The organism is Bartonella sp. CL70QHWL (assembly GCF_042194855.1).
GTDB lineage: Bacteria > Pseudomonadota > Alphaproteobacteria > Rhizobiales > Rhizobiaceae > Bartonella.
Map to the genome: position 1 here is coordinate 1 of NZ_JBHINJ010000009.1, position 100,874 is coordinate 100,874.

The 100,874-nt window shown below is 36.6% G+C and carries 76 protein-coding genes, 6 tRNA genes and 3 pseudogenes; 45 read left to right on the forward strand and 40 right to left on the reverse strand.

From position 1 onward, the window contains the following. Positions 1–213: pseudogene (locus tag ACFIJZ_RS05380) on the forward strand (XRE family transcriptional regulator); the annotation flags it as partial. Between the two features lie 89 nt (positions 214–302). On the opposite strand, the gene ACFIJZ_RS05385 reads toward ACFIJZ_RS05380, so the two are convergent. Continuing rightward, positions 303–377, reverse strand: a tRNA-Glu gene (locus tag ACFIJZ_RS05385). Positions 378–1,723: 1,346 nt separating this feature from the next. Between ACFIJZ_RS05385 and ACFIJZ_RS05390 the strand changes: the two genes are divergently transcribed. Beyond that, positions 1,724–3,040, forward strand: a complete 1,317-nt coding sequence (locus ACFIJZ_RS05390; protein ID WP_273791204.1) for a homoserine dehydrogenase — start codon at positions 1,724–1,726, stop codon at positions 3,038–3,040. Positions 3,041–3,180: 140 nt separating this feature from the next. Beyond that, the gene (gene glpX, locus ACFIJZ_RS05395; RefSeq protein ID WP_273791203.1) at positions 3,181–4,167 is read left to right on the forward strand and encodes a class II fructose-bisphosphatase; all 987 of its coding nucleotides are present in this window, start codon (positions 3,181–3,183) and stop codon (positions 4,165–4,167) included. A gap of 106 nt (positions 4,168–4,273) precedes the next feature. Here glpX and ACFIJZ_RS05400 read toward each other — a convergent pair whose 3' ends face one another. Beyond that, the gene (locus ACFIJZ_RS05400; RefSeq protein WP_375631246.1) at positions 4,274–5,380 is read right to left on the reverse strand and encodes a branched-chain amino acid aminotransferase; all 1,107 of its coding nucleotides are present in this window, start codon (positions 5,378–5,380) and stop codon (positions 4,274–4,276) included. Positions 5,381–5,690: 310 nt separating this feature from the next. Here ACFIJZ_RS05400 and ACFIJZ_RS05405 point away from each other — a divergent pair, with 310 nt between their 5' ends. Then, complete coding sequence (locus tag ACFIJZ_RS05405) at positions 5,691–5,966, forward strand: hypothetical protein (RefSeq protein WP_273791201.1); 276 nt, start codon at positions 5,691–5,693, stop codon at positions 5,964–5,966. 176 nt (positions 5,967–6,142) lie between these two features. Here the strand turns inward: ACFIJZ_RS05405 and ACFIJZ_RS05410 are convergent, their stop codons facing one another. The 3 genes from ACFIJZ_RS05410 to ACFIJZ_RS05420 form a co-directional block, all read right to left on the reverse strand. Continuing rightward, positions 6,143–8,659, reverse strand: coding sequence for an SPOR domain-containing protein (locus tag ACFIJZ_RS05410; RefSeq protein WP_375631247.1), 2,517 nt, complete (start codon positions 8,657–8,659; stop codon positions 6,143–6,145). A gap of 151 nt (positions 8,660–8,810) precedes the next feature. Next, positions 8,811–10,568, reverse strand: coding sequence for an arginine--tRNA ligase (gene argS / locus ACFIJZ_RS05415; RefSeq protein WP_375631248.1), 1,758 nt, complete (start codon positions 10,566–10,568; stop codon positions 8,811–8,813). Between the two features lie 29 nt (positions 10,569–10,597). Further along, positions 10,598–11,800, reverse strand: a complete 1,203-nt coding sequence (locus ACFIJZ_RS05420) for a deoxyguanosinetriphosphate triphosphohydrolase (RefSeq protein ID WP_273791198.1) — start codon at positions 11,798–11,800, stop codon at positions 10,598–10,600. Positions 11,801–11,908: 108 nt separating this feature from the next. Between ACFIJZ_RS05420 and ACFIJZ_RS05425 the strand changes: the two genes are divergently transcribed. The 5 genes from ACFIJZ_RS05425 (at position 11,909) to glmS (ending at position 17,454) form a co-directional block, all read left to right on the forward strand. Then, positions 11,909–12,232, forward strand: coding sequence for an iron-sulfur cluster assembly accessory protein (locus tag ACFIJZ_RS05425; RefSeq protein WP_273791197.1), 324 nt, complete (start codon positions 11,909–11,911; stop codon positions 12,230–12,232). A gap of 39 nt (positions 12,233–12,271) precedes the next feature. Then, a complete protein-coding gene (locus ACFIJZ_RS05430; RefSeq protein ID WP_375631277.1) occupies positions 12,272–13,261 on the forward strand; it encodes a carboxypeptidase regulatory-like domain-containing protein in 990 nt (329 codons plus the stop codon). Positions 13,262–13,304: 43 nt separating this feature from the next. Continuing rightward, positions 13,305–14,093, forward strand: a complete 789-nt coding sequence (locus tag ACFIJZ_RS05435; RefSeq protein WP_375631278.1) for a cytochrome c biogenesis CcdA family protein — start codon at positions 13,305–13,307, stop codon at positions 14,091–14,093. A 14-nt stretch (positions 14,094–14,107) separates the two neighbouring features. Continuing rightward, complete coding sequence (glmU, locus tag ACFIJZ_RS05440) at positions 14,108–15,457, forward strand: bifunctional UDP-N-acetylglucosamine diphosphorylase/glucosamine-1-phosphate N-acetyltransferase GlmU (RefSeq protein WP_375631249.1); 1,350 nt, start codon at positions 14,108–14,110, stop codon at positions 15,455–15,457. A 173-nt stretch (positions 15,458–15,630) separates the two neighbouring features. Continuing rightward, positions 15,631–17,454, forward strand: a complete 1,824-nt coding sequence (glmS, locus tag ACFIJZ_RS05445; protein ID WP_375631250.1) for a glutamine--fructose-6-phosphate transaminase (isomerizing) — start codon at positions 15,631–15,633, stop codon at positions 17,452–17,454. A 391-nt stretch (positions 17,455–17,845) separates the two neighbouring features. On the opposite strand, the gene recG is transcribed toward glmS, so the two are convergent. Next, the gene (gene recG, locus ACFIJZ_RS05450) at positions 17,846–19,954 is read right to left on the reverse strand and encodes an ATP-dependent DNA helicase RecG (RefSeq protein ID WP_375631251.1); all 2,109 of its coding nucleotides are present in this window, start codon (positions 19,952–19,954) and stop codon (positions 17,846–17,848) included. 376 nt (positions 19,955–20,330) lie between these two features. Here recG and dnaE point away from each other — a divergent pair, with 376 nt between their 5' ends. After that, complete coding sequence (gene dnaE, locus ACFIJZ_RS05455) at positions 20,331–23,798, forward strand: DNA polymerase III subunit alpha (RefSeq protein WP_375631279.1); 3,468 nt, start codon at positions 20,331–20,333, stop codon at positions 23,796–23,798. 193 nt (positions 23,799–23,991) lie between these two features. On the opposite strand, the gene ACFIJZ_RS05460 is transcribed toward dnaE, so the two are convergent. After that, on the reverse strand, positions 23,992–25,239 hold the full coding sequence (locus ACFIJZ_RS05460) for an FAD-binding protein (RefSeq protein WP_375631252.1): 1,248 nt from the start codon (positions 25,237–25,239) through the stop codon (positions 23,992–23,994). A gap of 52 nt (positions 25,240–25,291) precedes the next feature. Further along, entirely contained in the window at positions 25,292–25,540 is a 249-nt protein-coding gene (locus ACFIJZ_RS05465; RefSeq protein ID WP_375631253.1) for a zinc-finger domain-containing protein, read from the reverse strand. Between the two features lie 326 nt (positions 25,541–25,866). On the opposite strand from ACFIJZ_RS05465, the gene ACFIJZ_RS05470 reads away from it, so the two are divergent. Beyond that, complete coding sequence (locus ACFIJZ_RS05470; RefSeq protein ID WP_375631254.1) at positions 25,867–28,047, forward strand: RNA degradosome polyphosphate kinase; 2,181 nt, start codon at positions 25,867–25,869, stop codon at positions 28,045–28,047. Positions 28,048–28,053: 6 nt separating this feature from the next. Beyond that, positions 28,054–29,571: an exopolyphosphatase gene (ppx, locus tag ACFIJZ_RS05475; protein WP_273791189.1), complete on the forward strand. Its 1,518-nt coding sequence runs from the start codon at positions 28,054–28,056 to the stop codon at positions 29,569–29,571. A gap of 271 nt (positions 29,572–29,842) precedes the next feature. On the opposite strand, the gene ACFIJZ_RS05480 is transcribed toward ppx, so the two are convergent. Both ACFIJZ_RS05480 and rnd read right to left on the reverse strand, forming a co-directional pair. Next, positions 29,843–30,028: a helix-turn-helix transcriptional regulator gene (locus tag ACFIJZ_RS05480; protein ID WP_375631280.1), complete on the reverse strand. Its 186-nt coding sequence runs from the start codon at positions 30,026–30,028 to the stop codon at positions 29,843–29,845. A 637-nt stretch (positions 30,029–30,665) separates the two neighbouring features. Continuing rightward, positions 30,666–31,820: a ribonuclease D gene (gene rnd / locus ACFIJZ_RS05485; protein WP_375631255.1), complete on the reverse strand. Its 1,155-nt coding sequence runs from the start codon at positions 31,818–31,820 to the stop codon at positions 30,666–30,668. A 132-nt stretch (positions 31,821–31,952) separates the two neighbouring features. Between rnd and aspS the strand changes: the two genes are divergently transcribed. Together aspS and parC are read left to right on the forward strand one after the other, a co-directional pair. Then, complete coding sequence (gene aspS, locus ACFIJZ_RS05490) at positions 31,953–33,746, forward strand: aspartate--tRNA ligase (protein WP_273791187.1); 1,794 nt, start codon at positions 31,953–31,955, stop codon at positions 33,744–33,746. A gap of 773 nt (positions 33,747–34,519) precedes the next feature. Beyond that, positions 34,520–36,769: a DNA topoisomerase IV subunit A gene (gene parC / locus ACFIJZ_RS05495; RefSeq protein WP_273791186.1), complete on the forward strand. Its 2,250-nt coding sequence runs from the start codon at positions 34,520–34,522 to the stop codon at positions 36,767–36,769. Positions 36,770–37,235: 466 nt separating this feature from the next. Here parC and ACFIJZ_RS05500 read toward each other — a convergent pair whose 3' ends face one another. The 10 genes from ACFIJZ_RS05500 to rpe all read right to left on the reverse strand — a co-directional run bounded on the left by ACFIJZ_RS05500 (position 37,236) and on the right by rpe (position 46,340). Continuing rightward, complete coding sequence (locus ACFIJZ_RS05500; protein WP_375631256.1) at positions 37,236–38,492, reverse strand: multidrug effflux MFS transporter; 1,257 nt, start codon at positions 38,490–38,492, stop codon at positions 37,236–37,238. Between the two features lie 71 nt (positions 38,493–38,563). Further along, a complete protein-coding gene (gene grxD, locus ACFIJZ_RS05505) occupies positions 38,564–38,896 on the reverse strand; it encodes a Grx4 family monothiol glutaredoxin (RefSeq protein ID WP_375606638.1) in 333 nt (110 codons plus the stop codon). 98 nt (positions 38,897–38,994) lie between these two features. Next, the gene (locus ACFIJZ_RS05510; RefSeq protein WP_273791183.1) at positions 38,995–39,228 is read right to left on the reverse strand and encodes a BolA family transcriptional regulator; all 234 of its coding nucleotides are present in this window, start codon (positions 39,226–39,228) and stop codon (positions 38,995–38,997) included. A gap of 59 nt (positions 39,229–39,287) precedes the next feature. Then, a complete protein-coding gene (gene purL, locus ACFIJZ_RS05515; RefSeq protein WP_273791182.1) occupies positions 39,288–41,498 on the reverse strand; it encodes a phosphoribosylformylglycinamidine synthase subunit PurL in 2,211 nt (736 codons plus the stop codon). Between the two features lie 292 nt (positions 41,499–41,790). Then, a complete protein-coding gene (gene purQ, locus ACFIJZ_RS05520) occupies positions 41,791–42,462 on the reverse strand; it encodes a phosphoribosylformylglycinamidine synthase subunit PurQ (protein ID WP_375613086.1) in 672 nt (223 codons plus the stop codon). A gap of 11 nt (positions 42,463–42,473) precedes the next feature. After that, on the reverse strand, positions 42,474–42,713 hold the full coding sequence (gene purS, locus ACFIJZ_RS05525; protein ID WP_273791180.1) for a phosphoribosylformylglycinamidine synthase subunit PurS: 240 nt from the start codon (positions 42,711–42,713) through the stop codon (positions 42,474–42,476). Positions 42,714–42,791: 78 nt separating this feature from the next. After that, positions 42,792–43,556, reverse strand: coding sequence for a phosphoribosylaminoimidazolesuccinocarboxamide synthase (gene purC, locus ACFIJZ_RS05530; RefSeq protein ID WP_273791179.1), 765 nt, complete (start codon positions 43,554–43,556; stop codon positions 42,792–42,794). A gap of 173 nt (positions 43,557–43,729) precedes the next feature. After that, on the reverse strand, positions 43,730–44,278 hold the full coding sequence (locus tag ACFIJZ_RS05535) for an RBBP9/YdeN family alpha/beta hydrolase (protein ID WP_375631257.1): 549 nt from the start codon (positions 44,276–44,278) through the stop codon (positions 43,730–43,732). Positions 44,279–44,346: 68 nt separating this feature from the next. Continuing rightward, entirely contained in the window at positions 44,347–45,654 is a 1,308-nt protein-coding gene (gene purB / locus ACFIJZ_RS05540) for an adenylosuccinate lyase (protein ID WP_375631281.1), read from the reverse strand. Further along, positions 45,654–46,340, reverse strand: a complete 687-nt coding sequence (gene rpe / locus ACFIJZ_RS05545; RefSeq protein ID WP_273791176.1) for a ribulose-phosphate 3-epimerase — start codon at positions 46,338–46,340, stop codon at positions 45,654–45,656. The genes purB and rpe overlap by 1 nt, the downstream gene beginning before the upstream one ends. Positions 46,341–46,485: 145 nt before the next feature. Between rpe and ACFIJZ_RS05550 the strand changes: the two genes are divergently transcribed. Further along, on the forward strand, positions 46,486–47,025 hold the full coding sequence (locus ACFIJZ_RS05550; RefSeq protein WP_273791175.1) for a flavin reductase: 540 nt from the start codon (positions 46,486–46,488) through the stop codon (positions 47,023–47,025). 317 nt (positions 47,026–47,342) lie between these two features. Beyond that, on the forward strand, positions 47,343–47,759 hold the full coding sequence (gene dksA / locus ACFIJZ_RS05555; protein WP_015856486.1) for an RNA polymerase-binding protein DksA: 417 nt from the start codon (positions 47,343–47,345) through the stop codon (positions 47,757–47,759). A 51-nt stretch (positions 47,760–47,810) separates the two neighbouring features. On the opposite strand, the gene ACFIJZ_RS05560 is transcribed toward dksA, so the two are convergent. Beyond that, positions 47,811–48,287: a flagellar biosynthetic protein FliO gene (locus ACFIJZ_RS05560; RefSeq protein ID WP_273791174.1), complete on the reverse strand. Its 477-nt coding sequence runs from the start codon at positions 48,285–48,287 to the stop codon at positions 47,811–47,813. A gap of 212 nt (positions 48,288–48,499) precedes the next feature. Here ACFIJZ_RS05560 and ACFIJZ_RS05565 point away from each other — a divergent pair, with 212 nt between their 5' ends. Further along, on the forward strand, positions 48,500–51,034 hold the full coding sequence (locus ACFIJZ_RS05565; protein ID WP_375631258.1) for a response regulator: 2,535 nt from the start codon (positions 48,500–48,502) through the stop codon (positions 51,032–51,034). Between the two features lie 281 nt (positions 51,035–51,315). Here ACFIJZ_RS05565 and purN read toward each other — a convergent pair whose 3' ends face one another. Both purN and purM read right to left on the reverse strand, forming a co-directional pair. After that, the gene (gene purN, locus ACFIJZ_RS05570) at positions 51,316–51,927 is read right to left on the reverse strand and encodes a phosphoribosylglycinamide formyltransferase (protein WP_375613082.1); all 612 of its coding nucleotides are present in this window, start codon (positions 51,925–51,927) and stop codon (positions 51,316–51,318) included. Further along, the gene (purM, locus tag ACFIJZ_RS05575; protein ID WP_273791171.1) at positions 51,924–53,033 is read right to left on the reverse strand and encodes a phosphoribosylformylglycinamidine cyclo-ligase; all 1,110 of its coding nucleotides are present in this window, start codon (positions 53,031–53,033) and stop codon (positions 51,924–51,926) included. The genes purN and purM overlap by 4 nt, the downstream gene beginning before the upstream one ends. A 158-nt stretch (positions 53,034–53,191) precedes the next feature. Here purM and ACFIJZ_RS05580 point away from each other — a divergent pair, with 158 nt between their 5' ends. From ACFIJZ_RS05580 to ACFIJZ_RS05600, 5 genes are all read left to right on the forward strand, one after another. Continuing rightward, on the forward strand, positions 53,192–54,403 hold the full coding sequence (locus tag ACFIJZ_RS05580) for an AI-2E family transporter (protein ID WP_273791170.1): 1,212 nt from the start codon (positions 53,192–53,194) through the stop codon (positions 54,401–54,403). Continuing rightward, the gene (hdaA, locus tag ACFIJZ_RS05585) at positions 54,400–55,089 is read left to right on the forward strand and encodes a DnaA regulatory inactivator HdaA (RefSeq protein WP_375631259.1); all 690 of its coding nucleotides are present in this window, start codon (positions 54,400–54,402) and stop codon (positions 55,087–55,089) included. The genes ACFIJZ_RS05580 and hdaA overlap by 4 nt, the downstream gene beginning before the upstream one ends. A gap of 709 nt (positions 55,090–55,798) precedes the next feature. Then, positions 55,799–55,875, forward strand: a tRNA-Pro gene (locus ACFIJZ_RS05590). Between the two features lie 89 nt (positions 55,876–55,964). After that, a complete protein-coding gene (locus tag ACFIJZ_RS05595) occupies positions 55,965–56,270 on the forward strand; it encodes an ETC complex I subunit (RefSeq protein ID WP_273791168.1) in 306 nt (101 codons plus the stop codon). Between the two features lie 39 nt (positions 56,271–56,309). Further along, a tRNA-Arg gene (locus tag ACFIJZ_RS05600) sits at positions 56,310–56,386 on the forward strand. A gap of 1,858 nt (positions 56,387–58,244) precedes the next feature. Here ACFIJZ_RS05600 and ACFIJZ_RS05605 read toward each other — a convergent pair. The 3 genes from ACFIJZ_RS05605 to ACFIJZ_RS05615 all read right to left on the reverse strand — a co-directional run bounded on the left by ACFIJZ_RS05605 (position 58,245) and on the right by ACFIJZ_RS05615 (position 60,538). Beyond that, positions 58,245–58,319 (reverse strand) — tRNA-Val (locus ACFIJZ_RS05605). 96 nt (positions 58,320–58,415) lie between these two features. Next, on the reverse strand, positions 58,416–58,778 hold the full coding sequence (gene cpdR, locus ACFIJZ_RS05610; RefSeq protein WP_005773448.1) for a cell cycle two-component system response regulator CpdR: 363 nt from the start codon (positions 58,776–58,778) through the stop codon (positions 58,416–58,418). Between the two features lie 842 nt (positions 58,779–59,620). Then, positions 59,621–60,538, reverse strand: coding sequence for an alpha/beta hydrolase (locus ACFIJZ_RS05615; protein WP_375631260.1), 918 nt, complete (start codon positions 60,536–60,538; stop codon positions 59,621–59,623). 258 nt (positions 60,539–60,796) lie between these two features. On the opposite strand from ACFIJZ_RS05615, the gene ACFIJZ_RS05620 reads away from it, so the two are divergent. Continuing rightward, a complete protein-coding gene (locus ACFIJZ_RS05620) occupies positions 60,797–61,264 on the forward strand; it encodes an Hsp20 family protein (RefSeq protein WP_273791398.1) in 468 nt (155 codons plus the stop codon). 251 nt (positions 61,265–61,515) lie between these two features. On the opposite strand, the gene ACFIJZ_RS05625 is transcribed toward ACFIJZ_RS05620, so the two are convergent. Next, a tRNA-Pro gene (locus ACFIJZ_RS05625) sits at positions 61,516–61,592 on the reverse strand. A gap of 605 nt (positions 61,593–62,197) precedes the next feature. Here ACFIJZ_RS05625 and ACFIJZ_RS05630 point away from each other — a divergent pair. Further along, on the forward strand, positions 62,198–62,563 hold the full coding sequence (locus ACFIJZ_RS05630; protein WP_273791397.1) for an iron-sulfur cluster assembly accessory protein: 366 nt from the start codon (positions 62,198–62,200) through the stop codon (positions 62,561–62,563). Positions 62,564–62,633: 70 nt separating this feature from the next. Here the strand turns inward: ACFIJZ_RS05630 and mazG are convergent, their stop codons facing one another. The 8 genes from mazG to ACFIJZ_RS05670 form a co-directional block, all read right to left on the reverse strand. Beyond that, the gene (gene mazG / locus ACFIJZ_RS05635) at positions 62,634–63,449 is read right to left on the reverse strand and encodes a nucleoside triphosphate pyrophosphohydrolase (RefSeq protein ID WP_375631261.1); all 816 of its coding nucleotides are present in this window, start codon (positions 63,447–63,449) and stop codon (positions 62,634–62,636) included. Positions 63,450–63,482: 33 nt separating this feature from the next. Then, entirely contained in the window at positions 63,483–64,412 is a 930-nt protein-coding gene (locus tag ACFIJZ_RS05640; protein WP_273791402.1) for a lipid A biosynthesis lauroyl acyltransferase, read from the reverse strand. Between the two features lie 6 nt (positions 64,413–64,418). Continuing rightward, positions 64,419–65,447 (reverse strand): zinc-binding dehydrogenase, encoded by a 1,029-nt coding sequence (locus tag ACFIJZ_RS05645; protein WP_375631262.1) that lies wholly within the window; start codon positions 65,445–65,447, stop codon positions 64,419–64,421. Positions 65,448–65,505: 58 nt separating this feature from the next. Beyond that, entirely contained in the window at positions 65,506–66,780 is a 1,275-nt protein-coding gene (locus ACFIJZ_RS05650) for a beta-ketoacyl-ACP synthase (protein ID WP_375631263.1), read from the reverse strand. Positions 66,781–66,795: 15 nt separating this feature from the next. Further along, positions 66,796–67,971 carry a beta-ketoacyl-ACP synthase gene (locus tag ACFIJZ_RS05655; protein ID WP_375631264.1) on the reverse strand — a complete coding sequence of 392 codons (1,176 nt, stop codon included), beginning with the start codon at positions 67,969–67,971 and terminating at the stop codon, positions 66,796–66,798. Positions 67,972–67,981: 10 nt separating this feature from the next. Next, positions 67,982–68,266 carry an acyl carrier protein gene (locus tag ACFIJZ_RS05660; protein ID WP_005773457.1) on the reverse strand — a complete coding sequence of 95 codons (285 nt, stop codon included), beginning with the start codon at positions 68,264–68,266 and terminating at the stop codon, positions 67,982–67,984. 189 nt (positions 68,267–68,455) lie between these two features. After that, entirely contained in the window at positions 68,456–70,774 is a 2,319-nt protein-coding gene (locus tag ACFIJZ_RS05665; protein WP_375631265.1) for an NADP-dependent malic enzyme, read from the reverse strand. Between the two features lie 1,115 nt (positions 70,775–71,889). Continuing rightward, positions 71,890–76,449, reverse strand: coding sequence for a hypothetical protein (locus ACFIJZ_RS05670; protein WP_273791391.1), 4,560 nt, complete (start codon positions 76,447–76,449; stop codon positions 71,890–71,892). A 654-nt stretch (positions 76,450–77,103) separates the two neighbouring features. On the opposite strand from ACFIJZ_RS05670, the gene hfq reads away from it, so the two are divergent. The 4 genes from hfq (at position 77,104) to ACFIJZ_RS05690 (ending at position 81,935) form a co-directional block, all read left to right on the forward strand. Further along, positions 77,104–77,343: an RNA chaperone Hfq gene (hfq, locus tag ACFIJZ_RS05675; RefSeq protein ID WP_005773461.1), complete on the forward strand. Its 240-nt coding sequence runs from the start codon at positions 77,104–77,106 to the stop codon at positions 77,341–77,343. A 54-nt stretch (positions 77,344–77,397) separates the two neighbouring features. Beyond that, the gene (gene hflX, locus ACFIJZ_RS05680; RefSeq protein WP_375631266.1) at positions 77,398–78,741 is read left to right on the forward strand and encodes a GTPase HflX; all 1,344 of its coding nucleotides are present in this window, start codon (positions 77,398–77,400) and stop codon (positions 78,739–78,741) included. A 144-nt stretch (positions 78,742–78,885) separates the two neighbouring features. Next, a complete protein-coding gene (locus tag ACFIJZ_RS05685; RefSeq protein ID WP_375631267.1) occupies positions 78,886–80,712 on the forward strand; it encodes a hypothetical protein in 1,827 nt (608 codons plus the stop codon). Positions 80,713–80,858: 146 nt separating this feature from the next. Then, positions 80,859–81,935, forward strand: coding sequence for a COX15/CtaA family protein (locus ACFIJZ_RS05690; RefSeq protein WP_375631268.1), 1,077 nt, complete (start codon positions 80,859–80,861; stop codon positions 81,933–81,935). 20 nt (positions 81,936–81,955) lie between these two features. Here the strand turns inward: ACFIJZ_RS05690 and argC are convergent, their stop codons facing one another. Beyond that, on the reverse strand, positions 81,956–82,888 hold the full coding sequence (gene argC, locus ACFIJZ_RS05695) for an N-acetyl-gamma-glutamyl-phosphate reductase (RefSeq protein ID WP_273791387.1): 933 nt from the start codon (positions 82,886–82,888) through the stop codon (positions 81,956–81,958). Positions 82,889–83,211: 323 nt separating this feature from the next. On the opposite strand from argC, the gene glyA reads away from it, so the two are divergent. The 6 genes from glyA (at position 83,212) to nusB (ending at position 87,748) form a co-directional block, all read left to right on the forward strand. Further along, complete coding sequence (gene glyA / locus ACFIJZ_RS05700) at positions 83,212–84,525, forward strand: serine hydroxymethyltransferase (protein WP_375631269.1); 1,314 nt, start codon at positions 83,212–83,214, stop codon at positions 84,523–84,525. Positions 84,526–84,536: 11 nt separating this feature from the next. Beyond that, positions 84,537–85,019, forward strand: coding sequence for a transcriptional regulator NrdR (gene nrdR, locus ACFIJZ_RS05705; protein WP_273791385.1), 483 nt, complete (start codon positions 84,537–84,539; stop codon positions 85,017–85,019). After that, positions 85,012–86,139, forward strand: a complete 1,128-nt coding sequence (gene ribD, locus ACFIJZ_RS05710) for a bifunctional diaminohydroxyphosphoribosylaminopyrimidine deaminase/5-amino-6-(5-phosphoribosylamino)uracil reductase RibD (RefSeq protein WP_273791384.1) — start codon at positions 85,012–85,014, stop codon at positions 86,137–86,139. The genes nrdR and ribD overlap by 8 nt, the downstream gene beginning before the upstream one ends. Continuing rightward, positions 86,121–86,738 (forward strand): riboflavin synthase, encoded by a 618-nt coding sequence (locus ACFIJZ_RS05715; protein ID WP_375631270.1) that lies wholly within the window; start codon positions 86,121–86,123, stop codon positions 86,736–86,738. Before ribD ends, ACFIJZ_RS05715 begins: the two co-directional genes overlap by 19 nt. Positions 86,739–86,819: 81 nt before the next feature. Beyond that, positions 86,820–87,275: a 6,7-dimethyl-8-ribityllumazine synthase gene (locus ACFIJZ_RS05720; protein ID WP_375631271.1), complete on the forward strand. Its 456-nt coding sequence runs from the start codon at positions 86,820–86,822 to the stop codon at positions 87,273–87,275. A gap of 2 nt (positions 87,276–87,277) precedes the next feature. After that, positions 87,278–87,748, forward strand: coding sequence for a transcription antitermination factor NusB (gene nusB / locus ACFIJZ_RS05725; protein ID WP_273791381.1), 471 nt, complete (start codon positions 87,278–87,280; stop codon positions 87,746–87,748). Positions 87,749–87,823: 75 nt separating this feature from the next. Here the strand turns inward: nusB and ACFIJZ_RS05730 are convergent, their stop codons facing one another. Beyond that, on the reverse strand, positions 87,824–88,303 hold the full coding sequence (locus tag ACFIJZ_RS05730; protein ID WP_273791401.1) for an outer membrane protein assembly factor BamE: 480 nt from the start codon (positions 88,301–88,303) through the stop codon (positions 87,824–87,826). Between the two features lie 221 nt (positions 88,304–88,524). Between ACFIJZ_RS05730 and ACFIJZ_RS05735 the strand changes: the two genes are divergently transcribed. The 5 genes from ACFIJZ_RS05735 to ACFIJZ_RS05755 all read left to right on the forward strand — a co-directional run bounded on the left by ACFIJZ_RS05735 (position 88,525) and on the right by ACFIJZ_RS05755 (position 92,414). Next, positions 88,525–89,082 (forward strand): DUF177 domain-containing protein, encoded by a 558-nt coding sequence (locus ACFIJZ_RS05735; protein WP_273791380.1) that lies wholly within the window; start codon positions 88,525–88,527, stop codon positions 89,080–89,082. 145 nt (positions 89,083–89,227) lie between these two features. Beyond that, on the forward strand, positions 89,228–90,298 hold the full coding sequence (gene plsX / locus ACFIJZ_RS05740; RefSeq protein ID WP_375631272.1) for a phosphate acyltransferase PlsX: 1,071 nt from the start codon (positions 89,228–89,230) through the stop codon (positions 90,296–90,298). A 49-nt stretch (positions 90,299–90,347) separates the two neighbouring features. Continuing rightward, positions 90,348–91,322, forward strand: coding sequence for a beta-ketoacyl-ACP synthase III (locus ACFIJZ_RS05745; RefSeq protein WP_273791378.1), 975 nt, complete (start codon positions 90,348–90,350; stop codon positions 91,320–91,322). 77 nt (positions 91,323–91,399) lie between these two features. Beyond that, complete coding sequence (locus ACFIJZ_RS05750) at positions 91,400–91,714, forward strand: integration host factor subunit alpha (protein WP_273791377.1); 315 nt, start codon at positions 91,400–91,402, stop codon at positions 91,712–91,714. Between the two features lie 196 nt (positions 91,715–91,910). Continuing rightward, positions 91,911–92,414, forward strand: a complete 504-nt coding sequence (locus tag ACFIJZ_RS05755; RefSeq protein ID WP_273791376.1) for a MerR family transcriptional regulator — start codon at positions 91,911–91,913, stop codon at positions 92,412–92,414. 1,106 nt (positions 92,415–93,520) lie between these two features. Here the strand turns inward: ACFIJZ_RS05755 and thrS are convergent. The 3 genes from thrS to ACFIJZ_RS05770 form a co-directional block, all read right to left on the reverse strand. Next, complete coding sequence (thrS, locus tag ACFIJZ_RS05760) at positions 93,521–95,497, reverse strand: threonine--tRNA ligase (RefSeq protein ID WP_375631273.1); 1,977 nt, start codon at positions 95,495–95,497, stop codon at positions 93,521–93,523. A 111-nt stretch (positions 95,498–95,608) separates the two neighbouring features. After that, complete coding sequence (gene yidD, locus ACFIJZ_RS05765; protein ID WP_375631274.1) at positions 95,609–95,959, reverse strand: membrane protein insertion efficiency factor YidD; 351 nt, start codon at positions 95,957–95,959, stop codon at positions 95,609–95,611. After that, a complete protein-coding gene (locus ACFIJZ_RS05770; RefSeq protein WP_273791373.1) occupies positions 95,960–96,388 on the reverse strand; it encodes an iron-sulfur cluster assembly scaffold protein in 429 nt (142 codons plus the stop codon). A gap of 125 nt (positions 96,389–96,513) precedes the next feature. On the opposite strand from ACFIJZ_RS05770, the gene folE reads away from it, so the two are divergent. The 6 genes and pseudogenes from folE to ACFIJZ_RS05800 form a co-directional block, all read left to right on the forward strand. Further along, positions 96,514–97,125, forward strand: coding sequence for a GTP cyclohydrolase I FolE (gene folE / locus ACFIJZ_RS05775; protein WP_375631275.1), 612 nt, complete (start codon positions 96,514–96,516; stop codon positions 97,123–97,125). A gap of 137 nt (positions 97,126–97,262) precedes the next feature. Then, positions 97,263–97,347 (forward strand) — tRNA-Leu (locus ACFIJZ_RS05780). Positions 97,348–97,540: 193 nt separating this feature from the next. Then, the gene (locus tag ACFIJZ_RS05785) at positions 97,541–98,713 is read left to right on the forward strand and encodes an alpha/beta hydrolase (RefSeq protein WP_375631276.1); all 1,173 of its coding nucleotides are present in this window, start codon (positions 97,541–97,543) and stop codon (positions 98,711–98,713) included. 137 nt (positions 98,714–98,850) lie between these two features. Next, positions 98,851–99,357 (forward strand): hypothetical protein, encoded by a 507-nt coding sequence (locus ACFIJZ_RS05790; protein ID WP_273791370.1) that lies wholly within the window; start codon positions 98,851–98,853, stop codon positions 99,355–99,357. Between the two features lie 658 nt (positions 99,358–100,015). Beyond that, positions 100,016–100,202 (forward strand): annotated as a pseudogene (locus tag ACFIJZ_RS05795) (Arm DNA-binding domain-containing protein); the annotation flags it as partial. Further along, positions 100,202–100,732: pseudogene (locus ACFIJZ_RS05800) on the forward strand (hypothetical protein); the annotation flags it as partial. The pseudogenes ACFIJZ_RS05795 and ACFIJZ_RS05800, both read left to right, overlap by 1 nt. Positions 100,733–100,874: the final 142 nt, after the last annotated feature.

The following is a 100,874-nucleotide window of genomic DNA, read 5'->3' on the forward strand; positions in this document are numbered from 1 at the left end:
GAGGTAGCAGAAATTTTGAGAAGAGAATCGGATGCTTGTCGCAAAAGTTTTACAATCAAGACTTCTGATCCGTTGAGGCGTAAAACTGTTGGCATGTTTTTTAGAACTTTAAAAGATTTTTCACAAGAGGATTTAGAAGCATTCAAAACATTATTAGAGATGATTAGCGAAGCGCAAAGAAAAGAAAATGCTACTGTTGTAGACAAATGTTAGAAAATCCTATTCCCTAACTTTTATCCACATATCCCGTACTTTAAAAAAGATATATAAAATCAATAGACTGTGTACAGTAAAAAGAAACATGGTACGCCCAAGGGGAATCGAACCCCTGTTTCCGCCGTGAAAGGGCGATGTCCTAACCGCTAGACGATGGGCGCAAACCAATGATGAGGCTTATAGAGAGGATCTTTTTACTTCGCAAGCCCTCTGTGTCATTTTTTTTGAAAAAAGTGTGTTTTATTGAATAATTTTTGAGAAACTCTTGTTTGAATCATCTTATTTTCTAAGATTTTTTGTAGAAAAAATGTAAAGTTATCATCATTGATAGAAAGTTTTGATGTGGGTATCATCTCAGCAAATGATATTTGCATTTATTTTCAGTTTGAAAAGTAGGCAAAAATGATCAAAACAGCATTTTAAATGTATTTATTTTTTACATATTTTATCGTTTGTTATCTTTGTTGTCACATGAGAATATTATTTAACTTGCTTGAAAGAGCCTTTATACGGAAGATTTCTCATTTGAGCTTATCATAAAGCAAAAACTGTATAATTTATAAAGTAGAAATACAATATTTATTACCAAATAAACAAATAATACCAATCATACAAAAGTTTTTTTATGAATAATCCATAGATTACTTACAATTTAACAAAATATAAATAGATATCTGTATAATAAAAATGAAAATATTAAATCAATTTTTATAGAATATATTAAAAATATTTTTTATATTTACTTTTACATGTCTGTAAGAAATTTAAGATTAAAAACCCTTCATTTGCTCTTTTATATATTGAGAAGGTTCTTGATTTGAAAATGAATTAGCGTGGATAAAGGGTAGATTGAGTTTTTTTTCATTTCAATTCGCTAGTTTTTTAAAGAGGTGGCAATAAGTTGAGATAAAATATTCAAATTTTGAAACTTTATTCTCTATATTTATAATATTTCAGAATTATGGTGTGCGCATATTAAGTTTTGTTTTTTACTTTAATGTAAGGTTCTATTTTGATATATGAGTGCGTTAAGATTTTGCATTAAAGATTTATATTTAAAGCTATGGAATGGTAGGAAGAAATGTGTTATTATGTACTGATCTACTTTATTTTATCCATTCTCTTAATTTATCATATAAAAGAATGTTTTTTGTTCCATACTTGTTGATTTAGAAGAGATGTTTTATTCTTTCTTACTAAGTCTTCAATATTCTTTAACTTGTTATTGATTATTTTTTAGAACTTTTCTTTATGGAAACTTGCATTTATCAGTTTTACAGATTTTCATTCTGAATTAAATATTTTATAAAGATTCTGAAATCTTTGAAGACAATAAATATTATATTTTTAGGAATGTTGATTGAACAAGCGGGGATAATTCTATTGGAAAAAATGAAGTGAATAGAGCGGGGTATTTCTTTTGTTCTTATGGATGTAAATATTCTTTGTGTTGATTGGCACATCATTTAAACGATTTTTCAATGAAGATAGGGATCAGTGGTTAATAATGGCAGAAGCTTTAAAAGTTGGTGTTGCGGGACTTGGTACGGTTGGTACTTCAGTTGTTCGAGCTCTATGTGAAAAAGCGAATAGTTTAGCTTGTCAATGTGGGCGATTCATCAAAGTTGTTGCTGTTAGTGCGCGCGATAAAGGCCGCAATCGTGGACTTGATCTCAGTGATATAAAATGGTTTGATTCACCTGTGGAGTTGGCTGCTTCTGATGAGATTGATGTTTTTGTAGAGTTAATTGGTGGTGAATTGGATGTGGTGTATACCGCTGTTAAGAGAGCGCTTGAGGCGGGACATCATGTTGTAACAGCCAATAAAGCTCTTCTTGCTCGACATGGAGTAGAGCTGGCTATAATTGCAGAAAAAAAAGGTGTTTTTCTTCATTTTGAAGCAGCTGTTGCAGGGGGGATTCCTGTCATCAAAGCGATGAGAGAATCACTTGTTAGTAATCGCATATCGCGAATTTATGGTATTCTCAATGGAACCTGTAATTATATATTAACACGCATGTTTACGGAAGGTCTTTCATTTAAAGATTGTTTAGCAGATGCACAGAGACTTGGGTATGCTGAAGCAGATCCAACTTTTGATATTGAGGGAAATGATACTGCTCATAAATTAGCTTTGTTGACAAGCTTGGCATTTGGAACAGCTATTTCGTTAGATGATGTTTATGTTGAAGGAATTCATAATATTTCGCAAATTGATATTCGAGCAGCTGATGAATTGGGGTATCGGATTAAGCTTTTAGGGGTTGCATTAAAAACGGATTCTGGAATAGAGCAACGCGTTCATCCAACAATGGTACCAGCATCCTCAATGATTGCACAGATAAATGGTGTAACCAATGCTCTTTCTATTCAAAGTGATTTATTAGGTGAATTACTGTTTTCTGGTCCTGGCGCTGGAGGAAAGGCAACAGCATCAGCCGTTATTGGTGATTTGGCTGATATAGCAAAAGCGCGTTCTGGTTTTCAGTATGCACCTGTTTTAAGACGTCCAGCATTAGAACTTGCTCCTCATAAAAAAGCACGTATTTCGCATCATGCAGGTGGTTATTTTATTCGTTTAAATGTTCATGATCGTACTGGTGTTTTTGCCGCGGTCGCAAGGCATATGGCTGATAATCACATCTCATTGGAGTCGATTGTTCAAAGATCTTTTGTAGAAGATCAAATTGAAAAAACAATTATTTTAATTACGCATGAAACAACAGAGGTGAATGTACGACAGGCACTTGCAGAAATTGAAAAAGATGGACATCTTGTTGCAAAATCTCAATTTATTCGTATTGAACCTATGGCAAAGAATTGATAACTTTCTTGATAATAAAAACGCACGCTTGAGTTCTTTTATCTCTTGTGAAAAATTTTCATCTTTGCCAAAAAACTTTATTCTTAGTATTTAATAAGGACTCATATTTTTCTGGTATTCATTCGGTAGGATTTTTTCATATGCCCACAACTCAGAAGATTTTAAATGGACTTGATCGTATTTTGACGCTTGAATTGGTACGTGTTACTGAACGTGCTGCTGTTGCTGCTGCACGCTGGCGCGGACGTGGCGATGAAAAGGCAGCGGATCAGGCTGCTGTAGATGCAATGCGGCAAGAACTTAATCGATTGCCTATTGATGGTACAGTGGTGATTGGTGAAGGTGAGCGGGATGAAGCGCCTATGCTTTATATTGGAGAAAAAGTGGGTCTTCAAAGTGGATTGGCGATCGATATTGCACTTGATCCACTAGAGGGTACAACACTTTGTGCTAAAAATATTGCTAATTCTTTGGCAGTAGTTGCAATTGCTGAAAAGGGTAATCTCCTTTACGCTCCTGATGTTTATATGAACAAAATTGCTATTGGTCCTGGTTATCCAAAGGGAATAGTCGATATAGATGCTTCTCCTACCGATAATATACATGCTCTTGCGAAGGCTAAAGGAGTGGCTGTTAATCAGATTGTTGTTTGTATTATGGATAGACCTCGTCATGAAAAATTGGTTGATGAAGTACGAGCGACAGGGGCGTCGATTCGCTTGATTGGGGATGGAGATGTGGCTGCTGTTATTGATACAACTGATCCAGAAGAAACAGGTATTGATATCTATATGGGGATTGGTGGAGCACCTGAAGGTGTTTTAGCTTCTGCTGCTTTGCGCTGCATTGGAGGACAGATGCAAGGTCGTTTGCTGCTTGATACAGAAGAGAAAATTGCTCGTGCAGCTAAAATGGGGATTAGTGATCCCAATAAGGTTTATACAATGGAAGAAATGGCAAAGGGTGATGTTTTGTTTTCAGCAACAGGGGTGACAGATGGTAATATGCTTTCTGGTGTTAAATTTACACCTCACTACATTCAAACGGAAACTCTCGTAATGCGCGCCCATACGGGTACAGTTCGTAATATTAAAGCACAGCATAGAGATCATTCAAAATTTGATTAATGTTTTCTTTTTTTGTCACTAAAAATAAAAGGAGTTTTTTTAGGAAATACGCTCCCATGAAGCTACTTTCATGGAAGCGTTTATAGATATGGGAATACCCTTAATATTATGAGAGTTGCACAGAATGCACCCAGCCATTTTTATCTTCTATGTTCCCTTTTTGAATGCCAACCAATTGTGTACGAAGCTGCTTTGTGACTTCTCCAACTGTTTCATTTCCAATAATAAATTCTCCTCCTTTATATCTAAAACGACCAATTGATGTGACAACGGCAGCTGTACCACAAGCAAAGGATTCTTTAAGGTGTCCACTCTTTGCATCTTCTTGAAGCGCTGCAAAAGAATAAGGACGCTCTTCTATTTTTAATCCCATTTGTTTTGCCAACTCTAAGAGTGAATGACGTGTTATTCCTGGAAGGATAGTTCCATTAAGTGGGGGGGTTACAAGTGTATTATTGTCCATAATAAAGCAGACATTCATACCACCAAGTTCTTCAATCCATTTATGTTCAATCATATCAAGAAAGAGTACTTGGCTACAATTGTTTTCAGTTGCACTTTTTTGTGCAAGTAAGCTTGCTGCATAGTTTCCACCACATTTGGCAGCCCCTGTTCCTCTTGGACCGGCACGACTATAATCTGTTTCAATCCAGACGCTGACAGATTTTTCTTCTCCTTTGAAATAGGATTCAACTGGAGAGGCTATGATACAAAAAAGATATTCTTGAGAAGGGCGGACTCCCAAAAAGTTTTCATTGCCAAACATAAATGGACGGATATAGAGGCTAGCGTTGGGCTGATCAGAAACCCATTTTTGATCAATCTTTACTAATTGATGAACGGCATCCAGAAAAATATCTTTTGGCAATTCTGGCATAGCTAAACGCCTCGCTGATTCTATAAAGCGTTGTGCATTGGCATCAGGACGGAAGAGCAAGATGCGCCCATCTTTTGCACGATATGCTTTTAAACCCTCAAAAATTTCCTGTCCGTAATGTAAAACGGTACTTGCAGGGTTAATTTCTAAAGCTTTGTATTGAGAGATGATAGCATTGTGCCAGCCTTTGTCTTCAGTCCATTGAATAGTACACATGTGGTCTGTAAAAAATTGACCAAAACTGGGACTTTTTAAAATTTCTTCATATTTTTCTTCTGACAGAGGAGATGGGTGCTTTTCTATTTTAAAGGGAAGCGATGATATGGGAGATTTCATAAAAAACCTTTTGAGTATGTTTCATTTTTATTAATAAAAATAATGAAATATTTTGATTATAACTCTATTATTAACAAAACCTTTGTGTCAATGTTTTATTATAGAATAAAAAGGGGTTTATTATAGAATTCAAAGGCTAGGGTAGGGTAGATATTTTAATTCTATCCTCGCCTCTTTTTCTCAACTTTATGAAGTAAGCTGGAACTTTTGTCTATAATTATCGTTTTCTCATAATAAGTATCTGAATAATTTCATATATGCATATTTTCTAGAAATTTAAAGGTAAGGGAATTGAGAAAAGGAATCCACTATGATTGATAAAAATTATCACACATATGAAGAACGTATGGCCGCAGAAAGAAAAGGTCGTGAACAACGTGTTTCAATCGCTAAGGGTATTTTTGCTATTCTTCTTGCGATGGTTATTATCTGGTTTATTTTTGGTTTTTTAGGATCTTTTTTTGCAAAATCTCCTGAACATAGTTCGCGTTATAATACTCCAGAAACAAGCCAAAGTGTAACAACGCCCAAAAAAGATTTAAATTCGCTTCCTCCTGTACCTTATACCTATAAGGGTACGGAGTGATTTTTTCATAAATATAATCTTTTAGATAGGGCGAAAATCGACGTAGATTAAGGAATAAAGTCAGCACAAAGACATAAAAAGATTGGAACGATTTTAATTTCTGAAGTTTTTGATAAGTAATTAAATGGTATGAAAATAAATCATGCAACGGTTTTAACAACCGTTGCATGTTTGGTTTAGCGTGTGATGAAGCAGCTTCCACCAGAACTTTTAATGGATTCACAAAGGATTATGGCTTCATTACGGTCTTGCGCTTGAATCCGAACACGGTAATAAGTACCTTTTCCTGGTATAAAAGCGGATTGAATATTTAAAGAACGGGCGCCAATAAGGAATCCAAATTTAGATTTCATATTTTTTAAAGAATTTCTAGCGAGCTCATGCGTTGGTTGAGATGCAAGTTGTACGTAATAACTTTCTGAATTTTGTGCTGCGACTCTGTTTGGTGATGTGGAGCGAGACGCGGCTGGTGTTTCAACTTGTGTATTTCTTTCTGCATGAGAAGGAATAGGGATAAATTTTTCTTCAATATTTGAGCTAGAATTATTTTCTGCAATTATTTTATCAATATTATTTTTGAGATCATGATCTCTTTCTTGGTCGTTTATATCAGAATCATGCGACGAAACAAGGGACGAATCTTGAAGTTCATTAGAAGCTTGATCAATGCTTTCTTCAGATTGAGCAGCAGTTTTGCTGTTTGTTTGATGCGCGGGGGCTAGTGTAACTGTACCATCTTGATTGACAATAACAGTTTGTACTTCTCGCATTGGAATAGTATGGTTTATGGCTTCTGTGACTGCATCTTCAACATCAGATTCATTTAAAGACGATGAGGAAACGTTTGAAGATTCTTCAGGGTTTAATTCTTTTAAATTTTCAGGTTGTTCAGAGTTATCAATAAGAAATTGTTGTGTATTTTCTTGTTTCTCATTTTGTTCAGTTGTTTGTTTATAGATATCTAAATTATGTGCAACATCATTTTTCGTTTCAGTTGTTTCTGGTTTGAATTTAAAAGGCGTATTATCAGCGTGGATAATGACCGTTTCTTCATTTTTTTGTGATGGCATAAAAAAGTGAGAATAACCTGCAAATCCAATTCCTATTAAAATAAGTATAAAAAAACCTTTAATGAAAGTTTTACCAAAAATAAAACTTTTTAAGGGAGGAGGAGCTGATGGATGCGTGGGAACCTCATCTGAGCTTGTGTATGATGAATTCTCGCTAAAAGAGGGGAAATTATATTCCATATTGGCAGAAGAAGAATAGTCGGAATTTTGTTCTTTAGAGTTTATATAAACACCTTCTTTTGAATTTTGCATAGACTGATGAAAAACTTCACTAAAAACTTCATTCTTCTGTTGTTTTTGAGAAAAATTATCTGTTGGAACATTTCCTACATTGAGTACATCAGCAAATTCTTCTTCTAAACCACCATTAGTTGGCACATCATATTCTGGCGCTTCATACGGGACTTCTGGAACCATAATAGGACCAGTTTTTTCTACGATTTCCTCTGAAAATTTATAAGTATCAACATTGGGAGGGGGAGTATCTCTGTGCGTATAGTTATGGGCAAAAAAGCCCTCCGTTTGTTTTGTATTTAAAGAGGGTGATGAGGAAAGAAACTCATCTAAATTATTTTCATTATATGAAATTTCTCTATTTGGGTTAGAGGCACCTTCGGCATTATTGATGTATTGGGCTCGAGCCTCATCATATATCGGAACTTTTTCGCTATAAGTTTCTTGTTGTGAGGGGGGGGCTTCAAAAAAATGGGGATAATTGGTTGTATGATCTTCTTGTGAAGCCCCCTTTAAATAAGATTGTCTATCAACTGGTGGAGAATCTAAAGGTGAGGAGAAGGTACTTGTTGTTTGATTTCTTGCAGTGTTTTGTCTTTCTGACACAAGATTAGAAGATGAGAAAAACTCATTTTCCTCTGTAGAAGAGGAGGCATCAGGATAATCTTTTTTAATCCAATTTTCTTGATCAGCTGAAATTTTATAGGGATGGTTTATAGGAGTGTCATAGAGGTTTGGATTGTCATCATAAGTTTTTTGTATATTCGTAGTCTCAGGTTGTTGTGAATTTATTTGTGAAAAACGATTGGTTTGTTCAACATCTTCTGGCATCTCTCTCTTATTTTCACGCCTTTCAGATTTATCAAAAAAGAAATTTTCTGATTCTGATTGTGACATAAGATTACTTTTTTCAAGAAAAGGATCAGCACTGGTTGCTGTTGTTTTCTGTTGATGTGATTGATTCTTTGGGATTGGTAATGGAGAAAGCTCATCTAAAATTTGTTCTTCATCATGACTGCTAGGTGAAGAATATTTCTCTTCAGATAAATTATTTTGTTTTGAATGGTTGAAAGAAGCAGCTTGTGCAATATTTGAGGCTGTTGCGTTGCTGGTTGCATACAAGTCCCATTGTTTTTTTTGATCATCAAACGGTAAGTCATGTGCTAAATTATTTTCAAGTTCCTCTTCTAGAAAGGACAAATCAAAATCATCATCATGAGATGATATTTCGGGGTGAGATGTTGATCGATCTGTTTTTAAAGAAGATTGCTCATTTTGGTTTCCGCTTTGTTTGTGCGGATTAAAAATGCGCGTAAGCCTTTCTAAAGGATCATGGTGTTCATGATCGTGTTTTGTTTCGTGTAGATTTTTGCGATCGTTATCGCTCATAGCTTTTCTCACATGGTGGTTTGCACTTACGTGCAATCAATGGTTGATTTTGATTTGTTATATTAAAATTATAAATTTTCCCCCTCTCATGCAATGATACATGAAAAAGTTTATCAATAGAGTACCTATTGTATGTATTTATAGAACTTTTTCAACGCATTTCTATGGGTGCTTCGACTCCTATGATGGTAAGCCCTGATGATAAAATATTGATAACAGCTTGTACCAATCCTAATCTTGCAAAGGATAACTCTTTATCATCAGGTTGAATAAAGCGTAAATTGAGATTTTCACTCCCTTTATTCCAGTGTGTGTGAAAGCTGGAGGCAAGGTCATAAAGATAAAACGCTAATCGATGCGGTTCCTTATGAACTACGGCCTGTTCAATGATACGTGGATATTCAGAAAGTTTGCGTATTAACAATATTTCATGGTCATCTGTTAATCGATGAAGATGGGCAATCAATGTATCATTTGAAAAGCTTTTAATATGAAGCGCTTCTTGTGCTTGACGAAAGACTGAGTGACAACGTGCACTTGCATATTGTACGTAAAAGATGGGGTTATCTTTTGATTGTTCTGTTACTTTTGCAAAATCAAAATCAAGAGGTGCTTCACACTTACGGTATAGCATCATAAAACGCACAGGATCACGCCCAACCTCTTCGACAACATCCCGTAGAGTGACAAAAGATCCTGCTCTTTTTGACATGCGTACAGGATGACCGTTGCGAAAAAGTTTTACCAATTGACACAAGAAGACACTTAATTTAGCCTTATCTCCAGAAATTGCTTTTGCCATTGCCTCCAGCCGCTTTACATAGCCAGCATGGTCTGCGCCTAGAATATAAATCATTTCATCAAAATGACGATTAAATTTATCCCGAAAATAAGCAACATCAGCAGCAAAATAAGTGTAAGAACCGTCAGATTTGACTAAAACACGGTCTTGGTCATCACCGACATTTGTTGAACGGAACAAAGTTTGTTCGCTTGGTTCCCAGTCTTCTGTATTTTGTCCCTTGGGAGGGGGGAGTTTTCCTTTGTAGATATAACCATTTAAAGTGAGGTCGTTGATGGTGTTACGAATGGCGCGTGCATTATCAGCATAAAGCATTCGCTCAGAGAAAAAGATATCATGATAAATATTAAGAGCAGCCAAATCTTCGCGAATCATGGACATCATTGCATGAATTGCACGTTCTTTCACAAGAGATAAGGCTTCATCTTTATCCATCGTGAGGAGTTGGTCACCAAACTCTTGAGCAAGCGATTGACCCAATGGTATCAAGTATTCTCCAGGATAGAGTCCTTCTGGAATTTCATTAATTTTTTGCCCAAGAGCCTCACGATAGCGCAATAGTACAGAATGGGCGAGGACTTCGATTTGTTGACCAGCATCATTGATATAATATTCTTTTGTAATGTTATAGCCCGTAAATTGCAGCAAATTGGAGAGAACATCCCCAACAACCGCTCCGCGGCAGTGTCCTACATGCATTGGTCCTGTCGGATTTGCTGAGACATATTCAACATTGATGCGTTTTCCTTGTCCCATTGGAATACGACCATAAGAAGTGCCTAATTCAAGCATGGATTTTATAGCATCTTGCCAAAATAATTTTGTAAGCTTTATGTTTATAAAACCAGGACCGGCAACATCTATATTTTCGATAGAGGGATCATTTTTAAGAAGTTCTATGATTTTATCTGCAAGTGCACGTGGATTGATTCCAATAGATTTTGCAAGCACCATAGCAGCATTGGTTGATAAATGACCATGGGAGGAATCACGTGGAGGATCAACAGTGATTTTTGATAAATCTAGATCTTCTCCATTTTTTCCTTTTAGATCAGATAATTCAATTGATCTCTTAATTTTTTTTTCGAAGTTTTTAAAGATATTCATATTTAGCTTCCATGATGATGACAAAGCCATTAAACGAAATTATCTGTATGGTCAAATAAACGGTGATATTCACGTAGAGCGTAGTGATCTGTCATGCCTGAAAGAAAGTCAGCAATCAAACGTGCTAACTCTTGATTTTTTAAGTGCACTGTTTTGCTCTGCCAACTTTCAGGCATTGTATTTGGATTTTCATAATAACAATTGAATAATTTTTGTACAATGCATTTTGCTGCATTGCGACGACTAAGAACTTGTTCATGATAGTAAAGATTTTTAAATAAAAAGTTTTTTAGTTCTTTTTCATAAACGGTCATTGTTGGTGAAAAGGTGACAATAGTTTGTTTTGCTTGGTGAATATCGTTTATGCTTGTTGGTTTGATGCGTGCTAAATTTTTTTGTGACTGTTTGATAACATCTTCAACCATGGTTGTTATTTGTCTTCGTACAAGTGTGTAACCGCGACGCGTTTGGTCGAGATGGGGATGCTCATCTGTTATATCTTTTAATATTGCTGCTGTTAGTGAAACATGTTCAAATTGATCGAGTGTTAAAAATTGCGAACGTAGACCATCATCAATATCATGCGCATTGTATGCGATATCATCTGCAATAGCAGCACATTGCGCTTCTAGTCCTGCAAAACAATCGAGTGCAAGGTCTTGCTTTGCATTGTATTGTAAAATATCGATAGGAACCTCCTTATTCTTCGCGTGGGGACCTAAAAGGGGACCATTGTGCTTTACAAGTCCTTCGAGGGTTTCCCATGTAAGGTTAAGTCCATCAAAATTTGCATAGCGCTGTTCTAGTTTTGTTACAATGCGTAATGCTTGTGCATTATGATCAAAGCCGCCATAATGTACCATGGCTTCATTAAGAGCATCTTCTCCAGCATGGCCAAAGGGTGTGTGTCCAAAGTCGTGAACAAGAGCAATGGCTTCGGCAAGGTCTTCATCAAGACACAGGGCACGGGCTAATGTTCTTGCAATTTGAGAAACCTCTATGGAATGGGTTAGGCGAGTACGGTAATGATCGCTTTCATCAGCAATAAACACTTGCGTTTTATGTTTAAGACGTCGAAATGCATTAGAATGGATAATACGATCTCTATCTCGTTGAAAAGGTGAGCGTGTGGTGCTCATCGTTTCATGGTATAACCGACCACGGCTTGTTTGTGGATGAGCACTGTACACTGCTCGAGATTGGTAATTGAAGTTGATATTGCCTATATCCATTGCAAGCTGCCCATTATCATCTTAAAATCGAGAGTGGTTTATGACAAATAAACTGATCTTTGAGTGTGGGATACTCTTTCTTGATGGTTTAATGCAAGGATATATAAAATGAATGTGAAAATTTCAGATGTTGCTGCTAAAAAAATTGCACAGATACTTTTGCGTGAACCCGATAAAATAGCATTACGTATTTCTGTTGAAGGTGGTGGGTGTTCTGGTTTTTCTTATAAATATGACTTGGTTTCTGAAATGTGTGAAGATGACCTCGTTCTCAAAAAAGACGGGGCAGTTGTGTTTATTGATTTACTATCACTTCCTTTCATGGAAGGAGCTGAGATTGATTTTGTTGATGATCTTATGGGGCAGTCTTTTCAAATCCACAATCCCAATGCTGTTTCATCATGTGGTTGTGGTGTAAGTTTCTCAATTTAAAATGATGGCTGTGTGATATTGTTTCTTGAAAAAAAGATCATGTTGGTCAACAATGCAAAAATGGGTATTCTTATAAAAATAGTGCACCGATGTATATGGTTGTGCGTGGTGCTTGCTTTATTGACTTGGAGCCACTGTGCTTTTTCTGAAGCAGGAGAAGGGCAAGATCAGCAGCAGGGACAATCAAGGAGTTTTATTGTAAAGACTCAAGAGCAGGAAAACGAAAATTTAGCATCTCAAACACAACTCATTTTGAATGCTCGATTAACAAATAGTCATCCGGATATTGAAAAAGGGCTTGTCTGGCGGGTTTATGCCCCTATTCTAGGGATTGATAATAAATTACCATTAGTGGCAACCTATAAGGGGGGAAGTGCACGTTTTGATCTCGAACCAGGAAGTTATCTTGTTCATGTCTCATTTGGTCATATGAGTGCTGTGCGCCATATTCGTTTAGAAAATGGGCAGAGTCTTGTAAAAAACTTTAATCTTGAGGCTGGTGGTGTCATTTTAAATGCAACACTGCTCAATGGCGTAATGAATGAAAAGGAACTCCGTTTTACCATTTATGAGGATGAAAAAGAAAATGATGATACGGGAGTGATTATATCAAATGTTAAACCCCAATCAGTTGTGCGTTTAAAAGCTGGCCGCTACCATGTTGCTTCCCATTATGGTTCCATTAATGCGACGGCTCGTTCGGATATTCAAGTGGATGCTGGTAAAATAACAGAAGTTACTCTTGAACATCAGGCCGCTCAGATTGTCTTAAAACTGGTACGGCAAGAAGGAGGGGAAGCGCTTGCAGATACAAGTTGGTCTCTTGCCAATGATTCTGGTGATATCGTTTATGAAACAGTTGGTGCGTATGTTTCACTCGTGTTAGCGGAGGGAGAGTATATTGCAATTGCTAAAAATAAAGATAAAATCTATCAGAAAGTTTTTTCAGTCGTTTCTGGTCATGATGAAGATATAAGTGTGGTGGCGAATGAACAAAATATGCAACAAATTGATGAAGATGTGGATTGATTGTTGTTCATGGGGGTAAGCTATGATGAAAGACGGGGTATGAATTTTGATTGAAATTTCAACAGTTGGTGTGTTTTTTGCTGGGGCACTCTCTTTTTTGTCACCATGCGTTTTGCCATTAGTTCCTCCTTATTTGTGCTATATGGCAGGGGTTGGTATTGATGATTTTCGTTCAGAAAAGCCTGATGAGAAAGTCTTTATACGGTGGGCTTTACTGTCTTCTGTTATTGCTTTTGTTCTTGGGTTTACGACTGTTTTTGTTGCTTTAGGTGCCAGTGCTAGCACAATTGGGAAATTCATCGGTTATTATCGTGATTGGTTTGCTCTTGCTGCTGGAATTGTCATTATTATTTTTGGTTTAAATTTTTTGGGGATTTTCAAAATCGCTTTTTTATTTCGTGAAGCGCGTTTTCAGACCAAAAAAACACCTGCTGGTCCTTTAGGCGCGTATATTATCGGTTTAGCTTTTGCTTTTGGTTGGACACCGTGTATTGGCCCTATTTTAGGTCCTATTATAACGCTTGCTGGAACAAAAGAAACTGTGGGAGAGGGAGCTGTTCTCTTAGCGGTTTATGCATTAGGTCTTGCTATTCCTTTTATGTTAGCAGCTTTATTTTCGAGCAGTTTTATGCGATTTTTAGGAGCTTTTCGTATTCATTTAGGAAAAGTTGAAAAAATTATTGGTGTTTTTCTTATTCTTACAGGGATTTTGTTTTTAACAGGTTCTATGCAGGATCTTTCATTTTGGCTTTTAGAACATTATCCTTCGTTGAGTTATATTGAAGATATTCGTTGGCACAATATTATGAATTTTTTTGGATTTTCTCGTTAGTCTTATGTGTTTTTATGGTTAGAAGTTGTCTTTCTATTGTTCTTGCCGCAGGTGAGGGGACGCGCATGAAATCGTCTCTGCCTAAGGTACTTCATAAAATTGCTGGATTGCCTCTTATATGCCATGTTCTAAAACAAATAGAATTGGCAGGCTCTTCACAATTAGCAGTTGTTGTGGGATTTGGTGCTAAGGAGGTTACGCACGTTGTTCAGTCATTTGTAAAAGATGTAATGATTTTTGAACAAAAAGAGCGTTTAGGAACAGCTCATGCTGTTTTGTCTGCTCGTTCAGCTTTGCAAAAGGAAGTGGATGATGTTCTCATTGTTTTTGGGGATACTCCTCTCATTCAGCAAGATTCATTGCACCAAATGCGTGCACAGCTTGCTGATGGAGCAGATGTTGTTTTTGCAGGTTTTCATACCAAAAATCCAACAGGTTATGGGCGTCTTCTCGAGAAAAATGGTCAATTAATTGCAATTGTAGAAGAAAAAGACGCTAGCGATGAAGAAAAAAAGATTTCTTTTTGTAACGGTGGAATACTCGCTATGCGTGGAAAACATGCACTTTCTCTTTTAGAGAAAGTTGGTAATAACAATGTGAAAAAAGAATATTACTTAACAGATATTGCTTCTCTTGCAACACGCAAAGGATTAGATGTGCGTGTTGTTGAAGTTCCTTTTGAAGATATTGTAGGAATTAACAATGGTCTTGAGCTTTCTGAGGCTGATTCTTTGTGGCAAAAACGTAAAGCGCGCGATTTAATGTTATCGGGTGTTACACTCTTAAAGCCAGAAACACTCTATTTTTCTTATGATACAGAAATTGAACCAGGAGTGGTGATAGAACCAAATGTTTATTTTGGGTTAAGCGTAAAAGTACAATCTGGTGCGGTTATTCATGCATTTAGTTATCTCGAAGGTGCTGTGGTTGGTAGAGATGCACAGATTGGTCCCTATGCACGTTTGCGTCCTGGAACAGAGTTGGCGAAGTCCGTAAAGATTGGAAATTTTTGTGAAGTCAAACAAGCTAAGGTAGGAGAATCTTCTAAAATCAATCATTTAAGTTATATTGGTGATGCTGAAATTGGTGCATATACCAATATTGGAGCCGGTACAATTACTTGCAATTATGATGGATTTAACAAATATAAAACCGTGATTGGTGATCATGCTTTTGTTGGGTCTAATACGGCACTTGTTTCCCCATTGATAATAGGGGATGGCTCTTATGTTGCTTCAGGAAGTGTTATTACTGAAAATATTCCTATGAACAGTATGGCTTTTGGGCGTGCACGACAGGTTATAAAAGAGGGCTATGCGACAAAATTTCGAGAGCGCTTGTTAGAAAATAAACAGAAAAAATGATTATTTTCAGCTTATTCTTTTGTTTCGTGTTAATCTAATGATGGATGGGAGGTTTATTCTTAAAGATTGCCGTACTCCATGTTTGAATTATTTTTATTATTTATAGTTTTAAATAAAGGCTGTTGGATTGTTTTATAAGATTTAAATCTTAAGATGTGGGTTGGAGCTTTTTAATGTGTGGAATTATTGGAATTCTTGGAAAGAGGTGTGTTTCGTCCTCTTTGGTTGAGGGGTTAAAACGTCTTGAATATAGAGGGTATGATTCATCTGGGGTGGCAACGGTCCATAATGGGCATCTTTATCGTGTACGTGCTGAGGGGAAGCTTGTTCATTTAGAAGAAAAATTAAAAAAAACACCTCTGGAGGGAAATTTAGGGATTGGTCATACCCGTTGGGCTACGCATGGAATTGCTGTTGAACGCAATGCGCATCCCCATGTGACTGAAAAGCTTGCGATTGTTCATAATGGTATTATTGAAAACTTTGTAGAACTGCAAAAGGAACTCATAGAGGATGGTTGTATCTTTGTAACAGAGACGGATACGGAAGTTATTGCACATTTAATAACGCGTGCATTAAAAGATGGTCTTTCTCCGCAAGAAGCCATACGCACCAGTTGGAAAAGGCTGCAGGGGGCTTTTGCTATTGCTCTTATTTTCGAAGGTGAAGATAACCTTATGATTGCGGCTTGTTCTGGTCCACCTCTGGCAATTGGTTATGGAAAAGATGAATTTTTTGTGGGGTCAGATGCGATTGCTTTGGCACCATTCGTTGATTATATTAGCTATATGGAAGATGGGGATTGGGCTGTTCTCACACGGGAGGGTGTTACAATTTATGATGCTAATAACCAACCGGTAAAACGTCCTGTGACGACATTACTTGAAGGGGCTTTATTGATTTCTAAGGGTAATCATCGTCATTTTATGCACAAGGAAATGTTTGAACAACCTGAAGTGATTTCTCATAATTTGGCACATTATCTTGATCTTGGAAATTATGTCGTTCGACCCCTTGAGAATTTGATTGATTGGAAAAATATTCATCGTCTCCTTTTTGCGAGTTGTGGAACGGCGTATTATTCAACCTTAGTTGCGCGCTATTGGTTTGAGAAATTTGCCGCTTTAAGTGTTGATAATGATGTTGCTTCGGAGTTTCGTTATCGTGAACCTCCTATAACGTCTGATGTGTTATCGCTGTTTGTTTCTCAATCTGGTGAGACAGCTGATACATTGGCTTCTTTGCGTTATTGTCGTGAGCGGGGTGTAAAAACAGCAACAATTGTGAATGTAGAGCAATCAACAATGGCAAGGGAGGCTGATTTTATTCTCCCAACACTTGCCGGACCGGAAATAGGTGTTGCTTCAACAAAAGCTTTTACCTGTCAATTGGCAACGCTTGCTTCACTAGCACTTAGTGCTGCTAAACAACGTGGCTATCTTTCGGCTCAAATGGAAAAGAAACTGGTTCAACAGTTGGCAGAAGTTCCACGTATTTTAAATGAGGTCTTAAAACTAGAGAGCAAAATTGAATGTATTTGTCGTGATTTGGTAAATGCAAAAAGTGTTCTTTATCTAGGACGTGGAACTTCTTATCCGATTGCTTTGGAGGGAGCCCTTAAACTGAAAGAGCTTTCTTATATTCATGCTGAAGGTTATGCGGCAGGTGAATTAAAGCATGGACCAATTGCTCTGGTGGATGAGACAATACCCGTTATTGTTGTTGCACCGTATGATCGGTGGTTTGAAAAAACTTTTTCTAATATGCAAGAAGTGGTAGCGCGTAATGGTCGTATTATTTTAATAACCGATAAAAAAGGAGCAGAAGTAGCTTGTCTTAAGACTTTATCAACGATCACTTTGCCAGATGTTCCAGAATTTATTTCTCCTATTATTTATGCACTCCCTGTTCAGTTAATCGCTTATCATACGGCTGTTTTATTAGGAACAGATGTTGATCAACCCCGTAATTTAGCAAAATCAGTCACGGTTGAATAAAAGTATATTTCTGAATCTTTTGGAGAATAATCAAGTGTAAGAAATTGATTTATAATGAAACTTATTTTTTCATTTTTCTCTGTTGAACGAGAATACTGAAGAAAAGTTTTTTCTTTCTAAATCCTTTACGATAAAACGAAAAATATTTTCTTACCTGTCAAAAAATAGATCAGTTATGTGAATATAATGGTAAAAAAGACGCAATATTGCTTCTACTGTTTCAATGCAAGAATGATTCAGATTGAGAGAGAAGATAGTGCTGTTGATTTGTTATTCGTTCATGAAGCATAAAGATGCTAAGAGACTGCGTAGATCATTTATGGGTAATTCTAAGAGAGAAAACCATATTTGAACAGAGAGGTATTTAAGTTTTTTATTAGAGGGTCTTTTGTTATCCTGCTCGTAAGAGGCGTGCAGCATCGTTGTGTCCGAAAAGATAAAGGAGCAACCGTAAAGCTTGTCCTTGCTCAGAAGAAAGATGAGGATCGCGTTGTAAAAATAAACGAGCATCTTTTCTTGCCATTGACAAAAGATCGCTATGAACTGCAAGGTTTGCTATATGAAATTCAGGGACTCCGGATTGTTTTGTACCTAAAAGTTCTCCTTCGCCTCGTAGGCGCCAATCTTCTTCAGCAATTTCAAAACCATCTTCTGTATTGCGGATAATATTAAGGCGTGTTGCTGCTGTTTTAGTCAGTGGATCTTTATAGAGCAAAATGCAGGAAGATTTTTTATCGCCTCGTCCTACACGTCCACGTAATTGGTGCAATTGTGAAAGGCCAAAATGTTCCGCGTGTTCGATGATAATGATCGAAGCATCTGGAATATCTACTCCCACTTCAATGACGGTGGTTGCAACTAAAATACGTGTATTTCCACATTTAAAAGATGCCATAGCGGCTTCTTTTTCTGCTGTAGACATTTTTCCATGGATCATACCAACGTGTGCTCCAAAGCGCTCATGGAGAAATGCAAAGCGGTTTTCAATTGAAGTGAGATCAAGAGCTGTCGATTCCTCTACTAAAGGACAAATCCAATAGAGCTTTTCTCCTTTTTCTAATGCAATTGCGATTCTCTCTATAAGCTCATGAAGACGTTTCAAAGAAAGCGTTGCTGTTGTAATGGGTTGTCGTCCCATTGGTTTTTCGGTAATTTTAGAGACATCCATATCACCAAAAGCTGTTAAGACGAGTGTGCGCGGAATGGGCGTGGCGGTCATAACCAGCATATCAGCTTTATTGCCTTTTTCTGTAAGAGCGATACGTTGATGGACACCAAAACGGTGTTGTTCATCGATAATGGTTAAAGCGAGATTATTATAAGTAACGCTGTTTTGTATGAGAGCATGGGTTCCGATGACAATAGAAACTTGACCTGACAGAATATCATTCACGATATTTGTCCTCAACTTCCCTTTTTCTCGTCCTGTTAAAAGGGTTGTTTGTAATCCGACCTTTTCGGCAAGAGGAGCGATGGTGGCAAAATGTTGCCTGGCAAGCACTTCGGTTGGTGCCATTAAAGCTGATTGTCCTGAATTTTCAGCAATTTGTGCCATTGCCATCAATGCAACAACAGTTTTTCCTGCGCCTACATCACCTTGAAGTAGTCTTAGCATCGGTTCTGGTGAAGCAAGATCATTTGCGATATCTTCTACTGCTTTTTTTTGTCCGGTTGTGAGTTGAAAGGGGAGGATATTGAGCAATTTTTTAGTATAAATTCCTGTTGATGGTCGAGAAGTGCCAACAAGAGATTTAGTTTTCAAACGCACGAGTCCTAGTGCCAATTGACAAGCGAGCAATTCATCATAGGCAAGACGTTTGCGTGCTGTACTTTCTAAGGATAGATCGTCGGGGTTAATGGGCGCATGGATACGGCGTAAAGCAACAGAAAAAGAAGAAAAATTTTGCTGCTTTTTTACATTTTCATCTATCCATTCTGGGAGGAGAGGAACAAAATCAAGAGCGTTTTGTATGGCGCGTCTTAGTGTCTTTGCAGCTAGTCCTGCAGTAGAGGGATAGACAGGTTCGATGAGAGGTATCTGATTTGATTGTTCGCTTGGGGCAATATAGTCTGGATGCGCCATTGAAAGCTGTCCATTAAACCATTCAACTTTTCCTGATATAATGACTTTTTTTCCTTCGGGGAGTTGTTTTTTTAGCCAAAGAGGTTGAGCATGAAAAAAGACTAAATTTATTTTTCCTGTGTGATCATGGGCAATAACTCGATAGGGAATTCGGTTGTGACCACGGGGTGGTGATTGATGTTGATCGATGATAATTTCGAGCGTAACAGTATCTCCTTCTTTTGCACAAGCAATGCTGGGACGCATTCTGCGGTCTATAACGGAATGGGGCATTAATTGAAGAAGGTCAATAAGGGTTGCTTCGCGTTGTGTAGGATTAACATCTAAGAGTTTGGTCAATAAACCATAGACTTTAGGTGTAATACCAGAAAGAGTTCGAATAGAATTAAAAAGAGGGGTAAGAAGACTTGGAGGCATGAGCAAATTTAACCTGCCCTTTTTGTTTTTTCTAGACCTTTAGAAGAGCTTTTTGGGGATAACGTCATAAAGAGGAGGTTGCTTTATTTACACATTGAACTTTAGGAAGAAAAATACAATTAAAGGGTCAAAAATTAAAGTGCTTAGATGAGGTATATTGTTTTTCTTTTTATTTTAGGTGTTTATTTGCTGTGAATAGAAGCATTTTCTTGATAGAACTCTCTTATAAATATTAATAAAATTGGGATATTTCTCCTATGTATGATGATGAATTTATAGCTTTAAAGTTATGATAAACAGAAGTTTTTTCTTTTATAAGGGGTGCTGTTTAGCATTGATTTTGTAGTGGGAAATTGTGAGAGTGGTAAAAAATAAAATGCAAGAGAACAAAAATTCTCTTCCTCGCTTTATTCATTTGAGAGTGCATTCAGCTTATTCCTTGCTCGAGGGGGCTTTAAAAATCCCCCAAATTATTCAACAGGCGATTTCAGATCATGCACCAGCGGTTGCTATTACCGATACCAATAATTTATTTGGTGCTTTGGAATTTTCACAGCATTGTCTTTCTCATGGGGTCCAACCTATTATTGGTTGTCAGCTTACTGTTGACTTTCGTGATGAAAATGATCATTCACGTTTGGCTAAATGGCGTAATTCTTCTGATTTCTGCTCTATTGTTCTTTTGGCTGCTAGCAAAACCGGTTATGCTCATTTGGTTCGTCTTGTTAGCCGTGCTTATCTTGATAAATGTGATACTGATCCTCCTCATATTAAAGCTGATTGGTTGTCAGAACACAGTGAAGGAATAATCGCTTTAACGGGAGGAAAGGGAGGACCTATTAATCTTTCTTTGGCAGAAGAGAAAAAAGAACATGCTGTTGAGCGCTTAATTTATTTGAAAAAATCTTTTGCTGATCGTCTTTATGTGGAGTTACAACGGCATGGCTCTTATGATCAGAGAGTAGAAGCTGATCTTATTGAATTGGCTTATGCGCATGAAATTCCTCTTGTTGCAACAAATGAAGCTTTTTTTCTGAAAAGAGAAGGATATGAAGCCCATGATGCGCTGATGGCTGTTTCAGAAGGACAAATCGTCTCTAATCCAGATCGCAAACGTGTGACGCCAGATCATTATTTGAAGTCACAAGATGAAATGGTTACACTGTTTTCTGATCTTCCAGAAGCTTTGGAAAATAGTGTTGAAATTGCATTGCGTTGTCATATTGCCACGCCTCTTCGAAAACCGATATTGCCTCGTTTTATAGAACAATCTGCTAATTCAGAAAATACTTTAGAAATAGAAGATAGTGAGTTGTTAAATCAAGCTAAAGCTGGTTTGAAGATGCGGCTTGAAACAATAGGGTTGGCTGAAGGGTATACGATTGCAGATTATGAACAGCGGCTTGATTATGAAATTTCAGTTATTACGCGTATGCAATTTTCTGGATATTTTCTTATCGTTTCAGATTTCATAAAATGGGCAAAGGTTCATGATATTCCCGTTGGACCAGGACGGGGTTCTGGTGCTGGTTCACTTGTTGCTTATGCATTGACGATTACTGATGTTGATCCTTTACGGTTTTCTCTTCTCTTTGAACGTTTTCTCAACCCAGATCGTGTTTCGATGCCAGATTTTGATATCGACTTTTGTCAAGAGCGGCGCGAAGAAGTTATTCAATATGTTCAAAAAAAATATGGACGTGATCAAGTTGCTCAAATTATTACCTTTGGTAAGTTACAGGCGCGTGCAGTTTTGCGTGATGTGGGGCGTGTTTTAGAAGTTCCTTATCGTCAGGTGGATTATCTTACAAAATTAATTCCTGCCACGCCAGGAAGTCAGGTAGAATTGGCTGATGCTATTAAGGATGAACCTAAATTTGAAGAGGAAAAGAAAAAAGATCCCGTTGTTGGCCGCGCATTAGATATAGCACTTCAGTTGGAGGGACTTTATCGTCATGCTTCAACTCATGCTGCTGGGATTGTTATCGGAGATCGTCCACTTTGGGAGCTTGTCCCGATGTATCGTGATCCTCGTTCTGATATGCCTGTTACACAATTTAACATGAAATATGTGGAACAGGCGGGGCTGGTAAAATTTGATTTTCTTGGATTAAAAACGCTTACTGTTTTGAAAATGGCAGTCGATTTTGTTGCCAGAAAGGGGATTAAAATAGATTTATCAAATATTCCTCTGAATGATGAAGCAACCTACGCTATGATGGCACGTGGTGAAACGGTTGGTGTGTTTCAGGTGGAAAGTTCTGGTATGCGCAAGGCGTTGATTGGGATGAAGCCAGACCGTATTGAAGATATTATTGCGCTGGTCGCACTTTATCGTCCAGGTCCAATGGAGAATATTCCAACCTATAATGCACGCAAACATGGGGAAGAGGAAATTGCTTCTATTCATCCTAAAATAGATCATCTGATCAAAGAAACACAAGGTGTGATTGTTTATCAAGAACAGGTGATGCAGATTGCTCAGGTTCTTGCTGGTTATTCGCTTGGAGAAGCTGATTTATTACGTCGTGCTATGGGGAAAAAAATTCATGCTGAAATGCAAAAACAGCGTACGCGTTTTGTCAATGGAGCTGTTGCAGGTGGCGTGGATAAAGATCAAGCTGATATTATCTTTGATCTTTTAGCAAAATTTGCCGATTATGGTTTTAATAAATCGCATGCTGCTGCTTATGCAATTGTTTCTTACCAAACGGCTTATATGAAAGCAAACTATCCCGTTGAGTTTTTAGCTGCTTCAATGACATATGATATGACGAATACAGATAAGCTCAATGATTTTCGGCGTGAAGCATTAAGGTTGGGTATTGAAGTTATTGCACCTTCTATACAAACATCTCATCGTGTTTTTGAGGTTGGTGATAACTGTATTTATTATTCTCTTGCTGCCATTAAAGGTGTGGGAGAAACTGTTGTAGATCATATTGTTTCTTGTCGTGGGAATAAGATTTTTAAGGATTTGGAAGATTTTTGTGCGCGTGTTGATCCTCGTATTGTTAATAAGCGTGCGATGGAAAGTTTAGTTTGTGCTGGTGCTTTTGATTATTTTAACATTGCACGTGAGGTTTTATTAGCCAATCTTGGAACCCTTCATGCGCGTGCACTTCGTATTCTCGATGACAATTCTAGCGGGCAGGTTGATATATTTGGAATGGCAGGCGGATTAAAAGAACCATTGATTTTATCGCAAACAACCCCTTGGTTGCCGGCTGAGAAACTTTATCGAGAATTTCAAGCTATAGGTTTTTACTTTTCTGCGCATCCTTTGGAGGAGTATCAAGCTATTCTAAACAAAAAACGCATTCAGACTTGGGGTAATTTTGCCAATGCCGTTAAAGGGGGAGCAACGGCTGCACGGCTTGCTGGAACTGTTGTGGCAAAAAACGTGCGCAAAACAAAATCTGGTAAAAAAATGGGAATTATTCATTTTTCTGATACAAGTGGACAATATGAAGCAGTTCTCTTTTCTGAGGCACTCTCGGATTATGAAGAGATGCTAGAACCCGGAAAATCTTTTATTATTACGGTGAGCGCAGAAAATCGTTCTGAAGGAGTTAGTTTGCGAATTGAAACAATTCAGTCTTTGGAAAATGAATCATTACAACAGCATAAAATGATGCGTCTCTTTATAAAAACAGTTGATATGCTTCCACAAATTGAACAAAACTTAAATCTTGGGGGGAATGGAGAGGTGGGGCTTATTTTAATTCAAGAGGATGGATTGCGAGAAGTCGAAATTGCGCTTCCTAAGCGATATAAGGTAAATTCACATGTCGCAAATGCTATGAAATTAATTCAGGGTGTTGTTGATGTAGAATTGAGTTAAAGAAAGATTAAAGATGGGAGCTGATTTTGAGTGGTGTTTTTGCTTTTAGGAGAGCTAAAAATTGAGCTTTTAAAATCGGATTGTAGGTTTCGAAAAATATTGCTTTTATTTGAGTAAATTATGATATTTTTTTAGTGTCATAAAATTAAAAAAAATCTCGTTCTTTCGTAATATTCAAAGTGTCGGAAGGATTTTATAAGTTTTTATCATTATTTTTTATAGAATTCATCGCATCATACATGTAAAGCCAATTGAGATCTGACATAATGCTCTCTGGTGTACGAATTTTCATCATGAGATTGCGTGCAATTGCTATGGGACCGGTTGCATGATAGGCTAATCTATTGAAATCTCCGCGTTTTTTTACTGCTGCAATACGGGGTGTGCGTGTTGTTTCGTAAAGCGAAAGTGCTTTCGTTAATGAAAAATCTTTCAATGAAAGTGCTTTTGCTAATGTGGCAGCATCTTCGATTGCCATAGCGGCACCCTGTGCTGCAAAAGGTAAGGTAGCATGTGCGCAATCGCCAACAAATACTTGTCTCTCTAAACCGATAAAACGATTTTGTTTCATTTGAAAGAGTGGCCAATAACTCCATTCATCAATATGATCGAAAATTTGTAAGATTTTTGAATTCCAATCTTTAAAAAGAGATTTGAGTTTTTCTTTATTTCCTTTATGGGCCCATCCTTCTTTTAAATTTTCTCCATGCGTAATGGCGACAAAATTAAAAATTTTTTCTGATGATTGAATGGGGTAGACAACAAGATGATTTTTTGGTCCCATCCAAGCCGTAATTGTCTTCATATTTTGCAATGAAGAACGAAAGTTTTGAGGAAGATTATCAAATGTTGTTGTTGCACGCCAAGCAATAAAGCCACTAAAATTTGCTTTTTCATGAAAAGGAGATTGTTGCCGTAATGTTGACCAAACGCCATCACATCCGATCAGGAGGGGCGTTGAATGAAGCTGTTCTGTTGCCGTATCTGTTTTTATTGTCGTGATTTTAATGTTGGTTGCAGATTGGGTAGAAGATACAATCGTTTCGCCTGCTTTGTATTTGATCAAAGGATTTTCAATCACTGCATTATATAAAATTTTTTGTAAAGCCGCGCGGTGAATCGTCATATAAGGGGCTTTCCAATATTTTTCTGTTAGATTAATAAGATGAGCCCGTAGATGTATTTTTAAAGATAATCCATCTTTTAACTCAAGAAAATATGGGATTGTCGCGACTTCAGAGAGTTTGTTAAGAAGTTCCCAGCGAGCAAGAATAGATGTTGCATTTGGTGTCAGTTGAATACCAGCGCCTATCGTTTCAAGTTGCTTACACTTTTCGATAATGGTGCTTGCAATTCCTTTATGAGCGAGTGCTAAAGCAGTGCTTAAACCAGCAATTCCTCCTCCAACGATGATGGGTGACTGTTCCACAAATGATTTCATATTAAACAAGCAGAATGAAAAGAGGGGTTATTAAGAAAGCCAAAAAACGCAATTATAATAGCTTTTCTGGATTATATAAGCATCCTGTTGGGTTTGTTTGATCGTATGATAGCGAGGGAACATAACGATAAAGGGTTGAGCAGTAAGGGCAAATTTTCTCATCTGCTGTTCCCATGTCGATAAAGATATGAGGATGATCGAATGGGTGTGTAGCGCCTACACACATAAATTCTTTCACACCAATTTCGATTGTTTTATATCCAAGGTCATTTTGGAAATGAGGAATATTGTGATCAGCCATGGCATACAAACTCCAGAATAAATTTTCTCATCAGCTATGATTGGGCTCTTCTATTTTATAGGCGTGAGTTTGTAATAAAGCGTATAATAATGCAAGATGCTTTTTAAGACAAATTTCTCTTCTTTTATGCTATATTAGAATAGTTGTCTTAGCTTTTAGTGCTTTGCGCATAGCAATAATTCCAAGTATTTTTAAATATTAAATGGAAAAATGATGAGGGAAGTTAAGCATTGATATATTATTATGATGATAACATATTATCAAATGTTATGTGAGATATTTCGTCAAGGATTTTAGAAAATATAAAAGAAAATTATTTAGGATATATGGAACAGAGGGTGGTAAATAAAATTTCTATATCGAATATAACAATGAAAAATCCGGTACGGTTTATTAATCGAGAGTTTTCATGGCTACAATTTAATAATCGTGTTTTGATGGAAGCGGCTAATTCGAAACATCCTTTATTAGAACGTCTACAATTTCTTTCTATTTCAGCTGCAAATCTTGATGAGTTTTTTATGGTTCGTGTTGCAGGACTAGCAGCTCAAATTCGTGCTCGCGTTACAGCGTGCAGTGCAGATGGGCACACTCCACAGGAACAACTTGATATTGTATTAGCTGAGATTTTAAAGCTGCAGGCTCAACAACTACGAGAATTGAATGTTTTACGTGATGAATTAAAAAAGAATGATATTGAAATTATTTGTTCTGATGATCTTTCAGAAATTGAAAAATTATGGCTTGAAAAATATTTTCTTGAGACAATTTTTCCTGTTTTAAAACCTTTGCCTGTTGATTCTACTCATCCTTTTCCATTTATTCCTAATTTAGGGCTTTCTATTGCGCTTCAATTGTCTGGAGAAACTGATCAGAACTCACACACAGTGTTGTTGTCTATTTCAATGCTTTTAAGGCGTTTTATTCTTCTTCCTCAAGAAGGCAATCATTTTCGTTTTATTGCATCTGAAGATGTTATTTGCCTTTTTATTAAACATGTATTTCCTAACTATGAGGTTAAAGGAATTGGTACATTTAGAGTAATCCGAGATAGCGATATTGAAGTAGAAGAAGAAGCTGAGGATCTTGTTCACTTTTTTGAAATTGCTCTTAAAAGGCGGCGCCGTGGGCAGGTTATTCGAGTTGAGTTTGACGCAAAAATGCCAGAGAGTTTACGTCAATTTATAGCGAATAGTCTCGCTGTTCCTGATAATTGTATTAATGTTCTTGATGGATTTTTAGCGCTTAATACGGTATCAGAAATTGTTTCTATTCCTCGTGATGATCTCAAATTTATTCCTTATATTTCTCGTGTTCCAGAATGTATTCGTAAACATAAAGGGGATTGTTTTGCGGCTATTCGTGAAAATGATATTGTAATTCATCACCCCTATGAGACATTTGATGTTGTTGTCCAATTTTTACGTCAAGCTGCTTGCGATCCTGATGTTGTGGAAATCAAACAAACACTTTATCGTACATCAAATGATAGTCCAATTGTTGGCGCTTTGATTGAAGCAGCTGAACAGGGAAAGTCTGTGACTGCTTTGGTAGAACTTAAAGCACGTTTTGATGAGGAAGCAAATATTCGTTGGGCCCGAGATCTTGAATGTGCTGGGGTTCAAGTTATTTTTGGTTTTATTGCATTAAAAACGCATGCTAAGATGTCATTGGTTGTGAGACGTGAGGGAAAACGTCTTTGCTCTTATGTTCATCTTGGGACAGGAAATTATCATCCCATTAACGCTAAAACTTATACCGATCTTTCTTTTTTTTCCACAGATGATGATATCGCTCATGATGTTGCGTTATTGTTCAATTATATTGCGCAATATGAGCGTCCAAATGAAACAATGAAGATTGCTTTTTCACCCTTAACATTGCGTGGTCGTATCTTAGAGCATATTGAGGAAGAAATTGTTTACGCACAACAGGGAAGGTTTGCTGCTATTTGGATGAAAGTTAATGCATTGGTAGATCCTGAAATTATTGATGCTTTATATCGTGCTAGTCAAGCAGGGGTGCAAATTGATTTGGTTGTGCGGGGGATATGTTGTTTACGTCCTGGTATTCTAGGAATTTCGGATAATATTCGTGTAAAATCAATTGTCGGGCGTTTTCTTGAACATAGTCGCATTTTTTGTTTTGGGAATGGTCAAGATTTGCCTAATGAAAATGCAATCGTTTACTTAGGCTCTGCTGATATGATGCCTCGTAATCTGGACTATCGTATTGAAATATTGGTTCCAGTTTTTAATAAAATAGTCCGTCAAAAAATTCTTTTACAGATTATGTTAGCTAATATCATTGATAATCAACAAAGCTTTGATATACTTAAGGATGGAACATCAAAACGTATTACACCGCAGATAGGTGAAAGTCTATTTAATGCGCAGGAGTATTTTATGGCCAATACAAGTTTTGCGGGGGAAAATGAGTCTTTTGAGTCTTCTGTTTCGCGCTTGGTTGCGTTGCATCGGCAACAAGCCGAAATACATAAAGACTGAAATCCAATGACATATAGAGATGCTCAAGGTCGGTTAAAAGGGTGTAAGCCTGTTGCTGTTATTGACATTGGCTCAAATTCTGTTCGGTTGGTTATTTATGAGGGGCTTGTTCGATCACCAACAGTTTTGTTTAATGAAAAGATTCTTTGTGGTCTCGGTCATGGTGTGGCAAAAACGGGATTTTTAGAAGAAAAATCGATGAAAATGGCGTTGCAAACACTGAAACGGTTTCGTACGCTTTGTCGACAGATTGGGGCAGATGAGGTCTATACTTTAGCAACAGCAGCAGCACGAGATGCACAGAATGGCGTAGCATTTATTCAGCATGCTGAAGATATTTTGCAAAATAAAATATATCTTCTTTCAGGAAGTGAAGAAGCTATGTATTCAGCATATGGAGTTGTGTCTACTTTTTATCAACCAAAAGGTATTTCTGGGGATCTTGGTGGTGGAAGTCTTGAGCTGATTGATATTGATCATTCTGATGTTGGTGAAGGGATAACTCTTCCATTGGGTGGTTTAAGGCTACAGTATATGTCAAATAATGATAGTGCTGTAGCTACAAAAATTGTACATGAGCAATTTTATAAATCGTCTGTTGTTCGTACTCGTAAAGGTATAGCACGTTATTTTTATGCAGTAGGGGGGACATGGCGTAATTTGGCAAAACTCCATATGGCAATGAAACACTATCGGCTCCCTGTTATGCATGGCTATGAAGTTGATGCCGTTGAAATGGAGAACTTTTTACGTCTTGTAGCACGTGGCAATATTGATAATATGAGAGGGATTGCAGCGGTTTCTCAGAATCGTCGAAAACTTTTATCTTATGGGGCAATAGTTCTTATTGAACTCATTCAGTGTATGGAGTTTGAAAAGATAATCTTTTCTGGTGCTGGCGTTCGTGAAGGTTTTCTTTATTCACGTTTGCCGCAGGCGATTCGGCTTTCAGATCCTCTCATTGCAGCATGCACAGAAATGGCTATTTTACGGGCACGTTCACCAAAACAAGCAGAAGAACTCATTGATTTTACGACGAATGCTTTTGAAGTTTTTGGAATTTCAGAAACTGAAAATGAATGCCGTTATCGTCAAGCCGCTTGTCTTCTTGCAGATATTGGTTGGCGTATACATCCAGATTATCGAGGCAATGAAGCAGCAAATCAAATAGCTTTAGGATCTTATCCAGGAATTTCTCATGAAGGGCGCCTTTATGCAGCGCTTGCTGTTTTTTTTCGCAATACGAGTTTATTGGTTGATAAAGAATCTCTTCCCATTTTTCAATTAGCAACTCAAAATATAATTGAAAAAGCACGTATTCTTGGCGAAACTATGCGTATTGCTCATCTTTTTAGTGCTTCTGTTGCAGGAATTTTACCTCATTTATTGTGGCATAAAAAAGCAGATCATATTATCCTGCAGATCCCAAAGAATTACGCTGGGTTATTAGGAGAACGTCCTCTTGGACGATTACAGAAGTTATCAAAAATAATAAAACAACCTCTCGCTTTTGAAATTTTTTGATTTTTTTCTAATTTATTCGTGTTTTATGTCTTATAATAGGGCCATTGACAAGGGATAAACTAGGCAATCTATCATCACGAGCTGGACAATAGGACTTGTTCCATAACGCCCAAGCCAGACTCCATGCAAGGCATTTTTAATGCGCTGAGCATTCATAAAAGAAAACATAATTTTTTATTCTGTTATTTGCGTCACAGGATGGATTTTTCACTTCATAAGCTTCATGTGAAAATGAAAAGCCTTGTCCATTTTTACGTGAAAAGATTTTCTTTTATGCTGCGTCGTTATAACGTTTCTGTTTAGCTTGCTCGATTATCTTGATAAGATTCGATTGTAACCAACGCGATAAAAAACCAAACTTTAAAGGTTTTGGAAGAGATCCATTGGTTACATGACGGCGGAATGTTGAAATACTCATATGAAACAGTTTTGCACTTTCACGGTCTGGCAAAAGAATATCATTTCAGTCATTATAAAATCCTTTCACTATAAAAAATAGAAATAAATCATAACTATTTATTAACCATGATTTTTTGAATCCTTTGAAAGGTGTTTAATCTATAAAAAAAACAGCGCTTTATCATATAATTTCTTATGTAAAACTTTATGAGTCTTATTGAGATGGAATAAGAGAAACTTACGATATTCGGGGGGCTAATTTAATATAAATAACGCTAGATTATCTTTATAAATAAATATATTGCCTTTGTTAGGTATTTTAGTTGTTATGCTGGATCGTTTTTGATTGTTAGATTGCAATCTCGGTAGTTTTTTTTAATACGATATGGTGACGTGAGGCATTATATCTTTGTTTGTTCCGATTGCTAGGCTACTATTTTTGTAATGAATACGCTTTTATTATCAGAGCTTTTTCTTTTTAAAACTTTTAAATGAGGAGCTGTCTGTTTTTTTAGATTTTCTTAATAAGATTGCTATTTGATTGATCTAATAAAGATTTATCTGTCATTTTAATAAGAGTTTACTATTCAAGTTTTTAACTTTGTCAGAAGTAGGTTTTATTTATCCTATTTGCGTTGGCCTATAGGGCATACCAATTGATGTAGATTAATGGATTTTTAAAATAAAAATGTAAATTAAAGCTGTTTTGTGCTTACTTTTCCATCGTTAAAGTAAAATCCTATCTGGCCCTTTAGCAGTTGTTCGGCTTTTTGACCAAATATTTCATAGCGCCAGCCATTCATAGCAGGAATATTTTTCTTTATTCCTCCATTGGCAATTTTTTCTAAATCATTAGATGTTGCAATAATTTTAGGGGCAATGCTGTTTTCATTTGCAACAATTTTTAATAACACTTTGAGTAGATCGATAACAGCGGCCGTCGTATCATTGAGTGGATTATGTTTAGGAATGGGGGGTAAAGTAGAAAGATCCACCTCTAATCCTTCGTGGACAGCTTTGATTAATGATTGAGAAATTGAGAGTTTATCCCAGTTCTTATTAAGACTGCGCAACCGCTTTAATGCAGATTCATCTTTTGGTTGTTGGGTTGCTATTTCTATAAGACATTCATCTTTTATGATATGACGACGTGGCATATTGTATTTTCGTGCTTCACGTTCCCGCCAAGCTGCTATCTTTTGTAATACAGCAAGTTCACGTGGCTTTTTAATTTTTCCTTTCACTTTTTTCCATGCTTCATCTTCTGGCATATCATAGGTTTTAGGATTTAAAAGGATTGTTATTTCATCGTCCATCCAGTGAGCACGTTGATTTTTTTCTAACCTTTTTTTCAATAACAGGTAAACATCTCTTAAGTAAGTTACATCGGCAAGTGCATAGAGCAGTTGTTTTTCAGACAAAGGGCGGTAACTCCAGTCTGTAAAGCGGGAGGATTTATCAAGATGATGCCCCGTGCAGCGTTGTACAATTTGATCATAGGAGATAGAATCACCAAATCCACAAATTGATCCTGCTATTTGCGTATCAAAGAGAGGGGAAGGAATAACACCTCCAAGATGATAAATTGTTTCAATATCTTGGCGCGCAGCATGAAAAACTTTTACAACTTTTTTATCGATCATAAGGTCAAAAAAAGGTTGTAAATCAATATCTGGTGCTATGGGATCAATCAAAACTGTGACATCTGGTGATGCGAGCTGGATTAAACACAGTTGAGGCCAAAAAGTTGTTTCGCGGATAAACTCAGTATCGACTGTTACAAAATCAGAGGTACGTAGAGCGTTAAGTGCAATTTCAAGATCTGTTGTTTGTGTAATAAGATTCATCATTTTATTATAATTCGATAAATTAAATTTGTGCTTTATTGACTTTATTTTTGAGTTTTTATTCTCATATCTTGACAAATGGTTATTAAAAAGCGTTTGTAGCGCATGTGAATATTATAATCAAAGGCAAAAAACATGCACCGTTATCGCAGTCATCATTGTGCGGCTCTTCGTAGATGTGATGTAGGAACACAAGTTCGTCTTTCGGGGTGGGTTCATCGTGTTCGTGATCATGGAGGGATTCTTTTTGTGGATTTACGTGATCATTTTGGAATCACACAAATTGTTGCTGATCCTGCTTCACCAGCTTTTAAAGTTATTGAAAAAGTGCGTTCTGAATGGGTTATTCGTGTGGATGGGGAGGTGTGTGCTCGTTCTGATGAGGTTATTAATGCAACGCTTCCAACAGGTGAGATTGAAATTTTTGCACAAGAGGTAGAAATTCTTTCGAAATCTGATGAGCTTCCTTTACCGATTTTTGGTGAGCCTGATTATCCAGAAGATATTCGATTAAAATATCGTTTTCTTGATTTGCGTCGGGAGACTATGCACAAAAATATCATGCGTCGGACTGAAATTATTGCGGCTATGAGACGGGCTATGCAAAATAATGGTTTTACGGAATTTACGACGCCACTTTTGACAGCTTCATCGCCGGAAGGAGCGCGTGATTTTTTGGTTCCAAGTCGTGTTCATCAGGGAAAATTTTATGCGTTACCGCAAGCGCCACAGCAATATAAACAATTGTTGATGATGTCAGGTTTTGATCGTTATTTTCAGATTGCTCCATGTTTTAGAGATGAAGATCCAAGGGCCGACCGTCTTCCTGGTGAATTTTATCAATTAGATGTTGAAATGAGTTTTGTTGAGCAAGAAGATGTTTTAGCAACTATGGAACCTATTATGCGTTCTATTTTTGAAGAATTTGCAGATGGAAAGACTGTGACACAAAGCTTTCCTCGCATTTCCTATGATGAAGCAATGCAAAAATATGGTTCTGATAAGCCTGATCTACGTAATCCGATCATTATGGAAGATGTTTCTCAGCATTTTTATAATTCTGGTTTCAAAGTCTTTGCTCAAATTTTAGCGAATGATGAGAATGCTCAAGTGTGGGCTATTCCAGCTAAAACGGGTGGAAGTCGTGCTTTTTGTGATCGTATGAATGTATGGGCACAAGGTGAGGGGCAACCAGGGCTCGGTTATATTTTTTGGCGTGAAGAAGAAGGAAAATTTGAAGGAGCAGGGCCTATCGCCAAAAATATTGGTGAACAGAGGACTGAAGCAATCCGTATACAGCTTGGGCTTGAAAGTGGGGATGCCTGTTTTTTTGTAGCTGGCGATCCAAAAAAGTTTTCATCTTTTGCCGGAGCCGCACGCACAAGGGTAGGAGAAGAATTAGATCTTCTTGATAGAGATAGTTTCTCTTTGGCGTGGATTGTTGATTTTCCATTTTTTGAATGGAATGAAGATGAAAAAAAGATTGATTTTGGACATAATCCTTTTTCTATGCCTCAAGGGGGAGAAAATGCCCTTGCCTGTCAAGATCCTCTTACTATTAAAGCTTTTCAATATGATCTTGTTTGCAATGGTTATGAAATTGCATCAGGTGGAATTCGTAATCACTTACCAGAAATGATGCTTAAAGTTTTTGAACTTGTAGGACTTTCTAAGGAAGTTGTGAAAGATCGTTTCGGTGGTCTTTATCGTGCATTCCATTATGGGGCTCCACCACATGGTGGTATGGCTGCAGGAATTGACCGCATCATTATGCTGTTGCAAGGTGTTAAAAATTTGCGTGAAGTTGCTTTATTTCCTATGAATCAACAGGCGCTTGATCTTTTGATGAGTGCTCCGTCTGATGTTTCTCCTACACAATTACGTGATTTAGGAATCCGCATGGCTCCTACTCACAAAAATAGCTCATAAAGTTGATAATGGATTGTTTTCATCTTTTCTACGTAGAGTGAAGTTTTGATGCCTTTCAAGAGCCGTCGGTGTGTGTGGCTGTTTGTGAAATTTAGATAGGTAAAAACGCTATTGTGTTGATTCTTTACGAGGCATTTTTATTCCTTGTTTCTATAGTGGCTCTTCCACTTGTGATAGGTGAGGAAATGATTATGATTGCTTGATCATGAATAAATTAGAAATGAAAGAACTCTATAATATTCGGGAGTCTCATTTTAGTTGAAAAAAATGAATTATCTTTATGTGTCAATATATTATTTATTTTTTATTGAAGTTTTTACAACGTTGTAGCAGAGAATTGTGTCTCTTCGTTTTTATGAAAATAATGTGATTTTCCATTCTATGGACTTACTCTAAAAAGTTTAAATTTCATAAGTTTTGAATATTTTTTAGTTTTTCATAGAAAAACTGAAGGGGATTGTTATACAATTTATCTTTATAATAAAAGATGATGTTTGAAAGGTGCTTTTGTCATTCCAGAAAGGATGAAATAACTCTTTGTGGGCAGTTAAATTATCGTCGGATTTGACAAAGCTTTCAATAAATTACTTAGGACAAGGGGGACGGACATGTATAAATTTTTCAAATTGATATAATTTTCTGTTCATGTTCTAATTGCAGCGTTTGTTTTTATGTAATTGACTTTTAATAAAAAAGTCGACTCATAGAAGATTTCACTAAATAAATCCTATAAGATAATTTCTTATTATTGTGGGAATTGTTGTTTTAATACTATGTCTGATAAAATGAATTTACCTTTTGATAAAGAACATATTGAACCAATAGAATTACGTTCTGCTTTACAGGAACGTTATTTGGCTTATGCACTTTCTACGATTACACACCGTGCATTGCCTGATGTACGTGATGGATTGAAGCCGGTCCACCGGCGGATTGTTCATGCGATGCGTCTTCTCAAACTAAATCCTGGACAGTCTTATGCGAAATGTGCGCGGATTGTTGGTGATGTCATGGGAAAATTTCATCCTCATGGGGATGCGTCTATTTATGATGCCTTGGTGCGCTTGGCTCAAAGTTTTGCTGTTCGTTATCCGTTGGTTGATGGGCAAGGCAATTTTGGTAATATTGATGGTGATAATGCTGCTGCCATGCGTTATACGGAAGCACGTATGACTGAAGTGGCTGCATTGTTACTTGAAGGAATTAATGAGAATGCTATTGATTTTCGTTTAACCTATAATGAGGAAGATGAAGAGCCGGTTGTTTTACCAGGAGCTTTCCCTAATCTTTTAGCAAATGGTTCTTCTGGTATTGCTGTTGGTATGGCAACATCTATTCCACCCCATAATGTTGCTGAGCTTTGTGATGCAGCACTCCATTTGATTGCGCATCCCGATGTAAATGATGAGGCATTAAATCAATTCGTTCTTGGTCCTGATTTTCCGACGGGGGGAATTTTAGTTGAACCTAAAAAAAGTATTGAGGAATCCTATCGTGTTGGGCGTGGATTCTTTCGCTTGCGTTCACGTTGGCATCAGGAACCTGGTAGCCGTGGTTCTTATGTGATTGTTGTGACTGAAATTCCCTATCAGATTCAAAAGTCACGTCTTATTGAAAAAACAGCAGAGTTATTGCTTGCACGCCGATTGCCAATGCTTGAGGATATCCAAGATGAATCAGCAGAAGATATCAGAATCGTGCTGGTTCCTAAAAATCGGTCGGTTGATCCGGAGCTCCTTATGGAGTCTCTTTTTAAATTGACTGACTTTGAAGTAAGATTTCCCCTCAATCTGAATGTTTTGTCTTTGGGAAAAATACCCAATGTTCTTTCTTTGCGAGAAAGTTTGCAGCAATGGCTTGAACATCGTCAAGAAGTGCTTATTCGTCGCTCTCATTATCGGCTTGATCAAATTGATAGCCGATTGGAAATTCTTCATGGATATCTTATTGCCTATTTAAATCTCGATGAGGTCATTCAGATTATTCGTGAAGAGGATGAACCGAAAAAGAAGCTGATTAATCGGTTTGAATTAACAGAAAATCAAGCTGAAGCTATTCTTAATATGCGCTTGCGTTCTTTGCGTAAACTTGAGGAATTTGAAATTCGTAAAGAATTTGAAAGTTTGAAAGCTGAAAAAGAAAAACTACAGAATTTGTTAGCTTCTCCTATAAAACAGTGGAAAATAATTTCAGAAGAAATCAAAAAAGTTCGAAACACTTTTGGTCCTGAAACACTCTTGGGGAAAAGACGTACGACGTTTGAAGAGGCACCAAGACATGATCTTGATGATATTCAACAAGCAATGATCGAAAAAGAACCGATTACTATTGTTATTTCTGAAAAGGGGTGGATGCGCGCTTTGAAGGGACATTTGACCGATTATAAAGCGCTTTCTTTTAAAGAAGGAGACAGTTTAAAGTTAGCATTTCCGGCATTTACAACCGACAAGATTGTGCTGATCAGTACGGGTGGAAAGTTTTTTGCTATTGGTGCAAATAGTTTACCTGGAGGGCGGGGACATGGTGAACCTATTCGTCTTTTAGTTGATATGGATGATGAGCACGATGTTCTCACAGCTTTTGTGCATCGCGCCGAGGAAAAATTGCTCTTGGTTTCATCTCACGGTAATGGTTTTATTGTTTCTTCTGCAGAAGTGATCGCCAATACACGAAAAGGAAAGCAAGTGATGAATGTGAAAGCTCCTGATAAGGTAAAGCTTTGTGTTCCGGTAAATGGTGATCATGTGGCTGTAGTTGGTGAAAACCGTAAAATGCTTATTTTTTCTATTGAACAAATACCAGAAATGAATCGCGGTAAAGGTGTTCGTTTACAGCGTTATAAAGAAGGTGGTGTTGTTGATGCCAAGACTTTTAATTTATCAGAAGGCTTAAGTTGGCAAGATACAGCTGAACGAATCTTTAACCGTCAGGCGGACGATCTCTTTGAATGGATGGGAACGCGTGCGGGAGTTGGGCGTTTGGTTCCAAAAGGATTTCCAAAATCAGGAAAATTTATTAATTAAATGTATTTTATAAATGGGGAAAATTCCCTATAGTTTTATGATTGTTTAAGATATTAATTTATAAGGATAATTTATTATTTTTATATTGAAAGAAAGACCTAAAGCGTAAGTTTTTCTCTTATTTCGATCTTGTTCAGGTTAAATCAATCAAAACTGTTTGTTTGCCTATCATGAGATGAGAGACCAGCCCGTCTTCATAAAAACTATTGAAGAAAAGAATAAAAATATTTTTTAATAAACCGTTTCACATACAAGAGTTGTTGCGACAATAGGTATGTTTGTTTTTTTACATTATACCATTTATGGGTGCTGTCGTGAAATGATTTGATATTTCGAGAGCTGTACCTTTAAACAAACAATGTGAATGTTAACACAAGAGTGTTCTATTTGGAGATGTTTTATTTTGTCTGATAGGTTTATCTTCTTATTGTTCAAGAGAGATGTTATTAATCTTTCATAGTAATATTTATTCGTTAGGATTACTATGATATTGTCTAAAAAGATGACCACGTTCAGCCCATAAGACGAGAAGTATGGCAGTGAGACTCAGAAAGAAAAATCCTGCTGAGTTTGGGATGGTTGTTTCATCAAATTGTTGGGCAATAAAAAAGCTAAGTCCTGCACCGATAGATGTTTGAAGAAAGCCGGATACAGAAGAAGCTGTTCCAGCTATTTCTCCTACAGGTTCAAGAGCGAGTGTATTGAAATTGGCCATAATACCACCGCAGGTAAACATTAATATACAATATAACGTCATATAAAAAGGAAAAGGGATAACACCACCTGCTAAGATGGACCCAATAAACCAAATGCATGAAGCAGCACAAAAGAGCAAAAGCATAGTATGAGCAATACGCCGCATTCCAAGGCGTCCAACGAGTTGAGAGTTAAAGAATGATGATAGAGCTTGAAATGCAGCACCAACTGCAAAAGCAATAGGGAACCAAAGTCCTAGATTATAGATCCCTTCATATGTTTGTTGTGATGTATTAACGGCGGTAAAGATACAGCCTAAAATAATGGAAGTTGCAAGTGTATAGCAAAGTGTTGTGCGATTGGTTATTACAATCCATAAGTTGTGTTTAACTGAAAAAAAGGAAAGAGAGCGTTGCGTATAAAGAGTTTCAGGCAAGCGCAGTTGAATCCAAATCATCAGTCCTAAACCAATCATTGCCATGAAAATAAAAATATATTGCCAATGTCCGAGCAGTAAAATGAGCTGTCCTGTTGCGGGACCAACCATTGGTGCAACAAGAAAAACCATCATAACAATAGACATAACTTCTGCCATTTTTCGACCACTGTAAAGATCACGTACGACGGAAACTGTAAGAACCCGCATAGCAGCCCCTCCAATACCTTGCAAGATACGTAAAATAAGCAAGAGAGAAAAATCAGTTACAAAGGCACAGCCAATCGCCGTAAATGAATAAAAAGCAAGCCCGAGAAGAATAAGTTTACGTCGTCCATACCTATCGCTTATTGGACCGAAAAATATTTGAGCAATGCCATAGCTAATAAGATAACTCGAAATGATATAATGTTGATCATTTTCATTGAGAACATTTAAGCCGTCTAAAATATTGGGCATAGCTGGCAGCATAATATCAACAGCTATAGCGTTAATAGCCATAAGCGAAGCAATAAGAATAACAAATTCTTTATAGCCAATTTTATTTCTAATCGCATCTCTATGCGTTTGTTCATCGACTGAATATGACATATGGCATCCTTGAAATAAAAATTTCGTCTGAAAACAGCTCTTTTTAAGAGTCTGAATAAAATGAAAGATACCTATGATTGATTACAGGGAATATTTTTTTCTTTCAAAAGTTCCTGTAACTCATTGTTTTGAAACATTTCTTTAACAATATCACAGCCTCCGATAAATTCACCTTTGATATAAAGCTGTGGAATTGTTGGCCAATTTGAGTAATCTTTAATCCCTTGACGCAATTCGTTAGAAGTTAAGATATTAATCCCTTTATAATTCAATCCTAAATAATCAAGGATTTGAACCACTTGTCCTGAAAACCCGCATTGCGGAGCGTCAGGTGTTCCTTTCATGAATAAAATGACATCGTTTGTTTTAATTTCGTTGTCAATAAAATCATGAACAGTGGTCATTTTTATCCCTCGATATTTCAGATTTTTATCAGTGTGTAATTTATATCCATACTGCTTTTAATCGTATTAAATGTGTGAATGCAAGAAAAAATTTTAGATTATTTGGGGACATTTGTTTGCAACATTAAGGCGTGAAGGTCATTTCCCATATTGCCTTTAAGGGCATCATAGACCATTTTATGTTGTTGAACACGGGTTTTACCACGAAAACTTTCAGAAATAACTTCTGCAGCATAATGTTCCCCATCTCCAGCAAGATCACGAATTGTTACAGTAGCATCAGGAATGCCTTCACGAATAAGCGTTTCAATTGCATGGGCACTCATTGCCATCATTATTCTCCTATGTTGTTCATTTTTTTATAAAGGCTGTTTAAGAGAAAAAACAATTTTTATTCTTCACCCATAAATTGTGGAAACCAGTTTTCATAGGCTTTTGTGAGTTTGTCTACTGAAAGTGTTAATATCCCATCTATATTAAGAGAAGTACCCTCGACTTGACCTAGCTCTGTTAAAGAAACTGTATTGATTTGTGCACGCTCTTTAAGACTATTAAGAGAGTGAGGTTTGACGGCTAAAAGATAACGTCCTTGGTCTTCTCCAAAAAGTTCTGCATGATGGGGTGATTTATTGCTTAATTTTACTTTGATTCCTTTACCTGCTTTAATCACCATTTCAGCAAGTGCTATCGCTAATCCTCCGTCAGAAAGGTCATGGGCGGCGTGAATAAAACCACGATGTATGACATCTCGAACAAATTGACCATGCTTTTTTTCAAGTTGTAAATCTACAGGGGGGGGGGCGCCTGCATCAATATTTAAAATGTTACGTGCATAGATTGATTGTCCTAAATGGGAGCCGCAATTTCCTACTAAAACAAGAATATCTCCATTTTGCATACCACTTATTGTTACCATTTTAGACCAATCATTAAGAAGGCCTACACCAGCAATTGTGGGGGTTGGAAGAATGGCTTCCCCATTTGTTTCATTGTAAAGAGAAACATTGCCTGAAACGATAGGAAAATCGAGGATTCTACAAGCTTCTCCTATACCTTTAATAGCAAAAACCAGCTGTCCCATAATTTCAGGTTTTTCAGGGTTACCAAAATTGAGATTATCTGTAGCAGCCAGTGGTGTTGCACCTGTCGTACTAATGTTTCGCCAGCATTCTGCGACAGCTTGTTTCCCCCCTTCATAAGGGTCTGCTTCACAATAGCGAGGTGTTACATCAGAAGAAAAAGCAAGAGCACGTTTGCTGTTGTTTCCTACACGGATAACGCCTGCATCACCTCCTGGACAAACAAGGCTATTTCCTTGGATAAGGGTATCATATTGTTCATAAACCCATCGCCGTGAACTTTGATTAGCAGAATTCAATAAGGTCAGAAGCGCATCACCAAGATTTTCAACTTTTTTGACGTCTTCTGCTTTCAAGGGTGTTTTTTTTGCCGGCTCACTCCAAGGACGATCATAAACAGGCGCTTCATCACCAAGCTCTTTGATGGGAAGATTGACAACTTCTTCCCCTTGATGAAATACACGAAAACGTAAATCATCGGTTGTTTTCCCAATGATAGAAAAATGTAGCCCCCACTTATGAAAAATTGCTTCTGCTTGCTTTTCTAGTTCTGGTTTAAGGACCATGAGCATACGCTCTTGACTTTCAGAAAGCATCATTTCATAGGCTGTCATGTTTTCTTCTCGAACAGGAACTGTATCGAGATTAAGCTGTATCCCTAAATTTCCTTTTGCCCCCATTTCAACGGCAGAAGAGGTGAGTCCTGCGGCTCCCATATCTTGAATAGCAACCACGGCTCTAAGTTCCATGAGCTCTAAACATGCTTCAAGGAGACATTTTTCTGTAAAAGGATCACCTACTTGAACAGTTGGGCGTTTTTCACTGATTGAATCATCAAATTCAGCAGAGGCCATTGTTGCTCCACCGACACCATCACGTCCTGTTTTTGCACCAAGGTAAACAACAGGGAGTCCAATACCTTGCGCTTTAGAATAAAAAAGGGCGTTTGTCTTTGCAATACCGGCGACAAAAGCGTTAACAAGGATATTGCCATTATAACGCTCATCAAAATTTACTTCTCCACCAACCGTTGGAACGCCAAAAGAATTGCTGTAACCACCTATTCCAGAAACAACACCAGAAACAAGATGGCGTGTTCGTGGGTGATCAGGAGCACCAAATCGCAATGCATTCATAGCAGCAACAGGACGGGCTCCCATTGTAAAGACATCACGTAAAATACCACCAACACCTGTCGCTGCACCTTGATAAGGTTCAATATAAGAAGGGTGGTTATGGCTTTCCATTTTGAAAACAACACATTGTCCTTCGCCAATATCGACAACACCAGCATTTTCACCAGGTCCTTGGATGACACATTTTCCTTCTGTCGGAAGAGTTTTTAGCCATTTTTTAGATGATTTATAGGAACAATGTTCGTTCCACATTGCAGAAAAAATTCCTAGTTCAGTAAATGTTGGTTCTCTACCGATTAACGTCAGGATACGTTGATATTCATCTTCTTTTAGCCCGTGTTGTGCAATGAGTTCTGGTGTAATAGTGATGTTATTGCAAGGCTTCATGAGTATTTATCCGTCAAATTAATCGAAATTTAGCATTTTTATTTTTTTAACCTAGCAGCTTATATTATAAACAATAATGTTGTTTAATAATAAAAATATTTATAGACAGTAAGCTGAAGATTTTGTCCGTTTGTTTGGTGGGATTTAAGACTAAAAATGGTCTTAAATAATTATGTGTTTAGAAAATAATATCCATTGTTGTTTGTGAAGAGCTTTGTTTATAGATTTACGATGCGAGAAATGGTATAAATCCTTGTTTTTTAAATTATGGAGCGCGAGTATTTTTGCAGCATTATCCATTTACTAACTCTAAAGCACTTTGAAAAAGTAAACGACCGTCAGTACCTCCATGGGCGGGTTCAATAAAGTTTTCAGGATGGGGCATCATACCAAGAATATTACCAGCTTTATTAACAATACCAGCAATATCTTTCATTGAGCCGTTCGGGTTTGTATTTTCTGCATAGCGAAAAACAATTTGTTCATTGTCTTCCATTTGTTTCAATGTTTCACTATCAACAAAATAATTTCCGTCATGATGGGCAACAGGACAACGAATAATTTGTCCTTTAGAATAATATCGAGAAAATTTTGTCTTGGCGTTGACGACTTCAAGTTTGATTTCACGACAAACAAACTTTAAAGAAGCGTTACGCATTAAAGTACCGGGTAATAATCCTGCTTCCAACAAAATTTGAAATCCATTACAGATACCTATAATTGTCGTACCTTCTTGTGCTTTTTCACGAATGGCTTTTAAGACGGGAGTTCGCGCTCCAATCGCACCACATCTTAAGTAGTCGCCATAGGAAAAACCACCAGGAATAATAATAACATCTACATCTGGAATTGTTGTTTCTGTTTGCCAAATTTTTAGTGGCTCAACTCCCGTTATATGATGTAATGCTGCAACCATATCTCGATCACGATTTAATCCAGGAAGTTGAATGATGGCAGTTTTCATGAGCGTTTCACTTAAAAAAGTTCGATTGTATAATTTTCAATGACAGTATTTGCGAGTAACTCTTCACACATTTGTTCAAGTTTTTTCTTTGCGGTTTCAGAAGGTAGTTCATCAAGAACAATATCAAAAACCTTTCCTTGACGAATGGATTGAATGCCTTCGAAAGCTAAACTTTTTAAAGCACCGACAATTGCTTCTCCTTGTGGATCAAGAACGCTTTCTCTTAAAGTAACTGTAATGCGTGCTTTCATTTTTTGCTTCCTGTTTTTAAAAGAACCTCTCCTTTGAAGAGGGGTATTTATATAAGGTAATGTTTTTTTACCTTGTTTTTACTTTACGAGAACGGGACCACTTGGTCGTGTTGGTTCATTTTCATTCATAATACCAAGACGTTTGGCAACTTCTTGATAGGCATTAATAAGCCCACCCATATCACGACGAAAACGGTCTTTATCCATTTTTTCTTGTGTGTGCATATCCCATAGTCGTGCAGAATCAGGAGAGATTTCATCAGCAAGAACAATGCGCATCGTTTCATCTTCCCACAGGCGACCAAATTCCATTTTAAAATCAATTAATTGGATGTTAACACCGGCAAAAAGCCCAGAAAGAAAATCATTAATACGAATTGAAAGTTGCATGATATCTTCTATCTCTTGTGGGACAGCCCACCCAAAAGCTGTGATATGTTCTTCCGTTACCATAGGATCATCGAGAGAATCATTTTTATAGTAGAATTCAATGATGGATTGCGGAAGCGGGGTTCCTTCTTCCAGTCCTAAACGCTTAGCAAGAGAGCCAGCAGCAACATTGCGAACAACAACTTCCAACGGAATGATTTCCACCGCTTTAATAAGCTGTTCGCGCATGTTTATACGTTTGATAAAATGTGTTGGGATGCCCAAACGTCCAAGATGGCTAAAAATATGTTCCGAAATTCGGTTGTTTAAAACCCCCTTTCCGTCGATAATTTCATGTTTTTTTGCATTAAAGGCAGTTGCATCATCTTTAAAAAATTGAATATAAGTCCCTGGTTCAGGTCCTTCATATAAAATTTTAGCCTTGCCTTCATAAATACGGTGGCGACGATTCATCATGATTCTCTATTTATCTTGAGAGGTTTTTAATAACATTGATAAATGATACTATCCTAATTGATAGAATTTCTCAATGATATTGCTATGATACTTTTATAATTTTTATCATTACACGTTTACCCAAAGGTGAAGATACATAAGCGATGAGAAAGAAGATCACCTCTTTTGGATCAAATTTTTGCAAGAAAGTGAGAGAGGACCATAAGCCCTTCAGGCCAAGGTCCGTGTCCGGATTCTGCGTTAATATGGCCAGAATACCCAGCATCAACAAAGAGTGATCCCCAATCATTGGCAATTTTTTCTGCTACTGAAAATTGACAAAACTCATCGTTGCGACTGGCTATGACAATAGAAGGAAAAGGAAGCTTTTGGCGATGATAGGGGCCAAATGTCATTAAATGTTTGGGACGTATTTTTTCATTGGCGACATCTGGAGGTGCAACAAAGAATGCGCCACAAATTTTTTCTGTATTTTGTACAGTTGCATGAATAACACTGGGAACTCCTAATGAATGAGCAATAAGCATAACAGGCCTTTGAGCTTTTGCGATGGCGGTTTTAACTTTGTTAACCCACTCTTCACAAACAGGCTTTGACCAATGGAGTTGTTCAATGCGGCGGGCTGTCGACAATTTTTTTTCCCAGCGTGTTTGCCAATGATCTGGACCAGATCCTTTGTAGCCAGGAACAATAAGAATATCGAGTTGATTTGCTCTCATGAATTGTTTTCTTTGTTACAACAGATTTTTGATCATAGGTGGAATGGATTTTGGTTTTCTATGTCGCTTTATTGTTCTTCAAAAACACGTTTAAAAATCGTATTGATATGTTTGGTGTGGTAAGAAAGATCAAATTTTTCGCGAAGTTCTTCTTCACTTAAAGCTTTGGTAACATCTTTGTCATTGAGGAGTTCTTCTAAAAAATCTTTTCCTTGTTCCCAAACTTTCATCGCATTTCGTTGTACAATTCGATAAGAATCTTCACGACTAATCCCTGCTTGTGTGAGGGCTAAAAGAACCCGTTGTGAGTGAACAAGACCGCGGAATTTATTGAGATTTTTTTGCATATTTTCTGGATAGACAATAAGATTTTCAATGACAGATGTGAGGCGAGAAAGAGCAAAATCAAGTGTAATAGTCGCATCTGGAGCAATATAACGCTCAACAGATGAATGGGAAATATCACGTTCATGCCAAAGAGCTACATTTTCCATGGCTGGGAGTGCAAATGCACGTACCATACGGGCTAATCCAGTTAAATTTTCTGTTAAAACTGGATTACGTTTATGAGGCATTGCCGATGAACCTTTTTGCCCAGGTGAGAAATGTTCCTCTGCTTCAAGAACTTCTGTTCGTTGTAAATGGCGTATTTCTATCGCTAGCCTTTCAATAGAGGAAGCAATAACACCAAGTGTTGCAAAAAACATAGCATGACGATCTCTTGGTATTACTTGGGTGGAAACTGGTTCAGCACGCATCCTCAAGGCTTTTGCTACATGTTCTTCAACGCGTGGATCGATATTTGCAAAAGTTCCTACGGCTCCTGAAATCGCGCAAGTAGAAATTTCTTCTCGTGCTGCAAGAAGACGTTTGCGACAACGGGAAAATTCAGCGTATGCAAGAGCAAACTTGATTCCAAATGTTGTCGGTTCAGCATGAATGCCATGACTCCGCCCAATAGTGATTGTCTCTTTATGCTCAAAAGCACGTCTTTTTAATGCTTCAAGAAGTTGATCTATATCCTTTAGCAAAATATCACTCGCACGCATCAATTGAATGTTCAGCGTTGTATCGAGAACATCAGATGATGTCATGCCTTGGTGGATAAAACGTGCCTCTGGTCCAATGAATTCAGCTAGGTGGGTTAGAAATGCGATAACATCATGTTTGGTAATTGCTTCAATTTCATCAATGCGATTGACATCAAATTTAGCTGCTGCCCCTTTTTCCCAAATGACTTTGGCGGCTTCTTTCGGAATAATCCCTAAGTGAGCAAGGGCATCACAGGCATGGGCTTCAATTTCAAACCAAATACGATATTTTGTTTCGGGAGACCAAATTGTTACCATTGCAGGGCGGGAATAACGTGCGATCATCATTTTTTTCCTTGTTGTGAGAGGATTGCGGCTTGGCGCAATGCATTAATACGTGTTCTGTAAAGCTCTTTATTTCCATCTTTATAAATTGCAGAGCCTGCGACAAATACATTTGCACCAGCTTTTGCTGCTATCCCAATTGTATCAACGGTGATACCACCATCAACTTCAAGATCAATAGGGCGGTTTGCAATCATGCTTTTAACGCGCTTAATTTTATCTTTTATTTCTGGAATAAAACTTTGTCCACCAAAACCGGGATTGACTGTCATGATGAGAATGAGATCTAATTGATCAAGCAAATATTCAAGTACATGTTCAGGGGTGCTTGGATTGAGTGCGATTCCTGCTTTTTTTCCCATTTTTTTGATTGTTTGTAATGAACGATGAAGATGTGGACTTGCTTCAGCATGAATGGTTATAATATCTGAACCCGCTTTTGCAAAAGCTTCCAAATAAGGGTCTACTGGTGCGATCATCAGGTGGACATCAAATATTGCTTTTGTTAATGGGCGTAGAGCCTTGACTATTTCAGGACCAAAGGTGATGTTAGGAACAAAGTGCCCATCCATAATATCAAGATGAAGCCAATCTGCACCAGCATCAACAACATCTAACATTTCTTGTCCAAGTTTAGAAAAATCAGAAGCCAAGAGAGAAGGCGAAATGAGATGAGAATGGGGCATTAAAATCTCCTTGATTGGCAGTTTTTATCATATCGCTGTGTATACACAAATATCTTTTGTGTTATGACGGAAAAGAAAAAATATGTATTATAGATCTTTTTATGGAAAGATCGCTTGAAATTTTAAAGCTTTATAAGTGAAAGATATGTCGAATCATAAAACATATTTGATGCCTGAACTTCAACATAAACATACTATCGCGGTTTCTTCCCAAGAATATCGAGATGCCATGAGTCTTTTTGCAGGAGCTGTGCATATTGTGACAACAAATGGTATTAAGGGAAGACGCGGGGTGACTGTTTCGGCGTGTTGTTCTTTATCTGATGATCCTCCAACCCTTCTTGTTTGTCTCATGCGCCATAATTTAAAGAATCAGGTGTTTATGGAGAATGGAAATTTTTGTGTTAATAGCTTGGCAGGAAAGCATCGTTCATTAGCGGATGTTTTTTCGAGGCGTTGCAATTCTACACAAAATGAGCGTTTTGATGTTGCTCAATGGGGAGCTTTGCAAACGGGGGCGCCTAGTCTTTCAGACGCTCTAGCATCGTTTGATTGTCGTTTGATTTGTTGGCATGAGCACGCAACCCATTGTGTTTTGATTGGTGAGGTTGTTGCAATTAACTGTAATCAAGAAAAAGATGCTTTGATGTATTTGAAACGTGAATATCACACTTTGCCTTTATAAAGATTTTATTTTTTTGCATTGATGAAATGATTTATTGTTGCTTCATTTAGACTTTAAACAATGAATGAGAGAGTAGGGGAGGGATGGCTCTGATATCTGATATTAGATTTCCTTCTTTTTAAAGTTTTTCAATAAGCGAGAAAAATGATTCTGGATGAGATTTGATCAAGAATCCAATCTACATAAAAAGCGATTAAACCTAAACAGTGCATTTAGACATATTCGTCAATTGTTATGAAAAGACATTTTACTCTTGTGTTGATGGGTATTGCACAATATATAGACCGCACATAGCATATGTGGAGGTTTTTTATTGCATGAGCGAAGAGATTGATGGTCAATATCGCCCTAGTGAAGATGAGCCTTTTATGAATGAGCGGCAAAAGGCGTATTTTCGTGCTAAACTGGTTTCTTGGAAGAATGATATATTAAAAGAAGCTCGTGAGACTTTGGAAAATTTGCAGGAAGAGAATGTTGGTCAACCCGATTTGACTGATCGGGCTTCTTGTGAAACTGATCGTACAATCGAATTACGTGCTCGTGATCGTCAGAGGAAACTTATTTCAAAAATAGATGCTGCTTTAGAGCGCATTGATAATGGGACATACGGTTTTTGTGAAGAAACCGGCGAGCCCATTAGTATAAAGCGTCTTGAGGCTCGGCCGATAGCCGTTTTGTCATTGGAAGCGCAAGAACGTCACGAACGACGTGAAAGAGTTTATCGCGATGATTAAAGTCATTGAAATGATAAAAAACGAAATTCGTGGTGATAAAATTGTGTATTTTTATTTTTGAGGAGTAGGAATGAATAAAGATGGTTCTTGCCGCCCCTCAATTTCGGCGGTGATTGCTGAATCTTTTACCGCTTGATTCGTAAAAGGAGAGGGATTTTTATCCGATATGTTGTTTCTTTCTGTAGGGGCGGAATTTAGATGTGTGTGTGTTTCTCTCTTTTGTATTTTAGATGTACCTGTAATATCGGATTCTACAACCACATCTGTTAATCCGCCAATAAGGAGCAAATGTTCTTTATTATCGCAACGGACTAAAACAAGGCGGCGTGCTCGATCTATAGAAATTACTTCACATAATGCTAATCGTGATAGACTTTTTTTTCTATTAATGCTGAATCTTCTCGTACTTAAACGACGTAAAAACAAGATAATTATGGTAATAGCTGTGATTGTTATTATAAAAAACAAAGAGCTTATCGTTATTTTCGCAGCAGATACACCTATTTGCTCTGATAACCAGATATACATAGATTTTCTCCCATTTTTGTGTGAAAATATCGTTTTTTATCGAGATAAATTTATAAATACACCCTTAAAAGGCTCACTTAAATACAAGAAATAAAATTTTTAACATTAAGTGAGCTTTCTTAGAAAGATAATATCATAGTATATACTTTATAACAATGAATATAAAGGAAGTTTTGTGATATAAGAAACAGCTAAATCTAAGGCAATGAGAGATGGATAAAGGTTTTGATAATAATAAAAGATCAGTGTCTTCTGTTCATCGAAGAGTTGTGATTTTTGGTGTTGTTTTTATATTAGTTTTTCTTTTCATTGTGGGTATTTTAGGTTTTTTTTATCCACAAAGCTATTTGCAAAAGGCGATATCAATATCTTTTTTGATTCTAGCAATTATCGGTGTTGCAACACTCGTTTTGTGTGGAATGGGCATTTTAAGATATCATGTGTGGTCGCATGAAGATTTTGATTTTAGCATCTTTAATAGGAGCGATGATGCAATTGTAATCTCTGATCTTTCTGGTTTTGTTTATTATTCTAATCAAAACTATCAAAAAATTCTGACCTATAAGCCTGAAGTGTCTTGTTATATGGTTATTGCTGATCTTCCAGGAGCAGGTGCACTCTCGTATCGCTTAAAGGTTGCTGCCTGTAATAATCTTGCAGCGCAAGAGGAATTGAGAGTAGAACAACCAATTTTTACCGATTCTACACCAAAAAAATCTGTTTGGTATAATATTTCCGTGCAGCCTATCACAAAACAGAAAAAAAAGCTTTTATTTTGGCGTATTACTGATATTTCGCATTTACAACAAACGCGAGAAGTTTTTTTCTCGAACCTTCAAGAGGCTATCAATCACTTGGATCAAGCCCCTATTGGTTTTGTATCCGTTAATAGACATGGAACTATTCTTTATGCCAATGCGATTTTTGCCGAATGGTTTTCAATTGATTTAGCGAATTTCTCAATTGGTCAATATAATTTTGATTCGTTATTTGATAGCGTTGGCGCTAAGAGCTCATGGAGTGATATCTGTTTGCAAACCAACAGATATCAAAGTTCAGGTTACTCTTTACCTTATAGGTTTTCGTTATGTTTAAATTCACACACGACTTGTGAGAAAATATTCCATTGTCTTATATCTGTTTCTTCTCTCTTAGAAGAGGAGGCCATTTATCGTATTGTGATCATTCCACAACAAATACAAAAAGAAGAGGACGATCAATTAAAATTACCCAGTATATTAGGAGAATATTTTGATGCGAGTCCTTTTGCAATAGCCGTGGTGGATCATGCAGGGCAATTGATTCATATGAATAAAGCTTTTTCATCACTCACGGGATGTATGGACAAAGCTGTCAATTTTTATGATGTTATTTCTCGTCGTGATTGTGTGCAGTTAGAGCGTTCTTTTCAGAGAATTGCGACAAATAAAAATTATTTTGTTTCTCTAGAAACTGTTTTAGAAAAAAATGAAGAATGCCATTTACGACTCCATATTATGTCTGTACCGCCTTATCATGGTGATGCATTGCAAGATTTGCTTATTATCTCTGTCATTGAAACAACCGAACAAAAAACACTTGAAGACAAAATGATGCAAAGTCAGAAGATGCAAGCTGTAGGACAATTGGCTGGCGGCATTGCTCATGATTTTAATAATGTTTTAACAGCAATTTTAATGTCGTGTGATCTTCTTTTAAATACGCATCGTAGTTCTGATCCTGCTCATGCTGATCTGATCAATATTAAAAATAATGCTAATCGAGCAGCTGCTCTTGTACAGCAATTATTAGCTTTTTCTAGAAAGCAAACACTTCGACCTGAAGAAGTTGATTTTACTGAATTTTTATCAGATATCCGCAATCTTATTTTACCACTTTTGGGGAATAATATTCAGTTAAAAATTATCCATGGAAGAGATTTGTGGAGCGTTGAAGTTGATCAAGCATCTTTTCAGCGTGTTATTATGAATTTGGTTATTAATGCGCGTGATGCCATGTTAGATGGAGGTATTGTTACGATTGCGACAAACAATATTACAAAGCAACAAAGTGCTGAATTTAATCATCTTGGTTTAGCAATTGGCGAGTATGTGCAATTGACTATTTCAGATACAGGGGCTGGTATATCTGCTGCTATACAAGAAAAAATGTTTGAGCCATTTTTTACAACAAAAGAAGTTGGAAAAGGAACAGGACTTGGTTTATCAATGGTTTATGGAATTATCAAGCAGAGCGGTGGGTACATTTATTGTGAAAGTAAAGAAGGTGAAGGAGCAACATTTCATATTTTTCTTCCCCGTTATATCCCCAATATAAAAGGAGAAATTTCTCAAAAGATTGAAAAAGATGAAGAGAAAGATAAAAATATAGACTTAACAGGATCTGCGACTGTTTTATTGGTTGAAGATGAAGATGCGGTCAGAATGGGGGGGGTAAGAGCTCTTCAAATGAGAGGATATACGGTTTTAGAGGCAGCAAGTGGGGTGGAAGCACTCTCTATTCTTGAGGAACAAAAAGGAGAAGTTGATATTATTGTTTCCGATGTGGTGATGCCAGAAATGGATGGGCCCACTTTATTGAAGGAAGTCCGTAAAAACTATCCTGATATCAAATTTCTTTTCGTTTCTGGATATGCAAAAGATGCCTTTGCTAAAAATCTTCCACAAGATGCTGTTTTTGGTTTTTTATCTAAGCCTTTTACACTCAAACAGTTAGCTGTAACAGTTAAAGAAACACTTTCGTCATAAACAAAAATTTATGCAATAGAAAATTGCGTATTTTAAGATTTTTTAGGCGAAATACGAGAGTATTTTGATAAATAGAGCTTATGATAATGTCATAGAATTGAATAAAGAAGAAAAATTTTAAAAATGAACTAAAATTCAAAAAATTACATATTTTGTGCAAAAATTTATGAAGAGATGGACTCTATTATGTCAATATTTCATAGAGATTTTCAATTGTAGATACTGAGCAAAAACTATGTGTAAAGCATTGAAATATGCTGATTAATAGATTGTTGATACACTCAAAAAGATAAAAGCTGTTGTTGCGTATCGACCATTTTGCTCTTCCCTTCAATAAATGCTTTTAAGGCTTCGGGATAGAGTTTATGCTCTGCTTTAAGAACTCTTTGTGCTAAGCACTCAGCAGTATCATGGGGATAGACTGGAACGGCTGCTTGGGCAAGGATTTTTCCTGCATCCATGTCTTCTGTAACAAGGTGAACAGTGCAACCCGTGATTTTTACACCTGCTTGTAAAGCTTTTTCATGTGTGTTTAAGCCTTTAAATGAAGGCAAAAGAGAAGGATGAATGTTTAAAATTCGTCCTTCATAAAGTTTTACAAAACGTGGTGAGATAAGGCGCATATACCCTGCAAAGCAGAGAAAATCCGGTTTATATTGATTTAAAATTGTAAAAATATTTTCTTCATGCTCTTCTTTTGTTTTGTAAATTTTACGATCAACAATATGAATAGGTAAGTTATGGTTTTGCGCTTTTTCAATACCGTTGGCACGCGGATTATCGCAAATAACCGCAACGATTTCAGCAGGATATGCCGTTTGTTGACTAGCTTGAGCAAGGGCGACCATATTGGATCCATTACCAGAAATGAAAACGACGATTTGTTTTTTCATAAATGCAGTACCCCTTTATAAAGTATTCCTTTATTTTGATCTTGGCATTTTGTTAAAATGCCAAGGGGAGTTACAGTCTCTCCTTTTCTTTCAAGAGCTTGTGTAATTGTTTCAGCTGCATGCTGTGCTACGATAATGATCATGCCAATACCACAATTAAATGTTCTTAACATTTCTGTTTCTTCTATTTTACCTTGTTTGGCAATCCATGAAAATACTGCTGGAACATTGATGTTAGAAAGATTAACTTCAGCGCAGAGAGAGGATGGAAGGACACGTGGAATATTTTCAGGAAAACCTCCACCCGTAATATGAGCAAGAGCTTTAATCCCTTCATATTTTCTCATGATGGGAAGAAGCGATTTTACATAAATGCGTGTTGGTGTAAGAAGTGCTATACCAAGGCTGCTTTCGGGGGAAAAAGGGGCAGGGTCATTCCATTTGAGATAATTTTGCTGGATGATTCGTCGAACAAGCGAAAAGCCATTGGAATGAATTCCAGAGGCGCTTAGACCTAATATAATATCACCTTCTGTCAAATCTTTTGAAGGGAGTAACTTGCTACGTTCGCATGCTCCAACAGCAAAACCAGCTAGATCATAATCTCCCTCTGCATACATTCCTGGCATTTCTGCAGTTTCTCCTCCAATAAGAGCAGCACCGGCTTGTTTACATCCTTCTGCAATACCGGAAACAATCGCAGCTCCTTGTTCAGGGTCAAGCTTTCCAGTTGCAAAATAATCCAGAAAAAAGAGAGGTTCAGCCCCTTGTACGAGTAAATCATTGACACACATAGCTACAAGATCAATACCTACAGTGTTATGGTGACCTACTTCAATGGCAATTTTTAATTTTGTTCCCACACCATCATTGGCTGCTACTAGGATAGGATCCGTAAAGCCTGCTGCTTTTAAATCAAAAAGTCCACCAAAACCGCCAATTTCTGCATCTGTTCCGGCTCGTTTTGTTGCGCGTATAAAGGGTTTAATTTTTTCTACCATGGCATTACCCATATCGATGTTTACACCGGCTTTTGCGTAGGTAAGACCAGCTTTGGATTTATCCCCGGCCTTGGATTTATTATTTGTAAGATCTTGATTGCTCATTGGAGCCTTCCTTTAATGGAAAATCAGGTTTTGATATTATGCAATGCCATGATAGAGTTCTCTCTGCAAGAGATATTGATAAGAAAATAAGCAACTTTTCTTGTACCTTACTTTGAAGTTGTTTATAATTTTTTGTGAAGAATTTTTTAGGATATTTTATGAGCAAGATATCAGATAATCACGGACAGTCCTCTTGGCAGCTTATGAGAAAGAAAGTGAGTGAGAATACATCTCGTGATCGTTATAAGACTTATGTGCCAGCGTATACTCAATTACCTTTGCCGAATAATATGAAAAGGCAAATCTTTTTTTGGCTTGGTACGCTGATTTTTTTCATTTTTTTTATGTTTGTTTTTGGATCAATTTTGCTTCCTTTTGTGGCAGGGATTGTGTTGGCTTATTTTCTCAATCCCATTGTTCAATTACTTGAAAAATTTGGTATTCGTCGTGTGTTTGGGACTGTCCTTATCACCCTATTTATTGTTATTACCTTTGTTGCTGCTTTAATTATTTTGATTCCTGTTATTAGTTGGCAAATACAGCAATTTATGAGTGATGGTTTACCTGTTTACATTAATCGTATTCAAACCTTTTTTGTTGAGCATGATTTTGATTGGTTAAGGCGCTATTTTGGAAGTGATCCAAATGAATTACGGAATAATATTAAAGGATTTTTGGGAGAAGGTTCGGATTTTATTACGTCTCTTTTGAATTCACTTTTAAAGTCAGGAAAATCAATCGTTAATATCGTTAGCCTATTTGTTGTGGCACCTGTGGTGGCATTTTATATGTTATTAGATTGGCCACGTATGGTAACAGCAATCGATTCGTTAATACCGCGTGATCATCTTGAAACTGTTCGTAGTATTTTTCATGAAATGGATAGAGCTATTGCAGGTTTTGTTCGTGGACAAGGAACAGTTTGTCTCATATTGGGAGGCTATTATGCTATTGGTTTAACGATTGCAGGACTCAATTTTAGTCTTTTGATTGGTATGTTTATTGGTCTTATTAGCTTTGTTCCTTATATCGGCACAATGAGTGGTTTGGTCCTTTCTGTTGGTATTGCATGGGTCCAGTTTTATCCCAATAATTGGGGGGGAATCATCGTTGTGATGGCACTTTTTTTAATTGGTCAGTTTATTGAAGGTTATATCCTTCAACCCAAGCTTGTAGGTTCATCAGTGGGATTACATCCCGTATGGTTGATGTTTTCACTTTTTGCTTTTTCTTCACTCTTTGGTTTTACTGGTATGCTTGTTGCTATTCCTGCGGCAGCGGCTGTTGGCGTTTTAGTTCGTTTTGCTCTTCATACTTATCTGAGTTCTCAGATGTATTCGAGAAGCGGAAATTCGGAGCCGCTAAAATGAATGGGCGTGAAACGCAATTATCTTTAAATTTTCCCTATGATCCGATTTTTCAATTTGAGGATTTAGTGGTAACGGAAAGCAATCGTATGGCTTTTCAGCTTATTGATCACTGGCCCAATTGGAGCTTACCTATTGCAGTTTTGGTTGGTAAAGAAGGCTCTGGAAAAACGCACTTTTCTAATATATGGCTCCAAAAAGCAGATGCTTTCAGGATTCAGCACAATGAAATTGATCAGGCTATTACTATGGCTTCTTTAGGCAGATCATTTTTAATAGAGGATATTGATGTAGGTGAAATCAATGAGACAGAACTTTTTCATTTAATTAACAGTATTAAGCAAGCAAATCTTGATGCACGACAAGCTACTTTATTGATGACGGCACGAACACTTCCTTCCGCTTGGAATTTAATGTTAAATGATCTAAAAAGTCGTCTTAATTCGGTAATGTTCGTTGAAATTAATCAGCCTGATGATGCATTGTTAACAGCTGTTGCATTTAAGCTTTTTTCAGATAGGCAACTTATTGTACATCCAGATACGGTTTATTATCTTGTAAGTCGTTGTGAACGTTCTTTATTTTCATTGAAGCGTGTTATTGATTCTGTTGATCAGTTGGCATTACAAAGAAAAAGAAAAATAACACGTTCTGTTATTGCTGAAGTTTTGAATAGAAGAAATCCGTAAATACTCCTTATCATGGCTTACTTATTCTGTCCTTCTACTATCGTTTCAATACGTGGAAAGACAAGTCATTTAAATTTTCTCCTTTTTGGATATCTATATAAAAGTAAAAAATAATATTTTTTACTTTTATCATGTGTTTATTTTAAATAGCTTTGAGATTTTATTGTATGATGTTGAATTCTTTCCATCTTCGCATTTGAAAATTTTTCTAAAAAGAGCGCTTTATTTTATTTATAATAAAATCTTTGTGCTTTGAAAAAATGTTTGTTGTTTATGGATTTGGATTGTAGAAGATTCTAGAATTTTTAATAAAAGCGTCTTTGGGAAGATAGAAAAAGAGAGGAAAAAGCTTAATACAGCTGAATTTTTTGGCTTATGTGCTCTTTGGGAAAGTTTTTCTATGATATTTAAGTCGTTTTTTTCTAAAATTGTATCTGTGGAATGCGTTTTGATACAGTGAGAGCTTGCTTAAAACAGGACAAAAATTATGAAGTCCTTATAGAGAAATTCATTCTTTTTTATATAGATTGGATTTTCTACGGAGGTTATTTTCTACTACTTGTTAATAAATCTGTTATTGAATAGGGAAAAAGATTTAAAAATGTGCTTTTTTATAAAGAAATGCAACAAAATTAAAAAAAAGTGTGTTTTTCTCTTGCACTTCTGTTGTGAAAATTTTAGGAAATGTGCATCAAGTAAATGTAAATGGCGGAGCGTAGCGCAGCCTGGTAGCGCACCTGATTTGGGATCAGGGGGTCGTAGGTTCGAATCCTATCGCTCCGACCATATTTGATTGAGTGTGTGAGAATGACCCAATTGGGTACGTGTGGTGAGAAACTATCATTCAAGCGTTGTGTAATCTGAAGGAAAAAGGCATGATCGCACGTATTTATAGTCCTGCTAAGACAGCTATGCAGTCAGGTAAGGGGAATACAGGTTTTTGGATTCTAGAGTATGAGCCGGTGAAAGCGAAAATGCTTGAACCTCTTATGGGGTACACGGCAACGTCTGATATGAATAATCAGGTAAGAATCCGATTTAATAGGAAGGAAGAAGCGATTGCTTTTGCGCGTAAGAATGCTATCTCTTACCGTGTAGAAAAGAAACATACGTCGATTCGACGTGCTATTTCTTATTCTGATAATTTTCGCAGTGATCGGCAGCATTCTTGGACACATTGAATTAAAGATGCTATTTTGAATTGAGAAAATAATCAGTTGGGTCCCGTAGCTCAGCTGGATAGAGCAACGGCCTTCTAAGCCGTGGGTCACAGGTTCGAATCCTGTCGGGATCACCATGTTTAAATGATATTAATAGGCTATAAAAAGTTAGAGAGTTTTCCTTTTATTCTATTAGCTTATTTTTCTGTAAACTCCCGAACCTTTTTGATGTTTTTTGGTTGATTTTGTTTATAAACGTTTTCTGTTGACTGTTTTAGTATAAAATGATGCTGTTTTCTCTTTTTTCAGTAAAAATTGCTTTTGATTGCTGAAACTTTAGCATTGCATATTCTTGCCGCGTGTTGCTACTATATCACATGCTTTAGGAAACAGATTGCAAAAACTCTTTTTTACGAGCTTCTTTTCATCTTTCTGAAAATGAATATTTTATTTCTTAGATTAGATTTAAGCATTGCGGCTAATGCTGGTGAAATTGCCAAAAAACATCTATTGTGATTTTTTTTATTTTTTATGAATAATATTATTACGTTTTTCAGCATGATCTTTGGTAAGATCGATTTTGATTAGATACAAGGCATGATGGATTCGATTTAGAACTGTTTATGATGAGAATTTACAGACGGCACAAGAGGTAGGGAATATCTTCTTGTCTTGGAAGCTGTGATTCATAACGAATTACTTCTTTATGGTTTTTTCGTATAAAAAGTTGTTATATGTGCCGTCCAGATAAGATATTGTTTTTTTCAATGAGAGACACTTGCGGACAATTTGATTTAACATGATTGTCACTGTTTCTCAGGTAGGGTTATAGGTTGCATCAATGTTTAGGTTTTCTTAGTCTTATAGGTTTAAGAATGTATACTGTGTATTTATATGAATGAAGATAGATTGTATCTTAGAGTTAAATTTTTAGATTTCATATTTACATTTTCAAATGTTTTTTCTTATTTCTTTATAGTTTGTACATCATGTTAGAAGTATTTTAATATTGGATAACAATCACATTAAAATGTTATACAGATGAGATCTGAAGATCTAAACTCACACGGTTCAAGGTGATCATTATTTCAATAAGAATATAGTGTGAGGAGAATGCCATTTTACAGGCTTTGTTTTAAGAGATATCTCTTAAAGCTCACTTTACGCTGGCGCTCGTGAATGGTACAATGATAAATCCATTGAGCTCCATCATCTTTACACTTATGAAGAAATAAGCTGACGCTATCATATACTTTGCCTATTTGTCAGCCTCCGATGTTGCAATAGATTTTAGCACTTGAGGCATTTATCGGCATTTTTGTGCTTTTTTATACAATTTTTACTTAATACTAATTCCTCTTATGACGTGTAAGAGAGACGGTTTTGTTTGATTCAATATAAATAGGTTTGAAATGAGAAAACATTACGATATTCGGATTTCTCATTGAACATGGCAAACAATAAAACATGATTATAAATCAATGTATTTTTAGAATGAAAAAATTTGCTTTTATCGTGTTTTTTTACTCTTTTTGATATTTTATTATAATTTGTAATTGGTAAACTCAAAATACAGCTCTAAGGTTAAGTGTTTTATATCTATCGAAGTGACTGTGGTTATATCTAACTGTTTGGACAATAAGTGTATACCAATAGACATGAAAGAATTAAGAAAAACAGGGGATAGATCAGGAAATAAACAATATTTTTTAGAACAGAAGCCTATGCTTGTCGCAAAAGTTTTACAATCAAGACTTCTGATCCGTTGAGGCGTGAAGCTGTTGGCATGTTTTTTAGAACTTTAGAGGATTTTTCACAAGAGGATTTAGAAGCATTCAAAACATTATTAGAGATGATTAGCGAAGCGCAAAGAAAAGAAAATGCTACTGTTGTAGAAAAATGTTAGAAAATCCTATTCCCTTAACTTTATTAAGGTATCCCTCATAGCAAAAAACACTTGGAAAACCAATAAGTTATTGTTGATATAAAATGCAATGGTGGGCGTGACAGGGATTGAACCTGTGACCCCTACGATGTCAACGTAGTGCTCTCCCGCTGAGCTACACGCCCATTCATTGATGTTGCATACACCATATAGAATGCCAAACGTCAATGCCTAATTTCATTTTCTCTTTCAACAGATGCAAATAACTTTAAAAATACTTTTTAAGCAGCGATAAGGATCTTTTCAACTTCATTGACGAGTTCACGTAAGTGAAATGGCTTAGAGAGAACCTTTGCATCAGGAGGGGCATCACTATTTGAATTGAGTGCTACTGCTGCAAAACCTGTAATGAACATTACTCGTAAATCAGGGTCAATCTCAGTAGCACGTCGTGCAAGTTCGATTCCGTCCATCTCTGGCATCACAATATCAGTCAGGAGAAGGGAAAATGGCTCTTCTTGTAAACGTTCATATGCGCTAATACCATTATCGAAATCGGCGACTTCGTAGCCTGCACGTTCTAAGGCCTTTACGAGAAAGCGACGCATATCGTTATCATCTTCTGCGAGCAGGATTCGTTTCATGATTATGTTCCAATGGCTCCATTTGTCAGAGTTTTGCCGCATCAATTATACAATATAGAGTATTTAGAAAAAAGATGGTAAAATGCTCATAATTGAAATGAATGGCAAAATGGTTAATTCTTACATTCTTATTCAGAATACAGCATATTCGTTGTGAGTTGGTTAAATTCGAAATATATGTGATTTTGAAAAAAGAAGGGGGGCTCTAAAACTTCTAAGATGATTCATTGCTATCTTTTCTTTTAAATTTGCTGATTATTATCAGAATTCCATTAAAAAACTTATGAAAACCATTATTGTAGGGACTTCCTATATCGAGAAATTAAAAGAATATTATGTTAATTTATTGTTTTTAAAAAGTTCTCCTAAGAAATAGAAATTTTATAGTTATTTGTTTTTATAGAGATTTGTAATAAATATTATAAATGCGCTTTATTTCCAGTTTTTTTCCTTAAATAGATGAAAAATATTATTTTTCTAGATATAATATTAAATGAGCATTTTATAACAAATCAAAAATAGTATTTTGATGCTTTATTTATAAATATGTATCATGTTATATTAAGATAGATTTATTATTTTTATTTATATAAGTAGTTTTTTATTAAGTTATTTTTTATGATATAAAATAATATTGTTTAATGTAATGATATACTTTGTATATTAGTTTTTTTATTAGAATGCGTGGTGAATATTTAGGTCATGGCTTGTTTGTAGAGGCTAGAAAACGAATCATATGAGTGGTTGGAAAGTAAAACCCATTATATTAAAAAGTGTCTGTAGATCCAATGCTCGTAGAAAATTTCTTTTTTGATAGGGCGGAGCAGAATTAAGGTTTAGTGTTATTTTACAGATACATTATCGGGAATAAATGCATCAAATGCAGCCCAAAATTGCTTTTTATAATCTTCGTTAACCATAATTGTATCCAGTTCAGCGCCTGTAATAGTAATACTTTCTGTCAGACGTGTGTATTGGCATAATTGCTGCACTTCAATGTTGTTTGCAATATTATTTTGATTGGCAAGAATAAAGAGTGTTGGGATTCGTAAATCTCCATGAAGTACATTTCTCTTCACAGAATCAATCGCATTAAATACTGATGCTATCCATTGGGATGTTGGGGGCTTAATGGAAGAGAGCGGCACTTTATGTATGTGTCCCAATTGTATATTTTTTTGTTTTGTTTTGTTTAATTTTTTACCATCTTTCGCTGGTATAAAGCCAAGACCTATATCAGAAAGAAATTGTGTTAATTTATGTTGAAAACCATTTGTTTTATTGCCGAATGGAGCAAAAAGGGGAGAAACACAGAGCAATCTATTAAACTGATGATTAATGAGATCTAATCCGCTAAGTGCTATCAATCCACCTATGCCGTAGGCAAGCATAGAGTAAGGTGGCGGACAATTAGGATAAACAATATTTTTAAGAAATTTATATAAGTCATTAATATCGTTATTTATATCAAAATAATGATGTCTGTTTTGTTTTCTTATCTTGAGGGATGTTTTTTCTTGATCAAACCAGTCAAATATTGCTGTATGAAAACCGCGTTTAGAAATTTCATTTATTAATAAAAAATATTTTTCTAAAGCATTTGCGTAGCTTTTGAGAATAACAATTGTTCCCTTAGATTTTTCCACCTCAGGATATGTTATAGCAAAACGAATTTCATGATCTATTGCTATTTTAAGAGTACCATGATGGACATTAAGAGGAGTGGCCCCCCAGTCTATGGGATAAAGAGGTGTTTCCAATTGAAATCCTTTACAGTGTATTTGCTGCTTAGTGCTTTGACATTTATGTAATGAAGAAAAAGGATTTAAAAAGGGGTATATTGCTTTTTAGATAGTTTTTATCAATTTAGGTCCCAAAGAGTTGAAATAAAGAAAAACGATTACTAGATAATATAGTGCGGTTGCCATGATGGGGCCGCAGGTTCACAAGTAAGTTTGCCATGTGGGAACTTTGTGAATTAGTTATAAATTATAGTCGCTCTAGAGGAGGGCAATATTATGCGTCAAGTAGACTTTTCACCATTTTATCGTTCCACAGTAGGTTTTGATCATCTTTTTAACTGGTTTGATTCTAGAACACAACCAGACGAAGTTTCTTCTTATCCCCCTTATAATATCGAGCGTTTAACTGAAGATTCTTATAGAATTTCTATGGCTGTTGCTGGTTTTTCTCAAGATGAAATTGATATTGAAACGCATTGTAACCAGCTGATCGTTAAGGGAGACAGAAAGTCTAAAAATGATGATGAAGAGCGAGAATTCCTTTATCGAGGTATTGCTTCGCGTGCTTTTGAACGGCGTTTTCATTTAGCTGATCATGTTAAGGTTATTGGGGCAGAACTTGGAGATGGACTTCTTCATATTCAGCTTAAAAGGGAAATGCCAGCTGAATTAAAACCTAAAAAGATAACCGTACAGATGTCACCATCCATTACAAAAAATGATAACAGCGACATTATCGTGTAAAGAAAATTTAGAAAATATGAGATCGAATAATTATAAATTTTTCTGAAGAATAAAAAACGCGAGACAAAAGGTCTCGCGTTTCGTATGTGTTTTCCTAAGAAGAAGCGCATTTAAATAAAACAGCTTATCTCGAATTTATGATAAAATATCATTGCACATTATTCTATGTTGAAGAAAAATTTCATGTGTGTGCAATTGAAATGCATAATCATTCACTTTTTAAGTAAGCTTATTTTATAGCATTTTAAAAATGGTCGGAGCGGCGGGATTTGAACCCACGACCCCTTGACCCCCAGTCAAGTGCGCTACCAAGCTGCGCTACGCTCCGAGTTTGTGTAAAACGATTAAATGACTGTTTCTTTAAAGGCAAGAGAAAAAATAAACAGAATAATCTAAAATGCTCTTGCACTTAGAGCTTTTGAAAGTAAAAATTTTGGACATCAATATTTTGTTGTTAATTCAAGATAAATAACGAATTTGTAAAACTCTTTGTGATCATTAAATTTTTAGCACTATAGTTAATAGATGTATGCATTTAATTACTTTTGAGATTGTGAGGGGGTAAGATTGGTGACTTTAGGGGTATGAATTGGAGCAAATGAGTGCGGAAGGTATATTTTTTTTTCTTACCTAATCGTTACTTTTCTAAAAAGATAAAGATTTTCAAAAGAAGAGGAGTGAATGTATGGTTTTGAAAAGTTTTCGTTTTTTTAGAGTTTTTATAGATGAGGTATTTTGCATTTTATGTGGACAAAAAATTGTAAGTGCTGGATTATATAATCACAAATCTCATTTTACGGGTATGTATTTTTATCCAAATAAACAAGGTCAGAATGCTTTAATTTATGTTTTGTTTTTTTTCTGAAATATCAGATAAAATATTATAGAGGAATAACTTTCAAAGTGCCTATTGAACTAAGAAAAGAGTAAACTATGAGCCGTTTTTCGGTAATAAATTTGACGCAAGCAGCAGTGGATCGTGTTAAAGCGATTATGGATGCAAAAGATGCACAGGGTATTCTTGTTGGTATCAAAAAAGGTGGTTGTGCAGGGATGGAGTATACAATTACTCTTGTCAAAGAAAAGGGGATAGATGCGGATGTTGTTGAAGTGAATGGTGCCCGTGTTTTTGTAGCACATGATGCGGTATTATTTTTATTAGGGACGCAGATGGATTATGAAGTGACAACGCTGCGGTCTGGTTTTATCTTTAAAAATCCTAATCAAGTTTCAGCATGCGGGTGTGGAGAATCGGTGGAACTTCGTCCTGCTACGCAGGATCAATATAAAACAAATTGAGCTGAGCTAAATTATAATTTAGTAATTTTAGAGGGTATTGTTCTTTTAGGTAGAAGAAATCTACTATTTTTTATTGTTCATTTTTAGCTTGCTTCCAAAGTGCTTCCATTTCATTCAAGGATGCGTCAGTGAGTGTTTTAGATTGAGTGGATAGCTTTTCTTCAATATAGGCGAAACGATTTCGAAATTTTATATTCGTTTTTTTTAATGCTTTTTGTGAATCAATCGCTAAGTGGCGCGCGAGGTTAAGGAGTATAAAGTAGAGATCTCCAAACTCTGCTTCTATCTCTGAGTTTTGTTTATTTTTGATGGCTTCTTTGAGCTCTTCGAGTTCTTCTTCTATTTTTTCAAAAACTTTATCACTTTTTTGCCAATCAAAACCTACTTTAGCTGCTGCTTCTTGTAAAGCAAGTGCCTCTTGGTTTGCTGGCTGGATTTGTTTTACTTTTGCGAGTATGCTTGTGGAGGAATTGTTGTTTTTTTCTTCGCACATTCTTTTTTGTTCAACCTGTTCTCTTTTTTTTATATATTCCCACTCCTCTTTTATAAATCCTCGTTTTTTTTGCTCGGCATTTCCAAAAACATGAGGATGGCGTCGAATCATTTTTTCCGTGATTGCATAAACAACATCTTCAAAAGTAAAGCTGCCTTCTTCTTGTGCTATGGTAGCATGATAGACAACTTGTAAAAGAAGATCCCCAAGTTCTTCACAGAGATCCTTTCGATTCTTTCGTTCAATGGCATCGATGACTTCGTAAACTTCTTCGAGCATATAGGGTATGAGGGATTCAAAAGTTTGTTTTTTATGCCAGATACAACCATTATCAGAGTTTCGTAATGCAGTGATAATTGCTGTGAGCTCTTTGATATCTTTTGAGGCTAACATTTTGCACTTCCTTTGTAAGCAATAGAGCTTATGTTAGATGTCCCAACGCCTATGTAACCACATCCATTGTCCAGGATATTCACGGACCCAAGATTCAACAATATCATTTAATTTTTGCGTAGAAGCAGCTATATCGATATCATTTTTTTCATCACGTGGAAGTTCTACATGTTCATATAACTCTAAACGATGACGTCCACTAGGCAAACGAATACAACGTGCTGGATAAATATCACAGTCATATTGTCGAGCAAGTTTTATAATTAAGGGGTTTGTTTTAAGAGGTCTGTTAAAAAATGTTCCCATGATACCGCGGCGAAATTTTTGATCAACGAGCATACCAACATTTTCACCTTCTTCTAATTTGGCTGCTAATGCCCATGCTGCTCCGGCCTTGGAGGGAACAAGGTGTCCCATAGAAGTTTGTCGTGCTTTAAGGATTCGTTTGGCAACATAGGGATTATTGGGTGGTCTAAATAATACAGTAACATTAAGATCAAAACTTTGTGCACAAATAGGCAGAAGTTCAAAATTTCCAGTATGTGCGGTGAAAAAAATATGTGGTTTTTTTTCATTTTTTAATCGCTCAAATATTTCAATACCTTTAACCTCAATGAAACCTGGCTCGTCTGCATGAGGATCAAAATCAAAAATTTTATCAAGAAAAATATATTCGGCTAGGAAACGTCCTATATTTTCCCACATTTCTATTGCAATCGCACGGAGTTCTTGCTCTGTTTTTTCTGGATATGCACTCCTAAGGTTTGCAAGTGTGATTTGATGACGATGTACAAGGGGACCAATTTTTTTTGCTAACCAAGCAAAAAAAGAAATTCCCATTTTGGCTGGAAAACATTTTAGAATAAATAAAGAACCAAAGAGCAGATATGCCCATAACAAGTAGGATATTTTTTTAGCTATAATTTTAATACGATATATGAGATTTTTAAGAGAAAGCTTCATCATGATTTAATCGATTTTAAGGATAATTTTACCAAAAACATCACGGCTCTCCATTCGTTTTAAAGCTGTATCAATTTCATCCAGCCCAACAATTGTATCAATGACAGGGTGTACGGCTTTTTGTGCCATTTTTTGCATGGCATTTTTCATATTTTCCATACGGCAGCCAAATGAACCGAATATCTTAAGCTGTTGCTGGAATAATTGCATGAGATTTATTGGTGCTGAAACACCAGAGGTAGAACCGCAAGTCACTAAACGTGCTCCTTTTTTCATACATAACAGAGAACCGTTCCATGTATCTACACCAACATGCTCAAAAACAACGTCAACACCTTTTTTTTGGGTTAATTTACGCACTACACCTTCAAAACGATCTTTACGATAATTAATCACATGATCTGCCCCAAGAGAGTGTGCTTTTGCAATTTTTTCATCTGAACCTACAGTTGTGATAACTGTACAGCCCATGTGTTTTGCAAGTTGAATGGCTGCAGAACCAATACCTGAGCCACCAGCCTGTATCAGGATTGTTTCTCCTGCTTGTAGTTTTGCGTTATCGAAAAGCATATGTTCTACGGTACCAAAAGTAATTGGAGCAACTGCTGCTTGCAATTCATCACATTGGAGAGGGGCTGGAACTAATAAACGTGCTGGCAAATTGACAAGCTCACACGCAAATCCATCAAGGTGAAAACCGTAGACTCCCTTTACCTGACTGCAAAGATTATCCCGTCCTTCATGACAAGCTTGGCATACTCCGCAGGTTTGTGCACCATAAATTGAGACAATCTGTCCAAGTTGGAGATGTTCAACGCCATCTCCTATTTGTATAACCTCACCAGAGGCTTCTGCACCAATGATGAGTGGCATTTTTCTTTTCGCAAAAGCCATGCCACGCCATCCCCATACATCAATATGATTAAGAGCAACGGCTTTTATCCGCACAGTTACTTCACCTATACTAGGTGAAGATGGCGGGGAAATATTGGTGATTTCAAGCCGACGATCATCGAAGAGTTGCAGTGCACGCATTATCATCCCCCTTAAATATATTATTAGGTTAGCGTTATAAAATTTTATTATTAAAGGATTATCCTTTATATGCAGTGATAACAAGACTCATATTTTGACCACCAAATCCAAATGAGTTTGACAAAACCGCATTGACACAGGCCTTACGGCTATGATGAGGAACAACATCTAAAGGGATCGCAGGGTCAGGATTATCATAATTTATTGTCGGTGGAAGTATCCCCGATTGAATGGTTAAAAGCGAAAAAACCGCTTCTATTGCACCAGCAGCAGTTAATGTATGCCCAATCATTGATTTATTAGAAGAGACTGGAATATGCTTTAAAAGATCACCGAATACTGTTGATAATGCAAGATATTCCATTTTCTCATTTTCAGGTGTTGAAGTTCCGTGGGCATTAATATAGTCAATTTCATTGATGGTTATTTTTGCATCGTCTAAAGCTTTGCGAACGGATTCAATTGCTGGTGATGCATCGGGTTTTGAACGTGTACGGTGAAAGTCATCAGCGGTTTCTCCACAGCCAGCTAAAATTCCTAAAACTGTAGCATTACGGTTTAATGCGCTTTGAAGAGATTCAAGAACAAGAGCGCCTGAGCCTTCTGCCATAACAAAACCATCTCGATCACGGCTAAAGGGTTTTGCTGCTTTTTCTGGAGGCTCATTCTGAGTTGAAAGAGCAGATAGTAACGAAAAACGGATGAGAGATTCTGCTGAAACTGATCCATCTGTCGCAATTATAAGAGCTCGATTTGTTTCTCCCCGTCTAATAGACTCAACACCTAATTGAATTGCTGTTGCACCAGATGCACAGGCAGTGGAAAGTGTAACAGGAAGTCCTTTTGTGCCAAATGTTTTTTGAAGTTTTTCTGCAATTGCACCAAATTGTGTGGCTTCAAAAAGCGTCTCATGGAGTTTATCCTTACAGACTTTAAGAAGATGTGCATAAGAAGGCTCATTATTGAATTCTTCCTCTTGATCAAGACTAAAACGTGCTTTCCATTCAAGTTCAACAGGAGGAGCAGCTAGAAAGAGTGGTCCATTAAATTTTTTTTTATCAATAGCAGCTTGTTCTAAAGCTTCTTCAGCAGAAAGATGTGCAAGCTTCTCAGAGAGAGCTGAAGCACCAAGTGTACTTTCTTTAAGAAAATCAATTGTTCCAGCAATATATGTATTTAATCCCTCAACGGGAAAACGTGTTATTTTGTGGATACCACTTACACCACTTGTTAATTTTTGCCAATTTTCATGTTTCCCTTGTCCCAGTGATGTGACAATGCCTGCACCAGTTATTGCTACAAGTGGACGCCCAAAATGATCATGATATTTCACTATAGAAATTCCCCTTCAAACAGCTGTAAGACGCACAATACCTTCAGCTCTTTTTATACCAATAGTTGTAACAAATATTTCACGTACTTCTTTAGAAAAAGGTTTTTCATGAGGACTTAACGCTGGAAAACAATGTTTTTTTTCAATTGAAAGTGCTGCAAGAGCTAGAGCTAGAGGAAATTGTGCTTCCCTCATATAACCAAATAATGTTGTAATGCCACGATAAGATAGATCAGCATTATCAAGAGCATTTTGTTCTGCTTTTGTTGCTTCGTGAGCTCCTGAGGCTGCTGAAATGGCTAAGGCAGATTTAGCGCCAGCAGTTTTTAACATTGTTGCAATTGACTCTCTAAGTGGAATTTTGGTTCTATCTGTTTGGTCTGTAATAATTTGGTTAATTTCAGCATAAGCACGTGCGTTGCGTTTTTTGGCATGTTCTCCACTTTCAATAACTAGGAAGATACCACCAGAACCGGCTATGATACCGCCGCCGGGGTGGATTTCACGATCCCACACTGGGCTCCATCCATTATGGGTTAAAAGACCACCAAGCTCATGCGCCAACAACATATCATAACTTTGTGCATTATAGGAACTTCCTACAAGAGCATGGGTGCTTTGACCTGATTTAATACGAGCTACAGCAATTTGAAGTGCAGAAAGACCACTGCCTTCTTCTCCCATAAATGTACGAGATGATCCAGTGACTTTATGAACAATTGAAATGTTTCCTGCCAAAAGGTTTGAAAGTTGTGCCAAAAATAATGTTGGGCGAAGTTCAGTTGAAAGAGCAACATTTAACATAGAGGCATGATCGGCAACTGCGCGCGCTTTAGAAAGAATCTGTGTATCAACAGTAATATCACGTTCTCCCCCACTTGCAGCTACGATCATATCCATTGTTGAAGTGAGTTGTTCATTATTTTTCATGCCGGCATCATCAAGAGCAAGACCAGCCGCATAGGTACCAAGACGCTGCCATGTTCCCATTTGCCGTTGATCACTTTTTTTAGGAATTTGTAAACTCCAATCAATTTCGGGCAATTTATGAACTGTGTAGGGTGAAAAAGTTGTATAATCTAGGTTTGGTGTACGGATTGGATCATTTAAGAGATTCCAATGTTGATCAGTTCCTTCACCCAGAGAGCTTATGAGACCTATACCAGTGATGAATACAGATTGATCATGCATGGCGAAAAAACTACTCCGCCTGTTTTAAGGCAACGAGATCATCAATTTTTGCACAAAGGTTTTTAAGAACAAAGTATTCTTCTGTTGCAACGGTACCTTCGTTGACTTCTTGTGTCCATTGTTCTAGAGGGACTTTTATTCCGAAAGCTTTATCAATAGCGAAAACAATATCAAGAAAATCAAGACTGTCGATTCCTAGATCGTCAATTGTATGACTTTCAGGTGTAATTGTATTGCGATCAATTTCACTGATTTCTGCAATGATATCAGCAACTTTATCAAACGTGGAAGGCAATGTACGGATTCCTTATTATAGAGTTAGTAAATTCAAAATACATTTAATATTGTTCTTCTAGCCTTTTTTCTCTTTTAAAAAAAGACTTAATCCAGAATATAGCTGTCTTTATCTATAGAGAAAAGAGGTTTACAGTACATGAAATACTATATCTCAATATTTAAAAAACTTTGAAATTTTATTACGCATTTATTTTATGAGACTATTTTTTCTATTGGCAGCAAGGACAGCAAGGGCTGTTATATTAACAACTCCCCGGGAAGTTACTGAAGGTGTTAAGATATGGGCGGGACGTGCTGCCCCGATTAGAATAGGACCAACATGGAGTGCATTTGTGAGGCTTTTAACAGTGTTGAGCGTGATATTGGCTGAATCAAGTGTTGGAAAGACAAGCAAATTAGCTTCACTTTTAAGACGAGAATTAGGAAAAACACGATCACGAAAAACTTTGGAAAGGGCAGCATCAGCATGCATTTCACCATCTGCTTCTAAATCAGGGTGTAATTTGGCAAGAATTTCTGTTGCACGTCGCATTTTACGCGCACTTTCTGTGTTTTTAGAACCAAAGTTTGAGTGTGATAATAAGGCTGCTTTTGGTGTTATTCCAAATGCTTCAACTTCTTGAGCTGCCAACACAGTCATTTCAGCGATTTCTTCTGCAGAAGGATTTTCATTGACGTAAGTATCTGTAAGGAAAAGAGTACGTTGTTGAGAGATAAGCAAACTCATAGCAGAAAAACGGTGAACATTAGGATCAAGACCGATAATTTGTTCAATCAATTCAAGTTGGCGTTCAAAGCGTCCTTCTAAGCCGCAAATCATTGCATCTGCTTCTTCACGCATAACGGCAAGGGCAGCAATAGCCGTTGTTGATGTTCTCACTACTGTTTTTGCCATTTCAGGCGTAACACCACGCCTTCCTGTATAATGAAAAAATAAATTAACATAATCACGAAAACGTGGATCATCTTCAGGGTTTGTTAATTCAAAATCTATACCGGGACGAATTCTTAAACCAAAGCGTTTTAATCTTGCTTCTACGACATGTGGACGGCCGATAAGGAGGGGCGTTGCTGTTTGTTCTTCAATGACAACTTGTGCCGCACGAAGGACGCGTTCATCTTCACCATTGGCATAGATGACGCGTTTACGTTTTGCTGTTTTTGCTGCAGCAAAAACAGGTTTCATTGTTAAACCAGAAAGAAAGACAAATCGATTGAGGATATCATAGTAGGCCTCCATATCTTCAATGGGACGAATGGCGACACCAGTTGTCATTGCTGCTTTAGCAACAGCGGGAGCAATACGCAGTATTAAACGCGGATCAAAAGGAGAGGGGATCAGATAGTCTGGTCCAAAATTGGGTGGTTCTTTTGAGTATGCACGTGCTACAACATCTGAAGTTTCTTCACGTGCAAGGGCAGCAATCGCATGAACAGCGGCCATTTTCATTTCTTCATTAATTGCACTAGCACCTACGTCCAATGCACCACGGAAGATATAGGGAAAACAAAGGACATTATTAACTTGATTGGGATAATCAGAGCGTCCTGTGCAGATCATTGCATCTGGTCGTATAGAGCGTGCTTCTTCAGGCATAATTTCTGGTACTGGATTAGCCAGCGCTAAAATGAGTGGATTTTGAGCCATTCTTTTAAGATATTCAGGCTTTAAAACACCACCCGCAGATAGGCCTAGAAAAATATCCGCATCATCAATAATATCAGATAAAGTTCGTGCGTCCGTTTTTTGTGCGTAATTTATTTTCCAACGATCCATAAGGGTCTTGCGACCTTCATAAACAACTCCCTCTAAGTCACTAAGCCAAATATTTTCAACTTTCGCCCCAAGACGAACCAAAAGATTAAGGCAAGCGAGGGCAGCAGCACCTGCACCTGAGGTAACTATTTTGGCATTTTCAATTTTTTTTCCTGAAAGATTTAAGGCATTTAATACAGCAGCAGAAACGATAATGGCAGTTCCATGTTGGTCATCATGAAAAACTGGAATTTTCATTTTAGCACGAAGCTTTTCTTCGATGTCAAAACATTCAGGAGCCTTAATGTCTTCAAGATTAATACCACCAAATGTAGGTTCTAAGGTCGATATTGTTTGTACCATTTGTTCTATATCGGATGCATCAATTTCAATATCAAAAACATCAATATTCGCAAATTTTTTAAATAAAACGGCCTTGCCTTCCATAACTGGCTTGGAAGCGAGTGGACCAATGTTTCCTAAACCAAGAACAGCAGTTCCATTGGATATAACAGCGACTAAATTAGCACGGGAGGTATATTGAGCAGCAAGATTGGGATCTTCATGAATCGCAAGACATGGTGCTGCAACGCCTGGAGAATAAGCAAGAGCTAAATCACGTTGATTATCAAGAGGTTTTGTTGCTTGTATTTCCAATTTTCCAGGTTTTGGGTGTTGGTGATAAAAAAGTGCGGCACTGTCAAGTTCAGCTTTTGGTGAACTGAAATCACTATTTCGTTCTCTAGACATTTTTATGATATCCAAGTTAGCGTATGTGTATATGAGATGTTCCATCTACGATAAGGTTTTGTCCACTAATAGATCCTCATTTCTCTGAATATCAAAATGCATGAGTATGAGAAAACTCTTCTGGATCGTAAAACCAGTTTGATGATTCTTTTTGTTTGTGCACAATGAATAATTTCATTGATAGCAGCACGATTAGCTTTTTCTTTCCTTAATAAAACGCGTAAAAATTGATTAGTCTACAAACAAATAAAATATTACTAATGATTACATTACCAAGCCATTATTTTTTTTGCAATGCTTACAAATTAAGGAAAAAAAAGAAGAGTGTTTTCTATTAACGTCATCTTCTTTATTTAAATTTCTATAGGGAGATAGAAGAAATTTTAAATAACAATTTGCAATTTATAAATTGTTTTTGCAGCTATTTAAAAGGAAACTGGAACTTTAAAAATGGAAGTCATTTTGTTTATTATTCAATTGAACTCTTAATAATGCGAGCTGTATATTTTTAATATACTTACAAATCTGTGTTTTAATAAACGAAAAGTATATCCGAAACAGCTGTAATTGCATGTTTTATACCTAAAGTTCATATATTCCGTATAATGCGTTACTTTATAATGAATCATCCCGTATGTTGAATAGGAAATTTGAATACAATAAGCTTCTTTTATTTCAAATTCACCTAATATAATAAAAAAAACATTTACTTACATAATTCAAACGAGAGTAATATGTGGATAAAAACATTAAAAAAATAAATAGAAGTGTTTCTATAAGCTATTTTAATACAAAAGCATGAATTTTTTTCACAATTAATAAAAATAATTATTACCGATTTTGTACCTTTATGAAACTATGAAAAATAAAGAAGTTAAGAAAAAGATAAGGAAATAGAAAACATGCTTTATCATTCTTAGAATGATATGTTGTTTGATAAGCCATTACGCTTCTTTAGGGTTATTGCTTAGGATATCAAAGAAAACTCGCATGCCAATTATCCCAACCTTTGAAGTACAAAGCTACAGTTGAAAGAAAAGTACTCTATGATAAGCCATTAAAACAACTGGAGAGAGAGAAAGTGGAAAAAATATTTTTTCCACTTTTCTTATTTGTTATTGGATTCGACCACTTGCATGAGCAAGCATAGTGTAAACTTTTCCGGTATCTGATATCAAGTACTTGCGAACTGAGTTGGAAGAGCCAGAACTGCGCGATATATCACGTAAGAGCTTTTCGAAATCTGTAACATATTGATTCACTGAACGTTTAAACCCAAAATCGCTCATATATTTTTTCTTAATCATTTCAAATATTTTTTGTCCATTTAAGGTATAAAGGCGTTCTGTTACGATGTTTTTTTGTCCACGTTGATAATGATCCCATAGCTCAACAATGGCATTGTGATTAATAGCTTGCACTATACCAGAAGCTAATGAATTAAGAGAGCAGTTTGCAGGAGATGGTTTTGTTTGCACTGATGTTAAAACATCATCACTAGGGGGAGCATCATAAAATGTTTCTTCACGTGAAGCTCTTTCTAAGAGATTTGATACCCATTTATTTGGTCTTTTTTTGCTTTGATCTTGTTGCAAGATAGGCTTAGGTGGCACAATCTTTTTAACAGACTCAGTGGAACTGTCACTTTTTTGATTAAATATTGATGATGTAGGAAATGCTGATATTAGCTGTTTTTGTACGCTCTTTTGATCATTTTGTATAACACTGACTAAATCTTGTAACGCTGTAATCTGTTCATTCAAAGCTGTGCGAATTGTTTGCGTTGTTTCTTTTGTTTTTTCTGGAAGTTTTTTTACATTTTCATTGATATCATTATTAATCTTTGAAAGCTCTAAACGAACTTCATCAGCGGAGCGACGTATATCTTCTGCTGCTTCTGAAAAACGCGTTGATGCTTCACTAACAAGCTTATTAAGTGATTGTTGGAATGAATTTGTGGAGTTACGCGCATTCTTATCAGAGCGTTCAAGTGCTAAGTTGAAGATTTTTTCATAATGCCCAATCATTTGATTAATTTCATGAGACTTTGAAACAAGAGCATCGCTTAATACAGAAAGCGTATTATGTTTTTCTTCAAGTGTTGCACTAAGTGAATTTTCAGACTGTTCAAGAACATGAATAGTTTGGGAAAGTGTCTTTGCATGTTCACCAAAACTGCTCGTTATATGATTAATTTGTTCAAAGGTACTCTTTGAAAGTCCTTGCAGAATTTCAACATTAGTATTGAGCGCTTGATTTGAGGCTGACAAACGCTCTGCTACTTGGTCCGTGTTGCGGAAAAAATTATTCGTACTCTCATTAAACTGCCCATCAATATTTTGAACAGCCGATAATAAAACATTACTATTTTCGTGAAAATTGTGAATTGATTGATTCAACTGTGTTAAGATGGATGAGACATTATTAACAAGCTCTTCCTTCATAATCGTTATTGTTTGAAGTGTTTCAGAGTTGGCTTTGGTTAAGCTATTCACTAAAGATTCATTATGTGCATAAATTCTTTGTTCAGCATCTTGTGTGGAAAGAGAGAGTTGTTCACCGATATGCTGTGTTAAAGAATCAATTGATTCTGTCGTATTTTGCGCTGCTTGATTTAAGTGATTTGTAAGCTCTGTTATTTTTCCAACATGTTGTGAAATTTGTGTTGTTGTTTGATTTCCAGCATCTTCCAGACGGCTCGTGACATCAGAGAGCTGATATCCTAAATTATTTTTAAGATTTTGCATAGAGTGATGAAGAACATCACAGCGTTCATTAAGGACTTGCTCTATTGCTGTTGTTGATGTGTGAATAGTTTCATTCAATAATGCTTGTGCATTATGACTGGCTGTTGCGAAAGCTTCAACAGTATGCGCTGTTTGTTCAGACAGAACGGACAGAACTTTTTCACTGGTATCATAAACAGTTTTTTTGACATTTGATACAATGCGATTGCCTGATTCTGAGAGAATATTTTCTGCTTGTGCAGTAACATTTGTAACAGATGAAAGAATTTGTTCACTCGTAGAAGAAAGAATATCAGAAGCTTTTATAATCTTATTATGCAGGTTATCTGTAACTGTATTAACAGAGTCTTCTAAGGTTACACGCATATTGTCAACACTGCTTTCCAGCGCTTGTTGAATTATCTGACTTTGCTCATTATTAAGAATGAGAGACGTTTTTAACGTGTCAGAACGTTCCTCAATAACAGATGTTTGCATATCAATGGCTTCACAGATTTGGCTGAATTTTTCAGATAATGTTTCCTCTAGCGTTGTTGTTCTTTCAAAAATTTTGTGTGCACGATCTTCTAGATCTGTATCAAATGATTCCATACGTGTTTCAAGGGTTTCAAAGAAAACACCACTCGATTGAGAAAGAGTATTCTTTAAAATTTCGGCATGGTTTTCAAGGTTTCTGATATGATCTTGAACCGTTTCAGTAATGTTTTTATTATTGGCGACAATTGCACTCTCAACTAAATCTATTTGTTGTTTCAATGCAACATCGACACGTATATCACTTTTTGCAATGAGGTTATGGATTGTTTCCATGCGTTGCTCAAGTGTGCGTGCTTGATCGGCAAGAACTTCATTGAGAGAAAAACTATTAATTGCTAAAGAGTCGCGCAGAGCATCGGCACGGATATCAATATTTCTCGCCTGTGCTTCTAAAGCATCTTGGGTTGTATTGCAGCTTTGTACAATGACATCTTGTAGCTTTTCAGTGCATTGAATGATGTTTGTAATATGATTTTCAGCTTGTTTATCAACGACTTGAACATTATCAGCCAAAACTTTTTCAATATGAGAAGTATTTTGGGACAAAACATCAATTTGATTTCTTAAAGTATCCGCAATTTTATTTTTCTCGTTATCGAGCATGTCTGCCATAAGAGCTCGTTGATCAGAAAGTTGTACTTTAAAATCTTGTGAACGTTCTTGTATGATATCAACAATGGCATTGTCGACATATTGAATTTCTTCTCTCAGACTTTCTTTACTTTTATCAATTGCAGAAAGAATGGCTTCACGTCCATTTGTAAATGCATGGGTAATGTCTGCTGTTTTTTCTTGGAGGTTCTCATTTATTTTCAAGACATGAGCTTCCAAGAAGTTACCAAGTTTTTCAGCATTATCCTCTAAAGCCTGACTGCGTTCTATAAAGGAATCAATGATGGAATCACTATGTTCTTTAAGAGAAAGATCAACAGTTGCTAAACGTTGTTCAAAGGCTCCAATTGCTTGCGAGGTTACGTTATCAAATTTAGAAGAGAGTTTATGTGCTTGGTCGTCGAGCTTTAAGATCTTCTCATCAAAATTCTGTAGAGATTGATTATTACGATCAATAAGAGCTTTATCCAAGGCTTTAAACTTTTCATCGACAGCGTGCAAAGTTTGATCTGTTACTGCTTGTATATGTGTTGCAATTTTAGCAACATGTACTTCCGCTTTTTCTGCTGTTTCATTAAAGGTTTTTTCTATTTGTTTTTCATTATGATCAAATCGTTTTGCAAAACCATCAAAGTTTTTTCCTAATTCATGAAAAAATTCCGTGTTTTTCTGCTGAATTTGTGTTGTTGTTTTGTTAAATTTTTCAACAAGTTGATTTGTTACGCCATCACCGGCATAGGAAAGTTTTTCAACAAGGTCTTCACCTTGTTTTTGTAAAGTTTGAGAAAGGGTTTGTGCAAGCTTTTCAACATTGGTCACAATGTTAGAGGTAACCAAACCAAATTCATCACTCAGTTGTTCTTGGGTTCCTTTAATTGTTGATTGTACGCGATCTGCGTGATTCAAAATGGCTATGCGTTCATTACTCAATTCTTTGATTAATGTGTGAATGCGTGATTCATTCTCAGCATAGGCTTGTTCTAGATTGTGAACTTCACCTTGTATGATTGCTTCAAGTTCAACAGCACGTCCGAGGGTACGTTCAATACCTTCGTTCATTGCCGCTACTTCTTCACGAATGGTTTGCCCTATAGCAATAGCTTGTTTTTCAGATAGATGTTGTGGTTCACTAAGGCGCTGTGCAGCATTGGTCATAAGAAGCGCAATATTATGCAAGTCGTTTGAACGTTTTGTTAATTGAGCAACGCCCCAAGATATAAGGATAGGAATTGCTGTTCCGGCTGCTACAGCAAGTCCTGTTGGGGATGTAACAAAAGTGCTGATATTGGATAAGGAGCTGAGTCCGGTAGGTGCGAGCTTATGCGCAATAAAAGCTCCTCCCGTTGCCCATAAAGCACTAAGCGCTGTTGTATACCAGTAGACTCGAGAGGAAGAACGCTGCTTGAATGGTCCAAAATTTACAGGGGTTGTTATATCATCATTTGCAGGAAGAAGTTTTGTAGGCAATAATGTATTATGAACAGTTCCACCTGAAATATCAGGTGAAGGTTTTGGAGCAAAAAGCTGTTCAACAACGGATTTATCAATAACAGCTTCATCATGAATATTAGAAACAAAAGTTGACGTACCGTTTTCAGCAAAAAATTCTTCTTCTGCCATTGCAATTTTTTGAATCAGATCATCGACATTAACAACATTTTCAGAATTATTGGATGATATCGTTTCAAATCCTGTGTCATCGAAATCAAAGTTCATAGCTTTTGTGAGGGCTTCTTCAACTTCAACTTCAAATGTTTGCAATTTGGTTCTGCGTGCCATACTCGCCTCGTACTCTTACAGCCGGAAAAGGGATACGTCCTCTTCCACATAATTTCTATATACTAGCTGTTAATTATTTAGAAAGGAATATGCTTAGGGAAAAATTTTAAAAACTTATCAAGATAAAGTTAACGCAGTTTCTTATACCCTGTTTAAAAATGTTATAAAATATAGTAAAAACAATTTATTATTTAAATCTAACAAAAACAAAAATACTGTTTACAACTTGTGTTTATAAAAAGCTTTATAAGCCGGCAGTCTTTGAAATAAGGACAATTTAATAGCAGTTATATATACAGTAAGGTGCGAACGCTTCTCTTTAATACCGATAATCGTTAATAAATGTTGTTGTCCGCTTACTTTTATTGATTCTAAACGAAGCAGTTTCATCATCACATATAGTCTGTAATAGCTTAGGACGTATAAAAGTATGCCTTTGAATTGTAAGCTCATAAAAAAGTAAACGTGGAAAAATTTTTAATTTAGTATAGCTTTTCGTAAGCTGTACTTTATTATTGCCTTAAAGAGCCGTTTTTTCTCTAATTTCAGTTGTTTGTTGCTGAATTTTGAAGCTTCTACGTTGACAATTGGATATTTTTCGGTCGATATGCATGCACGAATATTTTATGCAATCTAGATAAAGGTGTAAGAATAATGGCAGAGCGATCACAACACCTACAAGATGTGTTTTTAAATACGGTGCGTAAGCAAAAAATTTCCCTTACAATTTTTCTTGTCAATGGCGTTAAACTCACGGGTATTGTAACTTCATTTGATAATTTTTGTGTTCTTTTACGCCGAGATGGACACGCGCAATTGGTTTATAAGCATGCTATTTCTACGATTATGCCTGGGCAGCCTGTACAGATGTTTGAGGGTGAAAGTCCTGAGTAAACATATCATTTTAAGATAGACCTCTTATCCCATTTTAAAAGTACTTAGATTGCTATGATAAATGAAAATGAGAGATTAGGAGGGGTATTTGCGCAGAACACAGGACAGGTGCGCGCACTTGTTTTGATACCGTTTTTTCAAGAAAATAGAAGTGAAAGCTCTTTGAGAGAGTGTTCTGTATCTTCTCGTGTTAAAGAGTCATTAGGGTTAGCGCGTGCTATAGGGTTAGAAGTTATTAATTATGAAACGATTAATATTGCAACGCCTCGCTCTGCGACTCTCTTTGGAAAAGGTAAAGTAGATGCGTTAACCTGTTATATAGATGAATATTCTATTGAGCTTGCGATTGTAGATCACTTTTTAACGCCAGTACAGCAGCGTAATTTAGAAAAATTATGGAATTGTAAAGTTATCGATAGAACGGCTTTGATTCTTGAAATTTTTGGGGATCGTGCACGAACAAAAGAAGGAGTTTTGCAAGTAGAGTTAGCGCGTTTGTCCTATCAAAAAGGGAGGCTTGTGCGTAGTTGGACACACTTGGAAAGGCAACGGGGAGGGCGTGGCTTCCTAGGTGGACCTGGTGAGACGCAAATTGAAGCAGACAGGCGTCTTTTACAAGAGAAAATTATTCGTATTCGCCGCGAATTAGAAACGGTTATTAAAACACGTGCACTTCATAGAGCAAAAAGGAAAAAAACATCTTATCCTGTTGTGGCACTGGTAGGATATACGAATACAGGAAAGTCAACTCTCTTTAACCGTTTAAGCGGTGCAGATGTTTTAGCAAAAAATATGTTATTTGCAACGCTTGATCCGACTTTGCGCAAAGTTGTCCTTCCCCATGGAAAAACTATTCTTTTGTCTGATACTGTAGGGTTTATTTCTAATTTGCCAACAAATTTGATTGCAGCTTTTAGAGCAACCCTTGAAGAAGTGGTTGAAGCGGATCTCATTCTTCATGTAAGAGATATGTCAGATCTTGATCATCGAGCACATGCTCAAGATGTTTTAGAAGTGCTTTCAAGTCTCGATATCGATATTGATGATATGGAGCATATCATAGAAGTTTGGAACAAGATTGATATGTTGGATGGGCAAGCATTGAGTGTTTTACAAACAAGCGCAAAAACACGATTAAATCCTGCTCTCATGGTATCAGCACTTAAAGGGGATGGACTTGATCAATTATTAAGAGCCATTGAAGTGCGAATTTTTGGAGAGGTGCAAAGCATTGAATATCTTTTACAGCCTCATGAAATGTCGCTTATCGATTGGTTTTATGAAAACTCTGCGGAAATAGTGCAAGAAGGACATGATGATGGGTCTATTACCATTAGAGCCGTTATTACTTCTGAAGCAAAAAAGCAATTAGAGAATATCAAAAAAAATATGAATTAAGTTCTTTAAAGCTATTGTTGAACATTTATGCTTAAATTTTATGTTTTTCTTATCTCAAAATAATATGACAGCAAATTAAGAGGATAGTTACTACTTTCTCTTAATAAAACAATATGAAGAAGTATTTTGCTGGTTAAAATAAAGATGAGTCTTAAGTGTAATAAAAGACTATTCGTACGTACCGTATGGCGAAGCATTTTGATTGTTTTGCTATTACAAATGCTATGTGTATCTTTGATTTGGTTGTATTATTTTGTCCAGCCCCGTGGTTACCAAGCAACTTTAGTATTTTCATTATCTGATTCTGTAGGAAAACCATTACCAATTAAAAAGCAAGACGATGTTATCGCTTTTTTGTTTTCACAGCCTATGTTCTTCAATGATTCGAATTTTTCTTTAAGTGCTTCTTATAAGAAAAAAAATCATGAAAATATCCATTTATCGCGTCATGGTGATTTTATCGATCTTACTTTTGAAGCCGAGACACTTGAAGCAGCTCAACGTGGGTTGGAAATTTGGTTTTCCGCATTTTCACAAGCAATCATAAAACAGAAACAATTTTTGTTAAATGATAAATTAGAAGACAAACAATATGATAATACTGCAATCGTTAATATCGTGCAGGAATTTCGTAAATCTGTTGATTCTTTTATTCAGCATGGTGTAAAACAAACAGAGCTTCATGATCTTTCGATGCAATTAACGCAAGCAACTTTAAAGCGTATTCATTTAACAAGTTTGAATTCAACAATTAATATGATGCGTGAAAATGGGCAGTCTTTACTGTCTTTATCGTTTATTGCAGGCAATTCAGCAATTGTTTCTCTGGAATCTAAACGTGACCTCTTGGAAACACAAAGAGCACATATGGCTGCGCAATTGGGGTGGACACATCCTCAAATTAAAGCGATGACTGCAGAATTAGAGACAGTTTCTCATCAATTAAAAAATAAAATTTTACAAATCGTTTATCAAGTTCATTCAGATGAGGTTATTGCAACGGAATTAGAAAAACAGCTCAAAAAAAGAATGAACTTTTTTGTAAAAGATCAATCCCAATCTTTGAATGAAATATTTAACGAGTTTGAAAATAAAATAAAAGCAGCAGTCGATGCACAAAATGAAGCGATGAGCAAGTCTGCTCAACGAAGAGAAAAAATTATTGATTCATATCGGAGATTGAGTGATGATCCTCTTCTCTTACAAAATACAAATATCCACGTGGTTATGCCAACAACGTTAGCACCAATTTCTTTTATGGCTCTTTATGGAAAAAATATTCTTGTGAGTGCATTGGCCAGCTTCCTTACTCTTTTGCTAGGAATATTGTTATTTTATCCGTGCTTTAAAAGCAAAAAAGACCAACTTTCAGAAGAGGATTTGATATCAAAAGAAAATGCTCTTAAGAAGAATGAGAGTATTTTAGTCTCTCAAGAAATGAAAAATTTTGAAGCTTTTATTACGATAGAGGGATTATCTGATGTTTTGAAATGGCGTGCTTCAACCATTGTTTCAATCATTGGACCAGAGGCAGCACGGACAGCGGCAAAGCTTTCACTTCATTTCACAAAAGAGAATAAAACAATTTTGTTGGTCGATATTTCTGGTCAACAAATAGAGAAAGTCATTGGCCCACATCGCGGACTGAGTGATATTTTAACGGGCAATGCCAAGTTGCATGATGTTATTTACCGTGATTATGATACGGGGGTTGATATTCTTCCTCAGGGGTTAACAAGTGCTATTTCTGCACAAGATTTTTCAAATGACATTTCTCATATATTACAAGAATTTAAAAAAGAATATGATTTTATCATCCTAGAGATGGCAAGTGAACCAAAATATGGATTTGAGCAATTTGCAGAGCTAACAGACTATTATATTTGTAATACTGTTCTTAATGAACAAGAATGGATGATGCGGATGGTAGACAGCTTTCCAAAGACTGTTTATCGCATTGTTGCATCATAAGCTTCGTAAAAAAGAAATATGTATCGCATGTTATAGTGGTACGCTTGTTTTTTGCTAAAGTTGTAGTACATACTAAAATAGACAAAGAGTTAATGTTTAAATTTTAAAATGCATTTTAGTTGGAGAGAAGCGTGGGGCAATCAGAGATGGCAGTAAAGAGATTAAACAATAGCATTTTAACACCTGTGCAAAAGAAAAATAGAAAACAAATACAGGTGTGGCTTTACTCTATTTTATTGCTTTGTTTGGCAATTGTCTTAGTGGGTGGCGCTACTCGTTTGACGGGATCAGGATTATCTATAACGGAATGGAAGCCAATACATGGCGTTATTCCACCGATTGGTGTGGATCAATGGCAAGAGGAATTTTTAAAATATCAACAGATAGCACAGTATAAGCTGCTTAATCCTGATATGACTTTAAGTGCTTTTAAGGTCATTTTTTGGTGGGAATGGGCGCATCGTTTTCTTGGGCGTCTTGTTGGTCTTGTTGCTTTATTGGGGCTCATTTGGTTTTGGGCGACTAAGCGTGTTGAAAAAAATATCTTACTTCCGCTTATTGTCGTGCCTATTCTTATCGCCTTTCAAGGCTTTATTGGTTGGTGGATGGTTGCTTCAGGGATTGGGCAAAGTAATTTAACAAGTGTGAGCCAATATCGTTTGGCATTTCATCTTATAACGGCATGTTTTGTTATTGTTTTTGTTACTTATTTATCTCGAGGACTTGCAGAATACTCAGAAAAGCCAGCAAATCAAAAGGTGCAATATTTTGCGGCTTGGCTTGTTATTCTCGTCTTGATAGAGATTTATTTCGGAGCTTTGGTTGCAGGGCTTCATGCTGGAAAAGTCTATAATACATGGCCGCTTATGGATGGGCAGATTATTCCTGATGGATTGTTGCAGCATCGTCCTGTTTGGCTCAATTTATTCGAAAATTCCTTAATGGTTCAATTTATTCATCGGTTTTTTTCTTATTTTTTATTTATTGTCTCAGTTGTTCATGCTTTCTATGTACAAAAAAATGTTCCACATTCCACCCATTCTCGTCGTGCATTTCTTATCTGTGTTATGATTATTATCCAAGCACTCTTGGGTATCTTAACACTGTTACATGAGGTTCCGATAAGTTTAGGGCTCATTCATCAAAGTATGGCACTAGCAGTGTTATGTTTTGCGGTTGCGCACTGGCGAGCAACAAAAGGGGCATATCGCGTTGTTGAATAAAAGTTTGTGTTTAAGGAGGTTTAGTCGCTTGAAAGCATTAAATCGAGGTTTTGTATAGCCGCAGCTGATGCGCCTTTTCCTAAATTATCGAATATGGCGCTGAGATTAAAAATACCTTCACGATCATTTCCAAATACGAACAGTTTCATATCATCTTTATTGGCTAAACACTCTGGATTAAGTCTTTGAAGTGAAGCAGTTTCTTCTTGTGATGCAACTAAAATGGTATTTTGTCCATCGTAATGGTTTGCGAGAATTTCGCGCAAATCAGAACAGTTTGCTGATTTTGTGAATAAATGGCGGTGCAGAGGAAGATTCACAATCATTCCCTGAGAAAAACGACCCACACTTGGTATAAAAAGTGGGGTTTGATTGATTTGTCCATAGATTTTGATTTCTGGCACATGTTTGTGTTCAAGATTAAGACCATAGATAAAATAATTGTCCTGAATATTTTGTTGAGATTGATTTTCCATTTGTAAAATCAACTGTTTCCCACCACCAGTATAGCCGGAGATTGCATTAATCGAGATGGGATAATAGGCGTCTAGTAGTCCTGCTTCACGGAGGGGGCGAATCAAACTAATGGCCCCGGTAGGGTAGCATCCGGGATTGGTTACATAATGTGCAGCTTGGATGCGCTTTCTTTGTCCTGCTGTCATTTCAGGAAAACCGTAAACCCAGTCTGGTGCAACACGGTGGGCTGTCGAGCTATCAATAATCCTAATGTTTTTATTTTTTTTAAGCCAATGAACTGTTTCGCGTGCAGCATCATCTGGAAGACACAAAATAGCAATATCGGCTTGATTAAGATAGTCTTGTCGCAGATGAACATTATGGCGATCTTTATGAGCTAGAGAGAGTAGTTTTAAATCTGTACGCCTTTCTAAGCGTTTTTGTATTTGTAGTCCGGTTGTGCCATGTTCACCATCAATAAAAACTTTGGTTAGCATTCTTATTTGCCTTCGTATTAACTTTGCCTATTATATTCAGCTTTTCACATTATAAATTATTTCTAATCATTAAATTATTGAATTTCTTTAGATTATAGATATTTTTTGTAAAAGGTGTAAACAAATTAAGAGTGTAAAAAAAGAAATGTAATCTCATTTTTTACCATTCTTGAGAGGGAAGTTTTTCGCTGTTTTTATAACAAAGAATAAGATAAATATTTGCTTCATTATTTTTGAGTGTAAGTGGTTTAAAATGTTTGGTTTGCATGGTTTGCTGTGTTATCGTTTCTTGACTTTATTTTTTTATGTTAGGAATGTGTTTTATGACTCAGCAAGAAAATGACGCACAAAAGCGCTTTTTTAATGATAGTTTACAAACTGTTGATGGTGCAATTTTTGATGCAATTAGAGGGGAGTTTGAGCGTCAACAACATGAAATTGAACTGATTGCTTCAGAGAACATTGTTTCAAGAGCGGTTCTTGAAGCGCAGGGGTCTGTTTTAACTAATAAGTATGCAGAAGGTTATCCAAGAAACCGCTACTATGGTGGATGTCAATTTGTTGATGTCGTTGAAGATTTAGCCATTGAAAGGGCAAAACAGCTTTTCGGTGCTGCTTTTGCAAATGTACAGCCTAATTCTGGTAGCCAAATGAATCAAGCTGTCTTTTTAGCTTTACTGAAGCCTAATGACACATTTATGGGATTAGATTTAAATGCTGGTGGTCACCTTACGCATGGTTCATCTGTTAATATGTCAGGAAAATGGTTTGATGTTGTTTCCTATGGTGTACGTAGAGAAGATCAGATTATTGATATGGATGAAGTTGAGCAGCTGGCAAAAGAGCGTAAGCCCAAACTTATTATAGCGGGTGGTTCATCTTATCCACGGCTATGGGACTGGAAGCGATTCCGTGAAATTGCAGATGAGATTGGTGCTCATCTACTCGTTGATATGTCTCATATTGCTGGTCTTGTTGCTGGTGGCGTGCATCCTTCACCTGTTCCACATGCGCATATTGTAACAACAACAACACATAAGTCGCTTCGAGGTCCTCGTGGTGGTTTAATATTGACAAATGATGAGGCTTTATCCAAAAAAATTAATTCTGCAATTTTTCCTGGTCTTCAGGGTGGTCCTTTAATGCATGTGATTGCCGCAAAGGCTGTTGCGTTTGAGGAGGCTTTGCGTCCCTCTTTCAAGAGTTACAGTGCCAATGTTGTCGCTAATGCGAAAACTTTAGCAAAAACATTACAGAGTAATGGTTTTAATATTGTTTCTGGTGGTACAGATAATCATTTGTTGTTGGTTGATTTACGTTCCAAAAATCTAACAGGTAAACGTGCTGAATTGGCTTTGGGACGCGCTCATATTACCTGCAATAAAAATGGTATTCCTTTTGATTCTGAAACGCCATCTATAACATCGGGAATTCGTTTGGGATCACCTGCTACCACAACGCGTGGTTTTTTAGAAAAAGAGTTTATTCAAGTTGGTCATCTGATTTCAGAAGTTCTTGATGGTCTTCGGAGCGCAAAAAGTGATGAAGATAATCATGCTGTTGAAATGGCTGTTGAGAAAAAGGTAAAAGATATAACGAATCAATTTCCTCTTTACTCTTATCTTAGCACTCGTTAAGGATACAAAGGATGCGCTGTCCTTACTGCCAATATGAGGATACACAGGTTAAAGACTCACGTCCAGCAGAAGAGGGGGCAGTGATTCGCCGCCGTCGTGTGTGTTCCGTTTGTGGTGGTCGTTTTACAACTTTTGAACGTGTTCAGTTGCGCGAGCTCTTGGTTGCTAAAAAAAGTGGACGATGTGAACCCTTCGATCGTGATAAGTTAATGCGATCAGTTGATGTGGCTGTACGTAAGCGCAATATTGATCCTGATCATATTGAACGAGCAATTTCTGGCATTGTACGTCAGCTTGAAAGTTTGGGAGAACCAGAGATTTCTTCAGAAAAAATTGGACGTCTTGTGATGGAAGCATTGAAGAGAATTGATGATATTGCTTATATTCGTTTTGCTTCTGTGTATCGAGATTTTCGTAATGCAAGCGATTTTCACGATGTTATAGATGAATTGTCAAAGGGTATCGCGGATACAGAATCTCGTTTTGATGAATAAAAAAGTGCAAGATGAACGGTTTATGGCTGCAGCTATTCGTTTAGCAGAACGTCATGTCGGTCTTACAGGTGGGAATCCTTCTGTTGGTACGTTAATTGTGCAAAACGATAATGGTGCGGGAGCTTTTATTGTTGGCTATGGCGTAACAGCTATTCATGGGAGTCCTCATGCGGAAGTGCAAGCTTTACACATGGCAGGTTCTTTGGCTCAAGGAGCGACTGCTTACGTTACTTTAGAACCTTGTGCGCATTATGGAAAAACTTCGCCATGTGTGAATGCACTTATTGATTCAGGTGTTTCTCGAGTTGTTGTTGCGCTGACTGATTGTGACAAGCGTGTTGATGGTCATGGTATTGCTCTTTTACGAGCGGCGGGTATTGAAGTGGTTGAGGGCATTTTAGCTGAAGAGGCTTTTGAATCCTTATGGACGCATTGGTGCATAAGGAAGATACAACGCTGTGCGGTTACTTTTAAAATGGCAATTTCTGCCGATAATGGTGTTGGAAAAAGAGAGAAGGGCAGCGTAAAAATTAGTGGAACACTTTCTCATGCCCATACGCATATTCTACGTGCTCAAAATAATGCTATCCTCGTTGGTATTGGTACTATATTAGCAGATGATCCACAACTCAATTGCCGCTTGCCAGGGATGGAGATGCGCTCACCAATTCGTATTATTTTGGATGCAGATTTATCTATCCCCCTTGATGCAAAAGTTGTCCAAACAGCCATAAAAATTCCTACATGGGTTATTTGTGATGTGGATCTTTCAAAGAAAAGCAAAAAAAATGCATTGGAGCAATATGGTGTGTCTGTTTATTCGGTCGAGATGAACAATGGTTGTGTAGAACCCTTTGCTCTTTTACAGATGCTTTATAAACATGGGATTAATAGTGTTTTATTGGAAGGGGGCGTCAAGACAGGGGAAAAATTTTTGAATGCTGGTTGTGTTGATCATTTGATATGTTTTCATACCCCCATTGTTTTAGGCAAAAATCGTATTGAAGCCCCTCATTTTGGAAATTATCTCTCGCAGTTTCATGAGATTGAGACAAGAATGTTTGGAAATGACCGTTTTTATAAGTGGAGACGTAAGACATTATGTTCACAGGAATTATAACGGATATTGGTTGTGTTGAAGATGTTCAACCTTTAAAGCAGGGGATGCGTTTAAAGATTTCTACCCGCTATGCTATAGAAAGCTTAGCAATTGGCGCGTCAATTGCTTGTTCAGGAATTTGTCTGACAATTGTAGAACGAGGATTAAAACAAGAAGATTCCAATTGGTTTGTTGTCGAGGCGTGGGAAGAAACATTACGTTTAACGAATCTTGCACAATGGATAAAAGGAACTTTTGTTAATTTGGAACGTTCGCTTCGATTGGGTGATGAAATGGGAGGACATTTGGTTTCTGGTCATATTGATGGTTTGGCTGAAATCATTGATCAAAAAAATGAAGGGGATGCAATTCGTTTTTATTTAAAAGTTTCAGGACAATTTATGCCTTTCATTGTTAATAAGGGATCTATTGCTCTTAATGGGACATCTTTAACTGTTAATGGTGTTGAGGACTGTGTTTTTGATGTTCTTATTATTCGCCATACACTCGAAATGACAACGTGGGGACAAGCTAAAATTGGAGATCGGGTCAATTTGGAAATTGATCAACTTGCTCGTTATGCTGCAAAAATTTTAGCTTTAAAAAGAGAAGATGAATAAGCCAAAACTTTCTTGATCGTTTTCAGAATTTTATGCTTTATAACCTTGGTTTTTTTGATTCGTTTTTTGTGGAATTCCATTATGATGAAAGAGATACGTAAAAAGCCTCACGTATTGATTGTTGAAGCACGTTTTTATGGGGGGATTTCTGATGCGCTTTTGAGAGGTGCAGTGAATACTTTGCAAAAAGCTGAAGCAAGTTATGATGTTGTAACGGTTCCTGGAGCATTAGAAATACCAAGTGCAATAGCTTTTGCTGAAAAAAATAAGATATCGTATGATGGTTATGTTGCTCTTGGTTGTGTTATTCGGGGTGAAACATATCACTTTGAAATTGTTGCTAATGATTCTTGTCGTGCATTGATGGATTTAACTGTTCATCAGCACTTGGCTATTGGAAATGGTATTTTGACTGTTGAAAATGAAGAACAAGCATGGGTGCGTGCAAAACTAGATGATAAAAATAAAGGTGGTTTTGCGGCTGAAGCTGCTTTATGTATGATCGCTCTAAAAAAGAGATTTGGAGATAATCGTTAAATATGGCTGATATAAAAAGCAGACATTTTCCGCGTTCAGCCAATAAACGTGGAGCAGCAAGACTCGCTGCAGTTCAAGCACTCTATCAAATGGATATCGTGGGTTCGGGAGTGTTGGAAACGGCAGCTGAGTATGAGGCTTATCGCTTGGGAAAAGATATTGATGGAGAGCAGTATCTTGAAGCTGATTTTCAATGGTTTTTGGCGATTATAACGGGTGTTGTAAAAGATCAAAAGCAGCTTGATCCTCTGCTTCATCAACAGCTTTCAGCAGAGTGGTCTCTTTCACGTCTTGATTCTATATTGCGAGCAATTTTACGAGCAGGTTTATGGGAGTTGATCAACCGTAAAGATGTCCCCGTTGCGGTTGTCATGAATGAATATGTTGACATAGCAAAGGCGTTTTTTGAAGGTGATGAACCAAAACTTGTTAATGCAGTTCTCGACAGTATGGCAAAAAAAGTTCGCCTCTAAGAGCTACAAATTCCCCTATTATAGGTCTGATAGTATCAGACCTATAATATTGAAACGGTATGTAGACTATATGATTTAGTTATGGCGTGGCAAATTCGCAGGGCCTTTTATAATTTGAATTAAGAAAGGATGTTCTTTCGTTACAGTTGGCGTTGTTTGTGTAATAAAATCAAATACTTGACCGTCTTGTAATCCGTAATTTGCAACTTTTGCAACCTGATTATTTTTATTGAAGTAAATGGCTAAAACTTTGCGATCAATAATCTTTGTTTTCATAAACTGCATCCCACGATAACGTGTCTGTGAGATGTAATAAAAAACTTCATTATCATATTTTGTTTTTAATGAAGGGGTCCCTAAAGTTAAAAGAACTTGCTCTTGACTTGAGCCAATAGAGATAGAACTTAAAGCATTTTTATCAAGAACATAGCCCTCTCTATAAATTTGGCTTGAACCTGAAGAATCAAGAAGACTACACCCAGCAAGCATTCCTATGCTTGCTATTGATAGACCAATTAATAATTTACGTTTGATTAAGGCTATTATGTGAGGCATTTGAAACAATGATATCTCCTTTTTATACTGAGATGTAGGACAAGAAGGCAACCTCAAGTTTTTTCTAATTTTAACTTAATCTACCGTAGCTTACACTGAGTTTCCCTGTTATAAAGCAAATTATGCCATATAGAATTTCTTTAGAAAAGAAAAAAATGCATAAATACTTGAGATAAATAAAAACACAGTGCTTTATGCGTTTTTATGTTTGGGAGTTGTCAATGAATGTTCAAAATGTTCCTCAAATGACATTTGCTTTGGCTTATCCAATATCCGTACGTTCTCTACCTGCTAAAGGTATAAGGGTTCATCTTTGTGCAAATAAAAAAGAATGTACACATTTAGCCCAGAACCATAATTTAATTGAAGTAAAATCTTGTGAGGGAAAATTCCATATTTTCCCGTGGAAAAAACGCGGAGTGCGTATAAAAGGTCTATTGCAAGCGCGTATACTGCAGTTATGTGTTGTTACATTAGAACCATTAGAAAATATCCTTTGTGAAAATATTGAGGTTGTTTTTGTTCCTGAAGATTCAAATTTGATGAAGCCTAAAATATCAGAGGATACAGGAGAATTGTTTTTAGATGTGGAGGGGCTTGATACTCCTGAAGTGTTTTATGATGATAAAATTGATATTGGTGCAATCATGGAAGAGTTTTTTGAGTTGTCTATTAATCATTATCCACGTAAAGAGGGGATACAGATGAATATGGTTGAAAATTTAGAAGAAGCAGAGCAAAAATTCTCTCCATTTTCTGTTTTGAAAAATTGGAAGTGATTGTAAAAACATACAAAAAATATCTATTTGTATGCTAAACGGCATTTCTGCGGAGCGATATTTTCGCAAGATGTGCTGTGTGAGTGTTCAGGAGCCAAAAATCATAATATGTATTTAAAAATGAAAAGATGTGGGATATGCAAGCGTGATTAGAATTTCTGTGGATGTCATGGGCGGTGATTACGGTCCAGAAGCAGCTATTGCAGGAGCAGCAATTGTACAAAAATATTTATCAAATATTTATTTTCTGTTTTATGGAGTAGAGGAGGCTGTTCGTCCGGTTTTAAAAAAATATCCCTGTTTGGATTCTGTATCGCGCTTTTGCCCTACAGAAAGTTATACACGCATGGATGAAAAGCCAAGCCAAGCACTTCGTAATGGACGTGGTAAATCATCAATGTGGTACGCCATTGAAGCGGTAAAAAATGGTGAAGCTGATGCTTGCATTTCTGCTGGTAATACGGGTGCACTTATGGCCATGTCGTATTTTTGTTTGAAAATGCTTGCAGAGGCTGAGCGTCCTGGTATTGCGGGTATCTGGCCAACACTGCGCAGTGAGAGTATCGTTTTAGATATTGGAGCAACAATAGGTGCCTCGGCTAGTCAGTTGGTTGATTTGGCGGTTATGGGAGCGGGTATGTTTCGCGCTTTATATCACACTGAAAGACCAAGTGTTGGGCTTTTAAATGTGGGGGTGGAAGAGGTTAAAGGACTTTATGAAATAAAAAAAGCAGGAATGATATTGCGTGAAGTGCAATTAGAAGGATTGGAATATAAAGGATTTGTTGAGGGCAATGACATTGGAAAAGGAACGGTCGATGTTGTTGTGACAGAGGGGTTTTCTGGTAATATTGCTTTAAAAACCGCAGAAGGAACTGCGCGACAGATAGGGGAGATTTTAAACTCTGCACTGCGCAGTTCTTTTTTAACATCTCTTGGTTATTTTTTATCGCGAGGTGCTTTTCGTATACTGAAACATAAAATGGATCCCGATAGGGTGAATGGAGGAGTGCTTTTAGGTTTGAATGGTGTTGTTATAAAAAGTCATGGCAGTGCCAATGCTAATGGTTTTGCTTCTGCTATCCGCGTTGGTTATGAAATGGTTAATAATGGACTTTTAAAAAAAATAACGGCTGATTTACGGCGGTTTCATGAGAATAAAGAAACACTTCTTGACCAAGAAGATGAAGTGGTGATGAATGGAGAGTCCTTATGATAAGCTCTTATAATAGAAATGAAAAATTTGAAGAAAAGGTAAGAGCTGAATGATTCGCTCAATTATACGTGGTGTAGGAAGTGCTTTGCCAAAAAGAAGTTTATCAAATGATGAGATTGCAAAGTTTGTTGAAACGTCAGATTCATGGATTGTTCAGCGTACAGGAATACGCCAACGTTATATTGCCAGTGAAAATGAAACAACTGTTTCTTTAGGAGTTGAGGCTGCGCAAGCCGCCCTTATAAATGCTGGTCTTACAATAAAAGACATTGATTGTATTATTTTAGCAACGTCCACCCCGAATCGTACTTTTCCTGCTTCTGCTGTTGAAATTCAGCATGCTTTGGGAATGAGCCATGGATTTGCTTTTGATATTCAAGCTGTTTGTTCTGGTTTTATTTTTGCTTTAACAACAGGAGATTCTTATTTACGATGTGGAGCGGCTAAAAGAATTTTAGTTATTGGATCCGATACATTTTCTCGAATTTTAGATTGGGAAGATCGTACGACATGTGTTTTGTTTGGTGATGGTGCGGGTGCCGCTATTTTGGAAGCTCAAGAAATTGAGGGGACTATTGCTTTTGAGCGTGGTATATTGTCTGCAAAACTGCGCTCTAATGGTGCTTATATAGATAAGCTATATGTTGATGGTGGACCTTCAACAACACAAACGACAGGCTATTTGCGTATGGAAGGACGAGAAGTTTTTAAATATGCTGTTGGTATGATAACGGATGTGGTTGATGATTGTTTTGCAGCTGCAGGTATGGATTCTTCACAACTAGATTGGTTTGTACCTCATCAGGCTAATAAGCGCATTATTGAAGCATCTGCTAAAAAGTTGGGAATTTCACTAGATAAAGTTGTGATTACCGTTGATCAACATGGTAATACGTCTGCCGCATCAGTTCCGTTGGCTTTAACAACAGCTGTTTGCGATGGAAAAATAAAAGAAGGAGATCTTATCATGTTAGAAGCCATGGGAGGTGGATTTACATGGGGAGCAATTCTTATTCGTTGGTAAATTATGGCTACTTGACCATATTTCAAGAAAACGTATAAGTCATTTTGTAATTTTAAATATTTTAATAGGTGGTTATAATGACAAGTAAGACAGTAACGCGTGCAGATTTAGCGAGCGTAGTTTGTAAAAGAGTGGGCTTGTCACATACTGAATCAGCAGCTTTAGTCGAATTGGTTTTGGATGAGATTTGCAACTCACTTGTAAGAGGTGAAGCGGTTAAATTATCTTCTTTTGCAACTTTTCAGGTTCGCAGTAAAAATGAACGTGTTGGACGCAATCCAAAAACAGGTGTTGAAGCACCTATTCCGCCGCGACGTGTTGTGACGTTTAAGGCTGCCAATGTCCTTAAACAGAGAATTTTAGATTCGCATCGTGCAAAACAGAAAAAATGATATCTCATAAATAAATGCCATGGTATGTTTGGTATTTGTTAAAAAAATGTATAAAATAAGGGTCTTTGTTTTTTAGAAAAAGACTATTGAGTAAGTTGTCAATGATGGTCTTATTTTTGACTAATCTTGTTGAGAAATTGAGACAGAATGAGTCATTGTGAAGTAATTTATTTTGTTTTAAATAAGGTGTTGCAAAATGGATAAAAGCTCTGATGCTTTTCGCACAATTAGCGAAGTAGCGGAGTTATTGGAGCTTCCGCAGCATGTCTTAAGATTCTGGGAAACACGTTTTAGGCAGATTAAACCAATGAAACGTGGGGGAGGAAGGCGCTATTATCGCCCTGTCGATGTTGATTTGCTCAATGGTATTAAGCAGTTACTATATGATCAGGGTTATACGATAAAAGGTGTGCAACGCCTTTTGAAAGAAAATGGTGTTGCTTTTGTGACTGCATTTGGTAATGGTGATCTTGATGCTATGAATGTGGTCATAGAAAAGAAACATGCAGGACAAACTTCTGAAAATGCTAGCAATAAGCCTAAGAAATCTTCTTTTGGGCTTTTAAGTTTCATGAGGAATGAAGGAGAAACATCTGTCGGTTCTGTGAATCTTTACAAAGATAAAACTGATAAAGCATTGTTGCAAGAAATCCTGTTTGAACTCATTGAATGTAAGCGTGTTCTTGATAGAGCACGATAATAATAATGTTTTTTTATTTTATATGTGTTTTTTTAGCAAAACATGTGTTTTGAAATTGTTTTACAAATCAATATCTAGCGTCGAGCGTGGCAATGTGTTTCGTAGAGATTAGACGTTTTATGGTGTGCCCAGAGTTTTATACGTTCAACGAGTAGTAATGTATCGTATGTGTATATTTAACGAGTTTTTTTATTTGGTAAAATATGAAGAGGAGAAAGAATAAACGCTGAGTTTTGCCATTTTTCTTTGATTTAGCTTTATAAAAATTAAGGCAATATCTCATCAGTGTAGATTGCGGGATGTATAATGCCATTGGCTTACCAATTCATGTGCTTGTTTTAAAGAGATGTTTCTTAAGGCTTCTTAATCTTATTTTACTATAATGCCTTGTGAATGATTAATGGTAAACTCGTTGAGTACTGCTATTTTTACATTTATAAAGAAGCAAGTCAGCATCATCATTATAGTTATAGTCGGTCCTCAATGATTGCAACAATCCTTAGCACTTTAGGCGGTTCATTGTGGGCATTTTAAAAGTTCTTTCTCAATAACTTTTATCCACACACTCATTCTGCTTGTTTCGTGCAAGCAAATGATTTTGATAGATTCAACATAAACATATTTAAAACGAGAGAAGCCTATGATATTCGAAACCTTATTTAATATGAATAACGATATATTACCATTATAAATCAATATCTTGTCTTTTTATAAGAGCTTATCTTACGAATAAGACATATCATTGTTCAGCTAATTTTACATATTTTTTATTAATAAATATAATCTTGTTTTCAGCCTTCTTGCTTGATGTTGCTATAATTATCGTAATGATCTATCCATGATAGTAGCAGCATTTTTTCATTATAAAAGTAAAAGATTAATGTTATTATTAATATTCAATTGTCTATGTTGTTTGTATTTAAACAGCTCATAGCTTACATTCAACTTTTTCACCAAACCACCTTGTAGAGAGAGCACGTGATTCTTTCTGGTGATAGGTAGTTGTGCATGAAACAAAAACACACTACAATATCAAATCATTTCATTTTGTACAAAAATTGAAGATTTATAGTAAAAAAATTAACGTATTACCATCTTCTGTGATATTATGCATTTATTACACGTTGCAAATCTGGAGGTGTTGCCTCATTTGAGAGTTGTTTAATTGCATCTTCTACAGATAAAAGGGTTTGATTTGTACTTCCTAAGCGGCGCATATTTACGCTGTTTGTTTCAGCTTCACGTTTGCCACATACCAAAATTACGGGAACTTTTTGTAAAGAATGTTCTCGTATTTTATAGTTAATTTTTTCATTGCGGAGATCTATTGTTGCGGAAAGCCCAATAGCTTTAAGTTTTGCTGTTATTTTTTTGGCATATTCATTTGCTTCGGATGTAATTGTTGCAACAACAATTTGTTCAGGAGAAAGCCAAAGTGGCATATGTCCAGCAAAATTTTCGATTAATATACCAAGAAAACGCTCCATTGATCCAAAAATAGCACGGTGGATCATAACAGGTTGACGTTTTTCTGAATCTTTATCAATATAGAATGCACCAAAACGTTCAGGAAGATTAAAGTCTATTTGTGTTGTTCCACATTGCCATTCACGACCGATAGCATCCTTTAATGTATATTCAAATTTTGGACCATAAAATGCTCCTTCACCCGGAAGGATGCTTGTTTTGATTTGTCCTGCAAATTTTGTTTCAATCGTTTTAAGGACAGATTCCATGATACTTTCTGCATGATCCCATAATGCATCAGATCCAACTCGTTTTTCTGGACGTGTTGAAAGCTTAAGACTAATTTCTTTAAAACCAAAATCAGCATAAGTTGATAAAATAAGATCATTAATACTGAGACATTCATCGGCTAATTGTTCATCAGTACAAAAAATATGCGCATCATCTTGTGTAAAACCACGCACACGCATAAGACCATGTAAAGAGCCTGAAGGCTCATAACGATGAACAAGTCCAAATTCAGCAAGTCTAATAGGCAAATCACGATAAGATTTTAAACCATGTTTAAAAATTTGAACATGACCAGGGCAATTCATTGGTTTAAGGGCATAAACATTCCCATGATCTGAATCTTCTGCTGCTGGAATTACTTTGAACATATTCTCCTTATACCAGCCCCAATGACCAGATATTTCCCAGAGTGACCTATCGAGAACTTGTGGTGCATTAACTTCAGCATATTGATGATCATCAAGGCGTCTACGCATATAGCTGATTAAATTTTGGAACATTTTCCAACCTTTTTTGTGCCAAAAAATCATTCCTGGCCCTTCTTCTTGAAAGTGAAATAAGTCCATCTCACGTCCCAAGCGGCGATGATCACGTTTTTCAGCTTCTTCTAGCATATGGAGGTAGGCTTTTAAGTCATTTTCATTTGCAAATGCTGTTCCATAAATTCTCGTGAGCATTGGATTATTGGCATCGCCACGCCAATAAGCTCCTGCAACTTTCATTAATTTGAAAGCATTCCCAATTTGCCCTGTAGATTGCATGTGCGGTCCGCGACAAAGATCAAACCACTCCCCTTGATAATAAACTTTTAAATCTTGATTTTCAGGAATGCTATCAATAAGTTCAACTTTATAAAATTCCTTTTTCTCAGAAAAAATTTTTCTCGCTTTTTCACGAGACCAAATTTCTTTTCTAATAGGTTTATTGCGTTGGATAATTTCACGCATTTTCTTTTCAATAACAGTGAGATCATCTAATGTAAAAGGTTGTTGGCGTGCAAAATCATAATAGAATCCATTCTCAATAACAGGACCTATTGTTACTTGCGTTTCAGGAAAGAGTTCTTGTACTGCTTCAGCAAGGACATGGGCGCAATCATGCCTTATGAGCTCAAGAGCGCGTGAATCTTCTCGGGTAATAATCTCTACTTGACCAGATTGTCCCAATGGATCCGATAAGTCTCGCGTGATACCATTAAGACTATAGGCGACTGCTTTTTTTGCAAGTGATTTAGAAATAGATTCTGCTAATTCCAATCCTGTCATTTCGGTGGGGTAATTACGTTTTGAACCATCGGGAAAAAAAAGAGAAATAGAGCAAGACATAAAAACACCCTTTTAATCCAATTCCGCTAACGATTGCGGATGGTTTCGTGAAAATTGAGTAAAAAGCTTATAGACTGATTTTTTATCAATACATATGAAAAAAGAAAAGGATTATTTGTTGTGTTTGTCAGAAATTTTCCAGTAACGCCAAGGTTTATAAAAACAGCAAGAATTTCCAAGCGATGGAGGGACTGGATCAAAGCCATCTGTTCCAAAGGGCCCACAACGCATGATACGAAAGAGTCCCATCCATGCACCAGCCCAAAGCCCATGGCGTGCAATCGCTTCATATATATATTCTGAACAAGTCGGGGCATGGCGACACTGATTGCCTATAAGGCTCGAAAGTGTTATTTGATAGAAACGTATTAAGAAAATTCCCAATAATCGTCCGGGTGTTTTTTGCCAAGTGCCTGTGTAATTTCGAGTCAATTTTTTTTGTTGAGATTGTGATTTGAACATTTATTTTTCTTCAATTTGTTGAATGCAGTCTATCGTTGCATCAAAGGGTAGTAGTGTTGCTGTATGGCGCACTTTATAGTCTTTAATGGGCTGTAAGCAAGAAAAATCCTCAAATGGAGCTTGAGGAGAAGGACCATTTTGCGTTAGCATTTTGTAGATAACTTCACGCAATATTTTAAGATCTTGTGTTGTTTGTCCGATGATATGAGATGCTAAAAGTGAAGCCGAAGCTTGCCCTAGCACACATGCATGTATTTCGTGAGCAAAATCCGTAATAATACCATTTTCCACTTTTAAATCTACAGTGATTGTCGAGCCACAAAGATGTGCATGTTTTCTTGATGTTGCATCAGGATTATTAAGACGCCCAATTTTGCCTATATGTGCAGCATATTTAAGTATTTTATCATTATAGATATTATCAATCATGCACTATTGCCTGAAATTTTGAGAGTCGTGATTGTTTAAACTTTTAATTCGCTTATATAGAGATTATACAAAATGAAATAGGTATGGAGCAAATGCTTTGTATAGAGTAAGCTTGGAGTTTTTGAATGCGTAATGTTGTTAAAGAAGACGCAAATTTATCTGAAGAAAAGCGTCCGAGTATTGAAGAGGTGGAAGAAGCGATTCGTACATTACTCTTATGGATAGGGGAAAATCCAAATAGAGAAGGGCTTTTAGATACTCCAAAACGTATAGCCAAGGCATATCGCGAGCTTTTTAATGGTTATAGTCAATCTGTTAAAGAAACCTTAGGTACAGTTTTTGAAGAGGTTTCAGGATATAATGAATCCATAATCGTAAAGAATATACCTTTTTATTCACACTGTGAGCATCATATGATCCCAATTATTGGGAAAGCACATATAGCATATCTTCCTAATGAGAAAATTGTTGGTCTTTCAAAAATTGTACGTGTTGTAGATATTTTTTCTCGTCGTTTACAAACTCAAGAAGCTATGACAGCGCAAGTGGCTCACGCGTTAAAAACGTATCTGAAGCCTCATGGTTTAGCAGTATTGATTGAGGCTGAGCACATGTGTATGGCTATGAGAGGAATCCAAAAACAGGGCTCTACAACAATTACAAAAAACTTTCATGGTTATTATGAAAAAGATCAAGCGGCACAAACACATTTTATGATGATGGTTCAAAGGTCATAGTAGAGCCCATATTTCTCGTAATCTCTATTAAGTTATAAGTCGTCTGAATAAAATAAATTATGAGAAAAAGAAAATTGGCTTGTACCTTTCTTTATGATTTGTTAAAGGCTAAAAACCAAGGTTTTTTCTTTCCACGTGCGGTCGTGGCGGAATTGGTAGACGCGCAGCGTTGAGGTCGCTGTGGGGCAACCCGTGGAAGTTCGAGTCTTCTCGACCGCACCAGTTAGCAGTGAGTCTCTCTATAATGAGATGAAGTTATGTTAGAGAGAGGGGATTTATACGTATTATAGAAAAATCTTTTTTGTATGTTATTTGTTGGTGTGTTTCTAAGAATGTTTCGTTTTTTATTACTTTATCTATGCATTTGAAATGTTATATTTTTATAAGGTGGGGTGAAATTGCAGTGAGAAGTATAATGATTCTGAGATATTTAACACTTCTTATTTGTATTTCTTTATTGCCAGCATGTAGTGATTCACGTGCTGTACTTTGGCATGGGGTGCATGCAACACCTTCTATGACTGCCGTAGAAAGGGAAGTTGGAGGGAAACCAGTTTCTCCAAAAGCCATCGTTCCAGTGTATGTTGCAACAAGTCGTATGATGCAAAATAATTACGCTCAACCTTATGGTGCAGAGCGATCAAATAAAGTTCATTATAATCGCGTTGACGTAGGAATTCCTCAGCAACATGTAAAGGGAGTTGTTGAAATAAATGCGTATAAACCTACACATGATAAGTATTTTGCAGCAGTAGCATTGCAAAAATACGATAATAAAGAACAGTTTAAACAGCAATTAAATGCTGCTTTAGCAAAAAAGCCAAAAGGAAAAAGAGAAATTTTTCTTTTTATCCATGGGTATAATAATAATTTTGCAGATGGTACATTTCGTACAGCACAGTTTACACATGATTATTCTTTAAATGTTGTCGCTGTGCATTATTCTTGGCCTTCTGCCGGATCTGTTCCTCTTTATATTTATGATCGTGATAGTGCTAATTTTGCCCGTGACGGATTGATAGAGCTTTTAACGCTTATTAGTGAAACCAATGCTGATCAAATTTCGGTTATTGCACATTCTATGGGCAATTTTGTTATAATGGAAGCATTTAGAACATTAGCTTTACAGGGAAAATATAGGCCTATTCGTCGTATTACAAGTTTATTAATGGCTGCACCCGATATTGATGTTGATGTATTTGAGCGCCAACTTAATGATATAAAAAAACTCCCGCAGCCAACAGCTATTTTAGTATCCAGAACGGATAAAGCTCTCGCGGTTTCAGGACGTCTTACGGGTGGACATCATCGTGTGGGCGATGGCTCAGATATTGAAATGTTGCGTAAAAATGGAATAGCTGTTCTTGATTTCTCTCATGTGGATGGGGGAGCACACAATGTCTTTGCATCTTCACCAACGTTGATGGCTCTTTCTCGAGAAGGTTCTTTGGCTTCCACAATTATGCAAGGTACAGAATTGTCACCTAGTCAAGCCCTTCTTGCTGATGGTAGTAGTGTGTTGGAGAAAACAACACATCTTATCCTTTATACACCTGTACGTTTTCTCTCTCCACGGATTCCACGTTGATAGTGAAAAGAGAGAAGGAGCTCCATCAAATAATGTATTGGAGGTAATGTTTTTTAGCACTTTCTTTAGAATGGTTTTGTAAAATGAAAAATAAATAGCGGGATGAATGTAAAAAACAGTCATTAGGTGAGTTTGTGATGATCACACGGAAACGCTATGTTAATACGCCTACAGTTGTTGATTATTTATCTCATTCCGCAATTAAGTTGTTAGACATTCATGCTATGCTTGTGAAGGTGAGAAAAGGTGATATGGGGGAAAAACCAAATTTATTGCGTCAAATTGATTCTACAAAAAAACAGTTAGATGAGATAAGCCATGCTCTTATTTTAGAATATCGTAAACGCCAAGAAAATGAGCGTTTTTTAAAACAAATTCTGCTATCCATTTCTGATCAACTTTTTGCACTTAATAATGGTTTTAAGGAAACAGGGCGTCTTTTTTTTCAAGAAGTTAGAATACTTCAATCTCAGATGCAATGTTTATATGAGGGAAAGGAGAGGCTGCATTTGTTGAATAGCCAAGAATCTTTTTGTTCTCCGTCAAAGATTGATGAGGTCATTAAACAGTTACAAAAAGCACGAGAAAAGCTTATTCTTGAAAGCCCACATCTCTTTGAAAAAAGCACAAAAGCTAAACAATAAAAGTTCTTTAGTTGAGCAGATAGATAATTTGAATTTTACAGCAAACAACGCTGTTAGATAGAAGGCTATAACCTTTTTAAAGAAAAGAATTTGCTTTAAAAAATGAAACACATGTATTTTATAATCACACTCTTTATCGCATTAAAGCTTTAGAAGACTTTGGTTATATCTTTGCTAAAGTTAAGGCTGATGAATCAGGTGGCTTTATTGAAGAAAATGTTTGTGAAAAGAATTTACAAAAAACTTTCTGATTCTTTTAATAATAGCCCGCCGGATAATTTTGCCAATGTTATGAAGTTGTTAGTATATTCATTAGAAACTTAAATTTTAATATTTTCCTTGGTATAAATTAGCTGAATTTAAAGCATTAAAAAAGAAGTTTGATAAAAATAACATGTTTTGTAAATTCACGTTCATCTCTACCTTCTCTTGGATTTAAAAACACTCGGAAAATGAATAAGCTACACGTAATTAAAAAATATATGGTACCCCCAGAGGGTGGAGCGGGCTTTTGCAACAAGATTCAAGTTATGTAAATATGTGCAAGAGCTATTGATGCAGATAATTTTTTATGTTCCAATAAAAAATTAAGTATTAAAGAAAAAATCTCAAATCAGAAATTAAAGGTGATCTAAGAGGTGGACGAGAGGGGCGTTAAGTGAGGGCTATTCATTGGTTATCAGCATCATTCGTCAAGTCATCTTCACAGGGTAAATTATTGAGATGGGGCAGGGCTATGGTTGAATGTTCTAAAAGACAATACACGCTCTTGGTTTTTTCGCTATACGCACCACAATAAGCGCCGTGAAATGGGACTTGGTCCTGTTACGAAACTCTATTTAAAAAATTAGATGCCATACCAGCCGATCAAGAAGCGGCTGCTTTAATACGCTTACAGATTGAAAATTGTTGTGCGCCTGACATTGCAGTGTTGCGTTTTGCTTGTGTGGATGATTTAAAAAATCAATCGGATTATCAACGAAGTCAAGCTGCTTTTAATTGGTGTGAGGGGCGCTTAAAACCTCTTCATATTGGGCTTGACCGACGGCGCCAACATGTTTTTGGTGTTGATCTTGCCAGATCGGGCGATGCGACGTCGATTGTGGTGATGGAAGTGGGACAAGATTTGGTGCGCCGTGTTCGGTTTATGGTGGAATTGCGCAATACGCCGTTTGACCAACAAAGAGAAATTTTATTTTATGTGGTGAATAGTTTGCCGCGTTTGTTGGGGGGCGCTTTGGATGCACGGGGCAATGGGGCTTATTTAGCCGAAAAGACGGCGCAGCGTTATGGGGGGCTTGTGAAGGAAGTACAATTGTCGCAAAGTTGGTATGGCAAAGAAATGCCGGCTTATTTAGAAGCTTTTGGGGATGGGCTAAACAAAGCCTTTCCAATTTTTGGCAATGGTTGAAGAGTTTTTTTGTCCGCGAAAAGCTCTCTGATGCTGCCAAGGCTGGTATGGAACAAGCGGGCGAAGATCTGGCTAATTCGATTGTCGATGGCTTTATGTCGTCTAT

Bases quoted from the DNA above. Each gene is read 5' to 3' on its own strand.
- ACFIJZ_RS05790 (WP_273791370.1), top strand. From the start codon at position 98,851: ATGATCACACGGAAACGCTATGTTAATACGCCTACAGTTGTTGATTAT.
- ACFIJZ_RS05405 (WP_273791201.1), top strand. From the start codon at position 5,691: ATGATTGATAAAAATTATCACACATATGAAGAACGTATGGCCGCAGAA.
- ACFIJZ_RS05665 (WP_375631265.1), bottom strand. From the start codon at position 70,774: ATGTCTAGAGAACGAAATAGTGATTTCAGTTCACCAAAAGCTGAACTT.
- ACFIJZ_RS05750 (WP_273791377.1), top strand. From the start codon at position 91,400: ATGACAAGTAAGACAGTAACGCGTGCAGATTTAGCGAGCGTAGTTTGT.
- hfq (WP_005773461.1), top strand. From the start codon at position 77,104: ATGGCAGAGCGATCACAACACCTACAAGATGTGTTTTTAAATACGGTG.
- thrS (WP_375631273.1), bottom strand. From the start codon at position 95,497: ATGTCTTGCTCTATTTCTCTTTTTTTTCCCGATGGTTCAAAACGTAAT.
- parC (WP_273791186.1), top strand. From the start codon at position 34,520: ATGTCTGATAAAATGAATTTACCTTTTGATAAAGAACATATTGAACCA.
- glmU (WP_375631249.1), top strand. From the start codon at position 14,108: ATGGTTAGAAGTTGTCTTTCTATTGTTCTTGCCGCAGGTGAGGGGACG.
- argC (WP_273791387.1), bottom strand. From the start codon at position 82,888: ATGCTAACCAAAGTTTTTATTGATGGTGAACATGGCACAACCGGACTA.
- ACFIJZ_RS05755 (WP_273791376.1), top strand. From the start codon at position 91,911: ATGGATAAAAGCTCTGATGCTTTTCGCACAATTAGCGAAGTAGCGGAG.
- folE (WP_375631275.1), top strand. From the start codon at position 96,514: ATGCGTAATGTTGTTAAAGAAGACGCAAATTTATCTGAAGAAAAGCGT.
- purN (WP_375613082.1), bottom strand. From the start codon at position 51,927: ATGAAAAAACAAATCGTCGTTTTCATTTCTGGTAATGGATCCAATATG.
- purC (WP_273791179.1), bottom strand. From the start codon at position 43,556: ATGAATCGTCGCCACCGTATTTATGAAGGCAAGGCTAAAATTTTATAT.
- ACFIJZ_RS05730 (WP_273791401.1), bottom strand. From the start codon at position 88,303: ATGCCTCACATAATAGCCTTAATCAAACGTAAATTATTAATTGGTCTA.
- ACFIJZ_RS05565 (WP_375631258.1), top strand. From the start codon at position 48,500: ATGGATAAAGGTTTTGATAATAATAAAAGATCAGTGTCTTCTGTTCAT.
- ACFIJZ_RS05500 (WP_375631256.1), bottom strand. From the start codon at position 38,492: ATGTCATATTCAGTCGATGAACAAACGCATAGAGATGCGATTAGAAAT.
- ACFIJZ_RS05645 (WP_375631262.1), bottom strand. From the start codon at position 65,447: ATGCGTGCACTGCAACTCTTCGATGATCGTCGGCTTGAAATCACCAAT.
- ACFIJZ_RS05580 (WP_273791170.1), top strand. From the start codon at position 53,192: ATGAGCAAGATATCAGATAATCACGGACAGTCCTCTTGGCAGCTTATG.
- purL (WP_273791182.1), bottom strand. From the start codon at position 41,498: ATGAAGCCTTGCAATAACATCACTATTACACCAGAACTCATTGCACAA.
- ACFIJZ_RS05425 (WP_273791197.1), top strand. From the start codon at position 11,909: ATGAATGTGAAAATTTCAGATGTTGCTGCTAAAAAAATTGCACAGATA.
- nrdR (WP_273791385.1), top strand. From the start codon at position 84,537: ATGCGCTGTCCTTACTGCCAATATGAGGATACACAGGTTAAAGACTCA.
- ACFIJZ_RS05770 (WP_273791373.1), bottom strand. From the start codon at position 96,388: ATGATTGATAATATCTATAATGATAAAATACTTAAATATGCTGCACAT.
- ACFIJZ_RS05715 (WP_375631270.1), top strand. From the start codon at position 86,121: ATGTTCACAGGAATTATAACGGATATTGGTTGTGTTGAAGATGTTCAA.
- dnaE (WP_375631279.1), top strand. From the start codon at position 20,331: ATGCAAGAGAACAAAAATTCTCTTCCTCGCTTTATTCATTTGAGAGTG.
- ACFIJZ_RS05550 (WP_273791175.1), top strand. From the start codon at position 46,486: ATGTCGAATCATAAAACATATTTGATGCCTGAACTTCAACATAAACAT.
- rnd (WP_375631255.1), bottom strand. From the start codon at position 31,820: ATGATGAATCTTATTACACAAACAACAGATCTTGAAATTGCACTTAAC.
- ribD (WP_273791384.1), top strand. From the start codon at position 85,012: ATGAATAAAAAAGTGCAAGATGAACGGTTTATGGCTGCAGCTATTCGT.
- ACFIJZ_RS05465 (WP_375631253.1), bottom strand. From the start codon at position 25,540: ATGGCTGATCACAATATTCCTCATTTCCAAAATGACCTTGGATATAAA.
- nusB (WP_273791381.1), top strand. From the start codon at position 87,278: ATGGCTGATATAAAAAGCAGACATTTTCCGCGTTCAGCCAATAAACGT.
- glmS (WP_375631250.1), top strand. From the start codon at position 15,631: ATGTGTGGAATTATTGGAATTCTTGGAAAGAGGTGTGTTTCGTCCTCT.
- ACFIJZ_RS05630 (WP_273791397.1), top strand. From the start codon at position 62,198: ATGAGCCGTTTTTCGGTAATAAATTTGACGCAAGCAGCAGTGGATCGT.
- ppx (WP_273791189.1), top strand. From the start codon at position 28,054: ATGACATATAGAGATGCTCAAGGTCGGTTAAAAGGGTGTAAGCCTGTT.
- ACFIJZ_RS05640 (WP_273791402.1), bottom strand. From the start codon at position 64,412: ATGAAGCTTTCTCTTAAAAATCTCATATATCGTATTAAAATTATAGCT.
- dksA (WP_015856486.1), top strand. From the start codon at position 47,343: ATGAGCGAAGAGATTGATGGTCAATATCGCCCTAGTGAAGATGAGCCT.
- ACFIJZ_RS05685 (WP_375631267.1), top strand. From the start codon at position 78,886: ATGAGTCTTAAGTGTAATAAAAGACTATTCGTACGTACCGTATGGCGA.
- ACFIJZ_RS05670 (WP_273791391.1), bottom strand. From the start codon at position 76,449: ATGGCACGCAGAACCAAATTGCAAACATTTGAAGTTGAAGTTGAAGAA.
- glyA (WP_375631269.1), top strand. From the start codon at position 83,212: ATGACTCAGCAAGAAAATGACGCACAAAAGCGCTTTTTTAATGATAGT.
- ACFIJZ_RS05390 (WP_273791204.1), top strand. From the start codon at position 1,724: ATGGCAGAAGCTTTAAAAGTTGGTGTTGCGGGACTTGGTACGGTTGGT.
- argS (WP_375631248.1), bottom strand. From the start codon at position 10,568: ATGAATATCTTTAAAAACTTCGAAAAAAAAATTAAGAGATCAATTGAA.
- ACFIJZ_RS05785 (WP_375631276.1), top strand. From the start codon at position 97,541: ATGATTCTGAGATATTTAACACTTCTTATTTGTATTTCTTTATTGCCA.
- ACFIJZ_RS05460 (WP_375631252.1), bottom strand. From the start codon at position 25,239: ATGAAATCATTTGTGGAACAGTCACCCATCATCGTTGGAGGAGGAATT.
- ACFIJZ_RS05745 (WP_273791378.1), top strand. From the start codon at position 90,348: ATGATTCGCTCAATTATACGTGGTGTAGGAAGTGCTTTGCCAAAAAGA.
- hdaA (WP_375631259.1), top strand. From the start codon at position 54,400: ATGAATGGGCGTGAAACGCAATTATCTTTAAATTTTCCCTATGATCCG.
- purQ (WP_375613086.1), bottom strand. From the start codon at position 42,462: ATGAAAACTGCCATCATTCAACTTCCTGGATTAAATCGTGATCGAGAT.
- purS (WP_273791180.1), bottom strand. From the start codon at position 42,713: ATGAAAGCACGCATTACAGTTACTTTAAGAGAAAGCGTTCTTGATCCA.
- ACFIJZ_RS05620 (WP_273791398.1), top strand. From the start codon at position 60,797: ATGCGTCAAGTAGACTTTTCACCATTTTATCGTTCCACAGTAGGTTTT.
- purB (WP_375631281.1), bottom strand. From the start codon at position 45,654: ATGATCGCACGTTATTCCCGCCCTGCAATGGTAACAATTTGGTCTCCC.
- ACFIJZ_RS05560 (WP_273791174.1), bottom strand. From the start codon at position 48,287: ATGTATATCTGGTTATCAGAGCAAATAGGTGTATCTGCTGCGAAAATA.
- grxD (WP_375606638.1), bottom strand. From the start codon at position 38,896: ATGACCACTGTTCATGATTTTATTGACAACGAAATTAAAACAAACGAT.
- hflX (WP_375631266.1), top strand. From the start codon at position 77,398: ATGATAAATGAAAATGAGAGATTAGGAGGGGTATTTGCGCAGAACACA.
- ACFIJZ_RS05690 (WP_375631268.1), top strand. From the start codon at position 80,859: ATGGCAGTAAAGAGATTAAACAATAGCATTTTAACACCTGTGCAAAAG.
- rpe (WP_273791176.1), bottom strand. From the start codon at position 46,340: ATGCCCCATTCTCATCTCATTTCGCCTTCTCTCTTGGCTTCTGATTTT.
- ACFIJZ_RS05410 (WP_375631247.1), bottom strand. From the start codon at position 8,659: ATGAGCGATAACGATCGCAAAAATCTACACGAAACAAAACACGATCAT.
- mazG (WP_375631261.1), bottom strand. From the start codon at position 63,449: ATGTTAGCCTCAAAAGATATCAAAGAGCTCACAGCAATTATCACTGCA.
- ACFIJZ_RS05535 (WP_375631257.1), bottom strand. From the start codon at position 44,278: ATGAGAGCAAATCAACTCGATATTCTTATTGTTCCTGGCTACAAAGGA.
- glpX (WP_273791203.1), top strand. From the start codon at position 3,181: ATGCCCACAACTCAGAAGATTTTAAATGGACTTGATCGTATTTTGACG.
- ACFIJZ_RS05720 (WP_375631271.1), top strand. From the start codon at position 86,820: ATGATGAAAGAGATACGTAAAAAGCCTCACGTATTGATTGTTGAAGCA.
- cpdR (WP_005773448.1), bottom strand. From the start codon at position 58,778: ATGAAACGAATCCTGCTCGCAGAAGATGATAACGATATGCGTCGCTTT.
- ACFIJZ_RS05420 (WP_273791198.1), bottom strand. From the start codon at position 11,800: ATGGATATAGGCAATATCAACTTCAATTACCAATCTCGAGCAGTGTAC.
- ACFIJZ_RS05470 (WP_375631254.1), top strand. From the start codon at position 25,867: ATGGAACAGAGGGTGGTAAATAAAATTTCTATATCGAATATAACAATG.
- aspS (WP_273791187.1), top strand. From the start codon at position 31,953: ATGCACCGTTATCGCAGTCATCATTGTGCGGCTCTTCGTAGATGTGAT.
- ACFIJZ_RS05595 (WP_273791168.1), top strand. From the start codon at position 55,965: ATGATCGCACGTATTTATAGTCCTGCTAAGACAGCTATGCAGTCAGGT.
- ACFIJZ_RS05510 (WP_273791183.1), bottom strand. From the start codon at position 39,228: ATGGCAATGAGTGCCCATGCAATTGAAACGCTTATTCGTGAAGGCATT.
- ACFIJZ_RS05735 (WP_273791380.1), top strand. From the start codon at position 88,525: ATGAATGTTCAAAATGTTCCTCAAATGACATTTGCTTTGGCTTATCCA.
- ACFIJZ_RS05400 (WP_375631246.1), bottom strand. From the start codon at position 5,380: ATGAAATCTCCCATATCATCGCTTCCCTTTAAAATAGAAAAGCACCCA.
- yidD (WP_375631274.1), bottom strand. From the start codon at position 95,959: ATGTTCAAATCACAATCTCAACAAAAAAAATTGACTCGAAATTACACA.
- recG (WP_375631251.1), bottom strand. From the start codon at position 19,954: ATGCCTCCAAGTCTTCTTACCCCTCTTTTTAATTCTATTCGAACTCTT.
- ACFIJZ_RS05655 (WP_375631264.1), bottom strand. From the start codon at position 67,971: ATGCATGATCAATCTGTATTCATCACTGGTATAGGTCTCATAAGCTCT.
- ACFIJZ_RS05430 (WP_375631277.1), top strand. From the start codon at position 12,272: ATGTTGGTCAACAATGCAAAAATGGGTATTCTTATAAAAATAGTGCAC.
- purM (WP_273791171.1), bottom strand. From the start codon at position 53,033: ATGAGCAATCAAGATCTTACAAATAATAAATCCAAGGCCGGGGATAAA.